100 protein-coding genes, 4 tRNA genes and 2 pseudogenes (2 of these 106 cut by a window edge) are annotated in these 114,513 nt (G+C 66.2%); 35 read left to right on the top strand and 71 right to left on the bottom strand.

Annotated elements, in window-relative coordinates; all coding sequences use genetic code 11:
- Positions 1 to 2,330: the 3' portion of a sulfatase-like hydrolase/transferase gene (locus tag ACIQLF_RS11765; RefSeq protein WP_400298360.1), read on the top strand. The gene continues 25 nt to the left of window position 1, outside the view; the window shows 2,330 of its 2,355 coding nt (coding positions 26-2,355); its start codon lies off the left edge, out of view; the stop codon is at positions 2,328 to 2,330.
- 271 nt (positions 2,331 to 2,601) lie between these two features.
- On the opposite strand, the gene ACIQLF_RS11760 is transcribed toward ACIQLF_RS11765, so the two are convergent.
- The 13 genes and pseudogenes from ACIQLF_RS11760 to ACIQLF_RS11700 form a co-directional block, all read right to left on the bottom strand.
- Positions 2,602 to 3,096, bottom strand: a complete 495-nt coding sequence (locus ACIQLF_RS11760) for an SRPBCC family protein (protein ID WP_400298358.1) — start codon at positions 3,094 to 3,096, stop codon at positions 2,602 to 2,604.
- Positions 3,097 to 3,560: 464 nt separating this feature from the next.
- On the bottom strand, positions 3,561 to 4,535 hold the full coding sequence (gene nrdF, locus ACIQLF_RS11755) for a class 1b ribonucleoside-diphosphate reductase subunit beta (RefSeq protein WP_400298355.1): 975 nt from the start codon (positions 4,533 to 4,535) through the stop codon (positions 3,561 to 3,563).
- 149 nt (positions 4,536 to 4,684) lie between these two features.
- Positions 4,685 to 6,826 (bottom strand): class 1b ribonucleoside-diphosphate reductase subunit alpha, encoded by a 2,142-nt coding sequence (nrdE, locus tag ACIQLF_RS11750; protein WP_400298353.1) that lies wholly within the window; start codon positions 6,824 to 6,826, stop codon positions 4,685 to 4,687.
- Positions 6,823 to 7,302: a class Ib ribonucleoside-diphosphate reductase assembly flavoprotein NrdI gene (gene nrdI, locus ACIQLF_RS11745; protein WP_400298351.1), complete on the bottom strand. Its 480-nt coding sequence runs from the start codon at positions 7,300 to 7,302 to the stop codon at positions 6,823 to 6,825. The genes nrdE and nrdI overlap by 4 nt, the downstream gene beginning before the upstream one ends.
- A 50-nt stretch (positions 7,303 to 7,352) precedes the next feature.
- The gene (gene nrdH / locus ACIQLF_RS11740; RefSeq protein ID WP_209997258.1) at positions 7,353 to 7,598 is read right to left on the bottom strand and encodes a glutaredoxin-like protein NrdH; all 246 of its coding nucleotides are present in this window, start codon (positions 7,596 to 7,598) and stop codon (positions 7,353 to 7,355) included.
- 653 nt (positions 7,599 to 8,251) lie between these two features.
- Positions 8,252 to 9,475: an RNA-guided endonuclease InsQ/TnpB family protein gene (locus ACIQLF_RS11735; RefSeq protein ID WP_400298348.1), complete on the bottom strand. Its 1,224-nt coding sequence runs from the start codon at positions 9,473 to 9,475 to the stop codon at positions 8,252 to 8,254.
- A 265-nt stretch (positions 9,476 to 9,740) separates the two neighbouring features.
- Positions 9,741 to 9,923 carry a hypothetical protein gene (locus tag ACIQLF_RS11730; RefSeq protein ID WP_400298470.1) on the bottom strand — a complete coding sequence of 61 codons (183 nt, stop codon included), beginning with the start codon at positions 9,921 to 9,923 and terminating at the stop codon, positions 9,741 to 9,743.
- Between the two features lie 29 nt (positions 9,924 to 9,952).
- Positions 9,953 to 10,072, bottom strand: a pseudogene (locus tag ACIQLF_RS11725) (hypothetical protein); the annotation flags it as partial.
- A gap of 131 nt (positions 10,073 to 10,203) precedes the next feature.
- Positions 10,204 to 10,965 carry a YggS family pyridoxal phosphate-dependent enzyme gene (locus tag ACIQLF_RS11720; protein ID WP_400298346.1) on the bottom strand — a complete coding sequence of 254 codons (762 nt, stop codon included), beginning with the start codon at positions 10,963 to 10,965 and terminating at the stop codon, positions 10,204 to 10,206.
- A 76-nt stretch (positions 10,966 to 11,041) separates the two neighbouring features.
- Complete coding sequence (locus tag ACIQLF_RS11715) at positions 11,042 to 11,392, bottom strand: zinc ribbon domain-containing protein YjdM (protein ID WP_400298344.1); 351 nt, start codon at positions 11,390 to 11,392, stop codon at positions 11,042 to 11,044.
- A gap of 81 nt (positions 11,393 to 11,473) precedes the next feature.
- Positions 11,474 to 11,800, bottom strand: coding sequence for a hypothetical protein (locus ACIQLF_RS11710; protein ID WP_400298342.1), 327 nt, complete (start codon positions 11,798 to 11,800; stop codon positions 11,474 to 11,476).
- 83 nt (positions 11,801 to 11,883) lie between these two features.
- Positions 11,884 to 12,606, bottom strand: coding sequence for a DUF2071 domain-containing protein (locus ACIQLF_RS11705; protein ID WP_400298339.1), 723 nt, complete (start codon positions 12,604 to 12,606; stop codon positions 11,884 to 11,886).
- Positions 12,603 to 12,959 carry a metalloregulator ArsR/SmtB family transcription factor gene (locus ACIQLF_RS11700; protein ID WP_400298336.1) on the bottom strand — a complete coding sequence of 119 codons (357 nt, stop codon included), beginning with the start codon at positions 12,957 to 12,959 and terminating at the stop codon, positions 12,603 to 12,605. The genes ACIQLF_RS11705 and ACIQLF_RS11700 overlap by 4 nt, the downstream gene beginning before the upstream one ends.
- Before the next feature lie 221 nt (positions 12,960 to 13,180).
- Here ACIQLF_RS11700 and ACIQLF_RS11695 point away from each other — a divergent pair, with 221 nt between their 5' ends.
- Together ACIQLF_RS11695 and ACIQLF_RS11690 are read left to right on the top strand one after the other, a co-directional pair.
- Positions 13,181 to 13,942, top strand: coding sequence for an alpha/beta fold hydrolase (locus ACIQLF_RS11695; protein WP_400298333.1), 762 nt, complete (start codon positions 13,181 to 13,183; stop codon positions 13,940 to 13,942).
- Between the two features lie 106 nt (positions 13,943 to 14,048).
- Positions 14,049 to 16,025 carry an ABC1 kinase family protein gene (locus ACIQLF_RS11690; protein ID WP_400298331.1) on the top strand — a complete coding sequence of 659 codons (1,977 nt, stop codon included), beginning with the start codon at positions 14,049 to 14,051 and terminating at the stop codon, positions 16,023 to 16,025.
- A 13-nt stretch (positions 16,026 to 16,038) separates the two neighbouring features.
- On the opposite strand, the gene arfB is transcribed toward ACIQLF_RS11690, so the two are convergent.
- The gene (gene arfB / locus ACIQLF_RS11685; RefSeq protein ID WP_400298329.1) at positions 16,039 to 16,461 is read right to left on the bottom strand and encodes an alternative ribosome rescue aminoacyl-tRNA hydrolase ArfB; all 423 of its coding nucleotides are present in this window, start codon (positions 16,459 to 16,461) and stop codon (positions 16,039 to 16,041) included.
- Between the two features lie 137 nt (positions 16,462 to 16,598).
- Here arfB and ACIQLF_RS11680 point away from each other — a divergent pair, with 137 nt between their 5' ends.
- Positions 16,599 to 17,972, top strand: a complete 1,374-nt coding sequence (locus ACIQLF_RS11680; protein WP_400298326.1) for an FAD-binding oxidoreductase — start codon at positions 16,599 to 16,601, stop codon at positions 17,970 to 17,972.
- Between the two features lie 27 nt (positions 17,973 to 17,999).
- Here ACIQLF_RS11680 and ACIQLF_RS11675 read toward each other — a convergent pair whose 3' ends face one another.
- Together ACIQLF_RS11675 and ACIQLF_RS11670 are read right to left on the bottom strand one after the other, a co-directional pair.
- Positions 18,000 to 18,794: a DNA polymerase beta superfamily protein gene (locus ACIQLF_RS11675; RefSeq protein ID WP_400298324.1), complete on the bottom strand. Its 795-nt coding sequence runs from the start codon at positions 18,792 to 18,794 to the stop codon at positions 18,000 to 18,002.
- Positions 18,795 to 18,847: 53 nt separating this feature from the next.
- A complete protein-coding gene (locus ACIQLF_RS11670) occupies positions 18,848 to 19,552 on the bottom strand; it encodes a TetR/AcrR family transcriptional regulator (RefSeq protein WP_400298322.1) in 705 nt (234 codons plus the stop codon).
- Positions 19,553 to 19,684: 132 nt separating this feature from the next.
- Between ACIQLF_RS11670 and ACIQLF_RS11665 the strand changes: the two genes are divergently transcribed.
- Positions 19,685 to 20,617: an NAD-dependent epimerase/dehydratase family protein gene (locus tag ACIQLF_RS11665; RefSeq protein WP_400298320.1), complete on the top strand. Its 933-nt coding sequence runs from the start codon at positions 19,685 to 19,687 to the stop codon at positions 20,615 to 20,617.
- 19 nt (positions 20,618 to 20,636) lie between these two features.
- On the opposite strand, the gene ACIQLF_RS11660 is transcribed toward ACIQLF_RS11665, so the two are convergent.
- The 12 genes from ACIQLF_RS11660 to ACIQLF_RS11605 all read right to left on the bottom strand — a co-directional run bounded on the left by ACIQLF_RS11660 (position 20,637) and on the right by ACIQLF_RS11605 (position 33,952).
- A complete protein-coding gene (locus tag ACIQLF_RS11660) occupies positions 20,637 to 21,947 on the bottom strand; it encodes a serine hydrolase domain-containing protein (RefSeq protein WP_400298317.1) in 1,311 nt (436 codons plus the stop codon).
- 219 nt (positions 21,948 to 22,166) lie between these two features.
- A tRNA-Ala gene (locus ACIQLF_RS11655) sits at positions 22,167 to 22,239 on the bottom strand.
- Positions 22,240 to 22,312: 73 nt separating this feature from the next.
- The gene (gene rsfS, locus ACIQLF_RS11650) at positions 22,313 to 22,726 is read right to left on the bottom strand and encodes a ribosome silencing factor (protein WP_400298315.1); all 414 of its coding nucleotides are present in this window, start codon (positions 22,724 to 22,726) and stop codon (positions 22,313 to 22,315) included.
- Positions 22,727 to 22,767: 41 nt separating this feature from the next.
- Positions 22,768 to 24,474: a hypothetical protein gene (locus ACIQLF_RS11645; protein ID WP_400298313.1), complete on the bottom strand. Its 1,707-nt coding sequence runs from the start codon at positions 24,472 to 24,474 to the stop codon at positions 22,768 to 22,770.
- Between the two features lie 12 nt (positions 24,475 to 24,486).
- The gene (gene nadD, locus ACIQLF_RS11640; protein ID WP_400298467.1) at positions 24,487 to 25,125 is read right to left on the bottom strand and encodes a nicotinate-nucleotide adenylyltransferase; all 639 of its coding nucleotides are present in this window, start codon (positions 25,123 to 25,125) and stop codon (positions 24,487 to 24,489) included.
- Entirely contained in the window at positions 25,118 to 25,339 is a 222-nt protein-coding gene (locus ACIQLF_RS11635; RefSeq protein WP_400298311.1) for a hypothetical protein, read from the bottom strand. Before ACIQLF_RS11635 ends, nadD begins: the two co-directional genes overlap by 8 nt.
- A 101-nt stretch (positions 25,340 to 25,440) precedes the next feature.
- Positions 25,441 to 26,760: a glutamate-5-semialdehyde dehydrogenase gene (locus ACIQLF_RS11630; RefSeq protein WP_400298308.1), complete on the bottom strand. Its 1,320-nt coding sequence runs from the start codon at positions 26,758 to 26,760 to the stop codon at positions 25,441 to 25,443.
- Between the two features lie 83 nt (positions 26,761 to 26,843).
- Positions 26,844 to 27,983 carry a glutamate 5-kinase gene (gene proB, locus ACIQLF_RS11625; RefSeq protein ID WP_400298303.1) on the bottom strand — a complete coding sequence of 380 codons (1,140 nt, stop codon included), beginning with the start codon at positions 27,981 to 27,983 and terminating at the stop codon, positions 26,844 to 26,846.
- 9 nt (positions 27,984 to 27,992) lie between these two features.
- The gene (gene obgE, locus ACIQLF_RS11620; protein WP_400298301.1) at positions 27,993 to 29,561 is read right to left on the bottom strand and encodes a GTPase ObgE; all 1,569 of its coding nucleotides are present in this window, start codon (positions 29,559 to 29,561) and stop codon (positions 27,993 to 27,995) included.
- Between the two features lie 149 nt (positions 29,562 to 29,710).
- Positions 29,711 to 29,965: a 50S ribosomal protein L27 gene (gene rpmA, locus ACIQLF_RS11615; RefSeq protein WP_068737764.1), complete on the bottom strand. Its 255-nt coding sequence runs from the start codon at positions 29,963 to 29,965 to the stop codon at positions 29,711 to 29,713.
- Positions 29,966 to 30,013: 48 nt separating this feature from the next.
- A complete protein-coding gene (gene rplU, locus ACIQLF_RS11610; RefSeq protein WP_400298464.1) occupies positions 30,014 to 30,322 on the bottom strand; it encodes a 50S ribosomal protein L21 in 309 nt (102 codons plus the stop codon).
- A 195-nt stretch (positions 30,323 to 30,517) separates the two neighbouring features.
- Positions 30,518 to 33,952 (bottom strand): Rne/Rng family ribonuclease, encoded by a 3,435-nt coding sequence (locus ACIQLF_RS11605; RefSeq protein ID WP_400298298.1) that lies wholly within the window; start codon positions 33,950 to 33,952, stop codon positions 30,518 to 30,520.
- 558 nt (positions 33,953 to 34,510) lie between these two features.
- Here ACIQLF_RS11605 and ACIQLF_RS11600 point away from each other — a divergent pair.
- Positions 34,511 to 35,146, top strand: a complete 636-nt coding sequence (locus ACIQLF_RS11600; protein WP_400298296.1) for a vitamin K epoxide reductase family protein — start codon at positions 34,511 to 34,513, stop codon at positions 35,144 to 35,146.
- Positions 35,139 to 35,537 carry a DUF2809 domain-containing protein gene (locus ACIQLF_RS11595; protein ID WP_400298294.1) on the top strand — a complete coding sequence of 133 codons (399 nt, stop codon included), beginning with the start codon at positions 35,139 to 35,141 and terminating at the stop codon, positions 35,535 to 35,537. The genes ACIQLF_RS11600 and ACIQLF_RS11595 overlap by 8 nt, the downstream gene beginning before the upstream one ends.
- A gap of 94 nt (positions 35,538 to 35,631) precedes the next feature.
- Here the strand turns inward: ACIQLF_RS11595 and ndk are convergent, their stop codons facing one another.
- The 4 genes from ndk to ileS form a co-directional block, all read right to left on the bottom strand.
- Positions 35,632 to 36,048, bottom strand: a complete 417-nt coding sequence (ndk, locus tag ACIQLF_RS11590; RefSeq protein WP_400298291.1) for a nucleoside-diphosphate kinase — start codon at positions 36,046 to 36,048, stop codon at positions 35,632 to 35,634.
- Positions 36,049 to 36,119: 71 nt separating this feature from the next.
- Complete coding sequence (locus ACIQLF_RS11585) at positions 36,120 to 36,563, bottom strand: DUF4233 domain-containing protein (RefSeq protein ID WP_400298288.1); 444 nt, start codon at positions 36,561 to 36,563, stop codon at positions 36,120 to 36,122.
- Positions 36,564 to 36,566: 3 nt separating this feature from the next.
- Positions 36,567 to 37,928 (bottom strand): bifunctional folylpolyglutamate synthase/dihydrofolate synthase, encoded by a 1,362-nt coding sequence (locus tag ACIQLF_RS11580; RefSeq protein ID WP_400298285.1) that lies wholly within the window; start codon positions 37,926 to 37,928, stop codon positions 36,567 to 36,569.
- Positions 37,925 to 41,230: an isoleucine--tRNA ligase gene (ileS, locus tag ACIQLF_RS11575; RefSeq protein ID WP_400298283.1), complete on the bottom strand. Its 3,306-nt coding sequence runs from the start codon at positions 41,228 to 41,230 to the stop codon at positions 37,925 to 37,927. Before ileS ends, ACIQLF_RS11580 begins: the two co-directional genes overlap by 4 nt.
- Positions 41,231 to 41,931: 701 nt before the next feature.
- Here ileS and ACIQLF_RS11570 point away from each other — a divergent pair.
- Positions 41,932 to 43,686, top strand: a complete 1,755-nt coding sequence (locus ACIQLF_RS11570; protein WP_400298280.1) for a DUF222 domain-containing protein — start codon at positions 41,932 to 41,934, stop codon at positions 43,684 to 43,686.
- A gap of 185 nt (positions 43,687 to 43,871) precedes the next feature.
- Here ACIQLF_RS11570 and ACIQLF_RS11565 read toward each other — a convergent pair whose 3' ends face one another.
- The 15 genes from ACIQLF_RS11565 to ACIQLF_RS11495 all read right to left on the bottom strand — a co-directional run bounded on the left by ACIQLF_RS11565 (position 43,872) and on the right by ACIQLF_RS11495 (position 60,213).
- The gene (locus ACIQLF_RS11565; protein ID WP_400298277.1) at positions 43,872 to 44,255 is read right to left on the bottom strand and encodes a DUF898 family protein; all 384 of its coding nucleotides are present in this window, start codon (positions 44,253 to 44,255) and stop codon (positions 43,872 to 43,874) included.
- A 118-nt stretch (positions 44,256 to 44,373) separates the two neighbouring features.
- Positions 44,374 to 46,098 (bottom strand): alpha/beta hydrolase, encoded by a 1,725-nt coding sequence (locus ACIQLF_RS11560; protein WP_400298275.1) that lies wholly within the window; start codon positions 46,096 to 46,098, stop codon positions 44,374 to 44,376.
- Positions 46,099 to 46,123: 25 nt separating this feature from the next.
- Complete coding sequence (locus tag ACIQLF_RS11555; RefSeq protein WP_400298272.1) at positions 46,124 to 46,900, bottom strand: SDR family oxidoreductase; 777 nt, start codon at positions 46,898 to 46,900, stop codon at positions 46,124 to 46,126.
- Between the two features lie 73 nt (positions 46,901 to 46,973).
- Positions 46,974 to 48,473 carry an FAD-dependent oxidoreductase gene (locus ACIQLF_RS11550; protein ID WP_400298269.1) on the bottom strand — a complete coding sequence of 500 codons (1,500 nt, stop codon included), beginning with the start codon at positions 48,471 to 48,473 and terminating at the stop codon, positions 46,974 to 46,976.
- Positions 48,474 to 48,548: 75 nt separating this feature from the next.
- Positions 48,549 to 49,817, bottom strand: coding sequence for a uroporphyrinogen-III C-methyltransferase (cobA, locus tag ACIQLF_RS11545; RefSeq protein ID WP_400298266.1), 1,269 nt, complete (start codon positions 49,815 to 49,817; stop codon positions 48,549 to 48,551).
- A gap of 56 nt (positions 49,818 to 49,873) precedes the next feature.
- The gene (locus ACIQLF_RS11540; protein ID WP_400298263.1) at positions 49,874 to 50,863 is read right to left on the bottom strand and encodes an ABC transporter permease; all 990 of its coding nucleotides are present in this window, start codon (positions 50,861 to 50,863) and stop codon (positions 49,874 to 49,876) included.
- The gene (locus ACIQLF_RS11535; RefSeq protein WP_400298261.1) at positions 50,853 to 51,575 is read right to left on the bottom strand and encodes an ABC transporter ATP-binding protein; all 723 of its coding nucleotides are present in this window, start codon (positions 51,573 to 51,575) and stop codon (positions 50,853 to 50,855) included. Before ACIQLF_RS11535 ends, ACIQLF_RS11540 begins: the two co-directional genes overlap by 11 nt.
- Positions 51,572 to 52,702, bottom strand: coding sequence for an ABC transporter substrate-binding protein (locus ACIQLF_RS11530; RefSeq protein WP_400298258.1), 1,131 nt, complete (start codon positions 52,700 to 52,702; stop codon positions 51,572 to 51,574). The genes ACIQLF_RS11535 and ACIQLF_RS11530 overlap by 4 nt, the downstream gene beginning before the upstream one ends.
- A 50-nt stretch (positions 52,703 to 52,752) precedes the next feature.
- On the bottom strand, positions 52,753 to 54,177 hold the full coding sequence (locus ACIQLF_RS11525) for a sulfate adenylyltransferase subunit 1 (protein WP_400298255.1): 1,425 nt from the start codon (positions 54,175 to 54,177) through the stop codon (positions 52,753 to 52,755).
- Entirely contained in the window at positions 54,177 to 55,130 is a 954-nt protein-coding gene (gene cysD / locus ACIQLF_RS11520) for a sulfate adenylyltransferase subunit CysD (protein WP_400298252.1), read from the bottom strand. The genes ACIQLF_RS11525 and cysD overlap by 1 nt, the downstream gene beginning before the upstream one ends.
- 61 nt (positions 55,131 to 55,191) lie before the next feature.
- Positions 55,192 to 55,884 (bottom strand): phosphoadenylyl-sulfate reductase, encoded by a 693-nt coding sequence (locus ACIQLF_RS11515; protein WP_400298249.1) that lies wholly within the window; start codon positions 55,882 to 55,884, stop codon positions 55,192 to 55,194.
- Positions 55,881 to 57,596, bottom strand: a complete 1,716-nt coding sequence (locus tag ACIQLF_RS11510) for a nitrite/sulfite reductase (RefSeq protein WP_400298246.1) — start codon at positions 57,594 to 57,596, stop codon at positions 55,881 to 55,883. Before ACIQLF_RS11510 ends, ACIQLF_RS11515 begins: the two co-directional genes overlap by 4 nt.
- 75 nt (positions 57,597 to 57,671) lie before the next feature.
- Positions 57,672 to 58,433: a sirohydrochlorin chelatase gene (locus ACIQLF_RS11505; protein ID WP_400298244.1), complete on the bottom strand. Its 762-nt coding sequence runs from the start codon at positions 58,431 to 58,433 to the stop codon at positions 57,672 to 57,674.
- Between the two features lie 107 nt (positions 58,434 to 58,540).
- The gene (locus tag ACIQLF_RS11500; protein ID WP_400298242.1) at positions 58,541 to 58,906 is read right to left on the bottom strand and encodes a DUF488 domain-containing protein; all 366 of its coding nucleotides are present in this window, start codon (positions 58,904 to 58,906) and stop codon (positions 58,541 to 58,543) included.
- A 110-nt stretch (positions 58,907 to 59,016) separates the two neighbouring features.
- Positions 59,017 to 60,213, bottom strand: a complete 1,197-nt coding sequence (locus tag ACIQLF_RS11495; protein ID WP_400298239.1) for an ROK family protein — start codon at positions 60,211 to 60,213, stop codon at positions 59,017 to 59,019.
- Between the two features lie 148 nt (positions 60,214 to 60,361).
- Here ACIQLF_RS11495 and ACIQLF_RS11490 point away from each other — a divergent pair, with 148 nt between their 5' ends.
- The 6 genes from ACIQLF_RS11490 (at position 60,362) to valS (ending at position 70,059) form a co-directional block, all read left to right on the top strand.
- Positions 60,362 to 62,509: an alpha-galactosidase gene (locus ACIQLF_RS11490; RefSeq protein WP_400298237.1), complete on the top strand. Its 2,148-nt coding sequence runs from the start codon at positions 60,362 to 60,364 to the stop codon at positions 62,507 to 62,509.
- Between the two features lie 9 nt (positions 62,510 to 62,518).
- Complete coding sequence (locus ACIQLF_RS11485; protein ID WP_400298234.1) at positions 62,519 to 63,814, top strand: ABC transporter substrate-binding protein; 1,296 nt, start codon at positions 62,519 to 62,521, stop codon at positions 63,812 to 63,814.
- Between the two features lie 2 nt (positions 63,815 to 63,816).
- Positions 63,817 to 64,731: a carbohydrate ABC transporter permease gene (locus tag ACIQLF_RS11480; protein WP_400298232.1), complete on the top strand. Its 915-nt coding sequence runs from the start codon at positions 63,817 to 63,819 to the stop codon at positions 64,729 to 64,731.
- The gene (locus tag ACIQLF_RS11475; RefSeq protein WP_400298229.1) at positions 64,728 to 65,627 is read left to right on the top strand and encodes a carbohydrate ABC transporter permease; all 900 of its coding nucleotides are present in this window, start codon (positions 64,728 to 64,730) and stop codon (positions 65,625 to 65,627) included. The genes ACIQLF_RS11480 and ACIQLF_RS11475 overlap by 4 nt, the downstream gene beginning before the upstream one ends.
- Positions 65,627 to 67,315: a glycoside hydrolase family 13 protein gene (locus ACIQLF_RS11470; RefSeq protein WP_400298227.1), complete on the top strand. Its 1,689-nt coding sequence runs from the start codon at positions 65,627 to 65,629 to the stop codon at positions 67,313 to 67,315. Before ACIQLF_RS11475 ends, ACIQLF_RS11470 begins: the two co-directional genes overlap by 1 nt.
- Positions 67,316 to 67,431: 116 nt before the next feature.
- Complete coding sequence (valS, locus tag ACIQLF_RS11465; RefSeq protein ID WP_400298224.1) at positions 67,432 to 70,059, top strand: valine--tRNA ligase; 2,628 nt, start codon at positions 67,432 to 67,434, stop codon at positions 70,057 to 70,059.
- 435 nt (positions 70,060 to 70,494) lie between these two features.
- Here the strand turns inward: valS and ACIQLF_RS11460 are convergent, their stop codons facing one another.
- The 11 genes from ACIQLF_RS11460 to ACIQLF_RS11410 all read right to left on the bottom strand — a co-directional run bounded on the left by ACIQLF_RS11460 (position 70,495) and on the right by ACIQLF_RS11410 (position 79,693).
- The gene (locus ACIQLF_RS11460; RefSeq protein WP_400298221.1) at positions 70,495 to 71,112 is read right to left on the bottom strand and encodes a DsbA family protein; all 618 of its coding nucleotides are present in this window, start codon (positions 71,110 to 71,112) and stop codon (positions 70,495 to 70,497) included.
- A gap of 69 nt (positions 71,113 to 71,181) precedes the next feature.
- Entirely contained in the window at positions 71,182 to 72,474 is a 1,293-nt protein-coding gene (clpX, locus tag ACIQLF_RS11455; protein ID WP_400298218.1) for an ATP-dependent Clp protease ATP-binding subunit ClpX, read from the bottom strand.
- Positions 72,475 to 72,631: 157 nt separating this feature from the next.
- Entirely contained in the window at positions 72,632 to 73,291 is a 660-nt protein-coding gene (locus tag ACIQLF_RS11450; RefSeq protein WP_400298216.1) for an ATP-dependent Clp protease proteolytic subunit, read from the bottom strand.
- 44 nt (positions 73,292 to 73,335) lie between these two features.
- Entirely contained in the window at positions 73,336 to 73,929 is a 594-nt protein-coding gene (locus ACIQLF_RS11445) for an ATP-dependent Clp protease proteolytic subunit (protein ID WP_400298461.1), read from the bottom strand.
- Positions 73,930 to 74,190: 261 nt separating this feature from the next.
- Positions 74,191 to 75,549: a trigger factor gene (gene tig, locus ACIQLF_RS11440; protein WP_400298213.1), complete on the bottom strand. Its 1,359-nt coding sequence runs from the start codon at positions 75,547 to 75,549 to the stop codon at positions 74,191 to 74,193.
- An 85-nt stretch (positions 75,550 to 75,634) separates the two neighbouring features.
- Positions 75,635 to 75,709 (bottom strand) — tRNA-Pro (locus ACIQLF_RS11435).
- Between the two features lie 274 nt (positions 75,710 to 75,983).
- Positions 75,984 to 76,703 (bottom strand): lysoplasmalogenase, encoded by a 720-nt coding sequence (locus ACIQLF_RS11430; protein WP_400298210.1) that lies wholly within the window; start codon positions 76,701 to 76,703, stop codon positions 75,984 to 75,986.
- Between the two features lie 122 nt (positions 76,704 to 76,825).
- A tRNA-Gly gene (locus ACIQLF_RS11425) sits at positions 76,826 to 76,899 on the bottom strand.
- 239 nt (positions 76,900 to 77,138) lie between these two features.
- Entirely contained in the window at positions 77,139 to 78,107 is a 969-nt protein-coding gene (locus ACIQLF_RS11420; RefSeq protein ID WP_400298207.1) for an Fpg/Nei family DNA glycosylase, read from the bottom strand.
- Positions 78,108 to 78,124: 17 nt separating this feature from the next.
- Entirely contained in the window at positions 78,125 to 78,598 is a 474-nt protein-coding gene (locus tag ACIQLF_RS11415) for a ribose-5-phosphate isomerase (RefSeq protein WP_400298204.1), read from the bottom strand.
- A 66-nt stretch (positions 78,599 to 78,664) separates the two neighbouring features.
- Positions 78,665 to 79,693 (bottom strand): DUF1648 domain-containing protein, encoded by a 1,029-nt coding sequence (locus ACIQLF_RS11410; protein WP_400298201.1) that lies wholly within the window; start codon positions 79,691 to 79,693, stop codon positions 78,665 to 78,667.
- Positions 79,694 to 80,090: 397 nt separating this feature from the next.
- Between ACIQLF_RS11410 and ACIQLF_RS11405 the strand changes: the two genes are divergently transcribed.
- The 6 genes from ACIQLF_RS11405 (at position 80,091) to ACIQLF_RS11380 (ending at position 87,118) form a co-directional block, all read left to right on the top strand.
- Entirely contained in the window at positions 80,091 to 81,119 is a 1,029-nt protein-coding gene (locus ACIQLF_RS11405; protein ID WP_400298198.1) for a LacI family DNA-binding transcriptional regulator, read from the top strand.
- Positions 81,120 to 81,245: 126 nt separating this feature from the next.
- Positions 81,246 to 82,538, top strand: coding sequence for an extracellular solute-binding protein (locus ACIQLF_RS11400; protein WP_400298195.1), 1,293 nt, complete (start codon positions 81,246 to 81,248; stop codon positions 82,536 to 82,538).
- 74 nt (positions 82,539 to 82,612) lie between these two features.
- A complete protein-coding gene (locus tag ACIQLF_RS11395; protein ID WP_400298193.1) occupies positions 82,613 to 83,578 on the top strand; it encodes a carbohydrate ABC transporter permease in 966 nt (321 codons plus the stop codon).
- 1 nt (position 83,579) lies between these two features.
- Positions 83,580 to 84,506 carry a carbohydrate ABC transporter permease gene (locus tag ACIQLF_RS11390; protein WP_400298190.1) on the top strand — a complete coding sequence of 309 codons (927 nt, stop codon included), beginning with the start codon at positions 83,580 to 83,582 and terminating at the stop codon, positions 84,504 to 84,506.
- 69 nt (positions 84,507 to 84,575) lie between these two features.
- The gene (locus tag ACIQLF_RS11385; RefSeq protein ID WP_400298187.1) at positions 84,576 to 86,084 is read left to right on the top strand and encodes a glycoside hydrolase family 32 protein; all 1,509 of its coding nucleotides are present in this window, start codon (positions 84,576 to 84,578) and stop codon (positions 86,082 to 86,084) included.
- A 71-nt stretch (positions 86,085 to 86,155) separates the two neighbouring features.
- Positions 86,156 to 87,118, top strand: a complete 963-nt coding sequence (locus tag ACIQLF_RS11380; RefSeq protein ID WP_400298184.1) for a carbohydrate kinase — start codon at positions 86,156 to 86,158, stop codon at positions 87,116 to 87,118.
- On the opposite strand, the gene ACIQLF_RS11375 is transcribed toward ACIQLF_RS11380, so the two are convergent.
- Positions 87,115 to 87,981, bottom strand: coding sequence for an aspartate dehydrogenase domain-containing protein (locus ACIQLF_RS11375; protein ID WP_400298182.1), 867 nt, complete (start codon positions 87,979 to 87,981; stop codon positions 87,115 to 87,117). The two genes, ACIQLF_RS11380 and ACIQLF_RS11375, sit on opposite strands and share 4 nt — an antisense overlap.
- Before the next feature lie 192 nt (positions 87,982 to 88,173).
- On the opposite strand from ACIQLF_RS11375, the gene pepN reads away from it, so the two are divergent.
- The 4 genes from pepN (at position 88,174) to ACIQLF_RS11355 (ending at position 92,667) form a co-directional block, all read left to right on the top strand.
- On the top strand, positions 88,174 to 90,717 hold the full coding sequence (pepN, locus tag ACIQLF_RS11370) for an aminopeptidase N (RefSeq protein ID WP_400298179.1): 2,544 nt from the start codon (positions 88,174 to 88,176) through the stop codon (positions 90,715 to 90,717).
- 131 nt (positions 90,718 to 90,848) lie between these two features.
- The gene (locus tag ACIQLF_RS11365) at positions 90,849 to 91,322 is read left to right on the top strand and encodes an OsmC family protein (protein ID WP_400298177.1); all 474 of its coding nucleotides are present in this window, start codon (positions 90,849 to 90,851) and stop codon (positions 91,320 to 91,322) included.
- Between the two features lie 3 nt (positions 91,323 to 91,325).
- Positions 91,326 to 92,015 (top strand): DNA alkylation repair protein, encoded by a 690-nt coding sequence (locus ACIQLF_RS11360; RefSeq protein WP_400298174.1) that lies wholly within the window; start codon positions 91,326 to 91,328, stop codon positions 92,013 to 92,015.
- Between the two features lie 106 nt (positions 92,016 to 92,121).
- Complete coding sequence (locus ACIQLF_RS11355; protein WP_400298171.1) at positions 92,122 to 92,667, top strand: globin; 546 nt, start codon at positions 92,122 to 92,124, stop codon at positions 92,665 to 92,667.
- Between the two features lie 29 nt (positions 92,668 to 92,696).
- Here the strand turns inward: ACIQLF_RS11355 and ACIQLF_RS11350 are convergent, their stop codons facing one another.
- Positions 92,697 to 93,356 carry a hypothetical protein gene (locus ACIQLF_RS11350; RefSeq protein WP_400298169.1) on the bottom strand — a complete coding sequence of 220 codons (660 nt, stop codon included), beginning with the start codon at positions 93,354 to 93,356 and terminating at the stop codon, positions 92,697 to 92,699.
- A gap of 258 nt (positions 93,357 to 93,614) precedes the next feature.
- Here ACIQLF_RS11350 and ACIQLF_RS11345 point away from each other — a divergent pair, with 258 nt between their 5' ends.
- A complete protein-coding gene (locus ACIQLF_RS11345) occupies positions 93,615 to 94,499 on the top strand; it encodes an acyl-CoA thioesterase (protein ID WP_400298167.1) in 885 nt (294 codons plus the stop codon).
- 72 nt (positions 94,500 to 94,571) lie between these two features.
- On the opposite strand, the gene ettA is transcribed toward ACIQLF_RS11345, so the two are convergent.
- Positions 94,572 to 96,254, bottom strand: coding sequence for an energy-dependent translational throttle protein EttA (gene ettA / locus ACIQLF_RS11340; protein ID WP_400298165.1), 1,683 nt, complete (start codon positions 96,252 to 96,254; stop codon positions 94,572 to 94,574).
- Positions 96,255 to 96,379: 125 nt separating this feature from the next.
- A complete protein-coding gene (locus tag ACIQLF_RS11335; protein ID WP_400298163.1) occupies positions 96,380 to 96,886 on the bottom strand; it encodes a single-stranded DNA-binding protein in 507 nt (168 codons plus the stop codon).
- Positions 96,887 to 97,143: 257 nt separating this feature from the next.
- Between ACIQLF_RS11335 and ACIQLF_RS11330 the strand changes: the two genes are divergently transcribed.
- Positions 97,144 to 97,989 carry an aldo/keto reductase gene (locus ACIQLF_RS11330; RefSeq protein WP_400298160.1) on the top strand — a complete coding sequence of 282 codons (846 nt, stop codon included), beginning with the start codon at positions 97,144 to 97,146 and terminating at the stop codon, positions 97,987 to 97,989.
- 18 nt (positions 97,990 to 98,007) lie between these two features.
- On the opposite strand, the gene ACIQLF_RS11325 is transcribed toward ACIQLF_RS11330, so the two are convergent.
- Together ACIQLF_RS11325 and ACIQLF_RS11320 are read right to left on the bottom strand one after the other, a co-directional pair.
- On the bottom strand, positions 98,008 to 100,398 hold the full coding sequence (locus ACIQLF_RS11325; protein WP_400298158.1) for an ATP-binding cassette domain-containing protein: 2,391 nt from the start codon (positions 100,396 to 100,398) through the stop codon (positions 98,008 to 98,010).
- 152 nt (positions 100,399 to 100,550) lie between these two features.
- Positions 100,551 to 101,774, bottom strand: a complete 1,224-nt coding sequence (locus ACIQLF_RS11320; protein ID WP_400298156.1) for an MFS transporter — start codon at positions 101,772 to 101,774, stop codon at positions 100,551 to 100,553.
- A gap of 223 nt (positions 101,775 to 101,997) precedes the next feature.
- Between ACIQLF_RS11320 and ACIQLF_RS11315 the strand changes: the two genes are divergently transcribed.
- The 3 genes and pseudogenes from ACIQLF_RS11315 to ACIQLF_RS11305 all read left to right on the top strand — a co-directional run.
- Positions 101,998 to 102,070: transfer RNA gene (locus tag ACIQLF_RS11315), tRNA-Arg, on the top strand.
- Between the two features lie 681 nt (positions 102,071 to 102,751).
- Positions 102,752 to 104,299, top strand: coding sequence for a cellulase family glycosylhydrolase (locus ACIQLF_RS11310; RefSeq protein ID WP_400298153.1), 1,548 nt, complete (start codon positions 102,752 to 102,754; stop codon positions 104,297 to 104,299).
- Positions 104,278 to 104,679, top strand: a pseudogene (locus ACIQLF_RS11305) (cellulase family glycosylhydrolase); the annotation flags it as partial. The gene ACIQLF_RS11310 and the pseudogene ACIQLF_RS11305, both read left to right, overlap by 22 nt.
- A gap of 411 nt (positions 104,680 to 105,090) precedes the next feature.
- Here ACIQLF_RS11305 and ACIQLF_RS11300 read toward each other — a convergent pair.
- Entirely contained in the window at positions 105,091 to 105,537 is a 447-nt protein-coding gene (locus ACIQLF_RS11300; protein WP_209997324.1) for an Lrp/AsnC family transcriptional regulator, read from the bottom strand.
- Positions 105,538 to 105,721: 184 nt separating this feature from the next.
- Here ACIQLF_RS11300 and ACIQLF_RS11295 point away from each other — a divergent pair, with 184 nt between their 5' ends.
- Positions 105,722 to 106,501, top strand: coding sequence for a LysE family translocator (locus tag ACIQLF_RS11295; protein ID WP_400298151.1), 780 nt, complete (start codon positions 105,722 to 105,724; stop codon positions 106,499 to 106,501).
- Between the two features lie 105 nt (positions 106,502 to 106,606).
- Here the strand turns inward: ACIQLF_RS11295 and ACIQLF_RS11290 are convergent, their stop codons facing one another.
- From ACIQLF_RS11290 to soxR, 3 genes are all read right to left on the bottom strand, one after another.
- Positions 106,607 to 107,236, bottom strand: a complete 630-nt coding sequence (locus ACIQLF_RS11290) for a superoxide dismutase (protein WP_400298062.1) — start codon at positions 107,234 to 107,236, stop codon at positions 106,607 to 106,609.
- Positions 107,237 to 107,287: 51 nt separating this feature from the next.
- Positions 107,288 to 107,779 carry a flavin reductase family protein gene (locus ACIQLF_RS11285; RefSeq protein ID WP_400298148.1) on the bottom strand — a complete coding sequence of 164 codons (492 nt, stop codon included), beginning with the start codon at positions 107,777 to 107,779 and terminating at the stop codon, positions 107,288 to 107,290.
- Between the two features lie 101 nt (positions 107,780 to 107,880).
- Positions 107,881 to 108,351 (bottom strand): redox-sensitive transcriptional activator SoxR, encoded by a 471-nt coding sequence (gene soxR / locus ACIQLF_RS11280; protein WP_400298146.1) that lies wholly within the window; start codon positions 108,349 to 108,351, stop codon positions 107,881 to 107,883.
- A gap of 123 nt (positions 108,352 to 108,474) precedes the next feature.
- Between soxR and ACIQLF_RS11275 the strand changes: the two genes are divergently transcribed.
- From ACIQLF_RS11275 to ACIQLF_RS11255, 5 genes are all read left to right on the top strand, one after another.
- Positions 108,475 to 109,509, top strand: a complete 1,035-nt coding sequence (locus tag ACIQLF_RS11275; protein WP_400298143.1) for an AI-2E family transporter — start codon at positions 108,475 to 108,477, stop codon at positions 109,507 to 109,509.
- 137 nt (positions 109,510 to 109,646) lie between these two features.
- The gene (locus tag ACIQLF_RS11270) at positions 109,647 to 110,270 is read left to right on the top strand and encodes a biotin transporter BioY (RefSeq protein WP_400298140.1); all 624 of its coding nucleotides are present in this window, start codon (positions 109,647 to 109,649) and stop codon (positions 110,268 to 110,270) included.
- A gap of 55 nt (positions 110,271 to 110,325) precedes the next feature.
- Positions 110,326 to 111,039 (top strand): energy-coupling factor ABC transporter ATP-binding protein, encoded by a 714-nt coding sequence (locus ACIQLF_RS11265; protein WP_400298138.1) that lies wholly within the window; start codon positions 110,326 to 110,328, stop codon positions 111,037 to 111,039.
- Complete coding sequence (locus ACIQLF_RS11260; protein ID WP_400298135.1) at positions 111,036 to 111,662, top strand: CbiQ family ECF transporter T component; 627 nt, start codon at positions 111,036 to 111,038, stop codon at positions 111,660 to 111,662. Before ACIQLF_RS11265 ends, ACIQLF_RS11260 begins: the two co-directional genes overlap by 4 nt.
- Before the next feature lie 53 nt (positions 111,663 to 111,715).
- Positions 111,716 to 112,621 (top strand): neutral zinc metallopeptidase, encoded by a 906-nt coding sequence (locus ACIQLF_RS11255; RefSeq protein ID WP_400298132.1) that lies wholly within the window; start codon positions 111,716 to 111,718, stop codon positions 112,619 to 112,621.
- A 95-nt stretch (positions 112,622 to 112,716) separates the two neighbouring features.
- Here the strand turns inward: ACIQLF_RS11255 and ACIQLF_RS11250 are convergent, their stop codons facing one another.
- The 3 genes from ACIQLF_RS11250 to sufD form a co-directional block, all read right to left on the bottom strand.
- Complete coding sequence (locus ACIQLF_RS11250; protein WP_400298130.1) at positions 112,717 to 113,061, bottom strand: metal-sulfur cluster assembly factor; 345 nt, start codon at positions 113,059 to 113,061, stop codon at positions 112,717 to 112,719.
- A 2-nt stretch (positions 113,062 to 113,063) separates the two neighbouring features.
- Positions 113,064 to 113,822: a Fe-S cluster assembly ATPase SufC gene (gene sufC / locus ACIQLF_RS11245; RefSeq protein WP_387525051.1), complete on the bottom strand. Its 759-nt coding sequence runs from the start codon at positions 113,820 to 113,822 to the stop codon at positions 113,064 to 113,066.
- Positions 113,823 to 113,891: 69 nt separating this feature from the next.
- A protein-coding gene (gene sufD / locus ACIQLF_RS11240) for a Fe-S cluster assembly protein SufD (RefSeq protein WP_400298126.1) crosses the window boundary here: on the bottom strand, positions 113,892 to 114,513 show its final stretch. It continues 665 nt past the right edge of the window; only the last 622 of its 1,287 coding nucleotides appear in the window; its start codon lies beyond the right edge, outside the window; it ends in the stop codon at positions 113,892 to 113,894.

Genomic DNA, 114,513 nt, shown 5'->3' with positions numbered 1-114,513 from the left:
TCTCACTCCCCGTGCCGGATCGCGGATATCCCGGATTCCTACCCTACGACGCCAGGGATCCGGACTCGCACTTCGAGGCGATCCAGCCAACATTGCCACCGCCCGGGGCCCCGAATGTGCTTATCGTTCTGCTGGACGACGTGGGTTTCGGCGCCTCCAGCGCCTTTGGCGGCCCGTGCGCGACCCCGACAGCCGAGCGGCTTGCAGCAAACGGCCTGAAATACACGCGATTCCACACCACAGCGCTGTGTGCACCCACCCGGGCGGCCCTGCTGTCGGGAAGGAACCACCACACGGTCGGGATGGGGACCGTCACCGAAGCCGCGACGGCTGCGCCCGGCTACACCTCCTCTCGGCCCAACACGACGGTGCCGCTGGCCGAGATCCTCCGGATGGCCGGCTACTCGACCGCGCAGTTCGGCAAGTGCCACGAGGTCCCCGCCTGGGAAACGAGCCCGGTGGGGCCTTTCGACCGGTGGCCCACCCGCTCAGGATTCGACTACTTCTACGGGTTCATTGGCGGCGAAACCAACCAGTGGTATCCGGCCGTCATCGAAGGCACGACCCCGGTGGAGGTCGGGCGGCCCGAGGACGGCTACCACTTCATGGCCGACATAACTGACAAGGCCATCACCTGGAGCCGCCAGCAAAAGTCACTGGCCCCCAACCGGCCGTTCTTCATGTATTTCGCCCCCGGCGCGACGCACGCCCCGCATCATGTGCCGGCGGACTGGATCGCCAAACAGAAAGGGCGCTTCGACAAGGGCTGGGATGCCGTCCGGGAAGAAACGTTCGCGCACCAGAAGGAGATCGGGGTGATTCCCGCCGAGGCGGTCCTCACCGAGCGGCATGCCGAGATTCCGGCCTGGGACGATATGCCGGAGGAGCTCAAGCCGGTCCTGGCACGCCAAATGGAGGTCTACGCGGCCTTCCTTGAATTCGCCGACCACCACGTGGGACGCCTGATCGATTCGCTGGAAGCGGACGGCCTCCTGGACGACACCCTGGTCTATTACATCATCGGGGACAACGGGGCCTCCGCGGAGGGCTCGCTCAACGGCACCTTCAACGAGATGACCTACTTCAATAAGGCCAGCGCGTTGGAGACGCCCGAATTCTTGATCGAACATCTCGACAAGTTCGGCGGCCCGGAGTCTTACAACCACTATGCCGTCGGCTGGGCGCACGCCATGGACACGCCCTACCAGTGGGCAAAGCAGATCGCCTCGCACTTCGGGGGAACACGCAATGGCACGGTCGTTCACTGGCCCCGGGGCGTCACGGCCCGCGGCGAGATCCGCCACCAGTTCCACCATGTGATCGACATTGCTTCCAGCGTGCTGGAAGCCATCGGGCTGCCCGAACCCGACACGATCAACGGTGTCACCCAGAAGCCCTTCGAGGGCACCTCGATGCGTTACTCCTTCGACGACGCATCGGCCGCCGACACGCACACCACCCAGTACTTCGAAATGATGGGAAACCGCGGCATCTACCACAACGGCTGGTCCGCGGTGACCCACCACAGCACCCCGTGGCTAGCAGGCCAATTGCCGGCCTTCGACGACGACGTGTGGGAGCTCTACGACACCACGACCGACTGGACCCAGTCGCACAACCTCGCTCAAGAGCAGCCGGAGCGGCTACACGAGCTGCAACGGCTCTGGCTCATCGAAGCCGTCCGCCACAACGTGCTCCCGCTCGATGACCGCACCGTGGAACGGGTGAACCCGGACATTGCCGGACGGCCCGAGCTCATCAAGGGCAAAACCCAGCGGTTCTTCCGCGGCATGACGGGCCTGAACGAACACACGACCATCAACACCAAGAACAAGTCACACACCGTCACCGCCGCCATTTCCGTCCCTGAATCCGGCGCGGGCGGCGTCATCTTCGCCCAAGGGGGGCTGGGCGGAGGATGGGCGCTGTCCGTGGACGACGGGAAGCTGAACTACACCTACAACTTCCTGGGTCTAAACACCACGCACATCACCGCCCCGGAACCACTGCCCCCGGGGGCCCACCAAGTAAGCGCGCAATTCGCCTACGACGGCGGCGGACTGGGCAAAGGGGCTACGGTTGCGTTGTTCGTCGACGGCAGCCAGGTCGCCACCGGGCGCATCGAACGCACCCACCCGATCATGTTCTCGGCAGACGAGACAGCCGACGTCGGCGTCGATGCCGGCTCCCCCGTGTCGGACCGGTATTCGGACTGCGACAGCAGATTCACCGGGGACATCGAATGGGTTCAGATCGATCTGGGCGACGACAGCCAGGACCACCTCATCACCCCCGAGGACCGAATGCGGGTGGCCATGGGGAAGCAATAAGGCCGCGCAGCATTCCACCGCCTTTTCGCGATGCACACTCAGGGCCGGACCGAAGACCTTAACCTTCTTCACCCGGGTCCGGCCCGCCGGTGTGGTGGCATGAATCCGTATTCGTCCCACCCGGCTGATTGGCGCAGGTCCGCATTTTTCGGTGCGGAGGGGCTGGCTATGGTTCCCCGCCCGGCGATAGGCAGGTCGAACGGCCAAAACTGGTCAATTGCGAAGGGCCCTGCGCGAGTGCCTCGTTCGTCTTTTTCGCTGGGGCCCTACATCAGTTCCCCATATGCACCCGGAGAGTGCGCAGGCCTCGGCGTTGCACTCCTCTGATGATCGGGCCGCTCAACCAGACCAACGGGACAGCCCAAGGGTGTGCCCCAATGGCCAGTGTCCAGGTGAGGCGGGAGCCGGAGGACGTGGGCTCAATGACCCAGTCCTCCGCCACACTTCGAAGGCCGGGAAGAGACGCCTTCAGACCGCTGAACGAATATCGTTGCCCCTCGATCCAGCGAAAGAACCGCTCACGGACAGTGAACACTTTCACCAGCGTGACCTCGCGTACTGTCCCCACGCCGAAAGGAGGCGAGCCCCAGCGCAGACCGGTCCACACCGGTACCCAGTGGAGCAAATCGTAACCGGTCAGTATCTCCCAGATCCGTTCGGCGGGCGCCGTGGTCTCCACTGACTGCTCGTAGCGAAAGCGCGCGGACTTTAGGAACGCGTCACCACTTTCGGAGAGGGGATACCAATGCCGGGATATGAGTGCCATAGTGTCCTCCTCCGGGTGTGCCGTCTTGCAGCAAAGATAGCGGCACGAACCATGCTGCCCTGTGATTTAGCCAGCGCTCGTGCACCCTCGCAGCGGAAAGGCGTAGCGGAGCCCCATACCTGATGCTACTGGCGTCGACGTTCTTTAGGTAGACGTTTCTAGGCTCAGTCCCGGTGGACGAAAGGTGGCGCTGTCCTGGTTCCGAATTGCCAAAGCACCGAGGAACGATGTTGGGCATGACAATGTCGTGGACGAAAGGCACCGGCCATGGAACGACTGGCGGAGAGAATTGACGCGCGGTCTCCCGTTGAACCAGGAAATTCGTTCAATCGGGAACGAATCACCAGCGATATTGGCTAGCGAAACGAAAACTTCCAAAAATCACCCAGCCTCGACAAAGCCTAAAGGGCGCCAGCTTCCGTAGTGGAAGCTGGCGCCCTCGAGAAAAGCAGGTGGAGAAGGACTTAGAAGTCCCAGTCCTCGTCTTCGGTGTTCACGGCCTTGCCGATCACGTAGGAAGAGCCGGAGCCGGAGAAGAAGTCGTGGTTCTCGTCGGCGTTCGGGCTCAGTGCCGAAAGGATCGCAGGGTTAACATCGGTGACCGATGCCGGGAACATGGCTTCGTAGCCCAGGTTCATCAGCGCCTTGTTGGCGTTGTAGTGCAGGAACTTCTTGACGTCCTCGGCCAGGCCGACACCGTCGTAAAGATCGTGGGTGTACTGCACTTCGTTCTCGTACAGCTCGAACATGAGCTCGAAGGTGTAGTCCTTCAGCTCCTGCTTACGCTCCTCCGAAAGGCCTTCGAGGCCCTTCTGGAACTTGTAGCCGATGTAGTAGCCGTGCACGGCCTCATCGCGGATGATCAGGCGGATCAGGTCGGCGGTGTTTGTGAGCTTGGCGCGGGAAGACCAGTACATCGGCAGGTAGAAGCCGGAGTAGAACAGGAACGACTCGAGCAGCGTCGAGGCGATCTTGCGCTTCAGCGGATCTTCGCCGTAGTAGTAGCTCTCAATGATCTGCGCCTTCTTCTGCAGATTCTCGTTCTCCGTGGACCAGCGGAATGCGTCGTCAATTTCCTTGGTCGAGCAAAGGGTCGAGAAGATCGAGGAGTAGCTCTTGGCGTGCACCGATTCCATGAAGGCAATGTTGGTGTACACGGCTTCTTCGTGCGGGGTGAGCGCATCGGGGATCAGCGAGACGGCGCCGACGGTGCCCTGAAGGGTGTCCAGCAGGGTCAGGCCGGTGAAGACGCGCATGGTGAGCAGCTTCTCGTCCTCGGTGAGCGTGTTCCACGACTGGATGTCGTTGGACAGCGGCACCTTTTCCGGCAGCCAGAAGTTGTTGACCAAGCGGTTCCAAACCTCGACGTCCTTGTCGTCCTGGATGCGGTTCCAGTTGATGGCTTCGACGTGGCCGGCAAGCTTTAGCTTCTCAGTCATTTCCGTCCCCTCTATTCTTGCTAAGTTTTTGGTTAATACGGGTGTACGTACGACGGCGGGTGGACACCCGCCGTCGTACGCATTCGGTTGTTAGGTTATCGCTACCCGGCAACCGATGGTGAATCGGCCGTGCTTAGAGCACTACTTGGCTACAGCGCGCAGGAAACGCAGCCTTCGACCTCGGTACCCTCAAGTGCCATCTGGCGCAGGCGGATGTAGTACAGGGTCTTGATGCCCTTGCGCCATGCGTAGATCTGGGCCTTGTTGATGTCACGCGTGGTGGCGGTGTCCTTGAAGAACAGCGTCAGGGACAGGCCCTGGTCCACGTGCTGCGTGGCAGCGGCGTAGGTGTCGATGACCTTTTCGTAACCGATTTCGTAGGCGTCCTGGTAGTACTCCAGGTTGTCGTTGTCCAGGTACGGCGCCGGGTAGTACACTCGGCCGATCTTGCCTTCCTTACGGATCTCGATCTTCGCGGCCACCGGGTGGATGGAAGAGGTCGAGTTGTTGATGTAAGAAATGGAACCGGTCGGCGGCACGGCCTGCAGGTTCTGGTTGTAGATGCCGTGCTCCACGATGGAGGCCTTCAGCGCACGCCAGTCATCCTGGGTCGGGATGTCGATGCCGGCAAAGAGTTCGCGCACACGCTCGGTGGCGGGAAGCCATTCCTGCTCGGTGTACTTGTCGAAGAACTCGCCCGAGGCGTACTTCGAATCCTCGAAGCCTTCGAAGGTTTCGTTCTTCTCGATGGCGATCTTGTTCGAGGCGCGCAGGGCGTGGAACACCACGGTGTAGAAGTAGATGTTGGTGAAGTCCAACCCTTCTTCGGAACCGTAGTGGACGCGCTCTCGTGCCAGGTAACCGTGAAGGTTCATCTGGCCCAGGCCGATGGCGTGGGTCCTGGCGTTGCCCTGGGCAATCGACGGAACCGAGTTGATGTAGGACATGTCCGAGACGGCCGACAGCGCGCGGATCGCGGTTTCGATCGTACCGCCGAGGTCCTTGCCGTCCATGGCCTTGGCGATGTTCATCGAACCGAGGTTGCAGGAAATGTCCTTGCCAACGGTCTTGTAGCCGAGGTCCTCGTTGTATTCCGACGGGGTCGAGACCTGCAGGATCTCGGAGCACAGGTTGCTCATCGAGATCTTGCCCTTGATCGGGTTCTCGCGGTTTACGGTGTCCTCGAACATAATGTACGGGTAACCGGACTCGAACTGGATCTCGGCCAAGGTCTGGAAGAACTCGCGGGCGTTGATCTTGGTCTTCTTGATGCGTGCATCATCGACCATCTCGTAGTACTTCTCGGTGACCGAGATGTCCGAGAACGGAACGCCGTAGACCTTCTGGATGTCGTACGGCGAGAAGAGGTACATGTCCTCGTTCTTGCGGGCCAGTTCGAAGGTGATGTCTGGAATGACAACGCCCAGCGACAGGGTCTTGATACGGATCTTTTCATCGGCGTTTTCACGCTTCGTGTCCAAGAAGCGGTAGATGTCAGGGTGGTGTGCGTTCAGGTAAACGGCACCTGCACCCTGGCGTGCGCCAAGCTGGTTGGCGTAGGAGAAGCTGTCTTCGAGAAGCTTCATCACCGGGATGACGCCGGAGGACTGGTTCTCGATCTGCTTGATCGGGGCGCCGTGCTCGCGGACGTTGGTCAGCGAAAGGGCAACGCCGCCGCCGCGCTTGGAAAGCTGCAGCGAGGAATTGATGCCGCGGGAGATCGATTCCATGTTGTCTTCGATGCGGAGCAGGAAGCAGGAAACGAGCTCGCCGCGCTGGGCCTTGCCGGCGTTCAGGAACGTCGGGGTGGCCGGCTGGAAGCGGCCTTCGATGATCTCGTTGACCAGGGAGACGGCCAGTTCCTCGTCGCCACGTGCCAGGTGCAGGGCAACCATGCACACGCGGTCTTCGTAGCGTTCCAGGTAGCGCTTGCCGTCGAAGGTCTTCAGCGTGTAGGACGTGTAGAACTTGAAGGCGCCCAGGAAGGTCTCGAAACGGAACTTCTTGGCGTAGGCACCGCGGTAGAGATCGCGGATAAAGTTCATCGTGTACTGGTCGAGCGTTTCGCGCTCGTAGTACTCGTGCTTGACCAGGTACTCGAGCTTCTCGTCGAGGTCGTGGAAGAACACGGTGTTGTTGTTCACGTGCTCCAAGAAGTACTGACGTGCTGCGGCACGGTCAGCCTCGAACTGGATGCGTCCATCGGAACCGTAAAGGTTCAGCATTGCATTCAGTTCGTGGTAACCCAACCCCTGAAAAGCAGCAGGCAATTCCTTAGAATTCTGCTTCATTTCAGGCTCTGCGATGTTCGTGTCCAAAAGACTTCCAATCCTTCGCGAACTCGGGTCACATCTTCTTGGGTGCCCATGAGTTCAAATTTGTATAGAAGCGGAACATTGCACTTGGCCGCGATCTTGATTGCGGCCAGGCAGTACGTGGTTCCAAAGTTTGTGTTTCCCGCTCCCACCACGCCACGCAGCAGGTTTCGGTTGCGTGCGTCGTTGAGGAACGTCACAACTTGCGGCGGAATCGAACGCTCCCCCTTTTCCCCACCATAGGTGGGAAGCAGGAGCACGAAAGGTTCCGTGGCCACCAGCTGTGGATCCCGAGCATGCAGAGGAATACGCGCAGATTCGATCCCCAGCTTTCCCGCGAACCGGTGTGTGTAACCGGATGAGGAAGAAAAGTAGATCAAGTGGCTGCTTGTGAGTACCTCCGCCGCGGGGGCGTGTCCTTGCATCGGTGTTGCCAGCGATGAAGTAGGCATCGTGATCGCCTCGAAACTGCTTGAATCGGTAAAGCTATGGGGGTTGCTTGTTAGGCCACGGAAGCGCTGAGGCCCTGGGCGAGCTCTTCGATCTTGTCCGGGCGGAAGCCAGACCAGTGATCGGCGTCGGTGATGACAACCGGTGCCTGCATGTAGCCAAGGGCGCGTACGCGCTCCAGCGCAGCGGGATCCTGCGAGATGTCGACGCTCTGGTAGACGATGCCCTTTTTGTCTAGAGCGCGGTAAGTTGCGTTGCACTGTACGCATGCTGGCTTCGTGTATACCGTGACGGTCATGTCCGTAAATCCCCTCGTGCAAAAAATCTATGTATGTGGTGTGGCCGGCTCCCCGCAACCCCCTGCAATGGGGTCGGTCGCCGGGACGATGTGACTCGGTGGCTTCAAAGCCTTCGAGAGGCGGAGATTCATACATTTCCCCGCACATTTGGGGGATTTTGCACTAGGCCTCGCCAGCTAATTCAATACTACATCTAGTGGGGCCGGAGGGGTTATACCCCAAGATGATGTATTACACGTCTGTCATTCCGGTCACCCGCAGTCCACACGCACTGTGGATAAGTTGCCCCACTTTAACCCCGGGAATCCAACAAAAGACCCCCTGCGTCCACACCCTGTGGAGGAACAACCCACAGTTAATTATTTTGGCGTGTCGCACCCCTCGGCGTGTCGAAACCATCGGCTCCAAACACAAAATGTGGCGTACGTCAGTGAGTGCAGGCACAACCTGTAGGAATGAGTAGGTCCCGGACCACAGGTTCACCCTACGGGCCGGGACAAAAGACCGTATGTTCCCCGAACCCAACCTTCATCCGGACAACAAGCCTGCGCGTGGTGATAATTTGAGCAAGTTGACCCTCCGTTGAGAGTTGATGCATGTGTGCACCTTGGCATCCTCCCTTACTTCACGAAACGGGATCCTTGGTCGCCGCCTATGTGGTGGCCAAGGCGGTTACTGCTTCGGGGGTCGTTGCCGGCACGGGTGCCGGACTGACACGACCTCCACAGTCGTTCAGCGTCTCTGCCTGCCCGGCAGCGACGTTCCTCAGATTCGCGGCGGCATTCACGTCGCGGTCGTGGGTTGCCCCGCACCTGCAGGTCCATGACCTGATGCGCAGGGGCTTCTTCTCTCCGACAGCCCCGCACGCACTGCACATCCTGGTGGACGGGAAGAACCGGTCCGCCCGGACAACGGTGCGCCCGGCCTCGGTGGCTTTCTCCTCTATGAGCCGGACAAGGGTTCCCCACCCGGCGTCGTGGATGGACCTGGCCATCCGGGTGCGGCCCAGCCCGCGGATGGACAGGGTTTCCAGGCCGATGACTTGGTTTTCGTCAACGACCTTCCTGGCCAGCATGTGGTGGTGGTCCAGCCGGGTTTCCCGCACCTTCCGGTGCAGGACCGCGACCTTGTGCCAGGATTTCTCCCGGTTCGCGGATCCCTTCTGCCGGCGGGCCAATTCCTTCTGTGCGGCGGCAAGTTTCCGCAGCTTCCGATTCAGGTGCCTTGGGTTATCGACCTTCACGCTGGTTCCGTCGTCGAAGGCCATCACCGCCAGATGGTCCAGCCCCAGGTCAATGCCCACACACGGGTGAATTGGCGCCGGCGCGGTGCGGGCAGAGGCCTCCACCACGAAGCAAACGTAGTAACGGCCGTCGGGATCCCGGACCACAGTCAGGCTGGAGGGAGCCGCGGGCAAATCCCGTGAAAGTGCAAAGTGAACCCAGCCAACCTTCGGCAAGCGCACCTGGCCCCGGTGGGCCCCGACCTTCCGCACCGCGAAGTTCGCCCGCCCGGTGATACGGAAGCTGTCGTGATGGTCCTTACGGGACTTGAACCGCGGCGCCCCAAGTTTCCGGCCCTTGCGGTTTCCCGTGAGGGAAGCGAAGAAGTTACCGTAGGCAGCATCAGCGCCCCTCATCGACTGTTGCAATGCCACGTCGGTGACCTCGCCCAGCCAGGCACGCTCCTCGGTCTGCTTGGACCGGGCCATCAACTTCATCAAGTCATAGACCGACGGGCTTTTCTCGCCGGCGGCAAAAGCTGCCCTGCGGGCGGCGATGACGTCGTTGTAGACCATTCGGGCGCACCCGAAAACGCGTACCAGATGCACGCACTGTTCCTGGTCCGGGTACATCCGGTACCTGTAACGTTTCACCGCCACCTCCAAAACAGCTGCCAAGGAGTTCCTACATCGTCATTCTCCCGGCACCCACCGATACTTTGGCGCACGCGATTCATCCCCCGCCCTCACTATCAGTGGTTCTCCCACGAAACTTTTGGTGAAGGACATGATCAGTGCTTGGCACGAACCGCTGGACTGGTCCTATAGTCTGCCACCCAATTGTGCTTTGACGGCGGCAGGCCCTGCACACGCTCTCAAAATCCGAAATACCGACTTGCGATCTGATAGGACCAACAACTCAGGAAAGCTCGTTGGTCCAGTTGGCTTCCTGGATTCGAGTATCTGGTTCCCTCCGCTGGGCGGCGAGAGAATCCGCCTCCACCCTGATCACCGGAACATCCACGATCGAGATGTAGCGCAATTCGCTGCGGGTGTTCCGGCCAAATCGGGCCGAGGCGCGCGTTGCCACGGTTTGCCGCAGCTGGACCTGTTGGCGCTACGCGCCAGTGCGGGCGTCATGATTGTCTGGCCCGGGACGTTTACGGTGAGGTTGGTGGCGTTGATCTTGGCGATCAATTCATGCTGTTCCGCTGCCAATCGGTCGTGCTCGGCCAGCAATGCCAATGGATCTTCGGCGGGATCCCCCTCTTACACCAAGACGATTTGCTCGATGCGGAACACCAACCGGCCCATCATTGTTGCTAGGTCGGCCCGTTGGGCTGGCTCTTCTGCTAAGTCTTTTCGCCCGCCGAGCCCGACCACTAGCTGCTGGCGGGAAGGGCCCGGGCGCCGAAGATTCCCTGGCCCACGCGGACCACTGTGGCGCCTTCCTCGATGGCCAATTCGAAGTCACCGCTCATGCCCATGGAAAGCTCTTCGATTTCCATGCCTTCGGGCGCGGTCTCCCGGAGCATGTCCCGGATTTCGCGCAGGCGCACGAAGCATGCACGAACGGCATCCTTGTCCTCGCTGAAGAGCGCAAGAGTCATCAAGCCCTTGACATGCAGGCGGTCGAACTGCGGAAGCTGGTTCACGAATTCCTGCACGTCCGCAGGAGCCAAACCGAACTTGCTTTCCTCGTTCGAGGTATTCACCTGGACGAAGACGTCCAACTGGCGGTCCTCGTCCTCAAGCCGACGCTGCAGGGCCTCGGCCTGGCGCAGGTTGTCCAAGGCCTGGAACTCGTCGGCGAACTTTGCCACGTACTTGGCTTTGTTGGTCTGCAAGTGCCCGATGACGGAGAACTTCAGCCCCGGGATGTCGGCAAGGATTTCGGCCTTGCGCGCGACTTCCTGAACCTTGTTCTCGCCCAGGAACGTGGCCCCCGCGGCGATCGCCAGCCGCAGGCGGTCCTCCGGCACCGTCTTGCTGACGGGCAGCAACCGAATTGAAGCCGGGTCTCGACCTGCCTTTCGAGCCGCTACGTCGATGCGCTTCCGGATCGAGGCAAGATTGTGCTCGAAATCCTCAACCGAGTTTGCGAGGACAGCTGCGGGTTCGGGGGCGTGCACGGGCTGAGTCATGGATGAAAAATCTTTCAGGCTGAGGAACTTCGACGAACTGGCCATTGGGCGGGCCACCGGCCCGCCCAATGGGTGGCTAGACCTTTTTGACGACCGAGGACTTCAGCTGCATGGGACCAAATCCGTCGACCTTGCAGTCGATGTCGTGGCCGTCGACGCCGTTGACCAGGCGAATGTTGCGCACCTTGGTTCCGACCTTGATCGACTGCGCCTGTCCCTTGACCTTGAGGTCCTTCACGATGGTGACGGAGTCGCCGTCTGCCAGCACGTTGCCGACCGAATCCTTGATGGCCTTTTCCTGCGGCTCATCGATTTCGGTTGCTTCTGCCGACCATTCGTGGGCACACTCGGGGCAGACCAAGAGGGCGCCCATTTCATAGGCATAGGGGCTTGAACACTGGGGGCACGGAGGCAGAACATCACTCATGCATTCAAGTCTAGGCGGCAATCGCGGCTTCAGGCCCTAGGCAATGCCACGTGGCGAGCCCATCGACAGGCTGGACGCCAGCTACTTCCGATTGAAAAACACCACGAAATAGCCAACGGCCGCAAACAGAAGACAGACGAACCCCAAAGCCAGGGCGCAGACCGCCGGAACAGTAAACGCGTTGGCACAGGAGCCAAAGGCCATCAGGCTTCCGCTGCCGGCCACCATGAACAGCAACACGGGCAGACCGTAGATAATCAAACCCACTACCGCAAAAACCGGGCAAGCAACCAAGGCGACGAAACTCAATTTGCTGAGGTGGCTCGCCGGTACATGGGTGGCTGCGTCCGTGGAGGGCGCATGAAGCACCGACGATCCAGCTCGCAAAGTCGGCTCAGATTGGCTCATACCTAGGAATCCTACGATCGAAAGCATCATTAACCCAGTAAATGGACTTTATGCTGGCCTATGTGTCGCGGCGCGCGCTCCATTCAGCGAATAGACTGGTTTCGTGTTTTCGGAAACGCCGCAGCCGTCCACTTGGCGGGAACATCGCGCATGAGCAGGACATGGTCGAGTTCCGCCGCACCAGGGGGCAAGGCATCGAAATAGGTGGACCTGACGTCGTGGATCTCGGTCGCTTCGACTTCCCACCGCTGCGTGCTCAGCTCAAGGCCGTCGAGTGTCTTGCCGTGCTTGGCCGGCGACCACCCTATCGATCCTTCACGCAGGAAAGTCGAAGCTTCCCCCATGCTGCCGAAGAGTTGGCTGCTCCATTCCTTCGAAACCGAGACGTCCGCGTGCACCCGCATGTCCCGTGCCCGGGCATCGATCGCGATGCGGGAAGCCGACTCGGAAACGGAGAATCCCGCGTGCTCGTGGCGCCCCGGCAGGAGGGCTCCTCCCAGCAACACTGGCAACCGGGAAGACGAGTGACGTACCGGGATGAAGACCCCGTTGCGGGTTCCGTATTCGTCGTCCCACTCCACGGCAATGCGGTGCGCCGAGTTTTCGGCACTCCAGCCCACGTTGGCACCGATCCACTGCGGCCGAACGGCGGAAAGCCTGAGCAAACAGATTCCGCCCACAGCCTCATCGCCCACCAGCCGGGGGCGCAGACCCGGAGGAAGCAGGGATTGCGCCACCTCGGGATCCAGTCTGTAGTTGATCAGCAGGCGTCGTGAAATGGTGGCGTCCAGTGTCGGCATTTTCATGATTCAAGGCTCGATTCAGGGGAGATTTCGGCGGGTCTCGCTGCGGAGGGCGCCCGGTGATGCAGGCCCCGGAGCAGCATCCGTTCGGGGCACGCGGCGGAGCAGAAACCGCCGACCGAAAGCGCCAGCCGCTCCCCCGCCAGCGAACAAGGAATCCCGCTGGCCTCGCGGCGCTCGGTGATCAGGCCCGTCGCCCGCAGACCCGAAAGGTGGCGGGAAATGGTGGGTGCGGAACTCGTGAATCTGCCGGCCATATCGCTGGCCGACTGCTCATCCTCCCCCAGGTCCTGGAGAATCTGGCGCCGCGCGGGATGTGCCGGCGCGGTGAATACATCGGCGGTGCTTTCGCTCATGTCCTTAATTTAGCATGTTTGCTAAATAGCGAAAACGCTAAACGCTCTGAAATTTCAACCGCAAGTAGCCGAACAATCCATGCTCCCCGGCGCCGGCGGCCGGGCGAGTGGGCGCGGAATCGTTGTTCCGGCGGCACCCGAAGCATAGGATCACGACAGGAAAAGGCACAGTCAACGTTGAAGTCGCCCCGGCGACCGAGACATCTGGGGGGGGTTGGGACATGAACAGCCATCTGACCGTTCACACCGGTGCGGCACGCATCCACTGCACCATTGGCGCAGGGACCGGGCCTGCCGTCCTTTTCCTCAACGGCGCCTTCTCGACGCGGCGCGACTGGAAACACGTCCTGCGGGCGCTCTCCCCGGACCTGCACACCGTCACCTTCGACGCCCGCGGGCGGGGAAGGTCCGCCGACTCGCCCGACTACTCGTTTTCCGGCGCGCTGGAGGATGTCGGCAGCGTCATCGAGGCGACCAAGCTGGTCCGGCCCGTCCTGGTCGGATGGTCCCACGGCGCCACGCTTGCGGTCCGCTATGCGGCCACCCACCCGGGTGAGGTTGCGGGGGTGGTCATTGTCGACGGGGCCTTCCCCGTCAAGGTGTTCCATGAGAAGGCCCAAAAACGTGTCCGGCGGCTTTACCGGCTGTTGCGTGTTCCCATGCGCATCCTGGGGTCGATGCGGTTGCTGGCCAGGATGACCCACCACGAGGCCGCCAACGTGGTGCTCGAGCTCGATGAAATCGATGCCGGGCTGCTTCCCGACTACCGGGGGCTCACCTGCCCCGCGCTTTTTGTCGTCGGCAGCGGCCCGCACAAGGGGTCGCCCGCCGAGGAGATGCGGACCATGAGGGCCGCGGCCGGGCTTGCAACGGCCGCCAACGACAAGGTGCGCGTTCATTCGGTCGTCGAGGCGAACCACATGAGCGTCCTGCGCAAGAGTGCCGCGGACGTCGCCGACGCCGTCGCGTCGCTGACCCGGTAGCCGGGACGCTGGCGGCAAGGAACCCCGCCCCACGTGGGCTAAAGTGTCAGCTAGGCGACATGGGCGGGCGCGCGAAGCCTTCCCGGGCCTGTCACAAGGGGTTTCCATGGAATTTGCAGACATACTCGGTCGCATCCTGTTCGCGTCCGTCGTCGCGGTCATCTACATCATCGTCCTGGCGATGTTTGTCCGGCGCCTGCTGGGCGTGACCGTCGGCCTGGGCCGCATCATCTTCGCCGGCCTGCTGGGCCTGGGGGCCGAGATCGGATTCGAGTCCCGGTTCGTATGGAAGGACCCGCAAGCCGGGATTGCCCTGCTGCCGGTGCAGATTGGCATCGTGCTGATCGTTGCGACCATGTTCCTGGTGGTCGCCGAGCTGGTCGTCCCCACCGGCACCATCGTCCGGCCGGACAAGTGGATCGCCTCGCTTCGGGGGCGGTTTGCACGCACCCGCAGGTACACCGAGGTCACGCGCATCGCCCTGTCCCACGGGCTCCTCCCGGCCAAACGTCCCAACAAGGGCAACACCCCTGCAGCAGCGGCTGAACGCGCGGCCAGCGGCAAGTCGCTGCGCCTGGCACTCCAGGATTCCGGCGTGACGTTCGTGAAGTTCGGGCAGGTGCTCTCCACCCGTGCCGAACTCCTGCCGGCCGAATACATCACCGAGCTTTCCAAGCTCCAGCAATCGGTCCCGCCGGAGCCCTGGGGCGACGTCGAGGCCCTGATCGACAGGGAACTCGGCCAGGGCGTTGATGCGGCGTTTGCCGAGTTCGACACGACGCCGCTGGCCGCGGCCTCGATCGGGCAGGTCCACCGCGCGCGGCTGCACTCGGGAGAGGCAGTGGCCGTCAAGATCCAGCGGCCGGGCGTCGTGCCACTGGTCGAGCGGGACCTGGACATCACCGTCCGCATGGCGGCGACCCTCGAGAAGTCCACGGCATGGGGCCGCTCGCTTGGCCTCGTCGAGGTCGCGGAGGGTTTCGCCGAGGCCCTGCGCGAGGAGCTCGACTACGAAATCGAGGCAATGAACATCACGGCGCTGCGCACCACGCAGCTGAAGCACCCCGAATCCGAGCGGGTGGAAATCCCCCTGCACTACCCGGAGCTCAGCACCCGGCGCATCCTCGTCATGCAGATGGTCGACGGGGACACGCTCAGCTCCCCGGGCACCATCGAAAGCCACCCGATCGAGGAGCGCCGGCTCCAGGCCGTGGCGCTGTTCCGCTCGCTGATGCACCAGATCATGGACGACGGCGTCTTCCACGCCGACCTGCACCCCGGGAACATCGTGCTGCAGCCCGACGGCCGCATCATGCTGCTGGACTTCGGCTCGGTCGGACGGCTGGACGCGGAACTGCGCCAGCTTGTCTCCGAGGTGCTGCTGGCCTTCTACCGCGGCGATTCGCGGGCCATCGGCGATGCCCTGCTGGGCATGGCGACGCTCCCCGAGGATTTCGACGAGGCCGCCCTGCGCCGGGAACTCAGCCGCTTCATGTCCCGGTACATGGGCCCGGGAGCCGCCGTCAAGGCCGAGGTCTTCACGCTGCTGGTGGCCCTGTTGGCGAAACACCGCATCACGGTCCCGCCCGAGCTGGCCGGGGCTTTCAGGGCCGTCGCGGTCCTGGAGGGCACCCTTCGCTTGCTGGACCCGGCCTTCGACCTCATCGCCGCGGCCCGCGAGTACGGCGAAGCCCGCGTCCGTTCGGTGTTCCGCCCCAGCTCGCTGGCCGAGGCGCTGAACAACGAGGTGATGACCCTGCTGCCGCTGCTCAAGCGGCTTCCGCGTCGGCTCGACCAGATTTCCGGGGACCTCGAAGCGGGCCGGCTGGGCTTCAACATGCGCCTGCTGGCCAATCCCCAGGACCGGCACATGGTCCGCTCGATGGTCCACGAGGTCATCCTGACCTTCCTCGCCGGCGTCACCGGCATCATGGCCACCATGCTGCTGGTCAGCAACGGCGGCCCGATGGTCACGACCAACCTGACGCTCTACCAGCTCTTCGGCTTCACCCTGATCGGGGTCGCCTCGGTGCTGTCCCTCAAGGTGGTCTTCGACATCTTCCGGCGCCGCCGCGGCGAATAGCGCCCCGCCGGCACTACTCCGAGGACGGCCGCTGCCGCTGCTTTTTGGTTTCCGACCGCCGCCCCTTGGCGGAAAGCCGCCGGCGCACCGATCCGCGGGTGGGTTTGGTCGCCCGGCGTTTGGCCGCGTCGGGTGCAAGCCCCGCGGCCACGAGCCCCGAGAGCTTTGCCAGGGCGCTCTCGCGGTTGCGCAACTGGGAGCGTTGCTCGGAGGCACTCACCGTGAGGACCCCCGCGACCAGCCGGGACCCGAGCCGGGCAAGCAACCTCTCCCGCTGGCCTTCGGAGAGCGCCAATGACCGCTCGACGTTCCAGAAGAGCTCGACCCGGCTGTCGGAGGTGTTCACGTGCTGGCCGCCCGGGCCCGACGAACGCGAGAACCGCCAGCCGAGCTCCGCGGCCGGAATGGTGAGCGCCGGTGAAACCTCAAGATCCATCCCCCAAGCATCCCATGCCGGAACCGCGGTCGATGCGCCGGGTCGCGGAACCCGACGGCCGGAAACAGCCGCCGAAACCCATAGGCGTACGCCTTTTGTTGGGCTACCTTGGGTGGTGAACCGGAAGGGAGCCACCCATGAGTCCTGCAACTGATTTCGATGCGGAAGACCTGCGCGCCAAGCTTGACGGGTCCGTGTTTGTCCCGGGCGATGCCGGCTTCGAGGCCGCGTGCCTGGGCTTCAACCTCGCCCACGCCTTCAGGCCGGATGTCGCGGTGCTGGCCGGCTCCACCCGGGACGTCGTGGCAGCCGTGCGCCACGCCAACGAGGCGGACCTTGCCGTCCATGTGCAGTCGACCGGGCACGGCTACCCGCACCAGGCCCACGGCGGCATGCTGATCAACACCTCGGGCATGCAGTCGCTGGCGCTGGATCCGCAGCAACGCAGCGCGCGGGTCGGCGCCGGCGTGCGCTGGGATCGCGTGATCGAGGAGGCTGCGCCCCACGGGCTTGCCCCGCTCAACGGATCCTCCCCCGACGTCGGGGTCGTCGGCTACACCCTCGGCGGCGGCATGGGCCCCATGGGCCGGACCTTCGGTTTCGCCGCGGACCGGGTCCGCGGGATCCAGCTCGTCACGGCCGACGGTTCGCTCGTGGAGGTGAACGCCGAGTCCGAGCCCGAACTCTTCTGGGCCCTGCGCGGGGGCAAGTGCGCGGTCGGCATCGTCACCGAACTCGAGTTCGATCTGGTGTCCGTGCCCCACGTCTACGGCGGCGCGATTTTCTTTGCCGGATCCGACGCGCCAACCATCATGCATGCCTACGGCGCCTGGGTCCAGGAACTGCCGGAGTCCACCACCGCGTCCATCGCCCTGCTCAGGTTGCCCGACGACGAACAGATCCCCGGGCCGCTGCGCGGAAAACTCTCCGTCCACCTGCGCTATGTCCATGTCGGCGACGAAACGGCCGGGGCTGCGCTGCTGGAACCGATGCGTCGGGCAGGCACCCCGCTCGTGGATCTGGTGGGCATGATGCCCTACACGGCCATCGCCTCGGTCCACCAGGACCCGACCGATCCGATGCCGGCGTGGGAGGGTTCGGTGCTGCTGCGCGGGCTGGACGCCGGGGCCATCGATGCCCTGCTCGGGGCCGCGGGGCCGGAGACCGACGTGCCGCTGATCATGGCCGAGATCCGCCACCTGGGCGGCGCCCTGGCCCGCGGCCCGGAGCACGAAAACGCCGTCGGCGGGCGCGACGCCGCGTTCTCGGTGATGGTCGTCGGCCCCTACCCGCCGCCGCTCATGGGTGCCGTGGAGGCCGCGGGCCAGGCCGTCCTCGAGGCCATGGAACCCTGGGCCCACGGCGGCACGCAGATCAACTTCCAGGGCTTTGCCGGATCCCCGGAGGCCGTCCGCAAGGCCTGGGCCGAGCCGACAGCGGAACGTCTGCGGGCCCTCAAGACCGCGTGGGACCCCGGGTGCCGCTTCAGCTTCGGGTACTCGATGGATTGACTCCCGCCCGGAACTGCATGCCCGCAACTACCTGACCAGCGTCCTGAAGAATTCGTCCGCCCTGGCCATTTTCCACGCCTCGATGGTTGCGTCCGCGTTTTCGTACGCCTCGTGCGCCGCCTCGAACTCGGACAGGACAAAGGACGCGAGGGGATCGGGGAAACGCCCCTCCCCGAGTTCGCGGGTCACGGCCTTCACCGCCATGAGCTCGTCGGCTTCGCGCATCACGGCATTCGGCACGTCGCCCTCCCGCAGCAGCGTTGCCAGGTCCATCGGCGCCACGGCGGAGCCCGGATGCGTGCGCAGCCAGCGCAGCGCCGCCGCCGGACGCAACGCGTAGAAGACCTTTTTGAGCGGGACGAACTCCGATTCCAGGTCCCATTGGTTCCGGCCCACATGGAGATAGTGCCTGCCCACGCGCGCCGGGTCGATGACCTCGGCCGCCAGGTCCAACAATCCGTCCCGGAAACCGACGTCGCCCCGGTAGACGATCGGCGACGTCAACCATTCGACGACTGTCGCATTGCCCTTGAGCAGAAGGCGCAGGGCCTTGGCGACGTCCCACCCATTCACGTCAAAGACCTTGTCCAGCGGGGTCTCGATGACGTCCCGGCGGGGCCACAGGCCCAGGTAGTCGTTGGCCGAGCGCAGGTAGAGGAAACGGCAGTCGTAGTCGCTGTCCGGGGAGGGGAATCCCCAGGCGCGGCTGCCGCTTTCCACGGCCCAGGGAACGGCCACACGTTCGTCAGCCGCAATCCGTTCCAGGCGCGCGTCTATTTCGGCGACCACCGATCGATCGAGGGTGTCGGGGACATTTCGCATGCCAACACCCTAACGCACGGCCTCCGGGCCCCGGCCCCGCATGAACGGGACCGTCAGTCCCCGAGCCCGAGGTTGCCTGCCAGGTCCCGGACCGTCAGTTCAAAAAGTTCGGCCGGGTCGCCCAGCGTGTTGGGCCCGTACTGCCCGAACACCTCGAAGCTCACGGCCCCGAACAGGCCGGACCATGCCCCCAGCCCGCGGGCGACCAGCCACCCCGGGGCCCTGAGCGAGTACTCAACGCGCAGGGATTCGACATCCGCGCTCAGGCCCGGTGGCAGGTCCCGTGCGCGGTCCCGCACCGCGACCCCGCCGGCCACCCAGGCGTCTTCGACGATCCCCATGAGCCGCACGACCACCCGGGTTCCGGCCGGCACGGTCTGGCCGGGCGGCGCGTGGTAGCCGGGAACCGGCGTGCCGAAGAGCAACCCGTAGCGCGCCGGCTCGGCGATCGCCCAGTCACGCACGGCCCGTGCCAGCGCGGCGAACGTTTCACGGTGCGACTCCGGCGGGTGCTCGAGTGCGGCGTCGACGGCGTCGCCCAAATCCGTGTAGGCCTCGACCACCAGCAGCGTCAGCAGCTCGTCCCGGCTTGAGACGTAGCGGTAGACGGCCGAGGACACGACCCCCAGGTCCTTCGCCACGGCGCGCAGGGACAGCGCGGCGGCTCCCTGGGTGGCCAGCTGTTCGCGGCCCAGGCGCATGATCTCGGCCATGGTGCGCTCGCGGGCCAGTTCACGCGGGGTCCTTGTTCCTTGCATGAACCCATCCCACACCAAGCTGGTGAGCGCCGTCAACTTTAGTGAGCACCGCTCTTGACTTGATCCCTGCAAGCTTCATACTCTGATTGTGAGAGCAGTGCTCACACATTCAGAACCAGGAGGCTTGAAGTCATGCCCAACCACTACCTCGTCACAGGTTCCGGACCCGTCGGAACCACCGTCGCCCTGTCCCTTGCCGGCCGGGGCGACACCGTTGCACTGGCGACCCGTTCCGGCGGCGGCCCGGAGCACCCCGGAATACGCAGGATGCGCGCCGATGTCCTCGATCCCGCCCAGCTGGCCACGGCGATGGACGGCGCCACCGCGGTGTTCCACTGCATCCATGCCGCCTACTCGGCCAAGGCCTGGGCCGAGACACTCCCCCGCGCCGAGGAACTGGTCTTGGCCGTGGCCGGCGAACGGGGAATCCCGGTCGTCTTTCCCGAAAGCCTGTACTCCTACTCGCACCCCGATGAGCCCATGGCGGAGGACTCGCCGCGTAACGCTGCGGGCGGCAAGCGCGGGGTGCGCACCGCCCTGATGACCGCCCGCGCGGCCTCCGGGACCAACACCGTCTCGGTGGTGGCCTCCGACTTCTACGGCCCCCACGTCGAGACCGCACACGCCGGGGCCCGCATGCTCGAATCCGTCTTCAACGGCCGGCGGCTCCTGGCCGTCGGCAACCCGGCCATGCCGCATTCCTTCACCTACATGCCCGACCTCGCCGCGGCCATGTTGCGGGCCGCGGAGCGGGAGGACCTGTGGAACGGCGTGCTCCATGCGCCCACCGCGCCGCCGTCCAGCCAGCGGGCCATGGCGGAAGCCTACGCGGCGGCCGCCGACCTTCCCGCGCCGAAGGTCACCGGGATGCCCGGCTGGATCCTGCGGGCCGTCGGGCTGGCGCACCCCGCAACGCGTGAGCTTGCAGAAATGGCCTACCAGTTCGACGACCCCTTCGAGATGGACTCGCGCCGAAGCGAAGCGCTGCTCGGGCTCTCACCCACGCCACTGGCCGACGGCACACGCGCCACCGTCGATTGGTGGCGGGAAACGCACGGGGACTGAACCGAGGCGCCGCCGGAAGCTAGCCGGACGCTGTCGGCGACCCGCTCTGCGGCGCGGCGGGGTTGCCGCCGGGAACGTCGGAGGCGCCGTAGAGGGTCGCGATGATGCTCTTGGCCACGAGCACCGCGGCGTTCTGCCCGTCGACCGGCGAGGCCGCAAGGTTGGTGCCCACGATGATGGTGTCGTCCGTGTTCCTGTTGTAGACCATGAACGACGAGTACCCGGGCAGCTGTCCGTCGTGCCCCAGGATGCCGGGAGCGAACTCGGCGATCCCGAGCCCGTAGCCCACGCCGTTGGGCTGGCCCTCGGCGACGGGCCGGATGCTGTCCATGCGCAGCTTCTGCGTCTTGGCATCGAGCAGGCCGCCGGTCACCAGCGCCTTGACGTACACCGCCAGGTCGTCGGGCGTGGAGATGGCCCCGCCTGCCGTCCACGCCCACGAGGGGTTCGCGTCGGTGTAGTTCAGCGGATTGAGGGTGCCGTCGAGCGCGGCCGGCAGGTCGGCGGCGGGAACCGCGTAGGAGTCGACGGTCTCCTCGTTGGTGCCGAACTGGTAGCCCTGCGCGTGCGGCAGCGGCAGGGCGGAATCCGTGTTCACCGGAAGCTTGGTGTTCTTGAGCCCGAGCGGCTCGAAGATCCGCTGCTCGAACGCCTCGGAGGCGCTCATGCCGGTGAGCTGCTCGATGACGATCCCGAGCAGCACGATGTTGGTGTTGCAGTAGTCGTACTCCTGGCCCGGAGGGAAGTTCGCCGGGTGCCTGAAGGCGACCGACAGCAGCTCGTCCGGGGTCCAGGCCTTCTGCGGGTCCGCATCGAGCGTCGCGTTCAGGCCCTTGTCGAACGTGTAGCTGAAGAGCCCGCTGCGCATCTCGGAAAGCTGGGCGATCGTGGTGTTCTTGCCGTTGGGCACGTCGGGCCGGAACTTCGAGATCGGGTCGTCCAGCTTGAGTTTGCCCTCCTGCACGAGCTGCAGGATGACCGTCGAGGTCATGGTCTTGGTGTTGCTGCCGACCCGCAGGAAATCGTTGAGCGACATCGGCACCTGCTTGCCGATCTCGGCCGTGCCGAAGGTGCCCGACCAGTCCCCGCGCGTGGGCGACTTGATCAGCACGACGACCCCGGGGATGGCGTTGGCCTTCATCACCTCGGGAAGCTGCTGCTGCAGCGTCATGGCGTATGCCGGCACCATGGCACCCCCGCCCGTGGGGGTGGCCATTTCGCTGGTGCCCGCCATGCCGGTGGCGGATCCCGCCGGCCCTCCGGAGGAGCAGCCCGAGACGGCGATCAACGCGCCGGCCACAACGACCCAGACCCTTGAATTCTTCATCATCCACCGCACCCAGTTTCCCTGTTTCGGTCGATCCTGTCCGCAGGCTCCCGCAGCCGGCGTGGTTGCCGTTCCGTGCCATGCGGTCCCGCTCCACAGGATAGCAAGGGTCCAACACGTCGGACCATGCAGCACCCTGTTGAATTTGCGCGGACGCCGGCGCCCCGGGGCACAACACGAAAGAACCCGCCGGATCGCAATGATCCGGCGGGTTCTTGTTCGTGGAGGTAAGGGGATTCGAACCCCTGACCTTCTGCATGCCATGCAGACGCGCTACCAACTGCGCCATACCCCCGAATGGGAGCCACCCTTGCGGGCAACTCATCCATCATAGGTCACGACAATTGCGTGACGCAAATCGAGGAGTCCTAGAGTACGTCCGGGAGGGTTTCGATGTGCGACATGTCGGTTGCCGGCTCGCCGGTGGTCGGCAGCTCGATCAGCGGGCAGTCGCCCCAGAGGCGCTCGAGGGCGTAGAAGACGCGGTCCTCGTTGTGCTGGACGTGGATGACGACGTCGACGTAGTCCAGGAGGACCCAGCGGCCCGCGCCGCGGCCTTCGCGGCGGACCGGACGGATCTCGTAGAGTTCGTCGAGCTTGTCTTCGATCTCGTCGACGATCGAGTTGACCTGGCGCTCGGAGGAAGCCGAGGCGATCAGGAAGGCGTCGGTGACGCCGAGGCGCTCGCTGACGTCCAGTGCGATGAGGTTTTCGGCCTGCTTGTCCGCGGCGGCAAGGGCTGCCGCCTTCACCAGGTTGATGGAATGTTCGTGGGCGCTCATGGGATTCTCCTTGAGTGTTTGGTCGCGGCCGCTGGGGCGCGCTAGTTGGAGTTGAGGATCATGATGAGGCCGGCGACGAGCGCCGCGCCTCCCACGGACAATGCCGCGATGACCATCAGGTACATGTTGTTGGCACGGCGCATTCCGGCGGTCTGCGCGTCAAGCGGTTCCAGGCCCTGCGCGCGAACGGCTCGCACGGGCGGGTGGGAAACGCGTGGCTCAACGTCGGCGGCACCGTGGGCCTCCGCCAGGGGCGGTGCCTTCGGTGTCGCTCGTGCCGCGGCCGCGGGTTTGCCCGTGGCCATCGGCTTGGCAGGGGCGAAGGCTCCGGGCTTTGCCGGCGCCGCTCCTGCTCGTGCTGCTGCAGCAGCGGGGTTTGCTCCCAGTGACTTGGACTCACGGGAAGCTGCCTGGGCCGGAGTAGCAGCCGCAGGCTTTTCAGCAGGTTTGGCCGCAGGCGCTGGCGCGCCCGAAGCCGAAGTCTTGGTTCGTGCGGACGACGCGCCCGGGCCATCGACGATGGTCCCCTGGTCCGTCATCGAAATGTGGAAACCGCGCGTTTCGGGGCCCGAGATGCCGGTGTTGACCAGCTTCTTTTCGATGTCCTCGTCGCGCAGCATGTTCATGGAACCGGTGAAGGGGTCCGACCGGCGCTGGCCTGCACGCTGCGAGTTGGATTCCTCGAGGCGCTGGCGCTCGGCGGCACGGCGGCTGATGATGGCCGCGCGCGCAGCGAGTTCGCGCTGCTGGGCCAGGACCTCGAGATCCACGTCGCCGAGGTCCTCGGCGGGCTGGATCAGTGCCGGGTCCACCGGTGCGGCCCCACCGGTACGGCGGCGCAACGCCAGGGCATCCTCGACGCTCATTTGCGACGCGGAGGCGGCGGGCTTCGACGGCGTCGCTTCCTTGGCCGGTGCGGGCTTGGACGTTGCGGGCTTTGCGGCCGCAGGCTTGTCCGCGGCCGGGCCGGTCTTGGCGGCGGCAGGCTTGCCGGAGGCCGGCACGGCGGCATCGGATTCCGGGGCGCTGTCGGCGGCGGGGGCCCCGTCGGCCCTTTCTTCCACCATGGTGTTGCCTGCGGCGGCACCGAGGGTCTGCAGGCGCATCTGCTTGCGGGTCAGCGGGGCAGGGTCGTCCGCGGGGGAAGGTTCCTTGGCGGAAAGTTCGGAGACTTCCTGCTCCAGGCGACGCCTGGTGCGCAGGTTCTCGCGGTCGCGGGCACGCTGCAGGGAGGTGCGTTCCGCGCGCTGCGGCACGGCGTCGATCTCTCCCCCGGTGGCACGGCGGCTGCGCGCAACCTCGGTGATGTCGATCGGGGCAGCGGCGGCGGGAGCGGCTTTGGCCGGCTCGGTCCGTGCAGGTTCGACCTTGGCGGGTGCGGTCTTGGCCGCTTCCGGCTTGGCCTCGGGTGCGGGGACGGCCGCAGGGACAACCTTGGCAGGCGCTTCCTTGGCGGCGGGCTTTGCTGCCTGCGCGGCAGCGGGTGCGGGGGTCGGCTTGGAAACGGCGGGCTTAGCGGGGGCCGGGGAAACCGGGGGCTTTGCAGCCTTCGGCTGGCTCGCCTGCGGCTTCACCGCGGGCGCGGTCACCGAAGGCTTGACGACCACCGGTTTCCCGATCGGTTCGGCAGCCTTCGGCTCCTTGCCTTCCGCCTGTCGGGCAAGCTGGGCTTCGGCCTCGGCACGGCGCTGCTCACGCAGGGCTCGCCTGCTGAGCGCGGGCCCGGTCTCGTCGCTCATCTTGTCCATTTCCCGGCCGTCCTACTTCTGGCCGTTTACTGCGTAGTTCTTGTCGTTGTAAAGCTTGTACTTGCCGATGTACTGGACCACGCCGTCCGGCACCAGGTACCACACCGGATGGTGCGTGCGAACGCGTTCGCGGCAATCCGTGGATGAGATCGCCATCGCCGGCACCTCCATGAGGGAGATGTCGTTCCGGTCCAGCACGGGAAGTTCATGCCCGGGCCGCGTCACGCCGACGAAGTGTGCAAGCGTCCAGAGTTCCTCGGCGTCTTTCCAGCTGAGGATCTTCGCCATGGCGTCGGCGCCGGTGATGAAGAACAGCTCGGCATCCGGACGCTGGGCACGCAGGTCGCGCAGGGTGTCGATCGTGTAGGTCGGACCCGGACGGTCGATGTCCACCCGGCTGACGGTGAACCGCGGGTTGGCGGCCGTGGCGATCACGGTCATCAGGTAACGGTGTTCGGCCTCGGCGACCTCGCGGTCCGACTTCTGCCAGGGCGTGCCCGTGGGAACGAACACGACTTCGTCCAGGTCGAACACCGAGGCGACTTCGCTGGCGGCGACCAGGTGGCCGTGGTGGATCGGATCGAACGTGCCGCCCATGACGCCTAGGCGAAATGGGCGGTCCGTGCGCTCGGCCTCGAGACGGCTAGTGATGGCCGTGCTTGTTGGCGTGCTGGCGGTGCGTGTCGTCGGCCTCGGCCTTGACCTCGTGGCGGTTGCCGACGTTGGTGTAGGACATGGTGATCAGCAGCATCAGCATGAAGAGCAGGAAGATGCCGCCGCCGATGATCAGGGCCATGGTCTCGGTCGGGATGCCCTCGGCCGATTCGGAAGCAAGAATAGCCGCGTTCAGGGACTGGGTAAACATGTTTCTCCAGGATGTTGTGTGCCGGATTCGCTGCGAACGCACGACACGGTGTTCAAACTATTTGTCTCGTTAGCTTCTATCGTACCCACCTTGGCGCGTGGCTACGAACGAACATGCCCATCACCTTGGACAATCCACTTGGTGGTTGTCAGTTCGCGCAGGCCCATGGGGCCGCGCGCGTGCATCTTCTGGGTGGAAATCCCGACCTCGGCGCCGAGGCCCAATTGCCCGCCATCGGTGAACCGGGTGGAGGCGTTGACGATCACGGCGGCCGAATCGACCTCGGCGATGAAGCGCTCGGCGTGGGCCAGGTTGTTGGTCAGGATCGCTTCGGTGTGCCCTGTGGTGTGGCGGCGAATGTGGCTAATGGCACCATCGAGGTCGTCGACGACGGCGACGGCCAGGTCCATGTCCATGTATTCGGTGTCCCAGTCCGCATCCACGGCCGGGATGGTCGGGGTCGACCCCGCCAGTGCCGCGGCGCGCGCGTCGACGTGCAGGCGCACCCCGGACTTGGCCAGCGCGGCAAGCACCTGGCCGGCGGCCTGCGACTTGGCGTTGATCAGCAGCGTCTCCACGGTGTTGCAGACCGAGGGGCGCTGGGTCTTGGCGTTGAGCAGGATCGGCACCGCCATCTTGGCGTCGGCCGATTCGTCCAGGTAGATGTGCACGTTGCCCTCGCCGGTCTCGATGACCGGGACGCTGGCGGTGGTGACCACGCGCTGGATCAGTTCGCGGCCGCCGCGCGGGATCAACACGTCGATCTTTCCGCGCGCGCCCATCATGGCGTCGGCGCCGTCACGACCGTAGGCGTCGACCGAGGCGACGGCGTCGGCGGGCAGTCCCACCGATTCCAGCGCGTCGCGGATCAGGCCCAGCAGCGCCCGGTTCGATTCGGCCGCGGCGGTTCCCCCGCGCAGCAGCACGGCATTGCCGCTCTTGAGCGCCAGGCCGGCGATGTCGACCGTCACGTTGGGGCGGGCCTCGTAGATGGCGCCGATGACGCCCATGGGCACGTGCACTTGGCGCAGGCGCAGGCCGTTGGGGAGCGTCTGGCCCCGCAGCACGGTGCCCACCGGATCGGGCAGGCCGGCAAGTTCCTCGAGGGCGGCAATGAGCCCGTCGACGCGCTTGTTGTCGAGCTTGAGCCGGTCCAGCATGGCGTCGGAAGTCCCGTTGGCGCGGCCTGCCTCGATGTCCTTGGCGTTCGCCGCAATGATGCGGGCGCGCTTCTCGTCGAGGGCCGCGGCGATCGCCAACAGCCCGCGGTCCTTCCAGTTCCGGTCCGCGCGGGCCAGCACGCGCGAGGCGGTACGGGCGCGGTCGGCCATGGCGGCCACCGCTGCGACTGCCGCCTCCGGCCCTCCGGCCGCGGCTGTCTCGTCGCTAAGATTCAGGGATGCATTGACTATCTGGCTCATGCATATCAGTCTACGCACCAAGCGGCCGGGCCCGCCCTTTGTGTCAAGGACGGGCCCGGCCGGGAGTGCAACGGCGGATGGCGCTAGACGACGACCAGGTCGTCCACGTGCACCACGGCACGCTCGTACTGGGTTCCGAGGTCCTGCGCGAGATCGTGCGTGGAGCGCCCGAGCATCTGCGGCAGTTCCTCCGAGGAGTAGTTCACCAGGCCTCGGGCGATCACGGTGCCCTGGGCGTCGGTGATTTCCACCGCGTCCCCGGCCTCGAACGAGCCGTGCAGCCCGGTGATGCCGGCCGGCAGCAGCGAGGCGACGCCGGAGGCCACGGCCCTGACAGCGCCCGCATCCAGCAGCAGGCGACCCTGCGTCGCCGCAAGGTGTGCCAGCCAGAGCATGCGGGTGGAGCGGCGTCCACCGCGGGCCGAGAACCACGTTCCCACGTCCTGCCCCGCCAGCGCCGCTGCGGCGTTGGCGGTGGAGGTGACGAGCGCCGGGATCCCTGACTCGGCGCTCATGGTGGCCGCCTCGACCTTGGTTGCCATGCCGCCGGTGCCCAGCCCGGCCCCGCCGGTGGAACCGATGCTCACGGCTTCCAGGTCGGTGTTGCTGTCGACGCGCGAAATCCGCACTCCCCCGTCGTTCGGCGGGGCGTCGTAGACGGCGTCGACGTCGGAAAGCAGCAACAGGGCGTCGGCCTTGACCAGGTGTGCCACCAGGGCGGCAAGCCTGTCATTGTCGCCGAAGCGGATCTCGTGGGTCGCCACCGTGTCGTTCTCGTTTACGATCGGCACCACGCCCAGGGCCAGCAGCCGGTTCAACGCGCGGAACGCGTTGGCGTACTGCTGGCGACGGATCAGGTCGTCGGCCGTGAGCAGGACCTGCCCCACGGTGACACCGTGGGCGGCGAACGCCTGGGTGTATCTGGCCATCAGCAACCCCTGCCCCACGGAGGCCGCGGCCTGCTGCGTGGCAAGGTCGCGCGGCCGGCGCCCCAGGTTCAGCGGCGCCAGGCCGGCGGCGATCGCGCCGGAGGAAACCAGGATCAGCTGGGTCCCGGCGGTGCTGACCGCCGAGAGCCGGTCCACGAGGTTCGAGAGTGCTTCCTCGGAGATCCCGCCGTTGAGCGTCGTCAACGACGAGGAGCCGACCTTGACCACGATGCGCGAGGCACGCGGGATGTCCTGGCGTTCGTCAATGCCCGAGGGGTGGTTTGTGGCGCGCACGGTGGTTTCCTACTCCCCCTTTTTGGGTTCTTGGTGCTTGTAGTTCACCGACTCGGTCCAGATGCCGGCCTTGCGCTCGGCTTCCAGCTCGTCGCGTGCAGCCGCCTTGGCGTCCTTGCGGTCGGAGTGGATGGCCTTCTTTTCGCCACGGGACGGGCGTGCACCGTATTCCTCGATGCGCACGTCCTGGCCACGGCGCGAACCGAGCAGTTCGGCGCCGGCAGCCATTGTCGGCTCCCAGTCGAAGACCACGGCGTCGATTTCCGAGCCGATGACCACGGCGTCGCCCGGGCGGGCGCCGATCTTGTACAGGTGGTTTTCGACGCCGAGCTTGGCCAGGCGGTCGGCAAGGTAGCCGACGGCCTCGTCGTTGCGGAAGTCGGTCTGCTTGATCCAGCGCTCCGGCTTTTCGCCCATGACGCGGTACAGCGGTTCGAGGTTGCGCTCTTCCTTGCGGATGACGAAACCGGCCTTGTTCCGGACGCCGCGCGGACGCACGACCTCGACGGGGACAACCAGCGGGGCCGCCTCGAGCTTGGCGCGGGCCTCGGTGACCAGTTCGGCCATGGCAAAGGTGAGGTCGCGCAGGCCTTCACGGCTCATTGCGGAGACCTCGAAGACGCGGTAGCCGCGCTTTTCCAGCTCCGGACGCACGAACTCCGCCATGTCGCGGCCGTCCGGCATGTCGACCTTGTTCAGGGCGATCAGGCGCGGGCGTTCGTTCAGCGGGATGATCTGGCCATCGGCGCCGGCGAAGGAGGAGTCGGTCTCGTAGGCGTCGAGCTCGGCCTGGATGATGTCCAGGTCGGTGACCGGGTCGCGGTCGGCTTCAAGCGTGCCGCAGTCGAGCACGTGCACCAGGGCGGCGCAGCGTTCGACGTGGCGCAGGAATTCATGGCCCAGGCCCTTGCCCTGCGAGGCGCCGGGGATCAGGCCCGGGACGTCGGCAACTGTGTAGCGGACATCGCCGGCTTCGACCACGCCGAGGTTCGGGATCAGGGTCGTGAACGGGTAGTCGGCGATCTTCGGGCGTGCCGCGGAGATCGCGGCAATCAGCGAGGACTTGCCGGCCGACGGGTAGCCAACCAGGGCGACGTCGGCAACGGACTTGAGTTCGAGGATGATCTCGGCCTCGTCGCCGGGAATGCCCAGCAGTGCGAAGCCGGGGGCCTTGCGCTTCTGGCTGGAGAGCCCGGCGTTGCCCAGGCCGCCCAAGCCACCGGCGGCAGCGACGTACTCGGTGCCTTCGCCGATGAGGTCGGCGAGGATGTCGCCGGCGCGGTTCTTGACCACGGTGCCCTCGGGCACCGGAAGGATGAGGGATTCGCCGTTCTTGCCCGGGCGAAGGTCACCCTTGCCGCCTTCGCCGTTGCCGGCGTGGCGGTGGGGTGAATGGTGGTACGAAAGCAGCGTGGTGGTCTGGGAGTCGACGCGAAGGATCACGTCGCCGCCGTTGCCGCCGCTGGCTCCGTCAGGACCACCAAGGGGCTTGAACTTTTCGCGTTTGATGGAGACACAGCCGTGCCCACCGGTACCACCGGAGACATGGAGGACCACTCGGTCGATGAAGGCTGCCACGGTTGAAAGCTCCTAGCAAAAAGGGGGTGAAGAGTTTCATTCGGTCTTTATTGTAGCGACCGGAGAAACATGAGATTTCTGGAAAAACACAAGGAGGGTGAGCCGAGCGGCCCACCCTCCAATGTGTAATGAATGCGGTTATGCGCTAATTAGTCAGCGATAACGATGTTCACGACGCGACGGCCGCGACGGGTGCCGAATTCGACGGCCCCGGCCTGCAGTGCGAACAGGGTGTCGTCCTTGCCACGACCCACGCCGGCGCCCGGGTGGAAGTGGGTGCCACGCTGGCGAACGATGATTTCGCCGGCCGAAACGACCTGACCACCGAAGCGCTTAACGCCAAGGTACTGGGCGTTGGAATCGCGACCGTTGCGAGTGGAACTCGCGCCCTTCTTATGTGCCATTGAATATGCCTACCTTCAGGTATTGAGAATTCTTGGAATCAACCGCAATTAAGCGATCGAGGTGACCTTGACCTTGGTCAACATAGCGCGGAAACCCTGGCGCTTCTTGTAACCGGTCTTGTTCTTGTACTTCTGGATGACAATCTTCTGGCCGCGAAGGTTCTCAATAACCTCAGCGGTCACCTTAACCTTGGCCAGCTCGTCAGCTGCGGAAGTTACCTTCTCGCCATCTACCAGCAACAGGGCCGGCATTTCAATGGAGGCGCCTGGGGCAGCCTTCAGGCGATCAAGGGTAACGAGGTCTCCAACAGAAACCTTTTCCTGGCGGCCGCCAGCGCGGACAATTGCGTACACCACGTGGGTACTCACTTCTACTCGACGTTCAATATGTCTTGCTGCGCATCACTACCTCAAATACTAACGAGGATTGCGCTGTGCTGGCACGCCGAGCGGAAGAATCCGATAGCTGGCGTTCGCACCGAGGATCCAGACTACGCTAAAAAGCGCTGCTGGGGCAAATACAACTTACCCCAGCAAGTCGTCAAGACCCAATTATTTCAACTCGTTGACCGGTACCCCGACACCCAGCATAATCGGCGCATTGGCGTCGTTTAGGGGCTGAGCGGCCTTTGGGATATCTGCCAACGAAGCAACATGGGCAGAACCCGGTGTTGCAAGCGTGTCCGATGCCACAGAAACTGCGGCGTCGGACCCGCCCTGCGGGCTCGTGGCACGGCGGCTGCGCTTGACGCGCGCCACCGGCTCGATACCCGAAGTCTTAGAGGTCGCCACAACGGCCTTCGTCTCCGAAGGTGCTGCGGCGGAAGCCTGGCCTGCCACGCCGGAGACGACCGGTGCAGCCTGTTCAGGGGCCGGGGTAGCCTGCTCCGGCACAGTGGCCTTAGAACGGCTCTTGCGGCGGCTACGGCTGCGCGGGGCACGGGTGGCGCCTGCGGCGTCCTCATCGGCCTCCGCGACCGGGGAATTGTCAGGAAGCGCTGCTTCCAGGTTCTCCAAGGTCAGCTCCGGGGCCGAAGCCTCGGAACCGGCACGGCGGCGGCGTGCGTTCGGCACGACAACCTGCTCCCCACCCACGGTCAGCGTGGCGCCGGCGGCCTCGGCCGCGGCATCCTCGTGTTCGTGTGCGGCGTGCGCGGCGGCGGCGATGTTGGCAAAGGCGGTGCGAGCCGCGGTTGCCTTGGCCTCGTTGGCCTCCGGCTCCACGGCATGGACCTCGGCTGCAGCCTCGGCGATGTTCTCCGCAGGGGTCGGCTCGTCGGAGGCACGGTTGCGGCGGCGGCGCTCGGCACGCGAAGGCTTCTCCTGGCCGCGGCTCACCGCTGCATGCGATTCGCCGGCGGAGTTGAACGCACGGCGGTGCTCAACGGGCTCGTCGTGGGTGATCACGCCGCGGCCGTTGCAGGCCTCGCAGTTCTCGCCGAAGACCTCAAGCAGGCCGGTGCCCATGCGCTTTCGCGTCATCTGGACCAGGCCCAGCGAGGTCACCTCGGCAACCTGGTGCTTGGTGCGGTCGCGGCCCAGGCATTCGACCAGGCGGCGAAGCACCAGGTCGCGGTTGGACTCGAGCACCATGTCGATGAAGTCGATGACGATGATGCCGCCGATGTCGCGCAGGCGCAGCTGGCGCACGACCTCCTCGGCCGCCTCCAGGTTGTTCTTGGTGACGGTTTCCTCGAGGTTGCCGCCGGAGCCGGTGAACTTGCCGGTGTTGACGTCGACAACGGTCATGGCTTCGGTGCGGTCGATGACCAGCGAGCCGCCCGAGGGCAGGAAGACCTTGCGGTCAAGCGCCTTGTGGATCTGCTCGTCGATGCGGAAGGAACCGAAGATATCCTCGTTGCTCTCCCACTTTTCCAGGCGCGAGATCAGGTCCGGGGCCACGTAGGTCACGTAGGCCTCGATGGTGTCCCATGCCTCGTTGCCGGAGACGATCAACTTGGTGAAGTCCTCGTTGAACACATCGCGGACGACCTTGATGGTCAGGTCCGGTTCGCCGTAGAGCAGTTCCGGGGCCAGCGTCTTGGTGGACGTCGAGGCGGCCTCGATGCCTTCCCACTGGGCGCGCAGGCGGTTGATGTCGTTCATCAACTCTTCCTCGGAGGCACCCTCGGCCGCGGTGCGGACGATGACGCCCGCGTTTTCCGGCAGGTGGTCCTTGAGGATCTTCTTCAGGCGGTTGCGCTCCACGTCCGGGAGCTTGCGGGAGATGCCGGTCATCGAGCCACCCGGCACGTAGACCAGGTAGCGGCCCGGCAGGGAGATCTGGCTGGTCAGGCGGGCGCCCTTGTGGCCCACCGGATCCTTGGTGACCTGCACCAGCACGGTGTCCCCGGACTTCAGGGCATGCTCGATGCGGCGCGGCTGGCCGTCGAGGCCCGCGACGTCCCAGTTGACCTCGCCGGCGTAGAGCACGGCGTTGCGGCCGCGTCCGATGTCGACGAAGGCGGCTTCCATGGAAGGCAGCACGTTCTGCACCTTGCCGATGTAGACGTTGCCGATCAGCGAGTCCTGCTGGGTCTTGGAGACGAAGTGCTCGGCAAGGATGCCGTCCTCCAGGACACCGATCTGGATGCGGTCCTCGCGCTGGCGCACGATCATCTGGCGGTCGACGGATTCGCGGCGTGCGAGGAACTCGGCCTCGGTGATCACCTGGCGGCGGCGGCCGGACTCGCGCGAATCGCGGCGGCGCTGGCGCTTGGCCTCAAGGCGGGTCGAGCCCTTGACGGCCGTGACCTTGTTGGACATGACCGAATCAAGGGAGGTGCGCGGTGCGCGAACTCGGGTGATCGTGTTCGGCGGATCGTCCTGCTCGCCACCGGCAAGTTCAAGGTCGGCCTCGCCGCGGCGGCGACGGCGACGACGACGCGAAACGACGGCGTCCCCATCGGACTCGTCCTCGTCGGTGTCGACGCCCTCGGCGGCTTCGCCCTCGGCGCGGGTGCGGGTACGCGAACGGCGATTGCGGCGGTTGCCGGCCGAATCCTCCTCCTCGTCCTCATCGGCAGCAACCGGTGCGACCGCGGAAAGGTCGGGAGCCTGGAACAGCACGGAGAGCGCCATTTCCGGGATCGCGAACGGGTCGGTGATGCCGGCGGATTCGGTTCCTGCGGTGGCCATGGCCTCGGCGGCGACGGCCTCGACGATGCTCTCGGCTTCGGCCGGGGCTTCGGCAACAACTTCTTCGGTTGCAGGTGCCTTGGCCGAACGCGAGGAACGGGTCGGACGCTTGCGCGCCGTCTTGGCAGGCGCCTCTGCGGGAGCTTCGACGGTTTCGGCCGGGGCCTCCGCCACTACGACAACTTCTTCGGCCGCTTCGACAACCGGTGCGACAACAACGGCTTCTTCGACGACGGTTTCTTCAACAACGGGTGCCTCGACCACGGGAGCAGCAACGGCGGCTTCCTTGACCGGGGTGCCGGCGGCGTCGCCGGCGGGTGCCGAGGCGCGGCGGGAGCGTGAACGGGTCGGGCGCTTGGCCAGGGCCTTCGCTTCGGCCTTCTCCTCGACCTGCGCCGGGACGGTGGCCGGGGCTTCGGCGACGGGCTCGGCGGCGGATGCCGCAACCGGGGCAGCTTCAATGAGGCCGACCGGGGCTTCGGCGCTGGCCACCGGGCTGGTGACGGCCGAGGTGGCGCGGCGCGGGCCGCGCTTGGCCGGGGCCTTCTTCACGGGGGCGGCGACGGCCGCGGTCTCGACGACCGGCGCCGCGGCCGAGGCCTCGGTCTTGGCCGCCGGGCGGCGGCGTTCCTGGGTGGTGCGTGCCTGGGCGGTGCGTGGCGCAACATTGGCGCGGGTGTTGCGGGTTGGTGCCGCCGCCGCGTCATTGAGTTCGGCGAGGGTCATCGCACGGCGCACCGGGCGGGCCGGGACCGTGGGTTCGCTGGAGTTGTTGCGCGGGCGGCTGGTGCGGGCTCGTCCCTTGGGGGCCTGACCTGACGTCTTTGATTCGTCGCGATTTGTTGCCATGTTAAAAGAGTGCTCCTCATGGATCGGCTGCTCCCACAGATAGCTCGCCGAGCCTTGGTTGGTTCGCAGTAACCGGGCCGGTGTGGCCGCGTGTCCTAGCGGAAGTCGTGTGCTCGTCTTGCAGGGTACGCCAACCATTGTGGGGCGCGGCATCCGGCAAAACCAACGGCGCTTTTCCAAACAAGCCGCTTTTTGTTGCGGCGACCAAATCGCGGTATTCGCTCAGACCTTCGTATAGGCGGTCTCTACGCAGCAGATGCATCGCAATCGGGCTTGAAAGCCTGTCGTTGGGTTGAAAGCAGACTGTGGATCCGCGAACAACCACTGCAATTGTCTCATACCGTGGAACTCCGGCGGACCCATCTGCGCATTTCGGCGCGCTCGGGCATGTCGAGCAGCCCACGGATCCCGCCTTCGGCCCCGTTGGCGACTCCGCCTTGACATGCGGCTTGCCGCGCCCGGGGGCCGGTTTGCACGGTTTCGACCACTAGACTTCAAGCATCGGCGCGGCTTTGCCGGCGCCGCCGGACCACTGCAGGAAAACCAAGGGAGTTATTGATGAGCACGTCCCGAGCCGACGCGGACTCGACAGACATCGACGAGGCAGGCCTACCGGCGTTGCGGAGGGCCAAGCCCTTCGGGCTCTTCCTTGTGCTCACCGCAGGCGTCGCCTGGATCGCCTCCGGCATCCTGGTGCTCGAACGAGTGGCCCTCTACAAGAACCCGGACTACGTGACCAGTTGCGACATCAACCCGTGGGTCTCCTGCGGCACCGTCATGAAGTCCGCCCAGGCGGCACTGCTGGGTTTCCCTAACCCGTTTCTGGGCATCGTGGGCTTCGGCATCGTCATCACGATCGGCATGGCACTGCTGGCCGGGGCCCGGTTTGCCCGCTGGTACTGGCTGGGGCTGCAGGCGGGCGTGACCCTGGCGATGGTCTTCATTATCTGGCTCTGGTCCCAGGCCCTGTACGAGATCAACGCCCTGTGCCTGTACTGCATGGTGGTATGGACGATGATGATCCCGATGTTTATGTTCACCACGGCCCGCAACGTGGCGCACGGCGTGATCCCGGCCCCCGCGGGCCTCAAGAGGTTCTCCGCCGAGTGGACGTGGGTGCTGACGATCGTGCTGCTGATCCTGACGGCCGCCAGCGTCGTCCTTCGCTTCCCGCAGGCGTTCTTCGGTGGCTGACCCGCGGGCACGCATGAGGCGGCTGGCCGCGGGGCTGCTGGTTGTGCCGGTGGTTGTGCTGGGCCTGGGCGCCAGATTCCTTGGCGCGGGGCCGGCTGCGGACCTCTCCGGCGGGGTTCTCTACGCGGTGCTGGTCTATGTTCTACTGGTGTTCCTGCGTCCGCGCGCCGCACCCTGGTCCAACGCGGCGATCGCCCTGGCCTTCTGCGTTGCGATCGAACTGCTGCAGATCACCTCGATCCCTGCGACGCTTGCCGCGGCGTTCCCGCCGATCCGGCTGGTGCTCGGGTCCACCTTTGTCCCGCTGGACCTGCTGGCCTACGTGATCGGCGCGGGGCTGGCGCTCGGCATCGATTCGCTCATCGGATCCGTGCGGGCCGCCAAGGAGTAAATCCCGTCCGGATACGCCAAGGGCCCGGCACCGCTCCCCCGAAGGGGATGAAGGTGCCGGGCCCTTGCGTTTGGCCGATGAGGCATCGGGCCGCTTAGGCGAACCAGATGCCGATCTCGCGGGCGGCGGACTCGACGGAGTCCGAACCGTGGACCAGGTTCTGCTGGACCTTCAGGCCCCAGTCGCGGCCCAGGTCGCCGCGGATGGTGCCCGGGGCTGCGGTGGTCGGGTCGGTCGTGCCGGCCAGCGAGCGGAAGCCGGTGATGACGTTGTGGCCCTCGGCGATGATGGCCACGACCGGGCCGGAGAGCATGAACTCCACGAGCGGCTCGTAGAACGGCTTGCCCACGTGTTCCTCGTAGTGCGCCTCGAGCAGTTCGCGGGTCGCGTGGACCTGCTTCAGCTCGGCGATTCCGTAGCCCTTGGCCTCGACGCGGGCGATGATCTGGCCGGTCAGCTGGCGCTTGACGCCGTCCGGCTTGATGAGGATGAGGGTGCGTTCAATGGTCATGAAGCTGCTCCTGTCACGGGTAAGTGGTGCAAAAAACGGTGTTTGGTACTGATTCTACGGTTGCGCGCGGGCTACGAAGCGTCTGGCTCCGGGTGCGCGGCGTCCCACTCGGCCTGTTCCCTGGCACGACGCGCGGTCTCCACGTCCATCGAGTGCCCCTTGGTCACGGCGTACCACCAGGTTGCGGCGAACAACAGGCCGATGACAAACATCTCCGGCATGAGGAACCCGGTCAGGATGAAAACGAGCTGCAGTCCCCAGCCGATGGCGTATCCCAGCGGTTTTTTCAGCAGGGCGCAGGTGAAGATGCAGGCCAGCGCCAGCACGGAGCCCGCCCCGAGCGCCAGCACCGGGCTGGTGGTCTCGCGATGAAGCCCCGAGTAGGCCAGCGCGACGAAGAACGCCAGGAAGGCCTCCAGGGTGAGCACCGTTGAGGCGAACATCACACGGGTGGAGCGGGGCTTTTTCGGCTGGCCCGGGCGCCATTCACGCTGCGCCTTGGTCATTTTTGCCATGTCCTACTTTCCCCCCATCAGCATGCGGGTCTCCCCGATCAGCGTGATGGATCCGGTGACGAGCACGCCGCCGCCGAAGTCCTCGCTGTCCTCCGCGCGGCCGACTGCCCATTCCAGGGCGTCGTCGAGGCGCTCGGTGACAAAGAGGTCCTCCTCGTTGAAGCCGGCCTCCAGCGCCATTCCGGCCAGTTCGCCGGCGGGGATGGCGCGCGGGGAGTTGGACTGCGTGATGCAGATGTCCTCGACCAGGTCGATGTACTGCTCGCGCAGCTCGGCGAGCATGGCCGGGGCGTCCTTTTCGGCGAGGATGCCGATGACAAGCACCAGCTTGGAGAACCCGAAGGCCTCCTTGACGGCCTTCGCCGAGGCGCGGATGCCGTCCGGGTTGTGCCCGGCGTCGAGCAGCACGCTCGGGGCGGTGCGGATGACCTCGAGGCGGCCCGGGCTGGTGGCGGCGCCGAAGCCCTCCATGACCAGGTCGTGGTTCAGCTCCGTCGCACCTCCCCCGATGAACGCCTCCACTGCGGCCAGCGCCACCGCGGCGTTCTGCGCCTGGTGTTCGCCGTGCAGCGGCAGCAGGATGCCCGGGTAGCGCCCGGCCAGCCCCTGCAGGTCGACCTGCTGGCCGCCCACGGCGACGATGCGGTTCTCGACGCCGAATTCGATGCCCTCGAACTTGTAGGGCACCTCGAGCTCGCGGGCGCGGTCCAGCAACACCTGCGCGGCGTCCGCCGGCTGGGCCGCGGAGACCAGGAAGCCGCCGGGCTTGATGATGCCGGCCTTCTCCTGCGCGATCAGTTCGGTGGTGTCACCCAGCAGGTCCGTGTGGTCCAGCGAGATCGGGGTGATCACGGAGACCTGGCCGTCACCGACGTTTGTCGCATCGGTGATGCCGCCCAGGCCGACCTCGATGATCGCCACGTCCACCGGGGCGTCGGCGAAGATCGCGAAGCCCAGGACGGTGATGGCCTCGAAGAAGGTCATCCGGTTCTCGCCCTTGGCCGTGAGCTCGTCGTCGACGATCTGCAGGTAGGGGGCGATCTCGTGCCAGATCCGCACGAACGTCTCGTCGTCCACCGAATCGCCGTCGATCGCGATGCGCTCGGTAACCGAGGTCAGGTGCGGCGAGGAGTAGCGGCCGGTGCGCAGGTCGTGGGCGCGCAGCAGCGACTCGATCATGCGGGCCGTGCTGGTCTTGCCGTTGGTGCCTGTCACGTGGATGATCGGAAACGCCTTGTTGGGCTCCCCGAGGATCTCCATGGCGCGGAACATCGGCTCCATGCGCGGCTCGATCTTGTTTTCCGGTGCGCGTGCCAGCAGTTCGGCGTAGACGCCCTCTACCGTGTACTTGCCGTAGGTGCTCACGTGGTGGGTCCCATTTCTTTACCGGCGGCCTCGGCGGCCGCCACGGTTTCGACGAATACGCTCACGGGCGTTCCGTCCTCGGCGGTGTGCAGCACCAGGCCCGTGCTCAGGGTCTCGCCCTTGATCAGCTCGGCATTGGCGTGCAGCGCGGCCACGGTGGCCGCGTCGGCGGTGATCTCGGTGCGGATGCGGTCCCCGACCAGCAGGTCGGCGTCCTTGCGGGCGGACTGGATGGCGCGGATCATGTCGCGCGCGGTTCCCTCCGCGGCAAGCTCGGGCGTGACCTCGGTGTCGAGCACCAGGAAGCCGCCGCCGGGCAGCACGGCCGCGGCGATCTCGTTCTCGCCCTCGGTGGCGGCGACCACGGTCTCCAGCGTGTACTCGTGGGGCTCGAGGTCCAGACCGCCGGCGGTGACGGTTCCGGAATCGGACACCGACCAGTCACCGGACTTGGCGCCCTTGATGGCCATCTGCACGTTCTTGCCCAGGCGCGGGCCTGCGGCGCGGGCGTTGACGACCAGCTGCTGGCTGATGCCGTACTCCGCGGCATTGGCCTCGGCGGCGTCGAGCAGCGTGATGCTGCGCAGGTTCAGCTCGTCGGCGATGATGGTCGCGAACGTGCCGGTGAGCGCGGCGGCGTTCGGCGCGGCGACGGTCATGCCGGCCAGCGGCAGGCGCACGCGCAGGTTCGCGGCCTTGCGCAGCGAGGAACCGACCGAGGCGATCCGGCGGGTGGCCTCCATCGCGGCAACCAGCTCGGTGTTGTGGCCGAACAGGTCCGCGTCCGGCCATTCGGCCAGGTGCACGGAGCGCCCGCCGGTGAGCCCGCGCCAGATTTCCTCGCTGGCCAGCGGCAGCAGCGAGGCGCTCACGCGGGTGAGGGTCTCCAGGCAGGTGTAGAGCGTGTCGAACGCGTTGGTGTCCTCGTCGAAGAAGCGCTGGCGGCTCCGGCGCACGTACCAGTTGGTCAGCGTGTCCATGTACTGGCGGATGGTCTCGGCGGCCTCGGAGATGTCGTAGGCATCGAGCTTCGCGGTGGTTTCGCGGACCAGGTCGCCGGTGGCGGCGAGCATGTACGCATCCAGCGGGTCCTCGGAGGTGTAGGACAGCTTGGCCTGGTAGCCGGCGCCGTGGTTCGCGGCGTTGGTGTACAGGCAGAAGAAGTGCCAGACGTTCCACATGGGCAGCAGCACCTGGCGCACGCCCTCGCGGATGCCCTGCTCGGTGACGACCAGGTTGCCGCCGCGCAGGATCGGGGAGGCCATCAGGAACCAGCGCATGGCGTCGGAGCCGTCGCGGTCAAGCACCTCGTTGACGTCCGGGTAGTTGCGCAGGGACTTGGACATCTTCTGCCCGTCGGAGCCCAGCACGATGCCGTGGCTGATCACGTTCTTGTACGCGGGGCGGTCGAAGAGCGCGGTGGAGAGGATGTGCATGGTGTAGAACCAGCCGCGGGTCTGCCCGATGTACTCGACGATGAAGTCCGCCGGGTGGTGGGTGTCGAACCAGTCCTTGTTCTCGAACGGGTAGTGCGCCTGGGCGTAGGGCATCGACCCGGAGTCGAACCAGACATCCAGCACGTCCTCGACGCGGCGCATGGTGCCGGCGTCGGCGCAGCCCTCGTGGGCCTTGACCAGGTCGTCGATGAACGGGCGGTGCAGGTCCGGCTGTCCCTCGTGGTTCAGCGGCAGGCGCCCGAAGGCGGCCTTGATCTCATCGAGCGAGCCGAACACCTCGCGGTGGGTGCACTCCTCGCCGTCGCATTCCCACACCGGGATCGGGGAACCCCAGTAGCGGTTGCGGGAGATCGACCAGTCGCGGGCGTTTTCCAGCCACTTGCCGAACTGGCCGTCCTTCACGTTCTCCGGGATCCAGTTGATCTGCTGGTTCAGCTCCAGCATGCGGTCCTTGATCTTGGTGACCTCGACGTACCAGGAGGAGATCGCGCGGTAGATCAGCGGCGTGCGGCAGCGCCAGCAGTGCGGGTAGGAGTGTTCGAAGGAGGCCTGCTTGATCAGGCGCGCGTCGTTCTTGAGCAGGTTGGTGATGGCCTTGTTGGCGTCGAACACCTGGACGCCGACGATCTCGGCCAGCTCCCCGCCCTTGAACAGCGGCAGGAACTTGGCGCCCTCGTCGACCGAAAGGATCACCGGGATGCCGGCGGCCTCGCAGATCTTCTGGTCCTCCTCGCCGTAGGCCGGGGCCTGGTGGACGATGCCGGTGCCGTCGGTGGTGGTCACGTAGTCGGCGACCAGCAGCTGCCAGGCGTGCGCGGTGTTGTACGTCTCGACGTCGGCGAAGGTGCCCCAGAGCGGCGCGTACCTGATGCCGGCCAGGTCCTTGCCGGTGAAGCGCTTGGTGATGGCTTGCTTGGCGGCGGCCGCGTCGGCGTAGCCCAGATCCTTGGCGTAGGCGCCGACCAGGTCCTCGGCGAGCATGAAGTCGCCGGTGGCGTTCGACGCCTTCACGCCGTTTTCGCCGGCGGGCAGCACGGCGTAGAGAACCTCGGGGCCGACGGCCAGGGCCATGTTGGTGGGCAGGGTCCACGGGGTGGTGGTCCAGGCCAGCGCCTGGACGCCCGCGAGTTCCTTGGAGATTGCGGTGTCGCCGGCGAGCAGCGGGAAGGAGACGGTGACGGTCTGGTCCTGGCGGTCCTTGTAGACGTCGTCGTCCATGCGCAGCTCGTGGTTGGACAGCGGGGTCTCGTCCTTCCAGCAGTACGGCAGCACGCGGAAGCCCTGGTAGGTCAGGCCCTTGTCGTGCAGCTGCTTGAAGGCCCAGATGACCGATTCCATGTACTCGACGTTCAGCGTCTTGTAGTCGTTCTCGAAGTCGACCCAGCGCGCCTGGCGGGTGACGTAGTTCTGCCACTCGTCGGCGTACTTCATGACCGAGCTGCGGCAGGCGTCGTTGAACTTGTCGATGCCCATGGCCTCGATCTGCACCTTGTCGGTCATGCCCAGCTGCTTCATGGCCTCGAGCTCGGCCGGCAGGCCGTGGGTGTCCCAGCCGAAGCGGCGCTCCACGCGGGATCCGCGCTGGGTCTGGTAGCGGGCGACCAGGTCCTTGACGTAGCCGGTGAGCAGGTGGCCGTAGTGCGGCAGGCCGTTGGCGAAGGGAGGGCCGTCGTAGAAGACGAACTCGTTGGCGCCGTCGACACCGGCATCGCGGGCGTCGATGGAGGCCTGGAAGGTCGAGTCGTTCTTCCAATAGGAAAGGACCCGCTCCTCGATCTCCGGGAAACGGGGAGAGGACGGCGTGGTGCCGTGCGGGTCGGTCGAGGCCTTGGGGTAGCTGGTCATCTGCGGCAGTCCTGGGATCGGTGGCGCACACTCGCGCCGGGCTTCATCCAACACAGGGACGACGACGGAGCAATTGGTCACTCCACGTCGCGGTACCACCCCGCTTGCCCTCTCCGCCCGGTGTCCCGGGCCGGATCCGGCCGCTCATTGACTGCTGTGACGGGCTTACCCGCTCGGTTCTACTGGGTCAGCCCGCCGTGCGGCGGGATGGCCGTTCTTCCGAGGACTCACCGGTGATGGCCGGGTCGACGTCGTGTTGATCCAAGTCTAGCGCGACGAGGCGCCGAAGCTTCAACCCGGCGGGCTCCCGGCCCGGCCCCACCGGGCCCGGCTATCCTTGTCCGAAGCACCCGACCCCCGCCGCACCCGCCGCTCCCCTGCCGCGCCGCCGGACCCGGGCCGCCGGCATCGGCTGGGTCCTGCTCGTCCCGGTGCTGTTGCTGCTGGGGCTCCGGCTCACCGCGCGATCGGCAGTACAACCCCGGCATCGTGATCGACCATGTGCTCACCTCCGCCGACGTGGCGACCTGCGGCTACGCCACCGCGCGGATCCCCGGCAGCGACCACGCGGCCGTGCTGGTGACGCTGGACTTCGGCTGAACCTCGACAGAGCCGGGCGGCCCGAGCAATCCCAGGGCACTTATCCACATTCCCTACGGCGGCTCCCCCGCGGAGGCATGCCATCGTCCATGCTTGGTGCCATGACCACCCAGCAGGAAGTCACCGGAATCGTCGTGGCTGCCATCGACTCGATCGTCTGCGGGCACCCGGACCGGGATGCCGACGACGACGGGATGCGGCTGCTCGCCGTCCTGAAACCGGTGTTCCGGGTGATCCTCGACAGGGCTGCGGCGTCCGTCGGCCCATCGCAGGTCCGTGCCGCGGCATTCATTGCGCTCACCGAGGACTTCTACCGCATCAGCGGCTACGGGCAGGTCCTTGCGGCGGCCCGCGCCACCGACGCCCGGTTGCATACCATCACCGAAGCCCCGCTGGCCGAAGTGAACGAACTGCTCGCCGACCCCGCCGCCTTCATGGCAGGAGAACGCGACCTTCCCGCCGATGCCGCCAGTGTTCCCGGGCGCAAACCGCTGTACCGCGACGAGGCCGAGTTCCTCAAGACCCAGCAGAACCTCACGCATTTCCAGGCCCTGCACCGCGTGGAAACGGCGGCAAACTTGCTTCCCCGCCCCGGTTTCAACGGCCGGGCACTCCCGCCGAAGTTCCCGCAGCTGGGCAAGATTTTCAGCGACGCGACTGCCGATCCGCGGACGGTGGCGGGCCTGGCGAAGAAGCTGGAGGCGATGGGCCCGGAGATCGGCAGGCAGCCGGACCCCGATGCCGTCACCCGCCAATTCGAGGCCGAGCTCGCGGCGGCGGCCGGCACCCGCAACGCACAGGGCACCGCAACGCTGCTCAAGGACCAGGCCCGGCGGCTCGATGCCGGCGCCGTGAATCGCCGCGAGGAGAACGAATCGATGTTCATCGGCGCGTTCTACCTGGGCCACACGCACAAGGGCTACGAGTACAGGGTCATCACCAACGCCGAGGGGCACGAGCTGCTGGCCACTGCCGCCGACATCCTCAACAACCCCAAAACCCGGGCCGGCACAGCACTGGCGGGCACGATTCCCTTGCCGGCGCCGGGCTCCGGCACGCCGCCGCGTCCCATCCCCGAATGGGCGATCGACCCCGCGACGCCGGCGGACCGGCGCCCGGTCGAGGGATTCGGCGACGCGGCCGACCCCCGAACCGGGGCGGCGGCGCTGGAACCCGGCGTCGAACTGCAGCCCGGGGAAACCCTCGACCAGGCCTTTGCCCGGCAGCGCGCGCAGCGACTGCACCAGTTTGTGCTCGACTCGATCCGCATCGTCACCACGTCCGCCCCCGCCCGCGGCAAGAACAAGGGCGTGGATGTGGAGCACGGGAAGGCAAGCGAGGAACAGATGCCGATGCTTCCGCACTTCACCCTCGCCGTCACCATCGATTTCGAGTCGCTGGTCGGGGATCTTGAAAACGCGGGGGTCACGGACCACGGCCAGGACATCTCCGCATCGAACTGCCGGCGCATCGCCTGCAATGCGGGCATCGTCCCGCTGGTGCTCAACGGCGACGGCGTCCCGCTGGAGCTGGGACGGACCCGGCGGTACTTCAACCGCGCCCAGCGCCGCGCCATCGCCGTGCGGGACAAAGGATGCTGCAACCCGGGGTGCTCGATGCCGGTGAACCGGACCGAGGCGCACCACCTCGACGAGTGGAACGCCGGAGGCAGGACAGATGTATCCCGCGGCTGCCTGCTCTGCGTGCGATGCCATGTGGCCCACCACGCCGGGCACTTCCGCGTCGTGATGTTCAAGGGGCTGCCCCACGTCATCCAGCCGAAATCTGTGGACCCGTTGCAGATACCCAGGCGCAACTGGATCTTCCACCCCGCCGCCCAGCCCCTGGCCGCCTGAACCCCGCACCGGATGGGCTCCGCATGCTCCCGCCCCGGCCCCCTGTCAGGCCCGGTCGCGATCTCGCCCGCCGCGCACCCGTTAACGCAGCAAACCCGCAAGAACGCCTGACCTGGATCGGCCAGACATTCTTGCGGGTTCGGGATCCCGGCGCCGTTTCCGGGCGGCCGTTCCGTGCCAGGGGGTTAGCCCAGCACCGTGTTTTCGATTTTCCACGCGCTCAGCCGCGGGTACACCCAGAACGAGTAGATACCCAGCGTGATGATGCACAGCAGGAACCACTTGATCCACAGGCCGAAGATGCCCCAGCCGGTCCCCGTGAACTGCATGGGCCGCCCCAGCAGGAACGTGTTTTTCGCGCGCCAGCGCTCCACCAGGACCACCGCGAACGGGTAGCAGATCCCCAGGGTCATAATCGTGATCAACAGCCCGAGGATCTGGGTGCCGAACCAGGTCGCCGCGCCTCCGCGGAACTGGAACACCGCTGTGCCCGGCGGCAGGGCTCCGACCTGCTGCATTCCCGTCGGCGCGCCCGGCATCGGCGGATAATTGTCTTTGTTGATGCTCATGCTCATGTGTCCCCCATAATGTGTAGTGGTTTTGGTGCGTAGCGGTTTTGCAGGCCGGTCAACACTAGACCGCCGCTCCGACGGCTCGGACATCGGTGGCCCTTCCGCGCCGGTGCCGCTACTCCCAGATCGGATCGTGCGTGTCGATGCGTTCGATGACCGACTGGATCGAGGCCAGCTGCGCGTCGCTGCGCCCGTGGCCGGGCAGCACCTGCGCCCAGCCGTCGACCGCGACGTCCCCGAAGTTGTGCCCGTGGCTCGGCGGAACCGCCTCGCTGACCAGCATGTCCGTGACCAGGTGCAGGAACGTGACGCCGGGGATCCAGCGCATCGAATCGCTCACGTCGGCGCCGCGGCCGCCCGAGGCCGCGGGCCCGGCCAGCCACTCGGGGCGCTGGAGGATCACCGCGGGGTCGAGCCAGGTGATCGGGTCGGTGGCATGCTGCAGGTAGCCGATCCGCGGCTGCTGCCACGAACCGCCCAGCGCGGCGAAGTCGCCCGGCTTGGACTGCCAGCGCACCTGTTCCCCGCCCCGGTAGACGGGCTGCCAGACGGGGCTGCCCGCATCGCGGTTCGCCAGCAGCCCGCGCCAGGGTTGCGAGTTCGCCGGCGGGCCGGTGAACAGCGCGGCGTCGGTGCGGGCCAGCAGGTCATCGAGATTCCCGAAGCTGCCGGCCATGCCCTGCGCCCCGAGGCTCAGTCCGTAGACCGCAAGCTTCGGCCGCTTTCCTTCCGGCAGCTGCTGCCAGCGGGCGTGGACGGCGTCGAAAAGCGCCCTGCTGGACTCGGCGGAAAGGTCCGGGTCGAACAGGAAAGACACCCAGCTGGGTTGGTATGAGTACTGCATCGAGGCGGTGGCGGTGTTCCCGCCGTACAGGTATTCCAGCGAGGCGATGGCCTGGGGCTCGAGCCAGCCGGAGCCGGTGGGCGTGGCCACCAGCAGCACGTCGCGGTCGAAGCCGCCGGTGCGGACCAGTTCCTCGACGACCAGCGCCGCGCGTGCGCTTGCATCCGCGCCCTGGGACAGTCCGGCATAGACGCGGACCGGTTCCAGGGCGGGGGCGCCGGTGACCTCGGCGATGTGTGCCGCGCTCGGACCGCCGCCGGCGAAGGCGCGGCCCTGCCGGCCCAGCCCGTCCCATTCGACGACGGATCCGGGCCCGCCGGAGCGGCCGGCAAGGACCGGCTGCACGCTGCCGGCCAGTGTTTCCGCATCGCGATCGGCATAGATTTTTCCGACCGCGGCGAGCCCCGCTCCGGTCAGCCCGGCAACGAGCGCAAGGATGGCAACCACTCCGGTGGCCCTGGACACCCGGCGGCCGGTGCGCACCGAACCGCCGCGACGCATGGTCCTGCGGTAGGCCATGCGGCGAAGCGCTGCGACGCCCCTGGCGATCGCGTAGAACACTCCCATGGTCAGCACCATGGCGGCCAGGAACGCCGTGTGCCCGGCGCCGTCGACCGGCGGCATGTCGACCAGGGACCGCACGTCGTTCTGCCAGGTCACCACCAGGGCGGCGTACCCCGCGACGTAGGCCGCCAGGACCAGCGCCACGGCGGCGCGAACCAGCGCCAGGGTGCGCCCGGACCACGGCCGTGGCGGGGTTTTCTCGGTATCCCCGGCGGGCCCCTTGGATCGCGCGCGGATCCTGGACCAGAGCGCACGCAGCGCGTTGCCCAGCTGGAAGCCGACCATGAACCACAGCCCGGCCAGGAACCCCTGGAACACCGTGGGCCGCGGCACCAGCGACGGGGTCAGCGCCAGCGACGCAAGCGCCAGCCCGCAGAGGATGTTGGCCAGGTGCGCGTCCAGGTAGGCGGCGGCGCGGCGAAATGGGTTCACGATGGCGTTGTTCCGATCCGGGCGGCTAGGAGTCTTTGCGCAGCAGCTTGTGGTTGGCTGCCTGCGCCACCGGGCGGATCACGATCTCGTCGAGGTTCACGTGGTGCGGCAGGTTCACCGCGTAGCTGACCACCTCGGCGACGTCGGAGGCCAGCAGCGGCTTTTCCACGCCGCGGTAGACGGCCTGGGCCGCCTCCGCGTTCCCGCCGAGGCGGCGCAGCGCGAATTCCTCGGTGTGCACGAGTCCGGGCAGCACCTCGATGACGCGGATGTTGTTCTCGACCTCTTCCAGGCGCAGCGCCTGGGTCATCGCGCGCTGGGCGGCCTTGGCGGCGTTGTAGCCGGAGCCGCCCTCGTAGCTGGCAAGCGCGGCGGTGGAGGTCAGGTTCAGCACGGTGCCCTCGCCGTGGGCGCGCAGCATCGGCAGGAAGGCGCGGGTCAGCTTCATGGTGCCCATGACGTTGACCCGGAGCATGAAGTCCCAGTCCTCGTTTTTCGCGGCGCCCAGGTAGTCGGCGCCGCGCGCTCCGCCGGCGATGTTGATCACGGTGTCGATGCCGCCGCCGGCCTGGACCGCGGCGAGCAGCGTCGCGACCTGCGCGTCGTCGGTGACGTCCGCGGGAACGGCGATGGCGCCGGTTTCCTGGGCCAGGGCCGCGAGGCGTTCGGCGCGGCGGGCGACGGCAAAGACCGTCCAGCCCGCGGCGCACAACGCGCGCACCGTGGCCTCGCCGATTCCGGTGGACGCGCCGGTGACTACTGCTGCATGCGTATTGGGTGCATGTGAAATCTGTGGTGACATGCTCAAATTCTAGCCAGTGCGGGGCCGGGCGCGAGACCGGACCCGCACGGACAGGTCAACCAGGTCGGCCGGCTCAGCCGCGGGACGCCGCCGGCTCATCGACCCCGCGGGACACGGCGACCATCTCGGCGCGGTCCACGACCTTGACGCGTTCGCGCGCCACCGGGCCTTCGTGGGTCGGCGCCGGGTCGGCCGCCGCACCGAGCGCCTGCTCGTGCGCATCCAGCGCAAGCCAGCCGTCCCACGTAGTGTAGGCGACGTCCTTGGCGGCCAGCAGGGCGGGCACGGCCTCGGTCGCGGGGTTCGCGGCCACCGGCAGCTCGTTCAGGTCAGCGAGCAGGTGGGCGATGGTTTCGGCGGCGTCGGACTTGGTGTGGCCGATCAGGCCGACCGGGCCGCGCTTGATCCAGCCGGTCGCGTAGAGCCCCGGCACCTGGGTGCCGGCGGCGTCCAGCACCTTGCCCTCGAGGTTCGGCACGGTGCCGGTGCGCCCGTCGTACTCGATCTCCGGCAGCGCCGAGCCGAAGTAGCCGATGGCCCGGTAGACGGCCTGCACCGGGTAGTCGACGAGCTCGCCGGTGCCGCGCGCGTTGCCGGTGCCGTCGAGCTCCTGGCGCTCGAACCTGATGCCGCTGACCTTGCCGTCGGTCCCGGTGACCTCCACCGGGGAATGCAGGAAGTGCAAGTGGAGGCGGCGGCGCGGGCGGCCGGACTCGGTGCCCTGGGCGGCCTCGCCGCGTTCCTCGCGCTCCTCCTGCTCGATCAGCCAGTTGGTGAGCGTGCCGACCATGGTCTTGACCTGGTTGTTGGTCTTGATGGCGGTGTCCGAGGCCGCGTCGAACTCGAAGTCCTCCGGGTAGAGCACGATGTCCACGTCGTGGCTGTGCGAGAGCTCGCGCAGCTCCAGCGGGGTGAACTTGACCTGGGCGGGTCCGCGGCGGCCGAAGACGTGCACGTCGGTGACCGGGGATTCGGCCAGGCCGCGGTACACGTTCTCCGGGATCTCGGTGACCAGCAGGTCCTCGGCGTGCTTGGAGAGCACGCGGGCCACGTCGAGGGCCACGTTGCCGTTGCCGAGCACGGCGACCTGCGTGGCCTCGAGCGGCCAGCTGCGCGGCACGTCCGGGTGCCCGTCGTACCAGGAGACGAAGTCCGCGCCGCCGTGGGAGCCGTCCAGCTCGATGCCCGGGATGTTCAGGTCCGCGTCGTTGATGGCGCCGGTGGCGAAGATGACCGCGTCGTAGTGCTCGCGCAGCTCCGCGATCGTGAGGTCGGTGCCGTAGTCGACGTTGCCGAAGAAGCGGATGTCCCCGCGGTCCAGCACCTTGTGCAGGGCTTTCACGATGCCCTTGATCCGCGGGTGGTCCGGGGCGACGCCGTAGCGGATCAGGCCGTACGGTGCCGGGTAGCGGTCGAAGAGGTCGATCGCGAGGTCGAAGTCGCGCTCCGCCTTGGTGAGGATGTCCGCGGCGTAGACGCCCGCGGGACCGGCGCCGATGATGGCAACGCGCAGCGGGCGGGCTGCGAAGGCGGCGGGCGTGCTCACGGGGGCCGGCGTGTTCTTCTCTGTCATGGGGGTCCTCCTGGGGGTGTAGCTGTCTTGGTGGTGTTCTGTGGGGCTGGCGGACTGCTCCGCCGACGGGGTTTCTCAGCCGACGGGCTGCAGCTGCCGGGCGCGGACGGGCAGGACACCGGCGGCCGGTGCCAGGGCTGCGGCGGCGTGCGGGCTGACCCTGACCACGTCGCCGATGACGATCACCGCCGGGTTGGCCACGCCGATGCGTTCGGCGGTGGCGGCGATGGAGTCCAGCCGGTCGATCGTGATGCGCTGGTCGGGGCACCAGCCGCGCTCGATGATCGCGACCGGGGTGGCGGCGGGCAGCCCGCGGCCCAGCAAGGTGGCGGTGTTGCGCGCCAGCCGGGCCACGCCCATGAGCAGGACCAGGGTGTGGTCGGGGCGGGCCGGCAGCTCGGAGAGCTCCTCGTGCCCGGTGGCCATCGAGAAGCCGGTGGCCACCCCGCGGTGCGTGACCGGGATGCCGGCCGCGGCGGGCACGGAGATGGCACTGGTGACCCCGGGGACCACGCTGACCTCGACGCCGTGATCCCGGCAGTACGCGGCTTCCTCGCCGCCGCGGCCCAGCACGAACGGGTCGCCGCCCTTGAGCCGGACCACGCGGTTGCCGGCCCGGGCCTCGGCGACCAGCACCGCATTGATCTGGTCCTGGGTGGCCAGGTGGTCGCCCGGGGCCTTGCCGACCTCGATGATGCGCACGGACGGGTCGAGCTCGTTGAGCAGGTCGCGCGGGCCGAGCCGGTCGGCGACCACCACGTCGGCGGCGGCCAGCAGCCGGCGCCCGGTGACGGTGATCAGCCCGGGATCGCCCGGGCCCCCGCCGACCAGGGCCACGGAGCCGGCGCCGGAGCGGCGGCGGCGCAGCGGCAGCAGCCCGGTGTCGGCGGCAAGCGCGATGGCGTTGCGCAGCCCGGCCGCTCGGCGCGGATCCCCGCCGGCGGTGACCGCCACGGTGGTTCCCTCCCCGGTCCGCGCGACGGCGGGGGTCCAGGCGCTGGAGGCCGCGTGGTCGGAGGCGTTGACGCACCAGGTCTGCCGTGCGTCGGCGTCGGCCGAGACCCTCGCGTCGAGCGCCTTGTTGCCGGTGGCGGTGTGGGCCAGCCACATGCCGTCCAGGTCCCCGGGCTCGTAGCCGCGGCGCAGCCAGATAAGCCGGCCCGCGGCCGCGGCCTCCGCGACCGGTTCGACGGCCTCCGGCGCGATCACTGTGATCTTCGCACCGGCCTCGAGCAGCTGGTCGATGCGGCGTGCGGCCACCTTTCCGGCGCCGACGCAGAGCACGTCCTTGCCGGCCAGGCGCAGGGCCAGCGGGTGGATGGGTGACTCCTGGGGTGTTGTCATGGCCTGCTCCTTCGGGTGGAAGTTCGGGTGTGTGTCGTTGGGCGGGGTCGGGCGGTTCATCGTCCGGCTCCGGGAGCCAGGCCGCGACGGCGCAGCAGCCTGCGTTCCAGCGGGGCGAAGACCAGCAGCTCGATGACGATGCCGACCACCAGGATGGCCAGGATCGCGCAGGCGACCACCGCCATCGAGGACAGGTCGCGGCCCTGCTGCAGCAGCGAGCCGAGGCCGAAACCGATCGACCCGCCGACGGCGATGATCTCCGCGGCCATCAGCGAGCGCCAGGAAAACGCCCAGCCCTGCTTGAGCCCGGCCAGGTAGCCGGGCAGCGCCGCGGGCAGCACGATCCGCAGCAGGCCCTGGACGCGGCCGGCCCCGAGCACCGTGCCGAGCCGCCGGTACTGCGGCGGGACGGTGTCGACGCCGGAGAGCAGCCCGTTCACGATCGAGGGGGTGGCGCCCATGACGACCACGAAGTAGACGGTGGCGTCGGTCAGGCCGAACCAGATGATGGCCGCCGGCACCCAGGCGACGGAGGGCAGCACCTGCAGGCCGGAGACCAGCGGGCCCACGCCGCGGCGCAGCACCGGGGAGGCCGAAAGCAGCAGCCCCAGCGGGGTGCCGATGGCCAGGGCCAGCAGGAAGCCGAGCACGCCGCGCTGCAGCGAGGTCGCGACCGCCTCGGCCAGCCGGCCGTCGGCGGCCAGCCCGGCGGCGGTGCCCAGCACCTCGAGCGGCCCGGGGACCAGGTCCACGCGCGGGGAGGCGAACCAGGCGGCCAGTTGCCAGAGGCTCAGCAGGCCGGCCAGCGTGCCCAGCGGCAGCAGCACCCGCGTGGCGGCGGGCCGCCGCACGGGGGCGGTGTCCTCCTGCAGGTGGTCCAGTCCGGCCTCGAGTTCCTTCAGGTTGTCGACGGGCTTGCCTGCGGTGGCGTCGTTCGGGTTGTCGAGCTCGTTGTCGAGCTCGTTGTCGAGCTCGTTGTCGAGCTCGTTGTCGAGCTGGTTGTCGATCGCGGCAGCGGCAGCGGCAGTGCTGGGGCTAGTGTGCATGGTGGCGGATCTCCTCGCGCAGACGCTGGGTGATGTCTTGGGTGAGTTTCGCGGCCGCGGCCGGGTCGGTGCGCACCGACTCGTCGATCTCCCACTCGGCGGCTACGCGGCCGGGACGGGACGAGAGCAGCAGCACGCGCTGGCCCAGCCGCACGGCCTCGCGGACGTTGTGGGTCACGAACACCACGGTGCGCCGGTGGGCGCGCCAGAGCCGCTCGAGCTCGTCGTGCAACAGGTCGCGGGTGATCGCGTCCAGCGCGGCGAACGGCTCGTCCATCAGCAGCACCGGCCGGTCCTGCCCGAGCGCGCGGGCCAGCGAGGCGCGCTGGCGCATGCCCCCGGAGAGCTCGTGCGGGCGCTTGGCCCCGGCGTCGCCCAGATGGACCAGCTCCAGCAGCCCGTCGGCCCGCTGGCGGCGTTCGGCGCGCGGGATGCCGCGCAATTCCAGGGCGAGTTCGATGTTGGCGCGGGCGGTGAGCCAGGGCAGCAGCGCGGCGTCCTGGAACATGAACGCGGCGCCGGCCGCCGGGACGCTGACGGATCCGGCCGTGGGCGGCTCGAGCCCGGCGATGATGTTCAGCAGCGTGGATTTGCCGCAGCCCGAGGCCCCGAGCACCGCCACGAACTCGCCCTCGGCGATCACGGTGCTGATGCCGGAGAGCACGGGCGCCGCGCCGTAGTCCTTGGAGAGGTTCTCGATGACGATGCTCATGCCCCGGCCCCCGCTCCTGCTTCGGTCCGTGCCGCGCGGGCCCGGTCCAGGAACGCGGTGTCCACCAGCCCGTCGAGACTCGCCGGTTCGGCCAGGGACGCGGCGACGGCGTTGGCCTGCAGGCGCGGGTAGGCGCCGGCCAGCGGGTCGGCGGTGAAGGCCAGCTTGCCCAGCGCGCGTTCCAGCACGGCCGGGGACAGCGCGGCGCCGGCGAGCTGCTCCAGCTGGGTGTTCAGCGTCTTGACCAGCTCGGGTCGCTTGGCGGTGTTGATCCAGTCCAGCGCCGCCAGGTGCCCGCGCAGCAGGGCGTCGACCGTCGCCGGGTGGCGGGCGGCGAAGTCCGGGGAGACGGCGAGCACCGTGGTGGGGAACTTGCCCGGCGCGCCGGTGTCCTTCCCGTCCCACAGGTCGGCCTCGTCGACGAGCACGCGCGCCCCGGCCTCCAGCACCAGGCGGGAGGACCACGGCTCGGGCAGCCAGGCGCCGTCGATGGTCCCGGCGCGGAAGAGCTCCAGGGTCTGCGCGTTGGCCGTCGGGGTGATGGAGACCTCCCCGCCGCGCAGGTCCGTCTTCAGCCCCCGGGCCGCGAGCCAGGTGCGCAGCGCGACGTCCTGGGTGCCGCCGAGCTGCGGGGTGGCCAGCGTCTTTCCGCGCAGCGCGGCGGCGTCGTTGATTCCGGCACGGACCACCAGCTGGGCGCCTCCCGCCGCGGCGCCCGCGACCACGCGCAGCCCGCGCCCGCCGCTGGCGGTGAACGCGGCGATCGCCGGGTTCGGTCCCAGGTAGGCGGCGTCGATGGCGCCGGCGTTCAGCGCCTCGACGGCTTCCGGCCCGGCCCCGAAGATGCTGGTTTCCAGCGCGGTGCCGGAGCCGGCAAGCTCGCGGGCGAACAGCCCGTTGGCGGTGCCGACGTGCGCCGGGGCGTGCGTGAGGTTCGCGAAGAAGCCCAGTCGCAGGGCGGCGGCCGGCGCTGCGGGCGCCGCCGTTGCCGCCCCGGGCCGCGGCACCGTGGTGGTGGCCGCGGCACCGAGCACCAGCAGGCCGAGCAGGCCCGTGCCGCCGGCGAGCAGCGCGCGACGGCCGGGGCCGGGGTGCGGGGGCTCGGCGGTGTACCTGATGGTGTCCATGGTCGGGTTTCCTTAGTTCTCGGTGTCGGTTCTCGGTGTCGGTTTTCGGTTTAGTGCTCGGCGTCGGCTTCGGCGGCCCGTTCGGCCACCAGCCCGGCGGCGAGCGTGTTGCCGGACTGCGGGTCGATCACCAGGAACGCCCCGGTGCGGTGGTGGCGCACGTACTGCTCGGTGGGCAGTTCGCCGGCGAGCCGCAGCTGCACGGTGCCGATGTCGTTCAGTTCCAGGCTGGCCGCGGGCAGCAGCCCGAAGTCCTCCAGGTCCAGCGCCCCGACGATGTCCGTCACCCGGGCGCGAACCGTGGCGGTGCCGTGCTTGATGAGCACCGTGGCCCCCGGGAGCAGCGGCGCGGCCGCCAGCCAGCACAGCTGGGCGGTCAGGTCGGCGGAGGACTCGGGCAGCGTGCCGGCCGCGGCGATGGTGTCCCCGCGGGCGATGTCCAGCTCGTCGGCAAGGCGCAGCGCCACCGATGCCGGCGCCGCGGCGAATTCCAGTTCGACCCCCGCGGCATCGATCCCGGTCACCGTCGTCTCCCGGCGCGGGGCGCCCGGGGAGGCGATGGTGACCGCGTCGCCCACGGAGATCGAGCCCTCGGTGATCGCCCCGGCGTAGGCGCGGTAGTCGCGGAACTGACCGGCGTCCAGTCCCGGGGCGAGCGCGCCCTGCGGCCGGAGCACCAGCTGGACCGGGAAGCGGAAGGCCTCGTGGCTGATTCCCTCCACGCCGCGTGCCTGCTCGTCGCGGGTCGGCAGGGACTCGAGCAGCCCCAGCAGCGTGTGGCCCGTGTACCAGGGGGTGTGCGCCGAGCGTTCCACCACGTTGTCCCCCACCAGCGCGGAGACCGGCAGGGTGTGCGGCGCCGGCAGGCCGAGCCCGGCGGCGACGCGCGCCACGTCGGCGGCGATGTCGGCGAAGCGGTCCCCGTCGTAGTCGATCAGGTCGATCTTGTTCACCGCGACGATCACGTGCGGCACCCGCAGCAGGCCGATCACGCCCAGGTGCCGGCGGGTCTGTTCGAGCACCCCCTTGCGGGCGTCGATCAGCACGATCGCGGCGTCGGCGGTCGAGGCGCCGGTGACGGTGTTGCGGGTGTACTGCACGTGGCCGGGGCAGTCGGCCAGCACGAAGGAGCGCTCCCCGGTGCTGAAGTAGCGGTAGGCCACGTCGATCGTGATGCCCTGCTCGCGTTCGGCGCGCAGGCCGTCGGTGAGCAGCGCCAGGTCCAGCGTGCCGTCCCCGCCGCCGAAGCCGCTGGCTTCCGAGGCCCGGGCCAGCGCGTCGAGCGTGTCCGCGAGCACCGCCTTGGCGTCGTGCAGCAGCCGCCCGACCAAGGTGGACTTGCCGTCGTCGACGGAGCCGGCGGTGGCGAAGCGGAAGAGCCCGCGGTTGCCCAGTGTGTGGGCGGAGGCGGTGTGGGCGGAGGCGGTGTGCGCGCCGGCTGCCGGCGTGCTGGTTTCGAGGTTCGTGGTGCTCATTAGAAATACCCGTCCTTCTTGCGGTCTTCCATGGCCGCCTCGGAGATGCGGTCATCGGCGCGGGTTGCCCCGCGCTCGGTCAGGGTGGTGGTGGCGACCTCGCGGATGACGTCCGCTGTCGTGTAGGCGTCGGAGAGCACGGCACCGGTGCAGGACATGTCCCCCACGGTGCGGTAGCGCACGGTGCGCGTCGTGACCTGCACGCCGGCGCCGGGCTGGCTGAACTCGCCCACGGCCCGCCACATGCCGGAGTGCTCGAAGACCTCGCGCTCGTGGGCGTAGTAAAGGGGGGGAAGCGCGATGTTCTCGCGTTCGATGTAGCGCCAGATGTCCAGCTCGGTCCAGTTGCTGATCGGGAAGGCGCGCACGTGCTGGCCCGGGGTGTGGCGCCCGTTGTACAGGTTCCACAGCTCGGGGCGCTGGTTGCGAGGGTCCCACTGGCCGAACTCGTCGCGCAGGGACAGGATGCGTTCCTTGGCGCGCGCCTTGTCCTCGTCGCGGCGCCCGCCGCCGAAGAGCACGTCGAAGCGGTTGGCGGAGATCGCGTCCAGCAGCGGGGTGGTCTGCAGCGGGTTGCGGGTGCCGTCGGCGCGCTCGGTGAGCCGGCCGTCGTCGATGTAGTCCTGCACGCTGGCGACCACCAGGCGCAGGCCCAGCCTTTCCACGGTCTCGTCGCGGAAGGCGATGACCTCGTCGAAGTTGTGGCCGGTGTCCACGTGCAGCACCGGGAAGGGCACGACGCCGGGCCAGAAGGCCTTGGTGGCCAGGTGAAGCATCACCACGGAGTCCTTGCCGCCGGAGAACAGCATGGCGGGGCGCTCGAACTCCGCGGCGACCTCGCGCAGGATGTGGATCGATTCGGCCTCCAGCGCGTCGAGCACGTCGGTGCCGGGCGTGCCGGCGGTCGTTGCGGGGCCGGGCCGCGCGGGGGCGGCGGTCGTGGTGGCGCTCATCTGTGGCTCCTTCGTCGATTTCGTCGGTGTGGTTCTTGGGTTGTCGATCGGGGTGCGCGGCTCATCGGTGGATGCCGCATTCGGTCTTGGCCAGCCCGGCCCAGCGGCCGGCTCGCGGGTCCTCGCCCTCGGCCACCGGCCGGGTGCACGGTGCGCAGCCGATCGAGGGGTAGCCGTGGGCCAGCAGCAGGTTCACCGGGACGTTGTTGGCGGCGGCGTAGCCGGTCAGTTCGTCGAAGCTCCAGGCGGCCAGCGGGTTGACCTTGACCAGCCCGTGCGCCTCGTCCCACGTGATGAGCGGGGTGTCGGCGCGGGTGGGGCCCTCGTCGCGGCGGACCCCGGTGAACCAGAGCCGGTAGCCGGACAGCGCCTTCGCCAGCGGCTCCATCTTGCGCAGCCGGCAGCAGGTGCCCGGATCGCGCTCGTGCAGCCGCGGCCCGAATTCGGCGTCCTGCTCCTCGACGGTGCGCACCGGCAGCACGTCGACGATCCGCACGTCCAGCGCCGCGGATACCTCGTTGCGTGTCGCGTGGGTCTCGCCGAAGTGGTAGCCGGTCTCCAGGAAGAGCACGTCGACCCCGGGCAGCGCCTCGGCGACGACCGCCGGCAGCACGGCGTCGGCCATCGAGCAGGCTACGGCGACCTCGGCGGTCGCGAAGTTCGCCTTCACCCAGGCGATCACGTCGGTGGCCGGCGCATCGAAGCCCAGCTCCGCGGCACCGGCCTCTGCCAGCGCGCGGTCCGCGGCGCTCACAACACGTCCTCGTCCGCGGCGCGGTGCGACCAAGCGGCGAAGGACTCGCCCTCGTCGCTGCCGGCCGAGTAGCTTTCCAGCACCCGCTCGATGTAGTCGGGCAGCTCTTCGGCGGTGACCTTCAGGCCGCGCACGGTGCGGCCCAGGCCGGCCTCGCCGCGCGAGGTGGAGGCCAGTCCCCCGCCCAGGTGGACCTGGAATCCGGGGGTCTGGCCGCCGTTTCCGTCGGGCAGCAGCTGGCCCTTGAGCCCGATGTCCGCGGTCTGGATGCGGGCGCAGGAGTTCGGGCAGCCGTTCACGTGCAGGCTCAGCGACTTCGGCAGGCGCACGGCCGACTTGGCGGCGAAGCGCGCCTCCAGTTCGGCGACCGCGGCGATGGTCGTGTCCTTGGTGTCCACGATCGCGAGCTTGCAGAATTCGATGCCGGTGCAGGCGATCGCGGAGCGCCGGAAGATCGTCGGCGCCGTGGCCAGGCCCAGCGCGTCGAGCTCGGCGGCGGCGGCCTTCACCGATTCGGCGGGGATGTCCAGGGCGAGCAGCTTCTGGTGCGGGGTGGTGCGCAGCCGCCGGGAGCCGTGGCGCTCGAGCAGGTCGGCAAGTTCCAGCAGCAGCGTTCCGGAGAGCCGGCCCGCGTTGGGGCTGGCGCCGATGAAGTAGCGCCCGTCCTTCTGCTCGTGGATGCCCACGTGGTCGCCGGGCGTGGTCGGCTTCTCGGGCGCGTCGCCGTCGGGCAGCGCGTAGCCGAGGTACTCCTCCTCCAGCACCTTGCGGAACTTTTCCGGTCCCCAGTCATTCATCAGGAACTTCAGCCGCGCCTTGTTGCGCAGCCGACGGTAGCCGTAGTCGCGGAAGATCGAGACGACGCCCAGCCACACGTCGGCGGCCACCTCGGCGGAGACAAAGACCCCCAGCCGCTCGGCCAGCCGCGCGTTGGTGGACAGGCCGCCGCCGACCCACAGGTCGTAGCCCGGGCCGTACTCGGGGTGGATGACGGCGATCAGCGCGATGTCGTTGATTTCGTGCACGACGTCCTGGGACGGGTGCCCGGAGATCGCGGTCTTGAACTTGCGCGGCAGGTTCGCCAGCTCGGCGTCGCCGATGAAGCGCTCGCGGATCTCGCGGATCACCGGGGTCGGGTCCAGGATCTCGTCCTTCGCGATCCCGGCCACGGGGGATCCGAGGATGACGCGGGGCACGTCGCCGCAGGCCTCGGTGGTGTCAAGCCCGACGGCCTCGAGCCGGCGCCAGATCTCCGGCACGTCGACGACGTCGATCCAGTGCAGCTGGATGTTCTGCCGGTCGGTCACGTCCGCGGTGTTGCGGCCGAAGTCGCGGGAGATCTCCCCGATGGTACGCAGCTGGTCAGTGCTCAGCGTGCCGCCGTCGATGCGCACGCGGAGCATGAAGTAGCGGTCCTCGAGCTCGTGCGGCTCAAGCGTGGCGGTCTTGCCGCCGTCGATGCCCGGCTTGCGCTGGGTGTAGAGGCCCCACCAGCGGAAGCGGCCGTGCAGGTCGGTGGGGTCGATGGAGTCGAACCCGCCCTGCGCGTAGACCTTTTCGATGCGCTCGCGCACATTCAGCCCGTTGTCGTCCGCCTTGAACGCCTCGTTGGGGTTCAGCGGCGCGGTGCCGTCGATCTTCCACTGTCCGTGTGGCTTGGCCGCCGGGCGGGCGGGCCGGGTGCTGGCCGGGGTGTCGGTTGCCTGTGTCATGCCCCGACTTTATGGCCGTTTCCGGGCGGCCCGCCAGCGCCCCCGACCCGCAACGTCATGTCGTCACACGGCGACTCATTCGGTGCCGGAGGACCCCTCGGCGAGGGCCTCCGCGAGTCTTCCGGAGACACATTTCGCGATTGTGACGGACGGCAGCAGCGCACCCGCTACATAGTCCGCGCCCGCGCGGGCCAGCCTGTCGTGGAAGAACCCGGGGGCCAGCAGGAAGGAGGCGACGCCGACCCGGGATGCCCCGGCGGCGCGTGCGGCGGCGACCGTCTCTGGCACCGAGGGCGTGGCCGCCGAGCAATACGCCACGGTGACCGGCTGGCCCATGAAGCCGGCCAGGTGTTCGGCCATCCGGGCCGCCTGCCGCTGTCCGGCCTCGATGCGCGTGCCCGCCGCGGCGAGCACCACGGCATCGCCCGGACGGTGGCCGGCCTCAACCAGCCGCTGCGCCAGCACCTCGGCCATGTGTGTGTCGGGGCCGATAGGCGCGGCCGTGCGGGTCGGCGCGCGGGTCGCCACCGCTTCGGCGATGTCCACCGAGGTATGGAACCCCTCGGAAAGCAGCAGCGGGGCGACGATGGCTTCCTCGCCGGGAGGCAGCGAGGCGAGCACCGCCTCCAGCCGGGGTTCCTGCACATCGACGTAGGCCTCGTGGACCCGCGCGTGGATGCCGTCGGCGGCAAGCACCGCCGCCAGGTCCTCGCGCAGGCCGTCCACCAGCCGGCGGCCGGCGGGATTGTCCGTGCCATGGGCGCAGGCAACCACGTGCAGCGGCCGGGGCCCGGTGGAAACTTCTTCGTGCTGGTCAGGTGAATTCCGTGGTGACATGACCGAAGCCTAACCATCGCCGGCGGCGCTGCCCAAGCACCGTGTCGTTTCGTTGCCTGCACCCCGATCCCTGCACCCGGCACCCGCACGCACCGACGTTTCGTCCCTCAGTCCGCGGACCGTGACCTCTCAAGGAAATCCAGCAGCACGACCGCGTGGTTGTGCACGGTGTCGCGGGCCCCGTAGACCAGGACCACGTCGGGCTCGTTCCCGGCGATGTCCAGCAGCCGCCGCGCACCCTCGGCCGCCTCGCCGGATTCCAGTTCATGCAGGTAGATGTCGCTGAACTCCTCGAACCGTTCGGGCATGTGGCCGAACTCGACGCGCAGCGCGGTGGAGGGCGCAACGTCCTTCGCCCAATCGTCGATGGCCGCACGTTCCTTGCTTATTCCGCGCGGCCAGAGGCGGTCCACCAGGATCCGGTAGCCGCCGTCGGCGGGTTCGTAGGCGCGCAGCAATCGAAAGTTACCCATGCCAAGAGCCTAGGTCCGAGGGAACAAATCTTCTAGTGAACCCGCGGATAGCGGAGTGCCCGGCCACCGGTGCGCCCCTGGCCCTGGCCCCGAACCGCGCTCCATGGGCGTTACGCGAAGGCGTACTTCTGGATGGCCACCGCTGCCGCACCGCTTGCCCACTGGTCGAACTCCCCGGACAAGACAGCGATCCGCACCTCGCTTGCCTCGGGGTCCCGGTCTGCGGCAAGGGCCGTGCGCACGCTCTGCTCGAACCTGTTGAACAGCTCGATGCCTTCCCCGCCCAGGACCACCACGTTGACCATGGCCAGGTTCGCGGCGGCCGCAAGGAACCGCCCCAGGGCGTGCGCGGCCGCCTGCAACACGGAGTGGGCCACCTTGTTGCCCGCGTCCGCCAGCTCAAAGGCTTCCCCGTAACCGACATCGCGTTGCAATGCCGTGGAAATCTGCGCACAAATGCTGGGAATCGTGAGCATCGCGGTGGAGCAGCCGCGGTGTCCTTCGAGGCACATCGGGCCGTTTGGATCGAGCGGGAAATGGCCGCCCAGTCCCAGACCGGTGTCCCGTCCGCGCACCACCTGCCGGTGCATGGCCAGTCCGTATCCGACGCCGGCGCCGATGGTCACCACGGCGAAGTCCGCCGCCTCGCGTCCCACGCCGAACCACTGTTCGGCGGCGACAAGCGCCGTCACGTCGTTTTCGACCAGCACCGGCAGGCCCGTGCGCTGGCTCAACAGGTCCCCCAGCGGAACATTGCGCCAGTTCAGGAACGGTGCCCGCTGGATGAGCGCCCCTCCGGATATCTGGCCACCGATGGATATGCCGACCCCGGAGACTTGCCTGCCCGCTCGCGAGCAGAGATCCTCGATCAGGTCCACCAGGGTGTCGAGCACATCCCCCACCTCGCGGGTCGGAAGTTCGCGCGCTCCGCTGACCAGGGAATTGGCGCGCAGGTCGGTGAGCACGCCTTGGGCCATCTTGCCGGTGATCTTGATGCCGACGAAGAACCTCGCCTCCTGGCGGATATCGAGCAACCGGGTGGGGCGCCCGACGCTACCGTCGAGAATCAGGTCGCTTTCGCGCACGATTCCCGCATCCAGCAATGGCTTGCTCAGACGGGTCAGGCTTGCGGGACTGAGCTTCAGCCGCTGCGAGAGCTCTCCGCGGGAGCTGGGGCCATGGATCAGGATCGCCCGCGCCACTTCCAGTTCCGGCTCGCTGAGCAATGGCGCCCGTTGGCCATGAGGCCTGCCGGACCAACTACGTGCAGGGGCTTTGTCGCTACTGGTTGAGGCTTCCGTTGACATGCGAACAGTTTATTTCACTTTGGCCATAATTATCGATCCAACCCGCCGAAAATCCGCACCGCACTCGCAGGCATGGCGACTTGTCGACACTTTTCGACGTCGACTGTGGCGCTTGACACACTGATTAGTTTTGGAGTAAAAATAATCAATGACCACCACAGCCCAGCCATTCTCGCCTTACCACCAGCTCCACCGTGGCGGCACTTCAGTAATCCTCGACGCGACCACCGCAGGAATGCCGACGATCATCCACTGGGGTCCCGACACCGGCGAACTCGGTGAAAGCGAACTGCATGATCTTGCGAGCGCGGCCCGCCCGCAACGCGTCTCCGGCGGGATCGACCAGCCAGCCCGGTTGGACGTCTTTCCCCAGGAACGCTTCGGGTGGCAGCACGGCCCGGCGCTCGAGGGCCACCGCGCATCCCGTTCTTGGGCCACGGCACTGACCACCAGCGGGATCCGCTCCAGCGAACACGGCCTGTCCATCAGCGCCGATGACCCGGTCGCGCAGCTCGCGCTGGTCACCGAGCTGGAGCTCAGCGCAAACGGCGTACTGGCGCAGCGCCACACCCTGACGAACACCGGCTCCGACGCCTACCTGGTCAACAGGCTCTCCACGGTGTTCCCGCTGCCGCACACCGCCACGACGATCCAGGACAGCACCGGCCGCCACCTCAAGGAACGCAGCGCCCAGCGACGCCCCCTGACGGTCGGCTCTCACGTGCGGGAAAGCCGGCGCGGCCGCCCCGGTGCCGACGCCAGCTTGTTGATGCTGGCCGGAGAGGCCCGTTTTGCGCACCGTTCGGGCTTGGTCCACGGCGTCCACCTGGCGTGGAGCGGCAACCACCGGTTGAGCGCCGAACGGACCATCACCTCCGACAATTTCATCACCGCCGGGGAACTGCTGCTCCCCGGGGAACTCGGCCTTGAGCCGGGAACCAGCTACAGCACCCCGTGGGCATTCGGCTCCTGGGGGCACGGTCTCGACCAGCTCTCCGCCCGCTTCCACCGGGACCTTCGGGCACGGCCGCAACATCCCCGCGCGCCGCGGCCCGTCACCCTCAACACCTGGGAGGCAGTGTACTTCGACCACGACCTGCAGACCCTCAAGGAACTTGCTGACAAGGCAGCCGCCGTGGGCGTCGAACGCTTCGTGCTCGACGACGGCTGGTTCAACGGCCGCCGCGACGACACTGCGGGCCTCGGCGACTGGTACGTGGACCAGGCCGTTTGGCCGCAGGGCCTCTCCCCGATCATCGACCACGTCACGGGACTCGGCATGGAATTCGGGCTCTGGTTCGAACCCGAAATGGTCAACCCGGACAGCGACCTCGCACGCAGCCACCCCGAATGGATCCTTCACACTGCAGACCGCTGGCCGGTCGCCGCGCGCCAGCAGCAGGTCCTGAACCTGGCCCACCCCGGCTGCTATGCATACCTTCTCGAACGCATCGACAGCCTGCTCACGCAGTACCCCATCGCCTACATCAAGTGGGACCACAATCGCGACCTGCTCGAGGCATCCCACGCGGACAGCGGAACCGCGGCGGTCCGTGAAACGACACTGGCGCTCTACCGGCTGTTGGCCGAGCTCAAGTCCAGGCACCCTGGCCTGGAAATCGAGAGCTGCGCCTCCGGCGGCGCCCGCGTCGACCTGGGCATCCTCGAGCACACCGACCGCATCTGGACCTCCGACTGCATCGATCCGATCGAGCGCCTCGACAACCAGAAAAACACCAACCTGCTGGTCCCCTACGAGCTCATGGGCGCCCACATCGGCGGGCCGCGATCCCACTCCACCGGGCGCAGGCACGACCTGGGATTCATGGCGCGCACGGCAATCTTCGGGCACTTCGGGATCGAATGGAACATCTCCGGGATCGACGAAAATCTGGGCGCCGAACTCGCCGGGTGGGTGGACTTCCACAAGGAAAACCGCGACCTCTTCCACGGCGGGGACAGCGTCCACGCGGACCATCCCGACCCGGCCATCGACATCCGCGGCGTGGTTGCCAGGGACGCCTCGCGCGCCGTCTATGTCTTCACGCTGCGCGAGGCCTCGCTCACCTACCCCGCCGGGCGGTTCACCCTGCCGGGACTCGACCCCGCAGCCAAGTACCGGGTGCGGCTGAGTGAACCGTTGAACGATTCCGTCGGCAACGGGCAATCCGCGCTTTGCTGGACACAAACCCCATCCGTCCTCAGCGGCGCCGTCCTGAGGCTGGCGGGACTGCAGTCCCCCGTCCTGTTCCCCGAACAATCGGTGCTGATCATGCTCGATGCGATCGATGCCTAAGGAGCGACCTTGAAAACCAAACATTCCCGCCCGGCGCGGTTGCGACGTGCCGCCGGCGCCTGCCTGGCCGTGGCACTCGGAGCTTCGCTGGCCGCCTGCGCCCCTGCAGGCGATGGCCGCGTGAAGCTGGACTTCTTCCAGTTCAAGCCGGAGGCGGTCGCCGAGTTCAAGGCCCTGGTCGCCGAGTTCGAGTCCCAGAACCCGGATATCGACGTGGTCGTCAACTCCGTGCCCGACCCCGACACCGCCATCCGCACCCTGCTGGTCAAGGGCAAGACCCCCGATGTGCTCACGCTCAACGGCAACGGGAATTTCGCGGACCTGGCTTCGTCCTGCGTGTTCGCCGACCTTTCGGCCTTCCCCTCCGCCTCGCGCGTCAAGCCGGAGGTCCAGCAAATCCTCAACGCCCTGGGAACCTGCCACGGCAGCGAAACCAACGGCCTGCCCTTCGCAAACAATGCCAGCGCGATCCTTTACAACCCCGAGATCTTCGCCAAGTACAACGTCAAGGTCCCGCGCACCTGGGATGAGCTCATCGCCGCGGCAGACACATTCAAGGACAACGGTGTTGCACCGTTCTACATGACCCTCAAGGACGCGTGGACGGCCATGCCCGCCTACGTGAACCTTGCCGGAAACCTCAAGCCCGAGGGGTTCTTCGAAGACATCCGCGCCGCCAAGTGGACCCCGCAGACCGGCACGCACAGCTTCTCCAAGGACGGGGAGGAAGCGTCCGAGAAGCTCAAGAAGCTCTTCAGCTACCGCCAGCCCGGCGCCGACAGCGCCGGCTACAGCGACGGGAATGCCGCCTTTGCCTCGGGGAAATCGGCCATGTACCTGCAGGGCAGCTTCGCGATCCCCGCGATCCGGGCCGCCAACCCCGAGGCCAAGATCGCATCCTTCCCGTACCCGACCACCAGCAACCCGGCCGACACAACGCTGGTCACGGGCGTCGACGTCACGCTTGCGATGGGCCGCGAGACGAAGCATCCGAAGGAAGCGGCGGCGTTCATCGAGTTCCTGATGCGCGAGCAGGCGATGAAGGACTACGCCAAGGCGCAGTCGGCGATCGTGCCGCTTGCCGATGCCGGGCCCATTGCCGACCCCGCCCTGGCGGGGGTCCAGGGCATTTTCGACGAGGGCCGCCTGATCGGCTACTTCGACCACCGGATCCCCGCCAGCATCCCGTTCACGGCAATGGTGCAGCAGTTCATGCTTGACGGCGACACTGCCGCGTTCCTCCATCGGGCCGACAATGAATTCGCCAAGGCCGCCGCACGCACCTCAACGAAGAAAGGCGAATGACCATGGGCGCACCACGCCTCGCCACCGGGCCGGCCAGGGGCAAACTCCGAAGCGACACCGTGAACCGGACGTTCTACTGGATGGTCATCCCGGCACTCCTGCTCTTCGTCGTGCTTCATACCGTTCCGGCCTTGACCGGCATCTTCTACAGCTTCACCAACTACGCGGGCTACGGCGAGTGGGACTTCGTCGGACTTGAGAACTACGTGAACCTCTTCAGGGACGACAGGGTCCTCTCCTCCTACGGGTTCACCTTCCTCTTCGCCGTCACCACGACGATCGTGGTGAACGTCGGCGCGCTGTTCATCGCCCTGCTGCTGAATGCGAAGATCAAGTTCCAGACGGCGTTCCGCGGGATCTTCTTCATCCCCAACGTGCTTTCGGTGCTGATCGTCGGCTACGTCTTCAACTACCTGCTGTCCAACAACCTGCCGCTCATCGGCCAGGCCCTGGGCATCGAATGGCTCTCCAGCTCGATCCTCACCAATCCCGATCTTGCCTGGCTGGGCATTGTCGGGGTGACGGCCTGGCAGTCGATCGCCTTCAGCGTGATCATCTACCTGGCGGGGCTGCAAACGGTTCCGGCGGAACTCTACGAGGCGGCAAGCCTCGACGGGGCGTCGCACTGGCGGCAATTCACCTCCATCACCTTTCCCATGATTTCCGCGTTCTTCACCATCAACATGGTGCTGGCGCTCAAGGGCTTCCTGCAGGCCTTCGACCAGATCGTTGCGCTGACCGGCGGCGGCCCGGGAACCAGCACGGAATCCGTCGCCATGGTCATCTACCGGGGAGGGTTCCAGGGCGGGGAATACGGCTACCAAATGGCCAACTCCGTGGTGTACCTGATCGTCATCGTGGTTCTTTCACTGCTGCAGATGAGGACCCTACAACGCAAGGAGGCCGATTTCTCGTGAGCACTCAAATCATGACCGGGCAGGACGTGGACGGCGAACCGGGACCCGTTCCCGCTCGCGGCACGGCCGGGAAACGGCGAACCTCCGGCGTCAACATCCCCGTCACCGTCCTGGTGGCGGTGCTCTCGCTGACCGTCCTCATACCGCTGTACTTCACCGTGGTCACCGCGTTGAAGTCCCCGGACCAGCTCGGCGGGACCGGGTTCGAACTGCCCACCAGCATCCATCCCGAGAACTTCTCCAAGGCGTGGCGGCTCACCAATTTCCCCAATGCCCTGCTGGTCTCCGGAATCGTCACGGCTTCGGCCGTGGTCCTGACGATCATCACCAACTCCATGGTTGCGTATGCGATCGCGCGCAACATGAACCGGCCGTTCTTCAAGGCGCTGTACTACTTCTTCATCGCCGCGCTCTTTGTCCCGTTCCCGATCATCATGCTTCCGGTGACCAGGGAAACCGCGCTGCTGGGCCTGGACAACCCGGTGGGGCTGTTCCTGCTCTACACGGTCTACGGTCTGAGCTTCAACATCTTCGTCTACACGGCGTTCATCAAGTCGATCCCCCCGGAACTCGAGGAGGCGGCGATCATGGACGGGGCCAGCACCTGGACCTCCTTCTGGAAGGTCATCTTCCCGCTGCTGACCCCGATGAATGCGACGGTCGGAATCCTGACCTGCCTGTGGGCGTGGAACGACTTCCTGCTGCCGCTGGTGATCCTGTCCGATCCCACCACCCGCACGCTCCCTCTGGTCCAGTACGTCTTCCAGAGCCAGTTCAACACCGACTACTCCACCGCCTTCGCCTCCTACCTGATGGCGATGGCGCCGCTGCTCCTTGTTTACCTGTTCGCACAACGCTGGGTCATATCCGGTGTCATGAGAGGATCCATCAAATAATGAACGACAACGCTTCAACCACCGCACTCGATGCAGATTGGTGGCGCCAGGCCGCCGTCTACCAGATCTACCCGCGCAGCTTCGCCGATTCCAACGGCGACGGGATGGGGGACATCGCCGGCGTCACTTCCCGCATCGGCTACCTTTCGGATTTGGGCATCGACGCGATCTGGCTCTCCCCGTTCTACCCCTCGGCCCTTGCCGACGGCGGCTACGACGTGGACGACTACAGGAACGTGGACCCGCGGCTGGGCACCCTCGAGGACTTCGACGCGATGGTCGGCGCCGCACACGCGGCAAACATCAAGGTCATCGCCGACGTGGTGCCCAACCACAGCTCCAACCGACACGAATGGTTCAAGGCGGCCCTTGCTGCTGCGCCGGGCTCCCCCGAACGCGCCCGCTACCACTTCTTCGACGGGCTGGGCGACGGCGGGGAGCTACCCCCGTCGGACTGGCCTTCGCACTTCGGCGGGCCGGCTTGGACCCGGGTCACCGAGTCCGCCGGGGAAAACGCCGGCAAGCCCGGCCAGTGGTACCTGCACCTCTTCGCCTCCGAGCAGCCGGACCTGAACTGGGACAACCCGGAGGTGCGCGAGGACTTCCACACCACGCTGCGCTTCTGGGCGGACCGCGGCGTCGACGGCTTCCGCGTCGACGTCGCCCACGCGCTGGTGAAGGACATGAGGCTGCCGCTGCGTTCCAAGCCGTCGCTGGAAATCCTGGTCGACGACGGCACCGACGCGCTCTTTGACCGCGACGGGGTCCACGAGATCTACACCGGCTGGCGCAGCGTGCTCAACGAGTACGATCCCCCGCGCACCGCAGTGGCCGAGGCCTGGGTGCCGTTCACCCACCGCCGTCTGCGCTACGCGCAACCCACGGGCCTGGGCCAGGCCTTCAACTTCGACCTGCTGCAGGCGCCCTTCGAGCCGACGGCCTTCCGCGGCATCGTGGCCCGCTGCCTGGCCGAGGCCGAGGCCTCCGGCGCGTCGACCACTTGGGTGTTCTCCAACCACGACGTGGTGCGCCACGCCTCGCGCTACTCGCTGCCCGACGGCACGGACGGTGCCGCCCAGGATGCCTGGCTGCTCTCCGGAGGCCGGGAACCGGCCGGCGATCCGGCGCGCGGGCTGCGCCGGGCCCGTGCCGCAACGCTGTTCATGCTGGGTCTGCCCGGCTCCGCCTACCTCTACCAGGGCGAGGAGCTTGGCCTCTTCGAGGCCGCCGACCTGCCCCGTGAATCCCTGCAGGATCCCACGTGGTTCCGCACGGGCAACAAGGTCAAGGGCCGCGACGGATGCCGGGTGCCGCTCCCGTGGAACGCAAGCGAAGAAAACCTCGGCTTCGGCGGATCGCCGTGGCTGCCCCAGCCTGAGTGGTTTGCCGACCACGCGGTCTCCGCGCAGGACGGAGCACGGGATTCCACGCTGGAGTTCTACCGCTCCGCACTCGCCTGGCGCCGCACCCTGCAGAGCGCCGAATCGCTGGAGTGGGTCTCGGCGCCCGGTGACACGTTGGCCCACTACCGCCGCCCCAACGGCTGGGCCGTGCTGACGAACTTCGGCACCGCGCCGGCGGAACTGCCCGCAGGGGTGGACGCCTCCAAGATCGTCGTTGCCAGCGGCGCGGTCGCGCACCTGCCGGCACAGGTCCCGGGGGAAACCACGCTCTGGATCGCACCGTAGCCCAACCGCCAAGGGGGCGCGCACGGCATCGCCGGGCGCGCCCCCAGCCGCGTTTGTGGCGCGCACCATCCGTGCCCGACTGGGGGTAACGCCCCGGACATGGAAGAATGGAGCGCATGGCAGAAGACACCTTGGGCACAGACACGCCCGCAACAGTTTCCGTTCCCGACAAGCCCGCTCTGGAGGGCCTGGAGGAACGCCTCGACGCCCGTTGGCGTGCCGAGGGAACCTACAAGTTCAACCCGCAGACCACGCGCGAGCAGGTCTACTCGATCGACACTCCCCCGCCGACCGCCTCCGGTTCGCTGCACGTGGGACACATGTTCTCCTACACCCAGACCGACGTGCTGGCCCGCTACCAGCGCATGCAGGGCAAGAACGTCTTCTACCCGATGGGCTGGGACGACAACGGCCTGCCCACCGAACGCCGCGTGCAGAACTACTACGGCGTGCGCTGCGACCCGACCTACTCCTACGTCGAGGGCTACCGCCCGCCGGCCACCCCGGCCAAGAACCAGCGCGACTGGGACGTCGTAAGCCGCAAGAACTTCATCGAGCTGTGCGAGGAACTGGCCGTCGAGGACGAGAAGGTCTTCGAGCACCTCTTCTCCACGCTCGGCCTGTCCGTCGACTGGGACCTGACCTACCGCACCATCGACGATGTCTCCCGCTCGGTGTCCCAGCGCGCCTTCCTGGCGAACCTGAACGCCGGCGACGCCTACATGTCCGAGGCGCCGACCCTGTGGGACGTCACGTTCCGCACCGCCGTGGCCCAGGCCGAGCTCGAGGACCGCGAAATGCCGGGCGCGTACTACCGCTACCCGTTCACCGCGGAAGACGGCACGCAGATCTTCATCGAGACCACCCGCCCGGAACTGCTTGCAGCCTGCGCCGGCCTGGTCGCGAACCCCGACGACGAGCGCTACAAGCCGCTCTTCGGCAAGACCGTCACCTCCCCGCTCTTCGACGTCCCCGTCACCGTGTACTCGCACGCGCTGGCCAAGGCCGACAAGGGCTCGGGCATCGCCATGGTCTGCACCTTCGGCGACCTGACCGACGTCACCTGGTGGCGCGAGCTGCAGCTGCCGACCCGCGCCATCATCGGCCGCGACGGCCGCGTCATCGCCGAGACCCCGGAGTGGATCACCACCGAGGCCGGCCGCGAGGCGTACGCGCAGATCGCCGGCAAGACGGTGTTCTCCGCCAAGGAGGGCGTCGTGGAGATGCTCGTCGCCGCCGAGCTGCTCGACGGCGAGCCGAAGAAGATCAGCCACCCGGTGAACTTCTTCGAAAAGGGCGACAAGCCCCTGGAGATCGTCTCCTCCCGCCAGTGGTACATCCGCAACGGCGGACGCGACGAGGAACGCCGCGCACGCCTGATCGCCCGCGGCGAGCAGATCGAATTCCACCCGTCCTTCATGCGCTCGCGCTACGAGAACTGGATCTCGGGCCTGAACGGCGACTGGCTGGTTTCCCGCCAGCGCTTCTTCGGCGTTCCGGTGCCGGTCTGGTACCCGCTGAACGCCGCGGGCGACCCGGACTACGAGAACCCGATCCTGCCCACCGACGAGATGCTTCCGGTCGACCCGGCCGCCGACGCGGCACCGGGCTTCGAGGAGTCCCAGCGCAACGTCGCCGGTGGCTTCATCGGCGACGCCGACGTGCTCGACACCTGGGCCACCAGCTCGCTGACCCCGCAGATCGTGGGCCGTTGGTCCCGCGACGAAGACTTCTTCAGCAAGGTCTTCCCGTTCGACCTGCGCCCGCAGGGCCACGACATCATCCGCACCTGGCTCTTCTCCTCCGCCGTGCGCGCCGATGCGCTGCACGACGTCGCCCCGTGGAGGCACGCCGCGATCTCCGGCTGGATCCTGGATCCGGACCGCAAGAAGATGTCCAAGTCCAAGGGCAACGTGGTGGTCCCCACCGACGTGCTCAACGACTTCGGTTCCGACGCCGTGCGTTACTGGGCGGCCAGCGCCAAGCTGGGTGCCGACACCGCGTACGAGATCAACCAGATGAAGATCGGCCGCCGCCTGGCGATCAAGATCCTCAACGCCTCCAAGTTCGTGCTGAACCTCGGTGCGACCGAAGCCAACGTCATCACCGGCGACGCCTCGGTCATCACCAACGGCCTGGACAAGTCCGTGCTCGCCCGCCTGTCGCAGGTCATCGACGACGCCACCCGCGCCTTCGACGCCTACGACTACGCCCGCGCGCTGGACATCAGCGAGTCGTTCTTCTGGTCGTTCACCGACGACTACGTCGAGCTCATCAAGGACCGTGCCTACGGCGCCCGCGGCGAGGAAGAGCAGGCCTCCGTGCTTGCCGCCCTGGCCACCACGCTTGATGCGGTGCTTCGCCTGTTCGCGCCGTTCCTGCCGTTTGCGACCGAAGAGGTCTGGGGCTGGTGGCGTGCCGGTTCGGTGCACCGCGCCGAATGGCCGAGCTCGGCCCACCTGGCCGACGCCGTTGCGGGCGCCGACACCTCGGTGCTGCCGATCGTCGGCGAGGCACTCTCGGGCATCCGCAAGGCCAAGTCCGAGGCGAAGGTCAAGCAACGCACCGAGGTCCTCAGCGGTGTCGTTTCGGCACCCGAGGCCACGCTTGAGCTGCTCCGCCGCGGCCTCGGCGACCTGTTGGCCGCCGGCAACGCCCAGGACCTGACCCTCGTTGCGGGCGAAGGCTCCATCACGGTCAGCGACGTCGTGTTGGCTCCGGCCGAGGAACCAGTCCAGGCCTAGCCACAACCGCAGCACAAAACAACGAGGTCGGTGACCGCGCCACATGGCGGTCACCGACCTCGTTGTTTCTGCACCGGTGGAGAATCCCCGTTCCCGCCCACCCTGCGGCAGACAGAGGGGAAGCCCCTTCGGCCAACAAACACTAATGTCGGAGGGGCTTCGACTCGGCAGGTTCTCTTTCAGCGATGATTCGAGAACCGGACAAAATCCTCGGTACGTAGGTCTTGTTGTATCGCTGCTACAACCGTGTTCGAAGAGATTCCACGACCACGTCTCTGCGTCTTTGGTTTTTGTTCGGCATCATTCCGGTAGTGATGCGTATATCTTTTATACGCACTCCTCCGGGCACAGGCAAGGGCCGGGGCAGAAGTTTGTGCTCCACCCCAGCCCTTGCCGGAAATTCCTAGATGTACTGCCTCTTGACGGCTTTTCCGCCTAGTTGTTGCTGAAGTCTGGCTTCTCGTTGCGGCTGCGCTTGAGCTCAAAGAAGTGCGGGTAGGCTGCCAGCGTCACCGTCGCGTCGAACATCTTTCCTGCTTCTTCGCCGGCCGGCACCCGGGTGATGACCGGGCCGAAGAACGCGGTGCCGTTCAGTGACATGATTGGGGTTCCGACGTCCTGGCCGACCTGCGAGATGCCCTTGTCGTGGCTGACACGCAGGGCGTCATCGAAGTCGGTGGTCGATGCGACTGCCGCGAGTTCCGCCGGGAGCCCCACGGTTTCAAGGGCGCGGGAAATGACCTCGTCGTAGTCGGTGACCTTTTCGTGGTGCAGCATCTCGCCCATGGCCGTGTACAACTTGCCGATGACTTCCTCGCCGTGCGCCTCTGCGGCGGCAATGATCACGCGCACCGGACCCCAGGCCTTGGCAAGGAGTTCGCGGTACGTTTCGTTCAGGCCTTCGCGGCCGTCGTTGAGCACGGCAAGCGACATGACGTTCCAGGCGACTTCAACGTCGCGTACCTTTTCGACTTCGAGCACCCAACGTGAGGTGGCCCAGGCGAATGGGCAGGCAGGATCGAACCAAAAATCGACACGGGTTTTCTCGGACAAGTGCTTTGCTCCTTTTGTGGACTCGGATGGCCCGCCGAAATGCGTGCGGGCTTCAATCAGTGATGAAAATCAGGCCGACTTTTTGCCACGCTTGGCGGCAAGCTGCTCGGAAATCAAGGTGGGTTCGCCGCCGTTGACCACGACATCGGCCGTGATGATGACCTCCGCGATGTCGTCGCGGCTGGGCATCTCGAACATGGTGGCGCTGAGGGTTTCCTCAAGTATCGCACGAAGGCCGCGGGCACCGGTGGCGCGGGCCAGGGCAAGGTCGGCGATTGCTTCAAGCGCGGCGGGTTCGAAGGATAGCTCGACTCCGTCCATCCTGAACATCTTCTGGTACTGCTTGATCAGTGCGTTCTTCGGTTCGCTGAGGATCTTGATCAACGCTTCGCGGTCGAGCTTTTCCACGGTGGTGATGACGGGCAGGCGGCCGATGAATTCGGGAATCAACCCGAACTTCAACAAATCCTCGGGTCGTACGTCCGAATATGACGCTTCCTCGGACTTGAGCGCCGAGAGCGGCGCACCAAAACCGATTCCCTTGCGTCCGGCACGCGAAGAAATGATTTCCTCGAGTCCGGCGAAGGCGCCCGCAACGATGAATAGCACATTGGTGGTGTCGAGCTGGATGAATTCCTGGTGCGGATGCTTGCGGCCACCCTGCGGCGGCACCGCGGCGACAGTTCCTTCTAGGATCTTCAAAAGCGCTTGCTGCACGCCCTCACCCGATACATCGCGGGTGATCGAGGGGTTCTCGCTCTTGCGGGAGATCTTGTCGATCTCGTCGATGTAAATGATGCCCTGCTCGGCCTTCTTCACATCGTAGTCGGCCGCTTGGATGAGCTTGAGGAGGATGTTCTCGACGTCTTCGCCCACATAGCCGGCCTCCGTCAACGCCGTGGCATCCGCTACGGCAAACGGCACGTTGAGTCGGCGGGCCAGGGTCTGGGCCAGGTAGGTCTTGCCGCAACCGGTGGGACCGATGAGCAGGATGTTGGACTTCGCCACTTCGACTTCGTCCAGCGAGTTGGCATCGGACAGTGCGGATACCGACTTGGCTGCGGCCCCGCCCTGGATGCGCTTGTAGTGGTTGTAGACGGCGACGGCCAGCGAACGCTTGGCGCCTTCCTGTCCAATCACGTATTCCTGCAGCGAGTCGAATATTTCCTTGGGCTTGGGGAGCTCGAAGGTGGTTCCCTCTTCGACCTCGGCCAGTTCTTCTTCGATGATTTCGTTGCATAGTTCAATGCACTCGGTGCAGATGTAGACACCGTGCCCGGCGATTAACTTGCGAACCTGCTTCTGGCTCTTCCCGCAGAAGGAACACTTGAGCAGATCAGACCCTTCACCCATGCGTGCCATAGTGCTGGTCCCCTTATCTGGTACCGGTAGAACCGGTCCGAGAGACCGGCAATGCTGAACTGTCTTAACTCTATGACAGAGGAGCGTCGGAATGGGCGAACGGGTGGTGCGTGGTGCGAATTTCACACACCGCACACCACCCGTTGCCGACGCTATATTAGTGCGAAATAGCCTGTGGCTTGATCTTACGCGGGGTAAGAACCTCGTCGATCAGACCGTAGATTTTTGCTTCCTCTGCCGTCATGTAGAGGTCTCGTTCTATGTCGTTGCCGACCTCTTCCGAGGTCTTGTTGCTGTGGCCGGCAAGCGTAGTTTCCAGCCAGGCACGCATGCGCATGACTTCTTCGGCCTGGATCTGCAGGTCGGAGGCCGTACCTCGCTCGCCGCCACCCATGGCCGGCTGGTGGATCAGGATGCGTGCATTGGGAAGCGCCAGGCGCTTGCCCGGTGCACCGCCCGCAAGCAAAACCGCGGCGGCACTGGCGGCCTGGCCGAGGCACACGGTCTGGACCTCGGGGCGGATGAACTGCATCGTGTCGTAGATGGCGGTCATCGCGGTGAACGAGCCACCCGGCGAGTTGATGTACAGGGTGATGTCGCGCTCCGGGTCCATGGACTCGAGCACGAGCAGCTGGGCCATGACATCGTCGGCGGAAGCGTCGTCGACCTGTGCACCAAGGAAGATGATGCGGTCTTCGAAGAGCTTCGCGTACGGATCCTGGCGCTTGAACCCGTAAGGGGTGCGCTCCTCGAACTGCGGAAGGATGTAGCGTGCCGACGGCATTTCGCCGGAAGTGGCGTGCGGGGTGAAATTCATCGTGTCTCCTGGGAAATCAGTTGGGTCTGCTGGATTCCGTCGCGTTACTTCGCGACCCCGCCGCCACCGGAGACGATGCCGGATGACTGGGCGATGTGGTCAAAGAAGCCGTATTCGAGGCCCTCGGTGGCAGTGAACCACTTGTCACGCTCGTTGTCCTTGAGGATGGTGTCCACGGTCTGGCCGGTCTGGGTGGCAGTGAGCTCGCTCATGACCTTCTTCATGTGAAGAATCAGTTCCGCCTGGATGCGGATGTCCGAAGCCGTGCCGCCGATGCCGCCGGATGGCTGGTGCATCAGGATGCGGGCGTGCGGCGTGGCGTAGCGCTTGCCCGGGGTGCCCGAGGAGAGCAGGAACTGTCCCATGGAAGCGGCGAGGCCGGTTGCCACGGTCACCACGTCGTTGGGGATGTACTGCATGGTGTCGTAGATCGCCATGCCCGCGGTGATGGATCCACCCGGGGAGTTGATGTACAGGTAGATGTCCTTCTCCGGGTCCTCCGCGGAGAGCAGGAGCAACTGCGAGCAAATGGCGTTCGCGTTGTCGTCTCGGACTTCCGAGCCGAGCCAGATGATCCGCTCCTTGAGGAGTCGATTGTAGATGTAGTCCTCACGTGCGGCCGGGTCAACCGAAGCCATAGTGGGAGTGCGGGAGTCACTGGACATGTTCTGATACCTCTCCGTGATGCCGTGGCCCGATGTTCTGTCCGTCGGGCCACTGGCGCTTTACTTCTTTGAACATTACTGCCTTGGCAAGCCACTTTGGGAGTTCATTGGCAACTGTTCGCTGTCGGCGCATGGCCCGTGTCCGGCCCATCGCCGAGGGCTTAAAGAACGATCGCGGGGCCACCATTGGTGACCCCGCGATCGGGAAAACTTACCGCCTGGGCGGTGCAGGAGTTACTCTGCGGATGCTGCCGAAGCCGAGGATGCGGACGATGCCGAAGACGCGGAGTCTTCTTCACCTTCGGCGCTGACGAACGAGCTCAGGTCAACGACGTTGCCCTTGGAGTCGGTGACGACTGCCAGTTCCAGGACCTTGGCAAGTGCCTTGCGGCGGCGAACTTCGCCAACCAGCATCGGAACCTGGCCGGCACCGTCGAGCATCTGGGCGAACTGGTTCGGATCCATGCCGTACTGGCCGGCGGTCTGAACGATGTAGTCGATCAGTTCGGACTGGGCAACGCCAATCTTCTCTGCTTCGGCAACTGCGTCCAGGACGATCTCGTTCTTGAAGGCCTTTTCGGTGTTCTCGCGAACCTCGGTGCGGTGTTCTTCGGTGTCGTGCTCTTCACCTTCGTTGTGCGCACCCTGTTCGAAGTGCTGCTCAACCTGCTCGGTGATGACGGATTCCGGAACCGGAACCTCAACGAGGGCCAGCAACTTCTCGAGAACGAGGTCGCGGGCGGCAACGCCCTGCTCCATGACCTTGGACTCGGCTGCGTCCTTGGCGAGGGATTCGCGCAATTCGGCCATGGTGTCGAATTCGGAAGCCAGCTGGGCGAAGTCGTCGTTGGCCTCGGGAAGCTCGCGCTCCTTGACGGCGGTAACGGTGACCTTGACCTGCGCGTCGGCACCTGCGTGCTCGCCGCCGGCCAACTTGGTTTCGAAGGTTGCATCCTCGCCTGCGGACAGGCCGGTGACTGCTTCGTCCATGCCCTCAAGCATGGTGCCGGAGCCAACCTGGTAGGACAGGCCGGTTGCGGAGTCGATCTCTTCGCCGTCAACGCTGGCAACCAGGTCAAGGGTGATGAAGTCGTTCTCGACGGCCGGGCGCTCGACGGTCTTCAGGGTGCCGAAGCGGCCGCGAAGGTCCTCAAGTGCCTTTTCGATGTCTTCGTCGCCGGCTTCGAGAGCTTCAACGGTAACTTCGAGACCCTTGTAGTCCGGCAGTTCGATGCTCGGGCGGATGTCAATCTCGACCTGGAAGGCGAGCTGGCCTTCGCCAGCAACCTCTGCGGACGGGGTTTCGGTGATCTCGACCTCTGGACGCGACAGCGGAACGATCTCGTTCTCGGTGACGGCCTTCTGGTAGAAAGCGTTCATGCCCTCGTTGATAGCGGTCTCCAGGACATAGCCACGGCCCACGCGCTGATCAATCATGCGAGACGGAACCTTGCCGGCGCGGAAGCCGGGAACCTGGATCTGCTTGGCGATGGTCTTGTACGCCTCGTCAATGCTTGGCTTCAGTTCCTCGTAGGGAACTTCAACGGTGAGCTTGACCCGAGTAGGGTTGAGGTTTTCGACGGCGCTCTTCACAGCGTTGTACTCCTGGTGTGTGATGTTTGGTCTAACTGGACTTCAACCCCACAACGGAAACCGTTGCGGGGTTGAAGGTACAGAGTCGGGGTGACAGGATTCGAACCTGCGACCTCACGCTCCCAAAGCGCGCGCTCTAGCCAAGCTGAGCTACACCCCGATTAGTGCAGAAACAGTCTATGCAGATACTGCTTGTTTCTACTAATCGGCCCGTCAACCAGAAGTTTGGATTTCGTTGACGGCGCGGAATAAACATACTAGGAGTTTGTCGAAAACCCAATTCGAGGGGTCGATCCGCGGAATTTCGGGGTTTTCGAGGCAAAAACCCTGGATTCGCAGCCCAAAAACACGCTTTTTCGCCATTTTCGACGCTCAAACTGGCGATTTTGGACAACTTTTGGCACTTTTTGTGACGAGGATTACTGCATTTAGTACTATTTGGGCACGTATGCGCCTTCCGCGCCCGGCGAAATGGGTGAATCAGCCACGGCGGACCGCTCCCGGAGCTTCTGCACGACGCCGTGGACGATCAGTCCCTGGCCGATCGTGTAGGTGCCCATGATGAGCAGGTCGATCTGCCAGAAATGAAAACCGGGCACAAAGAGGTCGAGGGACAAGACCGAATCGGAGATCACGAACAGCGCGGAGCCGAGGGCGGTTGCGCGATTGCCGCAGCCGCCCAGGATTGCCATCGTCAGAATCAATAGTGCGTAGGTGGCGACGGCCGGCGCCATCCCGCCCGCGTGGGGCAACACGATGGACAGCACGAAGATCAGCAGCGGAACGTAGAGCAACGTCCACTTTGCGGCATTGCGTGGGCGCAGGCCCAGCCCCCATGAGAAGAGCACGATGTAGGAGAGGTGCGCAACGGCGAAAGCACCCAATCCGCGCAGGAATTCCGAACCGCCCAGATCCGAGTTGTCCCCCAGGCCTGATCCCACCAGTGCCGTGGCACCAAGCGCGATCGCCAACCAATTGCTTCGCGGGGCGGAAATCAGGAATGCCAGCAGCAAGGCAAGCATCAACCAGGTTTTTGTCCAGTCTGCCACCGCCACATCGCCGGCGGCCTGCCCATAGAGGTGGACAACGGTCAATATCGCGAATGGCACGTAGGGCCAGCGAGGTACCCGCTCCGTGCCTGTCAGTGTGAGCATGGATAAACCTTACGCCCGCAAGTATTGGGGCGTGGGCCAACTTTTTTGCCTACAAGCCAAAAAGCGAAATCCTTGAAAAACAGAAAAGCGGCTTGGTTTCCGTGGAAACCAAGCCGCTCACTTGGAGGGGATGACGGGAATCGAACCCGCGTAATCAGTTTGGAAGACTGAGGCTTTACCATTAAGCTACATCCCCGTGTTGTTTCACCTTGTCGGTGGCAACGGATAAAACCTTAGCACCACATTTCCGCACTGTGCAAATCGGCGCTTCCGAATGCCTCGATCCTTGTCACTGCGCAAGTATGCGCCGGCACCCAGCCCGCGCGGATCCCGCGAACTCCGCCCGGAATGGCCGGACGTTCGGCAACGGGCTTCACCCCCCTGCCGGCACGCCGCTGCAGCCCGCTTCCTGACGGGGATCTCCGGCCGGTGTGCCTAACGCGTGGTGCGTTTGCGGGCATTGGGCTGGCAGCCGGGGCACCAGTAGAGTTTGCGGCCGGCCACTTCCATCAGCGCGATGCCGGCATCGCACAGCCTGCATTGCTGGTGCTGGCGCTGGTAGGTGTAGTAGGCGTTGTCCGGCCAGATCGGGCCCGCGGCATTACGGTGTTCGGGGCGCGTGGTGATGATCTTTCCGTCGCGGACGCCGTCTTCCATGATCGACACGATGTCCTCCCACAGGGCCGCAGCCCGGGGCTTGGACAGTTCGTTGGACGGCATGAACGGGTCGATGTTGCAGCGGAAGAGCGCCTCGGCGCGGTAGATGTTGCCGACCCCGGCCAGCACGGCCTGGTCCATCAGCGCGGTGCCGATCGGCGTCTTCTTCTTCGCCAGGCGGGCGATGAAGTCCTGCCTGGCGGCCCCGGTGTCCGCGGTGATTTCCGCGAGAGAACCGCGGCCCTTGGCGAGGTTGAATTCCCCGGCTGCGGCGACTAGCGGGTCGGGGCCGAGCTTGGCGCGCGCCGTGGCAGCCTGTTCTTCGGTGAGCACCTCGCAGGCGGTGGGGCCGCGCAGGTCCGCCCAGCCGTGGGCGGAGACCAGCCGGGCGCGGACCTGGCCGACGGGCTCCGGCGGGCCGTCGTAGGGTCCCTGGTCGGCGGCGGCGGCCTGCTCGGATTCGCCCACGCGGCGCGGCGCGCCGATGGAGGAGGCCCCGGAGAAGTGCCCGTCTCCCCCGAAGCTCCAGGCCCCGTAGAGGCCCAGGTGCACGCGCAGGACAAGGTCGTTCCCGAAACCCAGGAACAGCTGCTTGCCGTGGGCGTGCGATGACACCAGTTGCTGCCCGTCGATCAGCTTCGCGGCGGGCGCGAACCGGCCCTGCGGCGAGGAAACGGCAAGGACCTGCCCGCCAAAGACGTCGTCAAATTGGCGGGCAAGTCGATGTACCGAGTGGCCTTCGGGCATGGTGCGTGCGGCCCTGGCTAGGCCACGACCTCGCCGGTGGTCTCGTAGGTGGCGATCTTGCCGATGCGGCGGATGTGGCGTTCGACGTTGGAGAACGGCTCGTTCAGGAATGCCTCGATGATGCCGGTGGCTTCCTCCAGCGAGTGCTGGCGGCCGCCCACGGCCACGACGTTGGCGTTGTTGTGCTCGCGGGCCAGGCGCGCGGTGTCCAGGTTCCAAGCCAGGGCGGCGCGGATGCCGACGACCTTGTTGGCGGCGATCTGCTCGCCGTTGCCCGAGCCGCCCAGCACGATGCCCAGCGAGTCGAGGCCCGCGGCCTGGTCGGCCACGACGGCCAGGGCCGCGTTGATGCAGAACGAGGGGTAGTCGTCCTCGGCGTCGTAGGCGGTCGGACCGTGATCGACCATTTCGTAGCCCTTGGCCGTGAGGTGCTCGATGAGGTGGGCGCTGAGCTCGAGGCCGGCGTGGTCGGTGGCGATGTGAACGCGCATGTGAAATGTCCTTAGACGCTTGTGGGGAAAGTTCGGATCCAGCTTATCTTTACCGGCGGGGCGCCGCTAAGTTCGTGACCCGGCGTCCGGGTGTCCGGCCGCAAGCTGGTTGAGCAGCCGCGCCATGGCGGTGGCATCCTCCATGGCGGCCGCCGAGTAGATGCGGGCTCCCCCGCGCTTGCGCTCCACCACCACGCCGGGACCCTTCCCGACGATGAAGGCGACGCCCGCGCCGCTGACGCGTAGGCCCCAGCCGCCGAATTCGGCCGGGGTGATTTCCCGGCCCTCCGCTCGATGGATGTCCTCCGGGTGGACGTGCAGCAGTTTCACGAGGCCGCCGCCGTAGACGCGGATGCCGTCATCGTCGACCACGACCCTGCCGGACAGGAAACACACGCCGGACAGCAACACCGCGGCGACGACCAGGACCAGCAGCCAGAGGTCTGCCGCGTTCTCGGCCGAAACGTAGAGGGCCAGCACCAGCATTCCGATCAGCAGCGCCGCCAGCACGGCCAGCACCCATTTGGGGCTCTTCACCGTGGATACGAGCGTGGTGCCGGGAACCATGGCCAAGCCCGATGTCTGGCCCGATGCCGTCGCCGCCTCCCCGGGCGCTTCGGCGGCTGGCAGGGACTTGGCCACCAGTCGTGCGGAGATGACTCCCCACAGGATCGCCAGCGCCAGGCCCGTGAACAGCACCGGCAGGTTCATCCTGGTGCCCAAGGCCTCCGGCGCGTCGAGTTGGCCCACGGTGCCGGAAAGCAACAGGCCGCAGATGCCGACCAGCAGGCCATTGCCGAGCCCGGCAAGCAGCGGCACTCCGGAGGTTTTCCCGGGTCCCGGGGTGACAAATGAGCACAGCGGCATGAGCACCCCAATGAAAGCCAGGGTCACCGCCCCGATCACCAGCTGAAAGGCAAAGCTGCCGGTACCATCGGCAACGCCGGCGCCATTCCAGTGCGTGGCCATTGGATCCGGCAAGCGACCGTGCCAGGTCAGCAGCGCAAGCACGTGGGCAGCCATTGCCGCACCCATCGTGCCAAGACTCAGGGCCCAGAAGATCGAGCTGCGGTTCCGGTGCGTGTATTCGGCCATGATGGCGGGGTTCCTCCTGGGGATGGATCGTCATTCGAGGCTTTGATCGACCCTATATAGATTTCGGTGGAGATTTCGGACTTGGGATTCGGCCCTGAGGTGTGGCGACCCATCTCCGCCCGGGGTGGCGTGCCGCCACGTCGATCATCAGCCTCATCAACAACCGGTACCCCAAGCAGTCGGGAAATGGCACGCGACGGGCACACCAAGCGAGTTCCCTGGCCCCGCGACAGGATCGGCTGGATCGGCTGGATCGGTCGAGCTTTGGGTGGGCCGTCGGGTCGCCCTGCCCTTGCTCCTGGCGTGCCGGCGGAGCGCCTGCGGTCATGTGGTTGACACTACAAAACGTTTTGCATAGTGTGTCTGAAGCAACAGCCAAAACGTTTTGCAGGGAGTCATGATGAAGAAGGTCGGCATCCGGGATGTAGCCACAGCCGCACAAGTTTCAGTGACCACCGTTTCGCATGCACTGAATGAAACCCATGCCTCCCGCGTCAACCCGCAGACCCGCGCCCATATCCAAAGCGTAGCCGCACAACTGGGCTACTCACCCAACAAGCTGGCCAGCGGCCTGCGGACCCAGCGCTCAAACTTCCTGGGACTGGTGAGCGACGAGATCGCCACCACCCCCTTTGCCGGCGAGATGCTCCAGGGCGCGCAGGATGCCGCCTACGAACGCGGATGGCTCGTCATGATCCTGGATAGTTCAATGGACCTGGAACTGGAGAAACACCAGATCAATTTCCTGCTGCAGCACCAGATTGACGGCCTCATCTACGCCAGGATGTTTCACCAGGAAGTGGTGCTTCCGGCCCAGCTGGCAAAGACGCCCGTTGTTCTGCTGGATGCGGTTTCGGGGGACGGAAGCAACTCCTCGGTGGTTCCGGACGAGGTCGCCGCGGCCTCGACAGCCACCACCGCATTGATCGAGGCCGGCCACCGCAGGATCGGCTTCATCAACAACCGCGATGACATCCCAGCCACCCACGCACGATTGCACGGATACCGGGAAGCGCTGGACAAGCACCAGATCGATTTTGATCCGTCCCTGGTGATCACCGCGGCTGCCGATGCCTCGGGCGGCCGAGTGGCAGCGCTGCAGATGCTTGCCGCCGAGACACGCCCCACGGCTGTTTTTTGCTTCAACGACCGCATGGCCATGGGAGCCTACCAGGCGGCCGGATCCTTGGGGCTACGAATTCCACACGATCTCTCGGTCATCGGGATCGACAACCTGGAACTGATTGCCGATGAACTCTGGCCTGGCCTCACCACTGTTGCCCTCCCCCATTACGAGATGGGAAGTTGGGCGGCCGAACGGCTCCTTGACGAAATCGAGGGAAAGGCCGGCGCCTCGCAGCTCCACCAAAAACTCGACTGCCCACTGATCGAACGGGCGTCGATTGCGCCCCCGACGCCAGGATAAGACACGACTTCCACTCGGCGATCCTGAAACAAATAGACGGGGTGCGCGGCTGCTGTAACAGCCACGCACCCCAGGTTGAGGAACCGAACAAACCGCTCAAGAATCCATCAGAAAGATTCGAACATCATGAAATCTCGTTTCACGAGGGTCCTCGTCTCAAGCCTAGCGGCTGCGGCGCTGGCAGCCACATTGGCATCATGCGGCTCCGCCAGCTCCAGCAACAAGGATGGGGCCGGTGGCCGGCTCACGCTCTGGACCCACAATGCAGGAAACGCAACCGAACTGGGTGCCGTCCAGGAAGTGGTTGACGCATTCAACTCCAGCCAAACGGAAGCCACCATCACCATCCAGGCTTTCCCCCAGGACTCCTACAATGATTCGGTGGTGGCCGCGGCATCGGCCAACAAGCTCCCCTGCCTGGTCGAAATCGACGGACCGAATGTTCCCAACTGGGCCTGGGCCAAGTACCTGACCCCGCTGAAACTCTCAACAGATCTTTCGCAGAACCTGCCCAGCACCCTGGGCGCCTGGAACGGCGAGACCTACGCGGTGGGCGCCTATGACGTGGCGCTGACGTTCATGGCCCGGAAATCGGATCTTGACGCGGCCGGCATCCGGGTTGCAACCATCGACAAGCCCTGGACCAGGGACGAATTCGATGCCGCGTTGGCTTCGCTGAAACAACTCGGCCGTTGGGATCATCCGCTGGACCTGGGCACCTCAGGCGTCAGCGAATGGACCCCTTACGCATACTCCCCCCTGATGCAGTCATTCGGCGGCGACTTGATCAACCGCAACGGTTTCCAGAGCGCCGCCGGAGTGTTGAATTCCGAGGCATCCATCGCCTGGGGAACCTGGTTCAGGGGCCTTGTCGAACAGGGCTACATGGCGCAAAAGAGCGGCAAGGACTCCACCCTGGATTTCATTAACCACAAGAGCGCAATCCTCTATGCCGGAAGTTGGGCCTCCAATACCGCCCGCAAGGCACTGGGTGATGACTTGGTCATCATGCCCTCGGTTGACCTGGGCAAAGGCCCCAAGATCGGCGGCGGCTCCTGGCAGTGGGGCGTGAGCACAGGCTGCCAGAACCCCCAGGCTGCCATGGATTACCTCGACTTCTCACAGCGGCCGGAAAACATCGCCAAGGTGGCTTCGGCCACCGGAACCATCCCCGCGACGGAAGCCGCCGCCGCGCTGGTCCCCGGATTTGAAGCGGGCGGCACGAACCGCATCTTCATGGACTTCTCTAAGAAGTTTGCAGTGCTCCGCCCGGAGACCCCCGCCTACGCCTTTATTTCCTCGGAATTTGAAAAGGCCACCCAGGACATTCTCGCCGGCGCGCCCCCGCAGAAGGCACTAAACCGGGCCGCCAAGAACATTGACGCGAACATCAAGTCAAACAACGGCTACAAGAACTAGTCAGCTTCGAGGTGCCCCGCTGGATCCCCTCCATCGCCGCGCCCTCAAGCCCTGAGAGACACGGGAACAAAACCATGAATACCTTGTTGGCCCAAAAAACCTCGGCTACGCCCCTCGACGAAACCCAGCTGCGGGTTCCTGCACCGACACGGCGCCCGGCATCGCGCGAAAAGCGCCGCGAACAACGCACCGGTTGGCTCATGCTCAGCCCCGCGGTTGTGCTACTGATTCTTTTCATCCTCGTGCCGGCGGTATTGTCCTTCGGCCTGGCATTTACCAACGCCAGGCTGATTTCCCCGCACCCGGCAACCTTTGTGGGTCTTGATAACTTTGCCCGACTCTTCACCGATGAAACGTTCTACCGTTCACTGCTGAACGTCGCCTACTTTGCGATCATCGTGGTGCCGCTCCAAGCCGGTGTTGCCCTGCTGATGGCAATCCTCATCAACACCAAGATCCGCGGTGTGACATTCTTCCGTACCCTGTACTTCCTGCCGGTGGTTACCTCGATGGTGGTGGTCTCCCTGCTATGGATGTTCATCTACAGCCAGGACGGACTGCTCAACGAGATCATCTCGAAGGTCTCCTTCGGAACGCTTCAGGGCGCGGATTGGTTGAACAACCCCTCGACCGCATTGCCGGCCATCATGATGATGTCGGTGTGGCAGGGCGCGGGTTTCCACATGATCATCTGGCTCTCGGGCCTGCAGACCATTTCGGCCGAACTCTACGAGGCAGCCGACCTTGACGGCGTGAGCCGCTGGCAGCGTTTCAAGTACATCATCTGGCCCGGTCTCACCTCCACCAGGAACCTGATCCTGGTCACCATCACTATCCAGGCGTTGAGCCTCTTCACGCAGACCAACGTCATGACCCAGGGCGGCCCGCTCGATTCAACGACAACCATCGTCTACCAGGCGGTTCGTTCGGGATTCAAGCAGCAGGAGACCGGCTACGCGGCGGCGATTTCCGTAGTCTTCTTCGCCCTCGTCCTCATCATTTCGGCAATCCAGCGCTACCTCACCCGAGAGAAGTCCTGACATGACAACCATTCTTGAGCAAGCCTCCCAGCAATCCCCCGAAGCGGCCCCTGCCCGGAAATTCCGGCTGCGCGGCATTTCGGCATGGGCAATCCGGGTTCTGCTTGGCATCGTCTTCTCCTTCCCGTTGCTGTTCATGTTTGTGTCCTCGCTGAAGCCCGACGCACAGATCTTTGGCGACCTGTCCTCGATGGCCGCATTCCTCCCCGTTGGCGATTTGTCCACCGAGAACTACCAGGCCGTCTTTGAGCGGGTTCCCGCGGCACGCTTCCTGATCAACTCCATTGCGATCGCCGCGGTGACGGTCGCCCTCGGGGTGCTCATCAACAGCCTTGCCGCATTCGCGCTTTCGCGTTTGCAGATGCGCGGCAAAGGAATCATCCTGACGCTGATCATTGCCACGCTGATTGTCCCGTTCGAAACCCTTGCCCTCCCGTTGGTCTGGTGGGTCAACAAACTTCCCTGGCTGGAAATCAACGGGTTCTCCCTGTCGCTGACCACCGGGTGGCTTGACACCTACCAGGTGCAGATCATCCCGTTCGTCGCCAACGCATTCTCCATCTACCTCTTCCACCAGTACTTCGAATCCATTCCCAAGGAATTGGACGAGGCGGCACGCGTTGACGGAGCCGGCTGGTTCAAGATCTACTCGCGGATCATCATGCCGCTGTCCGGTCCGGCCATCGCAACCGTCTCCATCCTGACATTCCTGCCGGCCTGGAATTCATACCTCTGGCCGTTGATGGTGGTGCAGAGCGAAGAATTGCGCCCGGTCATGGTCGGCGTCCAGTACTTCTTCCAGCTCAACGTGTCCTGGGGCGAAATCATGGCCTATTCCTCGATGATCACTCTGCCGGTCGTCGCACTGTTCATTGCCTTCCAGCGTTCATTCGTCAACAGCATTGCCTCAAGCGGGGTCAAGGGCTAGCCAGCGCACCCTTCGCACCGCATCCCGGATAGTGCCGGGAACATACAACCACCCTGAGAAACGAGCACCATGTCGGCATCACCCGCCCAGACCGCCGAGGATTTTCGGCCGGCCTTCCACTATTCGGCGAGCAACACCTGGCTCAACGACCCCAACGGGCTCATCTTCCATGGCGGCCTGTACCACCTCTACTACCAGAACAACCCGCTGGATAGCGTGTGGGGCAACATGTCCTGGGGCCACGCAACGTCCACCGACTTGCTGAGCTGGACCGAGCACCCGGTGGCGATCACCTTTGACGAGCACGAAGACATCTTCTCCGGGAGCATCGTCTTTGACCGGAACAACACCAGTGGCTTCGGCACCGCTACGTCGGCCCCCTTGGTGGCCATCTACACCAGCGCCTACAAGGCGGCCTCCGAACACCAAGGGACCCAGGCCCAGTCCCTGGCCTACAGCCTCGACGGCGGATACAGCTGGACCAAATACGCGATGAACCCCGTATTGACCCGCAATTCCCCCGATTTCCGCGACCCCAAGGTTTTCTGGCATGAGGGTGAGGCCGGCGGGTACTGGGTCATGGTCGCCGTCGAGGCCCTCGACTACCAGGTGGTGCTCTACAAGTCCATGGACTTGATTGGCTGGGAGTTGCTCAGCAGCTTCGGCCCGGCCAACGCCACGGGCGGGATCTGGGAATGCCCGGATCTCTTCCCGCTGCCGCTGGACGGGGATCCCGAAAACATCAAGTGGGTGCTCACGGTGAACCTGAACCCCGGCGGGCCCAACGAGGGTTCGGCCGGGCAGTACTTCGTCGGCGGCTTTGACGGGACCCGCTTTGTCTCCGAAACTACGGTGACCGAGGGCATGGAAGATGCGGCACGCATCAACGACTACCAGTGGCTCGACTGGGGCCGGGACTACTATGCGGCCGTTTCGTTCAGCGATGCCCCGCAGAACCGCAGGCTCATGATCGGATGGATGAACAACTGGGACTATGCAAACCAGATCCCGACGGCACCGTGGCGCAGCCCCATGTCGCTGGCCCGCGAGATCAGCCTGGCCAGCATCGAGGGACAACCGCGGCTGATCCAGAACGTGGCAACCGGTTCATCCGGGGCACCGGCACCGCTTTCAACCTTTTCCCAGCCTGCGGGCCCGGTGCGGGAGGGAACCGTCGTGCTTCCCGGAGCCGCGGGCCGCGTGCAGCACCTCGAATTCACGGTGGAGGCCGGGAGTGCGCAGGAAGTCGGGCTGGTCGTCCGTGGCAGCGGAAACGAGGGCACCCGCATCGGCATCAACCCCGCCCGGGGCACCATTTATGTTGATCGCAGGAACTCGGGTGCCACCGGCTTCCACGAATCGTTCCCGTCGATCGATTCGGCTCCCCTGCGGGCTGTTGACGGTTCCTACACGCTGGAGATCTACGTGGATCACTGCTCGGTGGAGGTATTTGCCGCCGACGGGCAGGTCACCCTGACGCAATTGATATTCCCGTCCCCGGACAGCCAAGAGGTATCGCTCTTTGCCACCGGCGGCACCGCCACCCTCGGCGCACTGAGGATCAGCACCTACGCCTAGTCCCCCGCCGACGTGCCGGCACCGGCATCTCCGGACACCCACCCGCACACGCACCTGCGAAAGGAATCAACATGCAACCGGTCGATACATCCACCAACGCCGTGCCGCCATTGGAAGTCGTCGTGGTGGGCGAGGCCCTGATCGACATCGTCGAGTCGGCTTCGGGAACCACCGAGCATCCCGGCGGTTCACCCGCCAACGTCGCCTACGGGCTCGGGCGGCTCGGGGTAGCCACGGGGATCTTGACGGCACTGGGCGAGGATGCGCGGGGAACCGCGCTTCGCGAACACCTGCACCGCGCCAAGGTGGCGGTCATCCCCGGTTCCAGCGTGCTGGGCCGCACCGCCACCGCCACGGTGAACCTTGGAGCCGATGGCTCGGCCAGCTACCTTTTTGACATCGACTGGAAACTTGACGGTGCACCGTCGCTTGGCACCCCGCCGCTGATCCACACCGGATCCATTGCAACGTTCCTTGAACCGGGTGCCGGTGCGGTGAAGGCGCTGCTGCGGCGCCATCGTCCGGATAGCCTCATCACCTACGACCCGAACATCCGGCCGGCGCTGCTGGGAAATCATGCGCAGGCGCTTGCCTCGTTCGAGGAAATTGCCGGGCTGGCGCACCTCGTCAAGCTCAGCGACGAGGATGCCCGCTGGCTCTATCCGGGGCTGGACATCGCGCAGGCCACACGGCGGATCCTCCGGTTGGGTCCCGACCTGGTGGTGGTCACCCGGGGTGCGGAGGGTTCGCTGCTGGCGACCGAGGATGGATCGGTGGTGGTTCCCTCTGTGAAGACCACGGTGGTTGACACCATTGGTGCCGGGGATTCCTACATGGCGGCCCTGGTTGCAATGCTTGTGGCCGCGGGATCCGTGCCCACGGAGCCGGGGGCACTTGAGGAATTGGGGCGCACCGCCTCGATGGCCGCAGCCATCACCGTGGGCAGGGCCGGGGCCAACCCGCCGCGGGCCGAGGAACTGGAAATGCGCCTGGCCCGGGAATCGGCCCGAACCACCGGCACGCGCCGTGGCTAGATGAAGTGCGGGCCGACGCCGGCAAGCCGCAACAGCCCGGAGGCCATCGCCCGTGCGGTGAGCGCGCTGGTGGCGGGGTTGTGCGGATCCGGGGCGTTGGCGATGCTCAGCTCGTAGGAGCCCGCGCTGCCGCGGATGCCGATCGCATGGTGTGTCTGTGTGGCGGCCGGGTCCGCGGTGATGGTGACATGCACCAGGCCAAGGTCTCCGGCCGCAAGCCCCAGCGCCGCCGCGACATTGATGTTTGACGGAAAGAGCGCCACGGCCCGGGCCACGGTTCCCGCAAAGACCGTCCGGGGTTCCCCCAGGGTTGCGGCTTCGTTGATCCAGGCGCGCAGAGCCTCGGGCAGGCCCGCATGCAGCAGCGCGGCCGGCGGCTTGCGGGTGTCCAGCTCGATGGACCGGATGGTTCCGGCGGAGGCCCGGATGAGGTCGAGTCCCCCGATGGCCCCGGTGGACAGGTAGGTCCTTCCCGGGCCGGCGTCCAGCAGTGCCGTGCGCAACCCGGCGTCCACCAGGGCGCCGAGCGAGGCAACGAGCAGGTCGGTGCCGGAGGCGATGATGGCCGGGCCCAGCGCGCGCACCGCGGCCGGGGATGCGCATTCGGCGATGACATCCGCACGCTCGAGGGCCTCGGCCAGGGTGAGCACGGGCAACCGGGAGTCGGCATCGCCCACGCATCGCCGGGTGGCCGGATCCGCGGCAGGCCCGGTTTCCTGACCGTTTCCCTGCCCGGTGCCAGTGGATCCGGCGGTGCGGTCAAGCACTCCCAGCACCTCGATGCTCGGCGCATGCCGCTCCAGCATCCCGTGCAGCGAGCGCCCGATCGCGCCGTAACCCAGCAGCACCACATTCAATCCCATGTCACCCATCAAACCAGCGTTTCGTCCAAATTGCGGTTCACACTTGCGGCGCGGTGGGGTGGTGGTGAGAGAATGGACACAATGTTCAGGGCTTGCTTCACACCTGCGGTCTTGGTGCGGTGCACCGCCGTCGAACACACCAGTCGAACACCACTTGCCGCATATCCCGATCGAAAGGCGCCTGAGCCGACCATGCCAGGAATGAACCTCACCCGCGAAGAGGCACAAACCCGTGCCGAACTCATCACCGTCGACTCCTACGAGGTTGCCTTGGACCTCACCGGGTCGGACACGGTCTTCGGCTCGCATACCACCGTCCGCTTCGGCGCCGTGCCGGGATCCAGCACCTTCATCGACGCAGTGACCGCGACCGTCCGCTCGGTGAACCTCAACGGCACCGAGCTTGACCCGGCCGAGGTTTCCGACGGCGTGCGCATCACGCTGCCGAACCTGGCAGCCGAGAACACCCTGGTCATCGACGCCGACGCGCTGTACATGAACACCGGCGAGGGCCTGCACCGCTTCGTGGACCCCGTCGATGCGGAGGTCTACCTCTACTCGCAGTTCGAGGTGCCCGACTCCCGCCGCGTGTTCGCCGTCTTCGAACAGCCCGACCTGAAGGCCACCTTCGCGTTCACCATCACCGCGCCGGACCACTGGGACGTCATCTCCAACGCCGCCACCCCGGAACCGGTCCCCGCCCACGAGGGCGCCAAGACCTGGGCCTTCGCGCCCACCGCGCGCATCTCCTCCTACATCACCGCGCTGATCGCCGGCCCGTACCGGTCCGTGCGCTCGGAGCTCACCAGCAGCGACGGCCGCACCATCCCGCTGGGCGTCTTCGCCCGCGCCTCCCTCATGGAGCACCTGGACGCGGAGAACATCTTCACGCTCACCCGCCAGGGCTTCGAGTTCTTCGAGGAGCAGTTCGGCACCCCGTACCCGTTCGAGAAGTACGACCAGCTCTTCGTGCCCGAGTTCAACGCCGGCGCCATGGAAAACGCCGGCGCCGTGACGTTCCTGGAGTCCTACGTCTTCCGCTCGCGTCCCACCGACGCCATGGTGGAGCGCCGCGCGGTGACCGTGCTGCACGAGCTGGCCCACATGTGGTTCGGCGACCTGGTGACCATGCGCTGGTGGAACGACCTGTGGCTGAACGAGTCGTTCGCCGAGTTCATGTCCACGCTGGCCGCCGCGCAGAACACCGAGTTCACCCAGTCCTGGACCACGTTCAACATCATGGAGAAGACCTGGGCCTACCGCCAGGACCAGCTGCCCTCCACGCACCCGATCGTCGCCGAGATCAAGGACCTCGAGGACGTGCAGGTGAACTTCGACGGCATTACCTACGCCAAGGGCGCCTCCGTGCTGCGCCAGCTGGTGGCCTGGGTCGGCCAGGAGCAGTTCATGGCCGGGGTGCGCACGTACTTCGCCAAGCACGCCTGGAAGAACACCGAGCTGCCCGACCTGATGCGCGAACTCGAGGATTCCTCCGGCCGCGACCTGGCCAAGTGGTCCGAGCTGTGGCTGGAGACCGCGGGCGTGAACACGCTGCGCGCGCAGATCGCGACCGACGACGCAGGCACCATCACCGGGTTCGAGATCACCCAGACTGCGGTCGCCGAGCACCCGACGATCCGCCCGCACCGCCTGGCCGTCGGCTTCTACGACTTCGACGAAGACGGCAAGCTGGTGCGCGTGCACCGCGAGGAACTCGACGTCGCGGGCGATTCCACCACGGTCGAGCCGGTCATCGGTCTCAAGCGCCCGGCCCTGGTGCTGGTCAACGACGACGACCTGGCCTACGCCAAGATCCGCCTGGATGAGCTCTCGCTGGCCACCGCCACCAACCACCTGAAGGACTTCGGGGCCTCGCTGCCGCGCACGCTGGTCTGGGGTGCCGCCTGGGACGCGGCGCGCGACGCCGAGACCCCGGCACGCGCCTACGTCGACCTGGTGCTCAACAACATCGGCCACGAGTCGGACTCCTCGGTGGTCATGGTGCTGCTGCGCCAGCTGAACACCGCCCTGGACTTCTACGTCGACCGCTCGGTCGCCGCGGAGGTCGGCACCCTGGCCGCGGACCGCCTCTGGGCCCTGGCCAACGAGGCGGCGGCCGGATCGGACTCGCAGCTGCAGTTCACCAAGGCCTTCGCCCTGCGCGCCGACTCGGCTGAGCAGCTGGATTCCGTCGCGGCCCTGCTGGACGGCCGGCTGGTGCTCGAGGGCCTGCAGGTCGACACCGACCTGCGCTGGGAGCTGCTGTCCTCGCTTGCCGCCGGCGGCCGCGTGGGCGTGAAGGAAATCGACGACGAGCTGGCCGGCGACAACACCGCCAACGGCAAGCTTGCCGCGCAGACCGCCAAGGCCGCCATCCCCACCGCCGAGGCCAAGGCCGCGGCCTGGCGGGGCGTCCTGGGCGGGGAACTGTCCAACCTGGAGCAGCGCGCCGCGATCACCGGCTTCAACCGCGTGCACGACGCCGCGCTGATCGCCGGCTACGCGCAGGACTACTTCGAGGCGGCCCGCACCGTGTGGGACACCAAGAGCTACGAGATCGCCCAGCAGATCATCGTCGGCCTCTACCCGGCCGCGCAGACCAGCCAGGGGACCCTGGATGCGACCGACGCATTCCTGGGCACCCTCGACGAGGACTCGCGGGCGCTGCGCCGCCTGGTCCTCGAAGCCCGCGACGGAGTGGTTCGCTCACTCGCAGCCCAGGCCGCCGACAAGTAACAAGTAGGACCACGCAGTAACAGGGGGCCGTGCGGAAACGCACGGCCCCCTGGCGTCCGGCACGAACCTTTCCGGCCGCTCGGACAGTCACGAATTGCGCGGACCCCTCGGACGTGCAAGAGAATGGAACCATGAACCTGGCTTTGCACAACTACTCCGTCTCCATCCACTGGACAGGCAACCGCGGCGAGGGCACCGCCAGCTACCGCGGCTACGGCCGCGACCACGTGGTGTCCGCCGACGGGCTGCCGGACCTGCCGGGCACCGCAGACCCGACGTTCCACGGCGACCGCGACCGCTGGAACCCGGAGCAGCTGCTGCTCGCCGCGCTCAGCCAGTGCCACATGCTTTCCTACCTGCACATCGCGGTGAAGCACGGGGTGGTTGTCAGCGGGTACGACGACGCCGCCGCCGGCACCCTGCGGCTGAACCGCGACGGCAGCGGCGAGTTCCTCGAGGCCACGCTGCACCCGCGGGTCGCCCTGGCCGACGAATCCCAGCGCGAGCTCGCGGATTCGCTGCACCGCGAGGCAAACTCGGTGTGCTTCATCGCCCGCAGCGTCAACTTCCCCGTGCACCACGCACCGGTCACCCCGGAAGCCTGAGCCGTGCCCGGTTTGGTGCCCGGCACCGTCGAACTCCTCACACGGCGGCTTGTCCCGCACATCGAGGAGGGCCGGGCGGCGGGCCAGCAGGCCTACATGAAGACCCAACAGCCGTTCCTCGGCGTGCGGGTCCCGCAGGTCCGCGCCGTCACCAAGGACTTCGCGCTCGAGTTCGGGCTGGACACCGCCGGGGCCAGGCTGGAAGCCGCGACCGAGCTGTGGGAAAACGCCACGCACCGCGAACACTGGTACGCGGCCGCGGAGCTCTGCGCGCACCGCAGCTGCCGTGGACGTCTTGATTTCCTGCCGCTGTACGAGCGCATGATCCTCGAGGGCGCCTGGTGGGACATCGTCGACGGCTGCTCCCGCCGCTACGGGGAAACGCTGCTGGCGCACCCTGGGATCGTCGAACCGATGCTGCGGGACTGGGCCACCGACGACTTCATGTGGAAGCGGCGCATGGCGATGATCGCGCAGCTGCACCTGGGGCCCAAAACCGACACCGGGCTGCTGGATCATGCGCTCACCTGCAACCTGGCGGACCCGGAGTTCTTCATCCGCAAGGCCCTGGGCTGGTCGCTGCGCCAGTACGCCAAGACCGACCCGGACTGGGTGCGCACGTGGGTCGACGCGCACCAAGACCGCATGAGCGGGCTCTCGTTGCGCGAGGCCATGAAGCACCTGGGCGACTGAGGCAGACAAGCCCTGCGCGAAAACCTGCACCGGCGCACCGGCAAAGCGGGGATAATTGAAGAATCTACGCCGGGGAGAACCGGCAGCTGAAAGGACCCGCGCCACCGTGAACGACATCCAGCCGGAAGCAATCCAAACCCCCAAGCCGGTGCTGCTGCCCAGCAGTACCCGCTTCGGCGAACCGGTGGGACAGCTGCGTCCGGTCGGCGCCTCGCTGAGCAACGCGTTGCCGGAGGGCAAGCTCTCCCCCAACGACGACCACGACCCGGCGGCCTACGAGGGCACGTTCTACGCGCAGGTCGGCGGGCGCGAGACCTTCGCCAAGCTGGCCGAGAAGTTCTACGAGTCGGTGGCCGCGGACGAGGAATTCCGTTCCATGTACCCGGAGCAGGACCTGCGCCCGGCCGCGATGCGCCTGCAGCTGTTCCTGGAGCAGTACTGGGGCGGACCCAAGACCTATGGCGAACGCCGCGGCCACCCGCGCCTGCGCATGCGCCACCACCCGTACACGATCAACTCGCACAACCGCGACGTATGGCTCAAGCACATGCGCTATGCGGTCGATTCGCTGGAGCTGCCTCCGCTGCTGGAGACGACGCTTTGGGACTACTTCGACCGCGCCGCCCACTCGCTGGTGAACGCCGCGGACTAGCAGCTGACTGGCAACGGGCGGAAAACCGCCTAGCCCAGCACGCCGCCCTGGCGGGCCAGCACGTGCCCGCCGGAGCTGCTCAGGCGCAGCCAGCCGCCGGATCCGAAGAGCACCGAGGATGCGCCGGGGCGCAGGAAGCCCAGCGTCTGCGCGCCGAAGGCCATGCCCAGCGGCATCGACACCGGAACGTCGCGCATCGGGGTCGCCCAGATGCGCGAACGCACCGTCGCCAGCACCGGCTTGCCGGCGTTCTCCGGCAGCGCCTGCGCCACGGCGCCCATGCCCTCGGCGGCGCGGTCCAGCAGCACGTCGTCCTCCAGCACCGCAAGCCGCTCCCAGCCGCCGCGCGGCACCTGCCGACCGGCCCAGGGCGCGCCGACCTCGGCCGGCGGCATCACCAATTCCAGGGACTTGCCCTCCATGCGGGCCAGCCTGTCGGTCATCGCCGCGATCGGGTACACGCCCTCGGCGCTGGCCGGCCCGCCCAGCGCGACGGCGCGCATGCCGAGGATCGTCGGCACCGCATCGCCCAGGTTCTCGGGGAACAACACGGGCACGTAGAGCGCGAGCACGTTTCCGGCCGCCTGTGCCAGCACCGCGCCGTCGTCGATCGAGCGTGCGCGGGCAAAGAACGTACCGAGGTCCGCCACGGTTTCCTGGTCTGCAAGTACTACTGTTTCACTGGCCATTCCTCCATACTTCCATGTTGGCGCTGGAAGCCGCCCTGCGGGGTCGCGTGGGAATGTTCACTTTTCGTAGCATTCGGCAGCGAGGCCCGATCGGCGGGCCGCACACCCACGATCACGCTCGCCCCATGCGGGGCCCGGATTTGTCCGACGCGCGGGACAAACCCCGTCCTCGGCAAGTATTTACTGCGACGGTTAAGAATCCGCGGTCAGGTGGCGATAGTGTCTAACCAGATATCTTTTTTGCGCAAGGGAGCCCGCGTGAGCACGCAGAACACGAATACCGAAACCCTGCTGGAGCTTTTGTCCCTCAAGGGAAGCAGCGAAACCCGCACCTACGAGGACATTTTCGTCGGCCACACCCCGCCCCAGGCCCGTGACAGGGTCTTCGGCGGCCAAGTGCTGGGACAGTCCGTCATGGCCGCGTACCGGACCATCGCGGAGGACCGACCGATCCACTCGATGCACGGGTACTTCCTGCGCGCCGGGGACGCACGGCTTCCCATCACCTTCGGCGTGGAGCGCCTTCGCGACGGGCGCTCGTTCTCCGCGCGCCGCGTGCACGCCTACCAGAACGGCGTGCCGATCCTCTCGATGATCGCCTCCTTCCAGGAGCACTCGGAGGGCGTCGACCACCAGGACACCATGCCGGAGGGCATCCCGGACCCGGAGTCGCTGCCGACCACCGCCGACCTGATCGGCGAGATCGACCACCCGGTGGCCCAGGAGTTCGCGTTCAACCGGCCCTTCGACATCCGCTACGTCGGCGAACCGCTGTACTTCCAGCAGCCCACCGACCGCCGCGCCGTGAACGCCGTCTGGATGAAGACCACCGCCGCGATGCCCGACGACGATGCGCTGCACCGCGCGGCGCTGGCCTACGCGAGCGACTACACGCTGCTGGAGCCGATCCTCCGTCGCCACGGGCTGACATGGATCACCCGCGGCATGTCCGTCGCGAGCCTCGACCACGCCATGTGGTGGCACCGCCCGTTCCGAGTCGACGAGTGGCTGCTCTACGTGCAGGAATCCCCCAGCGCCTCGGGCGCCCGCGGCCTGGGCACCGGGCGCATCTTCAACCGCGCCGGCCAGCAGGTGGCGTCCGTCGCCCAGGAAGGCATGCTGCGCCTGCCCAGCGAAGACTAAACACCGAAAGCACGACAAAGGCCCCGCCCGGCTGGAAAAATCCAGCGGACGGGGCCTTTGCCATGACCGGTATTAGTCGCGGGTCAGGCGGCGGTGGGTGACGCGGTGCGGCTTTGCAGCCTCCGGGCCCATGCGCTCGATCTTGTTCGCCTCGTAGGATTCGAAGTTGCCTTCGTACCAGTACCAGTTCGCCGGATCCTCATCGGTGCCCTCGTAGGACAGGATGTGGGTGGCAACCCGGTCGAGGAACCAACGGTCGTGCGATACAACCACTGCGCAACCCGGGAATTCGAGCAGCGCGTTTTCCAGGGACGACAGGGTCTCGACGTCGAGGTCGTTGGTGGGCTCATCGAGGAGCAGCAAGTTGCCGCCCTGCTTGAGGGTCAGGGCCAGGTTCAGGCGGTTGCGCTCACCACCGGAGAGCACGCCTGCCTTCTTCTGCTGGTCCGGACCCTTGAAGCCGAAGGCCGAAACGTAGGCACGCGAGGGAACCTCGACCTGGCCGACGTGCATGTAGTCCAGCCCGTCGGAAACAACTTCCCAGAGGGACTTGTTCGGGTCGATGCCGCCACGGTTCTGGTCGACGTAGGAGATCTTGACGGTGTCGCCGACCTGCAGCTGGCCGCTGTCGAGCGGTTCCATGCCGACGATGGTCTTGAACAGGGTCGACTTGCCGACGCCGTTGGGACCGATGACGCCGACGATGCCGTTGCGCGGCAGCGAGAAGGACAGGTTGTCGATCAACACGCGGTCGTCGAAGCCCTTCTTGAGGTTCTTGGCCTCGATGACCACCGAACCCAGGCGCGGGCCTGCGGGGATCTGGATTTCTTCGAAGTCCAGCTTGCGGGTGCGCTCGGCCTCCGAAGCCATTTCCTCGTAGCGTGCCAGACGGGCCTTGGACTTGGTCTGGCGGCCCTTGGCGTTGGAGCGAACCCATTCGAGTTCTTCGCTCAGGCGCTTTGCAAGCTTCTGGTCCTTCTTGCCCTGCACCTCGAGGCGCTCGCGCTTCTTCTCCAGGTAGGTGGAGTAGTTGCCCTCGTAAGGGATCAAGCGTCCGCGGTCGACCTCGGCGATCCACTCGGCCACGTGGTCGAGGAAGTACCGGTCGTGGGTCACGGCGAGAACTGCACCGTGGTAGGCCTGCAGGTGCTGTTCCAGCCACTGGACCGACTCGGCGTCCAAGTGGTTGGTGGGCTCATCGAGGAGCAACAGGTCCGGCTTCTGCAGCAGCAGCTTGCACAATGCCACACGGCGGCGCTCACCACCGGAGAGGTGGGTCACCGGGGAATCTCCCGGCGGGCACTGCAGTGCATCCATTGCCTGCTCGAGCTGGGAATCGATGTCCCACGCGTCGGCGGAGTCGATTGCCTCCTGCAGGTGGCCCATTTCTTCGAGCAGTGCGTCGAAGTCGGCACCGTCCTGTGACATCTCCTCGGAGATCTGGTTGTAGCGAGTGATCTTTTCGTAGATCTCGCCGACGCCTTCCTGGACGTTGCCCAGGACCGTCTTTTCTTCGTTCAACGGCGGCTCCTGCAAAAGGATGCCTACGCTGTATCCGTCGCTGAGGCGCGCCTCACCGTTGGAGGGCGTATCAAGCCCTGCCATGATCTTAAGGATCGTCGACTTGCCCGCACCGTTCGGTCCAACCACGCCAATTTTTGCGCCTGGGTAGAACGACATGCTGACATTGTCGAGAATGACTTTGTCGCCAACGGCCTTGCGAGCCTTGGTCATCGTGTAAATGAATTCCGCCATGCCCTCAAGGCTAGTGCCTTGGGGAGACTTACTCACAATTTCCGCCGGTGAGTTTCGGCGGGTGTGCCATGTTCTTGGGCACAGTGACGGCCAAGAACCCGCGTGCGGGACTTGGCCGCCCGTCCTCATGCGGCGTTGGTGTCCGCTTCACCTGTGGTTTCGGCATCGTTTTCGGGCCACCCCGTGACCGGAAAATCCTCATCCGTCTCCCCCGTTGCCCCGTGCGGGTGGCGGCCGCGGGCACCCCTGCCGGGTCCGTCCTCGCCGTCCTGCCGGCGCACGCGTTCGAAGGTGCTGACCCCGAAACGCAGGTCGTGCCCGAGCGAAAGCGCCTCGACGTCCGCGCTGAATCCGCGGGTTCCGTCGGCACGGTCGAACTCCCGGAGCTGGACCTTTCCATAGACGACGACGTGGTCGCCCATGTGGAGGCTGGCCAGCATGTTCGACGCCATGGCCCTGAAGCAGGAGACGGTGTACCAATTGCTGTGGATATCGACCCATTGGCCGGACTCGGGGTCCTGGCGCCGTTCGTTGCTCACCAGCCGGAACTTGGCGATGGACGCGCCGCTGGTGCCGTTGCTGATGCGCGGCTCGGTGCCCACCACACCGCGAATCGTCAGGTGGTCGGTCATGGTGCCCTCCAGGGATCTGATGCAGCAAGGCTCTCTTGCTGTATCTGCCCAGTGTGGACGGTTCCAGCGGACCCCGCGGGCGGCACCGTACGGGATGTGGACAACCCGTTGCGCCGCCGCGGAAGCTGGGTCGCGGCCGTGCCCGACATGCGCCCGGCTCCACGTCAACCGATCTTTCGCGGGATGTTTGGGCGCATGGTTGGGCGGATGCAAAACTCCCTCTACCGGTGGGCGACAAAGTGCCATAGCATGGCCAAATGCCAGACAACCACGCATCGGTCCCCCTTCGAGAACTCAACAACGGGGCTTTCATGCCCTCGATCGGCCTGGGCACCTGGCCGCTCGACGACGCCCAGGCGGGAGCCGCCGTGGTGCACGGACTGGAGGCCGGATACCGGCTCATCGACACCGCCGAGAACTACAACAACGAGATCGGCATCGGCGAGGGCATCGGCAGCACGTCGGTGCCGCGCGAGGAACTGTTCATCACCTCGAAGTTCAACGCGAAATGGCATTCGGTGGACGGTGTCCGCGACGCCTGGGAACACAGCTGCACGCGGCTGGGCGTCGAATACCTTGACCTGTTCCTCATCCACTGGCCGAACCCCGCGCAGGGCCGCTACGTCGAGGCGTGGGAGGGGCTGGTCAAGCTGCTGAAGGCCGGCCGGGTGCGCGCCATCGGCACCTCGAACTTCACCACCGAACAGCTTCAGGAACTGATCCACGCCACCGGTGTGGTGCCGGACGTGAACCAGATCCAGCACTCCCCGTACTGGATCGACGACGAGCGGCTGGCGTTCCACGCGGGGCACGGCATCGTCACCGAGGCATGGGGGCCGCTGGGCCGCGGAAAGCACAACCTGCTGGGGGCCGAACCCGTGGTGGCGGCCGCGCACGCGCACAAGGTCACCCCGGCGCAGGCGGTGTTGCGCTGGCACGTGCAGCGCGGCGTGGTTCCCATCCCCAAGAGCGCGGACCCCGAGCGCATGGCGCAGAACCTCGATGTGTTTTCGTTCGACCTGACCCCGGAGCAGGTCCTGGCGATCGATGCGCTGGACGGGACCGCCGGCGAGCCCGTGTCCCCGATGGAGTTCGGGCACTAGACGCGCCGGGGTCAGTCGTCAGGCCCCGACGTAGGCTGCCAGGTGCTGACCGGTCAGCGTCGAGCGGTCGGCGACCAGCTGCGCCGGTGTGCCCTGGAAGACGATGTTGCCGCCGTCGTGGCCGGCACCCGGGCCCAGGTCGATGATCCAGTCGGCGTGCGCCATGACCGCCTGGTGGTGTTCGATCACGATGACCGACTTGCCCGAGTCAACGAGCTTGTCCAGCAGGCCCATGAGCTGCTGCACGTCGGCCAGGTGCAGGCCCGTGGTCGGTTCGTCGAGCACGTAGATGCCGCCTGATTCGCCCATGTGGATGGCCAGCTTCAGGCGCTGGCGTTCGCCGCCGGAGAGCGTGGTCAGCGGCTGCCCGATGCTCAGGTAGCCGAGGCCGACGTCGAGCATGCGGGAGAGGATCTTGTGCGCGGCGGGGATGCGGGACTCGCCGGCGGCGAAGAACTCCTCGGCCTCGGCCACCGACATGGCCAGCACCTCGGAGATGTCCTTGCCGCCGAGCTTGTATTCGAGCACCAGGGCGTCGAAACGCTTGCCCCCGCATTCCTCGCACGGGTTGGCGACCCCCGCCATCATGCCCAGGTCCGTGTAGATGACCCCGGCGCCGTTGCAGGTGGGGCAGGCGCCCTCGGAGTTCGCGGAGAACAGCGCCGGCTTCACGCCGTTGGCCTTCGCGAACGCCTTGCGGATCGGCTCGAGCATGCCGGTGTAGGTGGCCGGGTTCGAACGCCGCGAGCCCTTGATGGCTCCCTGGTCGATGGTCACCACGTCGTCGAGCCCGGACACGGAGCCGCGGATCAGCGAGCTCTTGCCGGAGCCGGCCACGCCGGTGAGCACCGTGAGCAGACCCAGCGGGACGTCGACGTCGACGTTCTTGAGGTTGTTCATGTCGGCGCCGCGGATTTCCAGCTTGCCGGCCGGCTTGCGGGTCGAGTCCTTGAGCCTGGCGCGGTCGTCGAGGTGGCGCCCGGTGAGCGTGTCGGACGCGCGCAGGCCCTCCACAGTGCCTTCGAACATGACTTCCCCGCCCAGCGATCCGGCGCGCGGGCCCAGGTCGACCACGTGGTCGGCGATGGCGATGGCCTCCGGCTTGTGCTCGACCACCAGCACGGTGTTGCCCTTGTCGCGCAGCTGCAGCAGCAGTTCGTTCATGCGGGCGATGTCGTGCGGGTGCAGCCCGATCGTCGGTTCGTCGAAGACGTAGGTGACATCGGTGAGCGAGGAGCCCAGGTGGCGGATCATCTTGGTGCGTTGCGCCTCGCCGCCGGACAGCGTGCCGGAGGGGCGTTCCAGGGAAAGGTAGCCAAGTCCGATGTCGACGAAAGAGTCAAGGGTCTCCCCCAGCGCCTCCAGCAGCGGGGCGACGGCCGGCTCGTCCAGGGAGCGCACCCACACGGCCAGGTCGCTGATCTGCATGGCGCAGGCATCGGCGATGCTCACCCCGTCGATCCTGGAGTTGCGGGCGTGCTCGGCCAGCCGGGTGCCGCCGCATTCGGGGCAAGCGGTGAAGGTGACGGCGCGTTCCACGAAGGCGCGGATGTGCGGCTGCATGGCGTCGACGTCCTTGGCCAGGAACGACTTCTGCATCTTCGGGATCAAGCCCTCGTAGGTGAGGTTGATGCCCTCGACCTTGATCTTGGTTGGTTCGCGGTAGAGCAGGTCCTCGAGTTCCTGCTTGGTGAACTTGCCGATCTTCTTGTCCATGTCGAAGTAGCCGGACCCGGCGAAAATGCGGCCGTACCAGCCGTCCATGGAATAGCCGGGGACCGTGAGCGCGCCCTCGGAGAGGGACTTTTCGGCGTCGAAGAGCGCTGTGAGGTCGAAGTCGGTGACCGAGCCGCGGCCCTCGCAGCGGGCGCACATGCCGCCGGTGATGCTGAAGCTGCGGCGCTCCTTGACCTTCTTGCCGCCCTTTTCCATGGTGACCGCGCCGGCCCCGGAGACCGAGGGAACGTTGAAGGAGTAGGCCTGCGGGGAGCCGATGTGCGGGGAGGCCAGCCGGGAGAAGACGATGCGCAGCATGGCGTTGGCGTCCGTGACGGTGCCGACGGTGGAGCGCGGGTTGGCGCCCATGCGCTCCTGGTCCACGAGGATCGCGGTGGTCAGGCCCTCGAGCACGTCGACGTCGGGGCGGGCCAGGGTCGGCATGAAGCCCTGCACGAACGCGCTGTAGGTCTCGTTGATCATGCGCTGGGACTCGGCAGCGATCGTGCCGAACACCAGCGAACTCTTGCCCGAGCCCGACACCCCGGTGAAAACCGTGAGCCGGCGCTTGGGGATCTCCAGGCTGATGTCCTTGAGGTTGTTGACGCGTGCGCCCCGCACCCGGATCAGGTCGTGGCTGTCGGCAAGGTGCGCCGTTGCCTGCTGCGTGTCGCTGTCGGTGGACGTGCTCATCGTCTCTCCATCGTGTTGCGTGGTTGGTGTCGGCCGACTCGATCCTACGTTCATCGACCGACGGTTTCGGTGTCCAGTCTAGGAGCGAACCGCGCGCCGGACTTCTCAAGAACTGCTCGCCTTGTTGGTCGGATTGTTGACCCGCTTGCCGGTCAGTCGACCCGTTGCACCATAGCCCGTGCCGCGCGCTCCGGGTTGGTGGCCCGCGGGGTGATCAAGAGGGTCAGGAAGAGGATCACGGCCACGAGGATGAAGGCGTTGAGCACCCCGAAGTGCTCCCCGAGGAATCCGAGCACGGGCGGGCCGATCAGCATCGAGGAGTAGCCGAAGATCGCCACGATGCCCACGCGGCGCGGTCCGTCGGTGGGGTGGGCCGCGGCCACGGACATGCCGACGGGGAAGCCCAAGGATCCGCCGATGCCCCAGAGCAGCGCCCCGGTGAACACCGCCCAGGGCGCCGGGGCAAGGATGAACAGGGCGATTCCCGCCAGCCCCAGGATTCCCATGGAGACCAGGGCTCGCTTGTGGCCGAAGCGGTCGATCAACGGGCCTCCGAAGAACCGCCCGGCGGTCATGGCGGTGACAAAGGCGCCGAAGACCAGCGCGCCGGCCGCCTCGGTGAACTGGTGGTCGTCGACCGAGGCGATGGCGAGCCAGTCGTTGGCCGATCCCTCGGCGAACGCCAGGCCCGCGACCATGAGCCCGATCAGCATCAGGTGTCCGTCGCGGAACACCCCGAGCACCCTCCGGCTCCACGGGATTCCCGCGGCATCCCCGTCCGCGCGCTTCTCCGCAGCCGGTTCCAGTGCCGTCACGTTGCGCACGAAGAACAGGCCGAGCACGATGATCAACAGGCCGACGCCGGCGAAGTTCCACAGGATGCCGACGTTCGCCCGGGCCGCCGCCGCGCCGCTGACGGCCCCGACGATGGTTCCCAGGCTGAAGAAGGCATGCATCATGGGCAGGAGCGTCTTGCCGATGGCCCGTTCGACCGCAGCCCCGTCGACGTTCATCATCACGTCGGTGGCGCTGAAGACGAAGCCGTAGAACACCAGGATCAGGACGGCGGCAGGGACGTTGCTCGTGAGGTCCACCACCGCACCGAGGGCCATCAATGCCAGCCCCAAGCTCACCAGGCCCGTGGCGATCCCACGCCGCACGCCCATGCGCGCCAGGATGTTCGGCGCGAAGGCCAGACCGCCGATCGAACCTATGGCAACGGCAAAGAGCAGGATTCCGACATCAGCGGTGGACAGCGAGAGTTCCACGCGGACCGCCGGCAACCGAGCCACCCAGCTGGCAAACGCGTACCCGCACAGGAAGAAGATCCCGAAGATTGAATTACGCCATGCGGAGTGGCTCTTCGTGGTGTGCACTTTGTCAGTGGCAGCTTGCTGCTTGGGCAACGGGGACCTTCCGGATGATGATGGGAAAAACGGGGGTTGCAGGCGCTCGCACCGTTGCGTTTGCGACTTAATTGCCTTTCATCATACTGCCGGATTAACCGCATGCCGAGGCCCTGTTGCCGTTTCGAAGCACAGCGCCCCTATGTGACGAAATATGAGCTCAGTGGTTCATTGGGCTATGATTCTTGTGCCTGCCTCCGTAGCTCAGTGGATAGAGCAACAGCCTTCTAATCTGTCGGTCGCGCGTTCGAATCGCGCCGGGGGCACAGAACCAAAGCGGCACCCATCAGGGCTTTTCCATGGGTGCCGCTTTTCTTTTGCCCAAACTCGGGCGCTGGGGGGATCTGGAGGATCCTTTTTCAACCCGAGTGGAGGTGAGGCATTCTTTGCGTTTCAGGAGGGAGCGAACTCTAGTCGCGGGCATTAACCCGGCAGGTCTATTGGTCCAAAAATCGGGCTCACGCGAACACTAGACAACGTTTGGTTTCGGGCGTAGTGTCGCTCGGACAACTACACACAGTTGCGAAACCCCGACCCGCAAACCGACCCCAGGAGAGCCCCCAGCTTCTTCCCCGGGTCCAGCGGGACCCCGTTTTCAGATGCGACCTGTCGCCGGTTCCTGAAAAACGTTGGTGGGTTTCGGCGGCGCAGGTGTCCCCCAAGTACCTGCGCACGCAATTGCAGATGCCCCGCCCCAAGGGGCATCTACGAATCCGATGGGCCTCGCTCGATGGGGGGGCGGGGCCCATCTTCATTCTACGATTCGGCGGCATGTCCGGAGTATTCACTCGGGACGCAATGCTCGCCGAAGTTGCCCCAAGGCCTTCCCGGGCGAACCCCTGAGACTGCCCACAAACCCACTTATCGTTCGGTATTGACACCCGCACCGTCCGGCCCGAAGCTGTACAGACCAGTTCAGCCCTGTGAGCTCGTCACGATGGAGTGCCATGAAATCGGTTCGACGTCCCGTTGTTGCCCAGTCCGTCATGCTGGTTCTGGTCGTGATCCAGGCCGTTGTCGATCCCACGGGGCTGCTCGCGTTGGTCGGCTGGTCGGGAGCGACACCTTCGCTGGCTGCCGGGCCGTGGTCGTTCGCACCGTATGTCGTGTTCGTGCCGGCGTTGCTCGCCGCTCTCTGGTGGGTTGCGGTTCGCGCTGGCGACAGGTTCTGGACACTCGCTGCCGGAACAGTGCTCGCCGTATTGCTGGCACAGGCTGCGACCGCGCTGGTCATGACAGGTGATCCGGCCATTGCGGGACGTGCGGCCAGCTTCGTTGCGGCAAAGGCATTGCCCGCGGCACTCATCGTCGCAGCGTTCACCCGCTGGTTCGGCGTCCCCACGGAGCGACTTTCACCGGCACCCGGATCAAGTTGGCCTCCGGCCGTGCTGTTCGCCGCGCTCGCGCCGCTTCTGGCCGGCCTGTGGTGGACCGGCGCCGCGTATGCGCCGGGCATTCCGTCGCCGAGGCCGGAGAACGGCATCGTCCCGGTGTCCATCGCCATGGTTCTCATCGCCGCCGCCACCGCTCTGTCCCTGCGCTGGACGCGCCCTCGCGTCCCCGGCGTGCTGGGCGGCTGGCTGGCCGCACTCGTAGCGGGCGGGATCTTCGGTCTGGTCCAGGCTGCCGTGGGATTCTTCGTCGACAGGGGTCCAGGTGGCGACATCTGGCCACTGATGGTCGCCTACCTTGCAGTCGCCGACGGGCTGGCCTTCGGAGCATGCCTGGGGTGGATCGTTGGCCTCGCCGCCGCCCCAGCCGATAGGTTGCGCACAGGCCGAGCGGGCCAAGGTGCTCGGGTCCCGGAACTGATTGCCGCATCCGCTGCGATTATTTCGCTGGGCGCGACGCTCCTGGTTCCGGGTTTCACCCCGGCCGTCGCGGCCCCGGAAAAGGTCTCACCGCCGGCGGGGTTCCTGCGAGCCGAGGGATCGCGCATCACCGACGGAAAAGGGAACCAAGTCCTGCTGCGCGGGGTGAACGTGAACCAGCTCGTCGACTTCTACCAGCCACGCAGCGAGGTGCCGGCAACCAGGCCTCTGACCGAGGGCGACTACGCCGGCATTGCCGCGCAGGGCTTCAATGTCGTTCGGCTGAATATTTCCTGGTCGGCGCTCGAGCCGGAGCGCGGCTCGCTCGACCCCGCCTACCTGGAGCAAATCACCGACGCCGTGGACTGGGTCAAGATACACGGCATCTACACCGTGCTGGACACGCACCAGGACGGGTGGTGGAACGGCCCCTCCGCGGAGGGCACCACGTGCCGGCCCGGGACCGAGCCGATGTGGGGCTACGACGGCGCCCCGGAATGGGCAACCATCACCGATGGAGCGCCGCGCTGCCAGTTCACCGGCCGCGACATCTCCCCCACGGGAAACCGTTCATTCCAGAACTTCTACTTCAACACCGACGGCGTCCAGACCGCACTTGCCAAGACGTGGGCAAGCTTGCCGCCCGCTTCGGCGACGAGCCCATGGTCGCCGGCTACGACCTGATCAACGAACCCGGGTTCGGCGAGACGGCCCCTGTGACGACCTCCCACCTGCTCGGCAAGTTCTACGACCAGGCGATCGATGAGATCCGCGCCGCGGGCGCCACGCAGATCGCCTTCATCGAGCCGAGCATCCTCTGGTCGGGTCTCGGATTCGATTCGGGCCCCGCCCCCGGCTTCACAACCGACACCAACGTCGTCTTCTCGCCCCACCTGTACGCCGAGTCGATCACCATGGACCGCGACTTGGGCATCCCGCCGATCGTGCGGCTGGAACGCCAGTTCACCCTCGCGCAGCGAGTTGCCGACCAGTATGGGTCTCCTCTTTGGTCCGGCGAGTATGGCTACTGGGGCGAGGACACCGACTCGCTGTCCCGGCTGAACAGATACGCCGACGCGGAAGACGAACACATGCTCGGTAGCGCCTACTGGGTGTGGAAGCATGCCTGCGGCGACCCGCAAAACGGCATCGGCCCGGTCGGCAACGCGCTCATGATGCAGGATTGCGCGAACGGCGGCGAGTTGCCGCCCAAGAGCGGCCTCCTCGAGATCCTGAGCCGGGCCTACCCCCCAGGCCACTCCCGGCGCGCTCGTCTCGCTCAAGGCGGAAGGCCCGCAACTGGAGCTAACCGGAACCACCCCGGCACCCCGCTGCGGTCTCAAGGTCTGGATCCCCGGCGGCGAGAGGCCAGAGGCCCAGACCACCGGCCTGACAAAGGTCGCCATGACACATGTTCCCGGAGGTTGGAACCTGACTGCTTGCGCCGAAGGGATCTACAAGCCGTCAACGACCCGCTAGATCGGAAGCCGACCGCCAGACTTCAGGTTTTTCATGACAATGGTGCTGGTGAGCTTCTCGACCCCGGGCAGGGCAATGAGCACTTCGTCGTAAAAGTGCTGGTATGCGGGAAGATCGGCCACCACCACCCGCAGGAGGAAATCCGGATCGCCGAAGAGCCGTTGCGCATCCACGATCTGGGCGCTCTTGGTCACCTCGATTTCGAAGGCCTTCATGTTCTGCCTGTCCTTAAGTGTGACAAACACCAGCGCCTCGAATCCCAGGTTGATCTTGGCCGGGTCCACGTCGGCCCGATAGCCCCGGATGACGCCCGACGTTTCCAGCTCCCGAAGCCTCCTGTGGCACGGTGCCAGCGTCAGGCCGACCTCCTGCGCCAACGCGGTGGCCGTCATCCGCCCGTCTTCCTGCAGGTGGCGCAGTATCGCGCGATCAATCCCGTCCAATGTGGTGCTCCAATCACGAGCTTCTATCGATGTAACGATGCCTTACGCAAGATTTTACAAGTAGTTTCGCTTGATGCTCATATTTTCTTGCTTCAAGTGCAGAAGAACCGCAATAACTCGCAAGCACATTTCGCGCGATTTTTCCTATGCTTGCCCAGTAGGTTCCAAGCAGAAGGGGATTATCGTGGATCCGCAGGTTTATCTGGGCTTTTTGTTCGTCTCGTTTGCGCTCGCCATGACGCCGGGCGCCGACTGGGCGTACGCGATTGCCGCCGGCCTCGGCCGGTACCGCGTTGTTTCCGCGGTCGCCGGATTGTGCACCGGCTATGTCTTCCACACCATCCTGATCGTTGCCGGCATGGCGGCGCTGATCGCAAGCTCGCCGCAACTGCTGTCCTGGCTGACCCTGACCGGCGCGGCCTACCTGCTCTGGCTCGGCATTTCGACGGCGCGAAGCTGGCGGGGAGCCGGATTCACCGTGGCCGCGGTCCAAGACACCGAACAGCCAAAGGCAGCCAACGCTTCCGTTCAGGCATCCGCAGCGACGCCCACCGGTGGCACCGCTTTGAAGGTCCGCACCACACCCCTTCAAACCGCCGACAAGCCGGCCGAACGCCTCTTTGGCCCGGCATTCTTCCGTGGCTTGGGAACCAGCGGCACAAACCCGAAGGCGCTGCTGCTCTACCTTGCCCTGATCCCCCAGTTCGTTCGACCCGACGCAGCCCTCGCGGTTCCGGCACAAACGGCGATCTTCGGTCTCTCGCACATGATGCTTTCCGTGTTCATCTATTCGGGCGTCGCCATTGGCGCACGGGTCTTGCTGCGTTCGCGCCCGACCGCGGCACGTGCCGTCACCCTCTTCAGCGGCCTGATCATGATCGGGCTTGGCCTGGTGCTGGTGCTTGAGCAGGCGCCGACGCTTCTTGCCTCTATCCAGACGCTGCTTTCGGTCATCGGAAAGTAGCACCTCCGCCAACAGCAAGGGCCAGGCAATGAACCCAAGAGTTCTTTGCCTGGCCCTTGTCGCATCCGCCTGCCGAAGGCAGGGAAATCCGGGTCCGAGAAGCTGTTACTTGCCGGGGACGATCAGGGTCGCGGCACCCGCACGCGCGGCCTCGAAACGAGCCGACACATCCGCCCAGTTCACGATGTTCCAGAACGCCTTCACGTAATCGGCCTTCACGTTCACGTAATCCAGGTAGAACGCGTGCTCCCACATGTCCAGCATCAACAACGGAGTCGTCGCCACCGGCACATTGCCCTGCTGGTCATACAACTGCTCGATGACCAGCTGGCCACCCAGGCCCTCGAAGCCCAGCAACGCCCAACCCGAACCCTGCAGGCTCATCGCCGCCGCCGTGAAATGCGCACGGAACGCATCGAAGGAACCGAACGCGTCATCGATCGCCGCCGCCAACTCGCCCTCCGGCTTGTCCCCACCCTCCGGAGACAGGTTGTTCCAGAAGATCGAGTGGTTCGTGTGCCCACCCAGGTGGAACGCCAGGTCCTTGGAGAGCTTCGGGATGTTCCCGAACTCGCCCTTCTCCCGCGCCTCCGCCAACTGCTCCAACGCGGTGTTCGCGCCCGCCACGTAGGCGGCATGGTGCTTGCTGTGGTGCAACTCCATGATCCGCGCCGAAATGCTCGGCTCCAACGCCGCGTAGTCGTACTGCAGCTCAGGCAAGGTGTAAATAGCCAAAATGACTCCTCAAATAGTGTCGTGCTGAATCGCTCCCGGAACCGGGAGCGGCTAAACGGCGAGTCGTGAATGATCGCCGATGCTGTGGTAGCCGCGCTGGTGGTAGACCAGCGGTGCGGCCATGGACTCGCGGTCCATGACTTCCACAACCGATGCTACGACCAGCGTGGCCGGTCCCGCGGGGGTTTTTGAATGAATTTCGCATCGCAAGACGGTGCCGAGGCCGTGAATCAGCGGCTCCCCCGATTCCAGCTGTTCCCAGTTGTCCATCTGCGAAAAGCGCTCATCGCCGGGCCGGGCGAAAAGCGAGGCAAGCTGCGCATTTTCCGCGGTCAACAGGTGGATCAGGATGGTATCCGCGTTCAGGATGGCGTGGGCAGAGCCCTTGTCGCCAGCCACATTGAAGGCCACCAGTGCCGGGTCCGCCGCCACGGAGATCAGCGAGGAGGCGGTGATGCCCGCAGGACCGCGCTCCCCCGTTGCCGTCACAATCGCTACCCCTGCGGGGTGGTTGCCAAAGGCTGCGCGAAACTGGTCAGCCATCGTCCGTTCGGCGATTTGTGTCTGCACTGCGGATGAATCCTCTCGTGACGTGCCGCTTGTGCGCGACCCTCAGACACCCACGCTAGAACCTCAACCAAGGTTTAGGTCAAATCTGGCTTCTTTTCGCGAAACAGCAACGTCCCGCCCTCGGTGTCGGCCATCTTGTCGTTGGGGTTCACAAACCCGCACTCGGCCAGGGAGAGGCAACCGCAGCCGATGCATCCGCCCAGTCCGTCGCGCAGCGATTGGAGCTGGTGGATGCGCTCCTGCAAGTCCTCACGCCATGCCAACGACATTGCCTGCCAGTCCTCCTTTGCCGGTGCCCCGTCAAGCGGGAGCCCGGCAAAGAGCTCGCCGACGGCCTTGAGCGGAATGCCCGCACGTTGCGCCGCGCGGATGACGGCGACGCGGCGCAGCACACTTCGGTCGAACCGCCGCTGGTTGCCCGAGGTGCGCCACGACTGGATCAATCCCTCGCGTTCGTAGAAGTGCAGGGCGGAAACGGTCACACCGGAGCGGACCGCCACCTGCCCCACACTGAGATCCCGGGAAAAACTGTCGACTTCGCTCATCCTTACATTCTCCCCGCGGGGCCTTGTGCGCGGCGAATATCGGCCGGCGCGCTTTTCGTCTAAAGTCACAAGCAAGGTACAGGACAAATCGGTTTGATGCAGCAGCAGAGGATAACGCCCCATATGAAACTCACATTCCGAGGCGGATTCGTCGCGACGCTGGGCGCGCTGACGGCACTGGCCCTCGGCGCGGCAGTCATGTCACTCACCTATGCCATCACGCTGGTCTTTGCCGCCTTCTTCATTGCCCTGGGCCTTGATCCGCTGGTGCGCAAGCTTGAGGGCTGGGGCATGTCCAGGGTGAAGGCGGTGCTGTGCGTCCTCGCGGGCTTCCTGATCTTTGCCACCTTGGTTTTCAGCCTGGTCATTCCACTCCTGGTGACCGAGGGCCACAAGTTCATCGTCTCCCTCCCGGGCAACCTGGACCGGATCGAGGAGCAAGCCTGGTTCCTTTCGCTGAACGACCGGTTGGACGGGGCGCTGGTACCGGGCCTCGAATGGGTGCAGAAGACCATCGCGGATCCCTCGACCTGGCTGTTTGTGGGCAACGGCGCACTGAAGGTCGGCTTCGGCGTCGCAAACGCGGTCGTCGGCACGCTCTTTGTCACGGTGCTGACCATGTACTTCGTGACCTCGCTGGAACAGATGAAAAACGGCTTCTACGCCCTGGTTCCCGCCTCGCGGCGCGCGCGGGTCGTGGAAATCTCCGAGGAAATCGCCGCCTCGGTGGGCAGCTACCTCAGCGGCATGTCGATCCTCGCGGCACTCAACGCGACCTTCACCTTCCTGCTGTTGACCATCATGGAGGTGCCGTTTGCCGCGGTGCTGGGCGTCCTCGCGCTGCCGATCACCATGATCCCGTTGGTCGGTTCGGTCATCAGCGCGGCCATCGTCACGGTCGTCGCCCTGATCGCATCCCCCTCGACGGGGCTGGTCGTGCTGCTGGTCATGGTCGCCTACATGCAGATCGAGGCCTACATCCTGACCCCGCGCATCGTCGGAAAGGCCATCAAGATCCCCGGTTCCATGGTGCTGATCGGCGCGATGGTCGGCGGCACGCTGGCGGGCCTGCTGGGCGCCCTTGTCGCCTGCCCGGCCAGCGCGTCCATCCTGCTGATCCTCAACAAGATCGTGGTTCCCGCGCAGGCAAAACGATAGTTCCCGCGCTTGGGTTCGGTGCCCCATAGTCGCAGGCTGGAGCCGTGATCAGGACTTTTGAACGGTGTTCAAGTATCGTTGATTGCGGCGCCGCACGGCGCAGCATCGACACCATTCGAGAACAGCAGGAACCGACCATGGCGCACTCCACGCAGGCCCCGCCCGCACACGGCACCGCATCCCCGAGGACCCGCATGGGCGCCCGGGATCTGGCCCTCGTGGCCGTATTCGCGGCGTTCATTGCCGTGCTCACGTTGGTGCCGGCGGTTCCGGTCGGCGCCCTGGGCGTGCCGATCACCGTGCAGACCCTGGGCGTCGCACTCACGGCACTGATTCTCGGTTCCCTGCGCGGCGCCTCGGCGACCGCGCTCTACCTTGCCGTCGGGCTGGCCGGCGTGCCGATCTTCGCGAAGTTCTCCGGCGGGCTCGGATCCCTTGCGGCGCCGAGCGCGGGCTACCTGCTGGCCTTCCCGATTGCTGCCCTTGTCACCGGCGCGCTTGCCACGCTGGTGCTGCGCAAATTCCGGCGCCGCCGCCTGCTCTGGCTGTTCCTGTCCGCCATGGGCGGCTCGATCCTCGTCATCCACCCGCTGGGGATCCTGGGCATGTCGCTGAACGCCGGCATCCCGCTGCAGCAGGCATTCGTCGTCGACATGGCCTACTGGCCCGGCGACCTGGTGAAGAACTTCGTTGCGGCGAGCATCGCACTGAGCGTGTTCAAGGCCTTCCCGAAGATGGCCCGCCGCAACTACGACGCCTAGCGGCCCCGAGGCAGCCGGATTCGATCCGAACCAAGAACAAGGAATACCGTTAAGCGTGATCCGTTTTGAAGAAGCAGGCCTGTCCGTCCCGGCCGATGAGCCCGACGCACCCGCCCGCGTCGTGCTGGCCCCCTGCACGCTGGCTCTCGACGAAGCGAGGATCGCGGTGATCGGCGCCAACGGATCGGGCAAGTCCACCCTGTTGCGCATGATCAACGGGCTGGCGGTCCCCTCCAACGGATCCGTGAGCGTCCGCGGCTTCGACACCCGTAGCAACGCCAGGTCCGTCCGCCAAAACGTGGGCTTCCTCTTCACCGACCCGCTCTCCCAGCTGGTGATGCCGATCGTCATCGAGGACGTCGAGCTTTCGCTGAAGGCAAGCATCAAGAACCAGGAGCGGCGTCGCGGGGCGGCGCTGGAGGCACTCGATTCGCTGGGGCTCAAGCACCTGGCCCAGCGCAGCATCTACGACCTTTCCGGCGGCGAACGGCAGCTGGTGGCGCTGTGCAGCGTGCTGGCCGCCGGGCAAGACATCCTGGTTGCCGACGAGCCCACCACGCTGCTGGACCTGGCAAACAACGAACTGCTCCAGCGCACCATCGACTCGCTGGACCAGCAGGTCGTTTACGCCACGCACGACCTGGATTTCGCGGCCCGCGCGGACCGTGGCCTGCTGGTCCACGCCGGGCGCATCGTCTTTGACGGGCCGGCGGACGCGACCGTGGCGGAATACCGTCGCCTGGTGCGCAGCGGATCGATCAGCGCATGAGCGCCTCGCACCGGATGCTGCTGGGCCACTACCAGACCGGCACCAGCATCGTCCACCGCGCCCCGCTGCTCGCCAAGTACCTGCTGGTGCTTGCCGTCAGCACGTCGGTGCTTCTCTGGCGCATCCCGGCGGTCGGCCTGGGCGCCCTGCTCCTGAGCCTGCTGCTCTTCGCGGTGGCGGGCAGGCGCGTGCTGCGCACCTGGGCCGCCCCGCTGCGCCAGCTGTGGTGGGTGTTCGTGATCCTCGCGGTCCACCAGTCGCTGATCAACTCCCCCGTTTTCGCGTTGACCCTCATCAGTGGCATGTTTGCCGCCATCCAATGCGGCCGGCTGGTGCTGCTGACCACCACGCAGGCGGCGTTGCTCGGCGGGCTCGAGGCGGCTGCAACTCCCCTGCGCTGGGTGGGCGGAAACCCCGCCACCGTGGCGCTGGCCGTGGCCCTGATGCTGCGCAGCATCCCGGCGATCGCGACCTCGGTGCAGAACCTTTCCGACGCGGCCAAGGCGCGCGGCGTGGCCCGGAACCCGGCGGTGCTCGCCGCACCCGTGGTGATCAACACCGTCGCCTACGCCCAACGCACCGCCGATGCGCTGGCCGCCCGTGGAATCATGGAACGCAACTAGCTTCCGTTCCGTTTTCACTTCCGTTGGAGCCGCAGGCCAGTATTGTATTGAGCATGAGCTTCAACGACGATGCACGGCTGGATTCCAATCGGGTCAAGGATTCACGCGGGCGCCGCGGAACCAAGATCGCGGCGGGCGGCGGCGGCATACTGGTGGTGCTGCTGGCCGCGATGTTCGGCATCAACCCCGACATGCTGGCCCAGTTCGGAATCGGCGGGGAACCCTCGACCGAACAGACCGCCACGGGCGCGCCCGAAATCGCGGAATGCAAGACCGGCGCCGATGCCAACGCGCGCCAGGACTGCCGTATCCTCGCAACCACCCAGTCCCTGGACAGCTTCTGGCTCTCCTACCTGCCCAAGTACAACGTGAAGGTCGCCAAGCCCGGCGTGGAGATCTTCAGCGGCCGGGTCGACACGGCCTGCGGACCCGCAACCAGCGCCGTGGGCCCGTTCTACTGCCCCGGCGACCGCGTCGCCTACTTCGACACCGCATTCTTCGCCGACCTGCAGAACAACTACGGCTCCGACGGCGGACCCTTGGCGGAGGAATACGTGGTGGCCCACGAGTACGGGCACCACATCCAGAACACCATCGGCACGCTGGCCGCCTCCCAGCAGGGCGGCACGGGCGCAAACTCCGGTTCGGTGCGCGTGGAGCTGCAGGCGGACTGCTTCGCCGGCATGTGGGCCGGCTACGCCGCCCAGACCAAGGACGCCAACGGCAACACCTTCATGAAGCCGCTGACCGAAGCGGACCTGCGCTCTGCGCTCTCAGCGGCCGCGGCCGTGGGCGACGACCGGATCCAGAAGGCGGCCACCGGGCGGGTCAACCCGGAGGGCTGGACGCACGGCTCGGCCGCCCAGCGCGAGGTCTGGTTCCTCCAGGGCTACAAGACCGGGGACATCAACCAGTGCGACACCCTGTCGTCGAAGAACCTGAACAAGCCCGGCGCCTGAGCTGCCTCAACCTGAACGCCGCTTAAAACACGCGAGGCGAGCTTCCCCCGTCCTTTGCAGGAGGGGGAAGCTCGCCTCAGATGTTTAAGCGTTGGCTAGATGTTGAACCCGAGGGCACGCATCTGGTCGCGGCCGTCATCGGTGATCCGCTCGGGACCCCATGGCGGCATCCAGACCCAGTTCAGGCGGTAGGAATCGACAACCGACTCCAGCGCCGCCGAAACCTGCTCTTCCAACACATCGGTCAGTGGGCAGGCCGCGGTCGTCAGGGTCATATCGATCAGCAGGGCACCGTCGTCGGCGTACTTCAGACCGTAGAGCAGTCCGAGGTCCACGATGTTGACACCGAGTTCCGGGTCAATGACATCCTTCAACGCCTCTTCGACGTCTTCGAGATCCGTGTGCGCCGACCCGTTGGCCGTTTCGTTGGAGACGCTCATGGCTAGGCCGAAACGTTCAGGAAGCGGTCGTAGCCCTCTTCCTCAAGACGGTCAGCCAGTTCCGGGCCGCCCTGTTCGGCGATCTTGCCGTCGACGAACACGTGCACGAAATCAGGCTTGATGTAGCGCAGGATGCGGGTGTAGTGGGTGATGAGCAGGGTGCCCATCTCGTTCTCGGCCTGGGCGCGGTTGACACCCTCCGAAACGACCTTCAGCGCATCGACGTCGAGGCCAGAATCGGTCTCGTCGAGTACGGCGAACTTCGGCTTGAAGAGCTCGAGCTGAAGGATCTCAACACGCTTCTTTTCGCCGCCGGAGAACCCTTCGTTGACGTTGCGGGCCGCGAATTCCGGATCGATCTTCAGTGCGGCCATGGCCGTCTTGACGTCCTTGGTCCACGTGCGCAGCTTCGGTGCCTCGCCGGCGATTGCGGTCTTGGCGGTGCGCAGGAAGTTGGTCATGGTGACACCTGGAACCTCGACCGGGTACTGCATGGCCAGGAAGAGGCCTGCGCGTGCGCGCTCGTCAACGCTCATTTCCAGCACGTCTTCGCCGTCCAGGCTGATCGAGCCCGAGGTGACGGTGTAGCGCGGGTGGCCGGCGATGGTCGAAGCCAGGGTGGACTTGCCCGAGCCGTTGGGGCCCATGATTGCGTGGGTCTCACCGGTGTTGATGGTCAGGGAAACGCCCTTGAGAATTTCCTTGGTGCCCTGCTCGGTCTCGATGGAGACGTGCAGGTCCTTGATTTCCAGAGTAGACATACTTAAGTCCGTTCTCTTTCTTTGATGCCGGTTTTCACCGGCGAAATTTTCTGGTGGTGGGGGCTCGGACTAGTTGTCCGTGGCTGCGAGCTCACGCTCGATGGTCTCGGCGAGGCGTTCCTCGATCTCCGGAACACCGATCTGCTGCACGATTTCGTTCAGGAAGCCACGAACCACCAGGCGGCGGGAGGTCTTCTCGTCGATGCCGCGGGACATCAGGTAGAACAGGTGCTCGTCGTCGAAACGGCCGGTGGTCGAGGCGTGGCCCGCACCGGCGATCAGGCCGGTTTCGATTTCCAGGTTCGGCACCGAGTCGGCGCGCGCGCCGTCGGTGAGCACCAGGTTGCGGTTGGCCTCGTAGGAGTCGGTGCCCATGGCGGTCTTGCGGATCAGCACGTCGCCGACCCAGACAGTGTGGGCGTCCTTGCCCTGCAGCGCGCCCTTGTACAGCACGTTGGACTTGCAGTTCGGGGTCGCGTGGTCAACGAAGGAACGGTGTTCCAGGTGCTGGCCGGCATCGGCGAAGTACAGGCCGAAGAGCTCGATTTCGCCACCCTCCGCGGTGAAGCGGGCAGTCGGGGTCACGCGAACCAGGTCGCCACCGTAGGAAGCAACAACGTGCTTCAGGTGGGCGTCCTTGGCAACCTTCGCCTGCTGTGAGGAAGCGTGGATTGCTTCCTCATCCCAGGCC

Origin of the sequence: Paeniglutamicibacter sp. NPDC091659 (assembly GCF_044756805.1) — a bacterium.
Classification (GTDB): domain Bacteria; phylum Actinomycetota; class Actinomycetes; order Actinomycetales; family Micrococcaceae; genus Paeniglutamicibacter.
This window is presented reverse-complemented; position numbering and strand designations above follow the sequence as displayed.

Coding starts and splice junctions, on each gene's coding strand:
- ACIQLF_RS11760 (WP_400298358.1), bottom strand. CDS start 3,096: ATGGCACTCATATCCCGGCATTGGTATCCCCTCTCCGAAAGTGGTGAC.
- nrdF (WP_400298355.1), bottom strand. CDS start 4,535: ATGACTGAGAAGCTAAAGCTTGCCGGCCACGTCGAAGCCATCAACTGG.
- nrdE (WP_400298353.1), bottom strand. CDS start 6,826: ATGAAGCAGAATTCTAAGGAATTGCCTGCTGCTTTTCAGGGGTTGGGT.
- nrdI (WP_400298351.1), bottom strand. CDS start 7,302: ATGCCTACTTCATCGCTGGCAACACCGATGCAAGGACACGCCCCCGCG.
- nrdH (WP_209997258.1), bottom strand. CDS start 7,598: ATGACCGTCACGGTATACACGAAGCCAGCATGCGTACAGTGCAACGCA.
- ACIQLF_RS11720 (WP_400298346.1), bottom strand. CDS start 10,965: ATGACTCAGCCCGTGCACGCCCCCGAACCCGCAGCTGTCCTCGCAAAC.
- ACIQLF_RS11715 (WP_400298344.1), bottom strand. CDS start 11,392: ATGAGTGATGTTCTGCCTCCGTGCCCCCAGTGTTCAAGCCCCTATGCC.
- ACIQLF_RS11710 (WP_400298342.1), bottom strand. CDS start 11,800: ATGAGCCAATCTGAGCCGACTTTGCGAGCTGGATCGTCGGTGCTTCAT.
- ACIQLF_RS11705 (WP_400298339.1), bottom strand. CDS start 12,606: ATGAAAATGCCGACACTGGACGCCACCATTTCACGACGCCTGCTGATC.
- ACIQLF_RS11700 (WP_400298336.1), bottom strand. CDS start 12,959: ATGAGCGAAAGCACCGCCGATGTATTCACCGCGCCGGCACATCCCGCG.
- ACIQLF_RS11695 (WP_400298333.1), top strand. CDS start 13,181: ATGAACAGCCATCTGACCGTTCACACCGGTGCGGCACGCATCCACTGC.
- ACIQLF_RS11690 (WP_400298331.1), top strand. CDS start 14,049: ATGGAATTTGCAGACATACTCGGTCGCATCCTGTTCGCGTCCGTCGTC.
- arfB (WP_400298329.1), bottom strand. CDS start 16,461: ATGGATCTTGAGGTTTCACCGGCGCTCACCATTCCGGCCGCGGAGCTC.
- ACIQLF_RS11680 (WP_400298326.1), top strand. CDS start 16,599: ATGAGTCCTGCAACTGATTTCGATGCGGAAGACCTGCGCGCCAAGCTT.
- ACIQLF_RS11675 (WP_400298324.1), bottom strand. CDS start 18,794: ATGCGAAATGTCCCCGACACCCTCGATCGATCGGTGGTCGCCGAAATA.
- ACIQLF_RS11670 (WP_400298322.1), bottom strand. CDS start 19,552: ATGCAAGGAACAAGGACCCCGCGTGAACTGGCCCGCGAGCGCACCATG.
- ACIQLF_RS11665 (WP_400298320.1), top strand. CDS start 19,685: ATGCCCAACCACTACCTCGTCACAGGTTCCGGACCCGTCGGAACCACC.
- ACIQLF_RS11660 (WP_400298317.1), bottom strand. CDS start 21,947: ATGATGAAGAATTCAAGGGTCTGGGTCGTTGTGGCCGGCGCGTTGATC.
- rsfS (WP_400298315.1), bottom strand. CDS start 22,726: ATGAGCGCCCACGAACATTCCATCAACCTGGTGAAGGCGGCAGCCCTT.
- ACIQLF_RS11645 (WP_400298313.1), bottom strand. CDS start 24,474: ATGGACAAGATGAGCGACGAGACCGGGCCCGCGCTCAGCAGGCGAGCC.
- ACIQLF_RS11635 (WP_400298311.1), bottom strand. CDS start 25,339: ATGTTTACCCAGTCCCTGAACGCGGCTATTCTTGCTTCCGAATCGGCC.
- ACIQLF_RS11630 (WP_400298308.1), bottom strand. CDS start 26,760: ATGAGCCAGATAGTCAATGCATCCCTGAATCTTAGCGACGAGACAGCC.
- rpmA (WP_068737764.1), bottom strand. CDS start 29,965: ATGGCACATAAGAAGGGCGCGAGTTCCACTCGCAACGGTCGCGATTCC.
- ACIQLF_RS11605 (WP_400298298.1), bottom strand. CDS start 33,952: ATGGCAACAAATCGCGACGAATCAAAGACGTCAGGTCAGGCCCCCAAG.
- ACIQLF_RS11600 (WP_400298296.1), top strand. CDS start 34,511: ATGAGCACGTCCCGAGCCGACGCGGACTCGACAGACATCGACGAGGCA.
- ndk (WP_400298291.1), bottom strand. CDS start 36,048: ATGACCATTGAACGCACCCTCATCCTCATCAAGCCGGACGGCGTCAAG.
- ACIQLF_RS11585 (WP_400298288.1), bottom strand. CDS start 36,563: ATGGCAAAAATGACCAAGGCGCAGCGTGAATGGCGCCCGGGCCAGCCG.
- ileS (WP_400298283.1), bottom strand. CDS start 41,230: ATGACCAGCTACCCCAAGGCCTCGACCGACCCGCACGGCACCACGCCG.
- ACIQLF_RS11570 (WP_400298280.1), top strand. CDS start 41,932: ATGACCACCCAGCAGGAAGTCACCGGAATCGTCGTGGCTGCCATCGAC.
- ACIQLF_RS11565 (WP_400298277.1), bottom strand. CDS start 44,255: ATGAGCATCAACAAAGACAATTATCCGCCGATGCCGGGCGCGCCGACG.
- ACIQLF_RS11555 (WP_400298272.1), bottom strand. CDS start 46,900: ATGTCACCACAGATTTCACATGCACCCAATACGCATGCAGCAGTAGTC.
- ACIQLF_RS11550 (WP_400298269.1), bottom strand. CDS start 48,473: ATGACAGAGAAGAACACGCCGGCCCCCGTGAGCACGCCCGCCGCCTTC.
- cobA (WP_400298266.1), bottom strand. CDS start 49,817: ATGACAACACCCCAGGAGTCACCCATCCACCCGCTGGCCCTGCGCCTG.
- ACIQLF_RS11540 (WP_400298263.1), bottom strand. CDS start 50,863: ATGCACACTAGCCCCAGCACTGCCGCTGCCGCTGCCGCGATCGACAAC.
- ACIQLF_RS11535 (WP_400298261.1), bottom strand. CDS start 51,575: ATGAGCATCGTCATCGAGAACCTCTCCAAGGACTACGGCGCGGCGCCC.
- ACIQLF_RS11530 (WP_400298258.1), bottom strand. CDS start 52,702: ATGGACACCATCAGGTACACCGCCGAGCCCCCGCACCCCGGCCCCGGC.
- ACIQLF_RS11525 (WP_400298255.1), bottom strand. CDS start 54,177: ATGAGCACCACGAACCTCGAAACCAGCACGCCGGCAGCCGGCGCGCAC.
- cysD (WP_400298252.1), bottom strand. CDS start 55,130: ATGAGCGCCACCACGACCGCCGCCCCCGCGCGGCCCGGCCCCGCAACG.
- ACIQLF_RS11510 (WP_400298246.1), bottom strand. CDS start 57,596: ATGACACAGGCAACCGACACCCCGGCCAGCACCCGGCCCGCCCGCCCG.
- ACIQLF_RS11505 (WP_400298244.1), bottom strand. CDS start 58,433: ATGTCACCACGGAATTCACCTGACCAGCACGAAGAAGTTTCCACCGGG.
- ACIQLF_RS11500 (WP_400298242.1), bottom strand. CDS start 58,906: ATGGGTAACTTTCGATTGCTGCGCGCCTACGAACCCGCCGACGGCGGC.
- ACIQLF_RS11495 (WP_400298239.1), bottom strand. CDS start 60,213: ATGTCAACGGAAGCCTCAACCAGTAGCGACAAAGCCCCTGCACGTAGT.
- ACIQLF_RS11490 (WP_400298237.1), top strand. CDS start 60,362: ATGACCACCACAGCCCAGCCATTCTCGCCTTACCACCAGCTCCACCGT.
- ACIQLF_RS11480 (WP_400298232.1), top strand. CDS start 63,817: ATGGGCGCACCACGCCTCGCCACCGGGCCGGCCAGGGGCAAACTCCGA.
- ACIQLF_RS11470 (WP_400298227.1), top strand. CDS start 65,627: ATGAACGACAACGCTTCAACCACCGCACTCGATGCAGATTGGTGGCGC.
- valS (WP_400298224.1), top strand. CDS start 67,432: ATGGCAGAAGACACCTTGGGCACAGACACGCCCGCAACAGTTTCCGTT.
- clpX (WP_400298218.1), bottom strand. CDS start 72,474: ATGGCACGCATGGGTGAAGGGTCTGATCTGCTCAAGTGTTCCTTCTGC.
- ACIQLF_RS11450 (WP_400298216.1), bottom strand. CDS start 73,291: ATGAATTTCACCCCGCACGCCACTTCCGGCGAAATGCCGTCGGCACGC.
- ACIQLF_RS11445 (WP_400298461.1), bottom strand. CDS start 73,929: ATGGCTTCGGTTGACCCGGCCGCACGTGAGGACTACATCTACAATCGA.
- ACIQLF_RS11430 (WP_400298210.1), bottom strand. CDS start 76,703: ATGCTCACACTGACAGGCACGGAGCGGGTACCTCGCTGGCCCTACGTG.
- ACIQLF_RS11420 (WP_400298207.1), bottom strand. CDS start 78,107: ATGCCCGAAGGCCACTCGGTACATCGACTTGCCCGCCAATTTGACGAC.
- ACIQLF_RS11415 (WP_400298204.1), bottom strand. CDS start 78,598: ATGCGCGTTCACATCGCCACCGACCACGCCGGCCTCGAGCTCAGCGCC.
- ACIQLF_RS11410 (WP_400298201.1), bottom strand. CDS start 79,693: ATGGCCGAATACACGCACCGGAACCGCAGCTCGATCTTCTGGGCCCTG.
- ACIQLF_RS11405 (WP_400298198.1), top strand. CDS start 80,091: ATGATGAAGAAGGTCGGCATCCGGGATGTAGCCACAGCCGCACAAGTT.
- ACIQLF_RS11400 (WP_400298195.1), top strand. CDS start 81,246: ATGAAATCTCGTTTCACGAGGGTCCTCGTCTCAAGCCTAGCGGCTGCG.
- ACIQLF_RS11395 (WP_400298193.1), top strand. CDS start 82,613: ATGAATACCTTGTTGGCCCAAAAAACCTCGGCTACGCCCCTCGACGAA.
- ACIQLF_RS11390 (WP_400298190.1), top strand. CDS start 83,580: ATGACAACCATTCTTGAGCAAGCCTCCCAGCAATCCCCCGAAGCGGCC.
- ACIQLF_RS11385 (WP_400298187.1), top strand. CDS start 84,576: ATGTCGGCATCACCCGCCCAGACCGCCGAGGATTTTCGGCCGGCCTTC.
- ACIQLF_RS11380 (WP_400298184.1), top strand. CDS start 86,156: ATGCAACCGGTCGATACATCCACCAACGCCGTGCCGCCATTGGAAGTC.
- ACIQLF_RS11375 (WP_400298182.1), bottom strand. CDS start 87,981: ATGGGATTGAATGTGGTGCTGCTGGGTTACGGCGCGATCGGGCGCTCG.
- pepN (WP_400298179.1), top strand. CDS start 88,174: ATGCCAGGAATGAACCTCACCCGCGAAGAGGCACAAACCCGTGCCGAA.
- ACIQLF_RS11365 (WP_400298177.1), top strand. CDS start 90,849: ATGAACCTGGCTTTGCACAACTACTCCGTCTCCATCCACTGGACAGGC.
- ACIQLF_RS11350 (WP_400298169.1), bottom strand. CDS start 93,356: ATGGCCAGTGAAACAGTAGTACTTGCAGACCAGGAAACCGTGGCGGAC.
- ettA (WP_400298165.1), bottom strand. CDS start 96,254: ATGGCGGAATTCATTTACACGATGACCAAGGCTCGCAAGGCCGTTGGC.
- ACIQLF_RS11335 (WP_400298163.1), bottom strand. CDS start 96,886: ATGACCGACCACCTGACGATTCGCGGTGTGGTGGGCACCGAGCCGCGC.
- ACIQLF_RS11330 (WP_400298160.1), top strand. CDS start 97,144: ATGCCAGACAACCACGCATCGGTCCCCCTTCGAGAACTCAACAACGGG.
- ACIQLF_RS11325 (WP_400298158.1), bottom strand. CDS start 100,398: ATGAGCACGTCCACCGACAGCGACACGCAGCAGGCAACGGCGCACCTT.
- ACIQLF_RS11310 (WP_400298153.1), top strand. CDS start 102,752: ATGAAATCGGTTCGACGTCCCGTTGTTGCCCAGTCCGTCATGCTGGTT.
- ACIQLF_RS11285 (WP_400298148.1), bottom strand. CDS start 107,779: ATGGCTGACCAGTTTCGCGCAGCCTTTGGCAACCACCCCGCAGGGGTA.
- soxR (WP_400298146.1), bottom strand. CDS start 108,351: ATGAGCGAAGTCGACAGTTTTTCCCGGGATCTCAGTGTGGGGCAGGTG.
- ACIQLF_RS11275 (WP_400298143.1), top strand. CDS start 108,475: ATGAAACTCACATTCCGAGGCGGATTCGTCGCGACGCTGGGCGCGCTG.
- ACIQLF_RS11270 (WP_400298140.1), top strand. CDS start 109,647: ATGGCGCACTCCACGCAGGCCCCGCCCGCACACGGCACCGCATCCCCG.
- ACIQLF_RS11260 (WP_400298135.1), top strand. CDS start 111,036: ATGAGCGCCTCGCACCGGATGCTGCTGGGCCACTACCAGACCGGCACC.
- ACIQLF_RS11255 (WP_400298132.1), top strand. CDS start 111,716: ATGAGCTTCAACGACGATGCACGGCTGGATTCCAATCGGGTCAAGGAT.
- ACIQLF_RS11250 (WP_400298130.1), bottom strand. CDS start 113,061: ATGAGCGTCTCCAACGAAACGGCCAACGGGTCGGCGCACACGGATCTC.
- sufC (WP_387525051.1), bottom strand. CDS start 113,822: ATGTCTACTCTGGAAATCAAGGACCTGCACGTCTCCATCGAGACCGAG.